At 66.2% G+C, this 115,343-nt stretch carries 90 protein-coding genes and 3 pseudogenes (2 of these 93 only partly in view); 47 read left to right on the top strand and 46 right to left on the bottom strand.

What is annotated here, in order from left to right; translation table 11 throughout:
- From FAZ11_RS17680 to FAZ11_RS17670, 3 genes are all read right to left on the bottom strand, one after another.
- On the bottom strand, positions 1-430 hold the start of the coding sequence (locus FAZ11_RS17680; RefSeq protein ID WP_058772587.1) for a DUF1615 domain-containing protein. Its footprint begins 665 nt before the window's first position; only the first 430 of its 1,095 coding nucleotides appear in the window; it begins with the start codon at positions 428-430; its stop codon lies beyond the left edge, outside the window.
- A 151-nt stretch (positions 431-581) separates the two neighbouring features.
- Complete coding sequence (locus tag FAZ11_RS17675) at positions 582-1,853, bottom strand: hypothetical protein (protein WP_058760063.1); 1,272 nt, start codon at positions 1,851-1,853, stop codon at positions 582-584.
- A 37-nt stretch (positions 1,854-1,890) separates the two neighbouring features.
- Entirely contained in the window at positions 1,891-3,471 is a 1,581-nt protein-coding gene (locus tag FAZ11_RS17670) for a hypothetical protein (RefSeq protein ID WP_058772588.1), read from the bottom strand.
- Positions 3,472-4,056: 585 nt separating this feature from the next.
- Between FAZ11_RS17670 and FAZ11_RS17665 the strand changes: the two genes are divergently transcribed.
- From FAZ11_RS17665 to FAZ11_RS17645, 5 genes are all read left to right on the top strand, one after another.
- On the top strand, positions 4,057-6,201 hold the full coding sequence (locus tag FAZ11_RS17665; protein WP_058782163.1) for a polysaccharide biosynthesis tyrosine autokinase: 2,145 nt from the start codon (positions 4,057-4,059) through the stop codon (positions 6,199-6,201).
- Positions 6,202-6,324: 123 nt separating this feature from the next.
- On the top strand, positions 6,325-7,563 hold the full coding sequence (locus FAZ11_RS17660) for a SpoIIE family protein phosphatase (RefSeq protein ID WP_058772590.1): 1,239 nt from the start codon (positions 6,325-6,327) through the stop codon (positions 7,561-7,563).
- Positions 7,557-8,120: a SiaB family protein kinase gene (locus tag FAZ11_RS17655; RefSeq protein WP_058760059.1), complete on the top strand. Its 564-nt coding sequence runs from the start codon at positions 7,557-7,559 to the stop codon at positions 8,118-8,120. Before FAZ11_RS17660 ends, FAZ11_RS17655 begins: the two co-directional genes overlap by 7 nt.
- Before the next feature lie 18 nt (positions 8,121-8,138).
- Entirely contained in the window at positions 8,139-8,528 is a 390-nt protein-coding gene (locus FAZ11_RS17650) for a DUF1987 domain-containing protein (RefSeq protein WP_058760058.1), read from the top strand.
- Entirely contained in the window at positions 8,525-9,259 is a 735-nt protein-coding gene (locus tag FAZ11_RS17645; RefSeq protein WP_058768726.1) for a GGDEF domain-containing protein, read from the top strand. Before FAZ11_RS17650 ends, FAZ11_RS17645 begins: the two co-directional genes overlap by 4 nt.
- A gap of 127 nt (positions 9,260-9,386) precedes the next feature.
- Here FAZ11_RS17645 and FAZ11_RS17640 read toward each other — a convergent pair whose 3' ends face one another.
- The 4 genes from FAZ11_RS17640 to FAZ11_RS17625 form a co-directional block, all read right to left on the bottom strand.
- The gene (locus FAZ11_RS17640; protein ID WP_058760056.1) at positions 9,387-11,021 is read right to left on the bottom strand and encodes a glucan biosynthesis protein D; all 1,635 of its coding nucleotides are present in this window, start codon (positions 11,019-11,021) and stop codon (positions 9,387-9,389) included.
- A 424-nt stretch (positions 11,022-11,445) separates the two neighbouring features.
- On the bottom strand, positions 11,446-12,486 hold the full coding sequence (locus FAZ11_RS17635) for a GGDEF domain-containing protein (protein WP_058760055.1): 1,041 nt from the start codon (positions 12,484-12,486) through the stop codon (positions 11,446-11,448).
- Between the two features lie 158 nt (positions 12,487-12,644).
- Entirely contained in the window at positions 12,645-14,939 is a 2,295-nt protein-coding gene (locus FAZ11_RS17630) for an ATP-dependent DNA helicase (protein ID WP_058772607.1), read from the bottom strand.
- A complete protein-coding gene (locus FAZ11_RS17625) occupies positions 14,936-16,597 on the bottom strand; it encodes a VRR-NUC domain-containing protein (protein WP_058772592.1) in 1,662 nt (553 codons plus the stop codon). Before FAZ11_RS17625 ends, FAZ11_RS17630 begins: the two co-directional genes overlap by 4 nt.
- A 183-nt stretch (positions 16,598-16,780) precedes the next feature.
- Between FAZ11_RS17625 and FAZ11_RS17620 the strand changes: the two genes are divergently transcribed.
- The 3 genes from FAZ11_RS17620 to FAZ11_RS17610 all read left to right on the top strand — a co-directional run bounded on the left by FAZ11_RS17620 (position 16,781) and on the right by FAZ11_RS17610 (position 21,835).
- Positions 16,781-18,058: a glucarate dehydratase family protein gene (locus tag FAZ11_RS17620; protein ID WP_058772593.1), complete on the top strand. Its 1,278-nt coding sequence runs from the start codon at positions 16,781-16,783 to the stop codon at positions 18,056-18,058.
- A gap of 134 nt (positions 18,059-18,192) precedes the next feature.
- Positions 18,193-20,478 carry a beta-glucosidase BglX gene (bglX, locus tag FAZ11_RS17615; protein ID WP_058772594.1) on the top strand — a complete coding sequence of 762 codons (2,286 nt, stop codon included), beginning with the start codon at positions 18,193-18,195 and terminating at the stop codon, positions 20,476-20,478.
- A gap of 421 nt (positions 20,479-20,899) precedes the next feature.
- Entirely contained in the window at positions 20,900-21,835 is a 936-nt protein-coding gene (locus tag FAZ11_RS17610; RefSeq protein WP_058772595.1) for a LysR family transcriptional regulator, read from the top strand.
- A 97-nt stretch (positions 21,836-21,932) separates the two neighbouring features.
- On the opposite strand, the gene FAZ11_RS17605 is transcribed toward FAZ11_RS17610, so the two are convergent.
- From FAZ11_RS17605 to FAZ11_RS17590, 4 genes are all read right to left on the bottom strand, one after another.
- Complete coding sequence (locus tag FAZ11_RS17605; protein WP_058782161.1) at positions 21,933-23,876, bottom strand: methyl-accepting chemotaxis protein; 1,944 nt, start codon at positions 23,874-23,876, stop codon at positions 21,933-21,935.
- Positions 23,877-24,793: 917 nt separating this feature from the next.
- On the bottom strand, positions 24,794-26,563 hold the full coding sequence (dld, locus tag FAZ11_RS17600; RefSeq protein WP_058772597.1) for a D-lactate dehydrogenase: 1,770 nt from the start codon (positions 26,561-26,563) through the stop codon (positions 24,794-24,796).
- A gap of 81 nt (positions 26,564-26,644) precedes the next feature.
- A complete protein-coding gene (locus FAZ11_RS17595; protein ID WP_058772598.1) occupies positions 26,645-27,991 on the bottom strand; it encodes an MFS transporter in 1,347 nt (448 codons plus the stop codon).
- A gap of 158 nt (positions 27,992-28,149) precedes the next feature.
- A complete protein-coding gene (locus FAZ11_RS17590; RefSeq protein WP_058772599.1) occupies positions 28,150-29,286 on the bottom strand; it encodes an iron-containing alcohol dehydrogenase in 1,137 nt (378 codons plus the stop codon).
- Between the two features lie 235 nt (positions 29,287-29,521).
- Here FAZ11_RS17590 and FAZ11_RS17585 point away from each other — a divergent pair.
- The 3 genes and pseudogenes from FAZ11_RS17585 to FAZ11_RS25555 all read left to right on the top strand — a co-directional run bounded on the left by FAZ11_RS17585 (position 29,522) and on the right by FAZ11_RS25555 (position 32,476).
- Positions 29,522-30,278, top strand: a pseudogene (locus FAZ11_RS17585) (carbon-nitrogen hydrolase family protein).
- A gap of 197 nt (positions 30,279-30,475) precedes the next feature.
- A pseudogene (locus tag FAZ11_RS25560) lies at positions 30,476-31,615 on the top strand (cache domain-containing protein); the annotation flags it as partial.
- Between the two features lie 153 nt (positions 31,616-31,768).
- The gene (locus tag FAZ11_RS25555) at positions 31,769-32,476 is read left to right on the top strand and encodes a methyl-accepting chemotaxis protein (protein ID WP_421958178.1); all 708 of its coding nucleotides are present in this window, start codon (positions 31,769-31,771) and stop codon (positions 32,474-32,476) included.
- A gap of 52 nt (positions 32,477-32,528) precedes the next feature.
- Here the strand turns inward: FAZ11_RS25555 and FAZ11_RS17575 are convergent, their stop codons facing one another.
- From FAZ11_RS17575 to FAZ11_RS17565, 3 genes are all read right to left on the bottom strand, one after another.
- Positions 32,529-34,502 (bottom strand): BCCT family transporter, encoded by a 1,974-nt coding sequence (locus FAZ11_RS17575; protein WP_058772601.1) that lies wholly within the window; start codon positions 34,500-34,502, stop codon positions 32,529-32,531.
- 93 nt (positions 34,503-34,595) lie between these two features.
- Positions 34,596-35,471, bottom strand: coding sequence for an AraC family transcriptional regulator (locus FAZ11_RS17570; protein WP_058772608.1), 876 nt, complete (start codon positions 35,469-35,471; stop codon positions 34,596-34,598).
- Between the two features lie 28 nt (positions 35,472-35,499).
- On the bottom strand, positions 35,500-36,102 hold the full coding sequence (locus FAZ11_RS17565; protein ID WP_058772602.1) for a LysE family translocator: 603 nt from the start codon (positions 36,100-36,102) through the stop codon (positions 35,500-35,502).
- Between the two features lie 167 nt (positions 36,103-36,269).
- Between FAZ11_RS17565 and FAZ11_RS17560 the strand changes: the two genes are divergently transcribed.
- The 3 genes from FAZ11_RS17560 (at position 36,270) to FAZ11_RS17550 (ending at position 39,970) form a co-directional block, all read left to right on the top strand.
- Complete coding sequence (locus FAZ11_RS17560; protein WP_058772603.1) at positions 36,270-37,715, top strand: sensor histidine kinase; 1,446 nt, start codon at positions 36,270-36,272, stop codon at positions 37,713-37,715.
- Positions 37,700-39,037 (top strand): sigma-54-dependent transcriptional regulator, encoded by a 1,338-nt coding sequence (locus tag FAZ11_RS17555; RefSeq protein WP_058772604.1) that lies wholly within the window; start codon positions 37,700-37,702, stop codon positions 39,035-39,037. Before FAZ11_RS17560 ends, FAZ11_RS17555 begins: the two co-directional genes overlap by 16 nt.
- Positions 39,038-39,190: 153 nt before the next feature.
- Positions 39,191-39,970, top strand: coding sequence for a hypothetical protein (locus tag FAZ11_RS17550; protein WP_058787325.1), 780 nt, complete (start codon positions 39,191-39,193; stop codon positions 39,968-39,970).
- Here FAZ11_RS17550 and FAZ11_RS17545 read toward each other — a convergent pair whose 3' ends face one another.
- On the bottom strand, positions 39,971-41,191 hold the full coding sequence (locus FAZ11_RS17545; protein ID WP_058772705.1) for a pyridoxal phosphate-dependent aminotransferase: 1,221 nt from the start codon (positions 41,189-41,191) through the stop codon (positions 39,971-39,973).
- A 160-nt stretch (positions 41,192-41,351) separates the two neighbouring features.
- Between FAZ11_RS17545 and zapE the strand changes: the two genes are divergently transcribed.
- Positions 41,352-42,452 (top strand): cell division protein ZapE, encoded by a 1,101-nt coding sequence (gene zapE / locus FAZ11_RS17540; protein WP_081319991.1) that lies wholly within the window; start codon positions 41,352-41,354, stop codon positions 42,450-42,452.
- Here zapE and FAZ11_RS17535 read toward each other — a convergent pair.
- Positions 42,446-43,378: a glycosyltransferase family 2 protein gene (locus FAZ11_RS17535; protein ID WP_058772707.1), complete on the bottom strand. Its 933-nt coding sequence runs from the start codon at positions 43,376-43,378 to the stop codon at positions 42,446-42,448. The genes zapE and FAZ11_RS17535 overlap by 7 nt on opposite strands.
- 8 nt (positions 43,379-43,386) lie before the next feature.
- Entirely contained in the window at positions 43,387-43,767 is a 381-nt protein-coding gene (locus tag FAZ11_RS17530; RefSeq protein WP_081319990.1) for a GtrA family protein, read from the bottom strand.
- Positions 43,768-43,968: 201 nt separating this feature from the next.
- Between FAZ11_RS17530 and FAZ11_RS17525 the strand changes: the two genes are divergently transcribed.
- The 3 genes and pseudogenes from FAZ11_RS17525 (at position 43,969) to FAZ11_RS17515 (ending at position 45,688) form a co-directional block, all read left to right on the top strand.
- The gene (locus tag FAZ11_RS17525; RefSeq protein ID WP_137279377.1) at positions 43,969-44,832 is read left to right on the top strand and encodes an MBL fold metallo-hydrolase; all 864 of its coding nucleotides are present in this window, start codon (positions 43,969-43,971) and stop codon (positions 44,830-44,832) included.
- Positions 44,833-45,134: 302 nt separating this feature from the next.
- Positions 45,135-45,266, top strand: a pseudogene (locus tag FAZ11_RS17520) (con-10 family general stress protein); the annotation flags it as partial.
- 71 nt (positions 45,267-45,337) lie between these two features.
- Positions 45,338-45,688: a con-10 family general stress protein gene (locus FAZ11_RS17515; protein WP_058762213.1), complete on the top strand. Its 351-nt coding sequence runs from the start codon at positions 45,338-45,340 to the stop codon at positions 45,686-45,688.
- 68 nt (positions 45,689-45,756) lie between these two features.
- On the opposite strand, the gene FAZ11_RS17510 is transcribed toward FAZ11_RS17515, so the two are convergent.
- Positions 45,757-46,209 carry a DUF421 domain-containing protein gene (locus tag FAZ11_RS17510; RefSeq protein ID WP_058762212.1) on the bottom strand — a complete coding sequence of 151 codons (453 nt, stop codon included), beginning with the start codon at positions 46,207-46,209 and terminating at the stop codon, positions 45,757-45,759.
- Between the two features lie 10 nt (positions 46,210-46,219).
- Entirely contained in the window at positions 46,220-46,711 is a 492-nt protein-coding gene (locus tag FAZ11_RS17505) for a hypothetical protein (protein WP_137279378.1), read from the bottom strand.
- 114 nt (positions 46,712-46,825) lie between these two features.
- On the opposite strand from FAZ11_RS17505, the gene FAZ11_RS17500 reads away from it, so the two are divergent.
- The gene (locus FAZ11_RS17500) at positions 46,826-47,269 is read left to right on the top strand and encodes a DMT family transporter (protein WP_137279379.1); all 444 of its coding nucleotides are present in this window, start codon (positions 46,826-46,828) and stop codon (positions 47,267-47,269) included.
- A 36-nt stretch (positions 47,270-47,305) separates the two neighbouring features.
- Here the strand turns inward: FAZ11_RS17500 and FAZ11_RS17495 are convergent, their stop codons facing one another.
- The 5 genes from FAZ11_RS17495 to FAZ11_RS17475 form a co-directional block, all read right to left on the bottom strand.
- Complete coding sequence (locus tag FAZ11_RS17495) at positions 47,306-47,962, bottom strand: hypothetical protein (protein ID WP_137279380.1); 657 nt, start codon at positions 47,960-47,962, stop codon at positions 47,306-47,308.
- A gap of 98 nt (positions 47,963-48,060) precedes the next feature.
- The gene (locus FAZ11_RS17490; protein WP_137279381.1) at positions 48,061-49,194 is read right to left on the bottom strand and encodes an AAA family ATPase; all 1,134 of its coding nucleotides are present in this window, start codon (positions 49,192-49,194) and stop codon (positions 48,061-48,063) included.
- A gap of 178 nt (positions 49,195-49,372) precedes the next feature.
- On the bottom strand, positions 49,373-50,056 hold the full coding sequence (locus tag FAZ11_RS17485; protein ID WP_058772699.1) for a Fe2+-dependent dioxygenase: 684 nt from the start codon (positions 50,054-50,056) through the stop codon (positions 49,373-49,375).
- 64 nt (positions 50,057-50,120) lie between these two features.
- Entirely contained in the window at positions 50,121-52,349 is a 2,229-nt protein-coding gene (locus tag FAZ11_RS17480; RefSeq protein WP_058767796.1) for a TonB-dependent receptor, read from the bottom strand.
- Between the two features lie 166 nt (positions 52,350-52,515).
- Positions 52,516-53,679: a type III PLP-dependent enzyme gene (locus FAZ11_RS17475; RefSeq protein ID WP_058762205.1), complete on the bottom strand. Its 1,164-nt coding sequence runs from the start codon at positions 53,677-53,679 to the stop codon at positions 52,516-52,518.
- A gap of 446 nt (positions 53,680-54,125) precedes the next feature.
- Between FAZ11_RS17475 and FAZ11_RS17470 the strand changes: the two genes are divergently transcribed.
- Positions 54,126-55,025: a DMT family transporter gene (locus FAZ11_RS17470; RefSeq protein WP_058772698.1), complete on the top strand. Its 900-nt coding sequence runs from the start codon at positions 54,126-54,128 to the stop codon at positions 55,023-55,025.
- Positions 55,026-55,127: 102 nt separating this feature from the next.
- Here the strand turns inward: FAZ11_RS17470 and amn are convergent, their stop codons facing one another.
- The 3 genes from amn to FAZ11_RS17455 form a co-directional block, all read right to left on the bottom strand.
- Positions 55,128-56,600, bottom strand: a complete 1,473-nt coding sequence (gene amn, locus FAZ11_RS17465) for an AMP nucleosidase (protein ID WP_058772697.1) — start codon at positions 56,598-56,600, stop codon at positions 55,128-55,130.
- Positions 56,601-56,663: 63 nt separating this feature from the next.
- Positions 56,664-58,409, bottom strand: coding sequence for an ABC transporter ATP-binding protein (locus tag FAZ11_RS17460; protein ID WP_058772696.1), 1,746 nt, complete (start codon positions 58,407-58,409; stop codon positions 56,664-56,666).
- Positions 58,406-60,139, bottom strand: a complete 1,734-nt coding sequence (locus FAZ11_RS17455) for an ABC transporter ATP-binding protein (protein WP_058772695.1) — start codon at positions 60,137-60,139, stop codon at positions 58,406-58,408. Before FAZ11_RS17455 ends, FAZ11_RS17460 begins: the two co-directional genes overlap by 4 nt.
- A gap of 190 nt (positions 60,140-60,329) precedes the next feature.
- On the opposite strand from FAZ11_RS17455, the gene FAZ11_RS17450 reads away from it, so the two are divergent.
- The 4 genes from FAZ11_RS17450 to FAZ11_RS17435 all read left to right on the top strand — a co-directional run bounded on the left by FAZ11_RS17450 (position 60,330) and on the right by FAZ11_RS17435 (position 63,802).
- Positions 60,330-61,127: a hydroxymethylpyrimidine/phosphomethylpyrimidine kinase gene (locus FAZ11_RS17450; protein ID WP_058772694.1), complete on the top strand. Its 798-nt coding sequence runs from the start codon at positions 60,330-60,332 to the stop codon at positions 61,125-61,127.
- Positions 61,124-61,753 (top strand): thiamine phosphate synthase, encoded by a 630-nt coding sequence (thiE, locus tag FAZ11_RS17445; protein WP_058772693.1) that lies wholly within the window; start codon positions 61,124-61,126, stop codon positions 61,751-61,753. The genes FAZ11_RS17450 and thiE overlap by 4 nt, the downstream gene beginning before the upstream one ends.
- A gap of 18 nt (positions 61,754-61,771) precedes the next feature.
- Positions 61,772-63,058, top strand: coding sequence for a glutamate-1-semialdehyde 2,1-aminomutase (gene hemL, locus FAZ11_RS17440; RefSeq protein WP_058772692.1), 1,287 nt, complete (start codon positions 61,772-61,774; stop codon positions 63,056-63,058).
- A gap of 198 nt (positions 63,059-63,256) precedes the next feature.
- On the top strand, positions 63,257-63,802 hold the full coding sequence (locus FAZ11_RS17435) for a tetratricopeptide repeat protein (protein ID WP_058762197.1): 546 nt from the start codon (positions 63,257-63,259) through the stop codon (positions 63,800-63,802).
- 53 nt (positions 63,803-63,855) lie between these two features.
- On the opposite strand, the gene FAZ11_RS17430 is transcribed toward FAZ11_RS17435, so the two are convergent.
- Complete coding sequence (locus FAZ11_RS17430) at positions 63,856-64,191, bottom strand: DUF1820 family protein (protein ID WP_058762196.1); 336 nt, start codon at positions 64,189-64,191, stop codon at positions 63,856-63,858.
- A 290-nt stretch (positions 64,192-64,481) separates the two neighbouring features.
- Between FAZ11_RS17430 and miaB the strand changes: the two genes are divergently transcribed.
- The 5 genes from miaB (at position 64,482) to lnt (ending at position 70,049) form a co-directional block, all read left to right on the top strand.
- Complete coding sequence (miaB, locus tag FAZ11_RS17425) at positions 64,482-65,855, top strand: tRNA (N6-isopentenyl adenosine(37)-C2)-methylthiotransferase MiaB (protein WP_137279395.1); 1,374 nt, start codon at positions 64,482-64,484, stop codon at positions 65,853-65,855.
- A gap of 103 nt (positions 65,856-65,958) precedes the next feature.
- A complete protein-coding gene (locus FAZ11_RS17420; RefSeq protein ID WP_058762194.1) occupies positions 65,959-66,978 on the top strand; it encodes a PhoH family protein in 1,020 nt (339 codons plus the stop codon).
- On the top strand, positions 66,968-67,423 hold the full coding sequence (gene ybeY, locus FAZ11_RS17415) for an rRNA maturation RNase YbeY (RefSeq protein WP_137279382.1): 456 nt from the start codon (positions 66,968-66,970) through the stop codon (positions 67,421-67,423). Before FAZ11_RS17420 ends, ybeY begins: the two co-directional genes overlap by 11 nt.
- Positions 67,424-67,430: 7 nt before the next feature.
- Positions 67,431-68,267 carry an HlyC/CorC family transporter gene (locus tag FAZ11_RS17410; protein WP_058767787.1) on the top strand — a complete coding sequence of 279 codons (837 nt, stop codon included), beginning with the start codon at positions 67,431-67,433 and terminating at the stop codon, positions 68,265-68,267.
- Positions 68,268-68,501: 234 nt separating this feature from the next.
- Positions 68,502-70,049 (top strand): apolipoprotein N-acyltransferase, encoded by a 1,548-nt coding sequence (gene lnt / locus FAZ11_RS17405; protein WP_074529473.1) that lies wholly within the window; start codon positions 68,502-68,504, stop codon positions 70,047-70,049.
- Here the strand turns inward: lnt and FAZ11_RS17400 are convergent.
- Positions 70,040-70,801, bottom strand: a complete 762-nt coding sequence (locus tag FAZ11_RS17400; RefSeq protein WP_058774285.1) for a YdcF family protein — start codon at positions 70,799-70,801, stop codon at positions 70,040-70,042. The two genes, lnt and FAZ11_RS17400, sit on opposite strands and share 10 nt — an antisense overlap.
- Before the next feature lie 40 nt (positions 70,802-70,841).
- Positions 70,842-71,165: a hypothetical protein gene (locus FAZ11_RS17395; RefSeq protein WP_237141893.1), complete on the bottom strand. Its 324-nt coding sequence runs from the start codon at positions 71,163-71,165 to the stop codon at positions 70,842-70,844.
- Positions 71,166-71,342: 177 nt separating this feature from the next.
- Between FAZ11_RS17395 and leuS the strand changes: the two genes are divergently transcribed.
- The 4 genes from leuS to arfA all read left to right on the top strand — a co-directional run bounded on the left by leuS (position 71,343) and on the right by arfA (position 75,996).
- Positions 71,343-74,006: a leucine--tRNA ligase gene (gene leuS / locus FAZ11_RS17390; RefSeq protein ID WP_058774284.1), complete on the top strand. Its 2,664-nt coding sequence runs from the start codon at positions 71,343-71,345 to the stop codon at positions 74,004-74,006.
- A gap of 25 nt (positions 74,007-74,031) precedes the next feature.
- A complete protein-coding gene (locus FAZ11_RS17385) occupies positions 74,032-74,646 on the top strand; it encodes an LPS-assembly lipoprotein LptE (RefSeq protein WP_058762187.1) in 615 nt (204 codons plus the stop codon).
- Positions 74,647-74,694: 48 nt separating this feature from the next.
- Positions 74,695-75,738 carry a DNA polymerase III subunit delta gene (gene holA, locus FAZ11_RS17380; RefSeq protein WP_058774283.1) on the top strand — a complete coding sequence of 348 codons (1,044 nt, stop codon included), beginning with the start codon at positions 74,695-74,697 and terminating at the stop codon, positions 75,736-75,738.
- A gap of 96 nt (positions 75,739-75,834) precedes the next feature.
- Entirely contained in the window at positions 75,835-75,996 is a 162-nt protein-coding gene (gene arfA / locus FAZ11_RS17375) for an alternative ribosome rescue factor ArfA (protein ID WP_058762185.1), read from the top strand.
- A 127-nt stretch (positions 75,997-76,123) separates the two neighbouring features.
- Here arfA and FAZ11_RS17370 read toward each other — a convergent pair whose 3' ends face one another.
- From FAZ11_RS17370 to FAZ11_RS17355, 4 genes are read right to left on the bottom strand one after another with little or no spacing between them, the layout of a single operon-like run.
- Positions 76,124-77,140 (bottom strand): histone deacetylase family protein, encoded by a 1,017-nt coding sequence (locus tag FAZ11_RS17370; protein ID WP_058774282.1) that lies wholly within the window; start codon positions 77,138-77,140, stop codon positions 76,124-76,126.
- A 25-nt stretch (positions 77,141-77,165) separates the two neighbouring features.
- A complete protein-coding gene (locus FAZ11_RS17365) occupies positions 77,166-78,098 on the bottom strand; it encodes a 2-hydroxyacid dehydrogenase (protein ID WP_058774281.1) in 933 nt (310 codons plus the stop codon).
- Positions 78,099-78,100: 2 nt separating this feature from the next.
- Positions 78,101-78,856, bottom strand: a complete 756-nt coding sequence (locus FAZ11_RS17360; RefSeq protein WP_058774280.1) for a class II aldolase/adducin family protein — start codon at positions 78,854-78,856, stop codon at positions 78,101-78,103.
- A complete protein-coding gene (locus FAZ11_RS17355) occupies positions 78,856-80,163 on the bottom strand; it encodes an MFS transporter (RefSeq protein WP_058774290.1) in 1,308 nt (435 codons plus the stop codon). The genes FAZ11_RS17360 and FAZ11_RS17355 overlap by 1 nt, the downstream gene beginning before the upstream one ends.
- Before the next feature lie 174 nt (positions 80,164-80,337).
- On the opposite strand from FAZ11_RS17355, the gene FAZ11_RS17350 reads away from it, so the two are divergent.
- The 3 genes from FAZ11_RS17350 to pgm all read left to right on the top strand — a co-directional run bounded on the left by FAZ11_RS17350 (position 80,338) and on the right by pgm (position 84,612).
- Positions 80,338-81,300 (top strand): LysR family transcriptional regulator, encoded by a 963-nt coding sequence (locus FAZ11_RS17350; RefSeq protein ID WP_058767780.1) that lies wholly within the window; start codon positions 80,338-80,340, stop codon positions 81,298-81,300.
- A 165-nt stretch (positions 81,301-81,465) separates the two neighbouring features.
- Positions 81,466-82,788 (top strand): lytic murein transglycosylase, encoded by a 1,323-nt coding sequence (locus tag FAZ11_RS17345; protein ID WP_058762180.1) that lies wholly within the window; start codon positions 81,466-81,468, stop codon positions 82,786-82,788.
- Positions 82,789-82,947: 159 nt separating this feature from the next.
- The gene (gene pgm, locus FAZ11_RS17340) at positions 82,948-84,612 is read left to right on the top strand and encodes a phosphoglucomutase (alpha-D-glucose-1,6-bisphosphate-dependent) (RefSeq protein ID WP_058774279.1); all 1,665 of its coding nucleotides are present in this window, start codon (positions 82,948-82,950) and stop codon (positions 84,610-84,612) included.
- Positions 84,613-84,763: 151 nt separating this feature from the next.
- On the opposite strand, the gene lipA is transcribed toward pgm, so the two are convergent.
- From lipA to FAZ11_RS17280, 12 genes are all read right to left on the bottom strand, one after another.
- On the bottom strand, positions 84,764-85,762 hold the full coding sequence (gene lipA, locus FAZ11_RS17335) for a lipoyl synthase (RefSeq protein WP_058762178.1): 999 nt from the start codon (positions 85,760-85,762) through the stop codon (positions 84,764-84,766).
- Position 85,763: 1 nt separating this feature from the next.
- Positions 85,764-86,420 (bottom strand): lipoyl(octanoyl) transferase LipB, encoded by a 657-nt coding sequence (lipB, locus tag FAZ11_RS17330; protein ID WP_058762177.1) that lies wholly within the window; start codon positions 86,418-86,420, stop codon positions 85,764-85,766.
- Positions 86,420-86,695 (bottom strand): DUF493 domain-containing protein, encoded by a 276-nt coding sequence (locus FAZ11_RS17325; protein ID WP_058762176.1) that lies wholly within the window; start codon positions 86,693-86,695, stop codon positions 86,420-86,422. The genes lipB and FAZ11_RS17325 overlap by 1 nt, the downstream gene beginning before the upstream one ends.
- Before the next feature lie 73 nt (positions 86,696-86,768).
- Positions 86,769-87,929 (bottom strand): D-alanyl-D-alanine carboxypeptidase family protein, encoded by a 1,161-nt coding sequence (locus tag FAZ11_RS17320; RefSeq protein WP_058762175.1) that lies wholly within the window; start codon positions 87,927-87,929, stop codon positions 86,769-86,771.
- Between the two features lie 80 nt (positions 87,930-88,009).
- Positions 88,010-89,005 (bottom strand): septal ring lytic transglycosylase RlpA family protein, encoded by a 996-nt coding sequence (locus FAZ11_RS17315; protein ID WP_099049438.1) that lies wholly within the window; start codon positions 89,003-89,005, stop codon positions 88,010-88,012.
- On the bottom strand, positions 89,002-90,024 hold the full coding sequence (gene mltB, locus FAZ11_RS17310) for a lytic murein transglycosylase B (RefSeq protein ID WP_058762174.1): 1,023 nt from the start codon (positions 90,022-90,024) through the stop codon (positions 89,002-89,004). Before mltB ends, FAZ11_RS17315 begins: the two co-directional genes overlap by 4 nt.
- A gap of 21 nt (positions 90,025-90,045) precedes the next feature.
- Positions 90,046-91,149 carry a rod shape-determining protein RodA gene (rodA, locus tag FAZ11_RS17305; protein ID WP_099049479.1) on the bottom strand — a complete coding sequence of 368 codons (1,104 nt, stop codon included), beginning with the start codon at positions 91,147-91,149 and terminating at the stop codon, positions 90,046-90,048.
- 44 nt (positions 91,150-91,193) lie between these two features.
- Positions 91,194-93,101 carry a penicillin-binding protein 2 gene (mrdA, locus tag FAZ11_RS17300; protein WP_058767776.1) on the bottom strand — a complete coding sequence of 636 codons (1,908 nt, stop codon included), beginning with the start codon at positions 93,099-93,101 and terminating at the stop codon, positions 91,194-91,196.
- 12 nt (positions 93,102-93,113) lie between these two features.
- Positions 93,114-93,581: a 23S rRNA (pseudouridine(1915)-N(3))-methyltransferase RlmH gene (gene rlmH / locus FAZ11_RS17295; RefSeq protein WP_007159668.1), complete on the bottom strand. Its 468-nt coding sequence runs from the start codon at positions 93,579-93,581 to the stop codon at positions 93,114-93,116.
- Between the two features lie 5 nt (positions 93,582-93,586).
- Positions 93,587-93,937 carry a ribosome silencing factor gene (rsfS, locus tag FAZ11_RS17290; protein ID WP_058762171.1) on the bottom strand — a complete coding sequence of 117 codons (351 nt, stop codon included), beginning with the start codon at positions 93,935-93,937 and terminating at the stop codon, positions 93,587-93,589.
- 10 nt (positions 93,938-93,947) lie between these two features.
- Positions 93,948-94,610 (bottom strand): nicotinate-nucleotide adenylyltransferase, encoded by a 663-nt coding sequence (gene nadD, locus FAZ11_RS17285; protein WP_058762170.1) that lies wholly within the window; start codon positions 94,608-94,610, stop codon positions 93,948-93,950.
- Positions 94,610-95,869 (bottom strand): glutamate-5-semialdehyde dehydrogenase, encoded by a 1,260-nt coding sequence (locus tag FAZ11_RS17280; protein ID WP_058774277.1) that lies wholly within the window; start codon positions 95,867-95,869, stop codon positions 94,610-94,612. The genes nadD and FAZ11_RS17280 overlap by 1 nt, the downstream gene beginning before the upstream one ends.
- 255 nt (positions 95,870-96,124) lie before the next feature.
- On the opposite strand from FAZ11_RS17280, the gene FAZ11_RS17275 reads away from it, so the two are divergent.
- The 11 genes from FAZ11_RS17275 to FAZ11_RS17225 form a co-directional block, all read left to right on the top strand.
- Complete coding sequence (locus FAZ11_RS17275) at positions 96,125-99,142, top strand: cellulose biosynthesis protein BcsC (RefSeq protein WP_058774276.1); 3,018 nt, start codon at positions 96,125-96,127, stop codon at positions 99,140-99,142.
- 364 nt (positions 99,143-99,506) lie between these two features.
- Entirely contained in the window at positions 99,507-100,568 is a 1,062-nt protein-coding gene (locus FAZ11_RS17270) for a cellulose synthase operon protein YhjQ/BcsQ (protein ID WP_058774275.1), read from the top strand.
- Entirely contained in the window at positions 100,565-102,745 is a 2,181-nt protein-coding gene (bcsA, locus tag FAZ11_RS17265) for a UDP-forming cellulose synthase catalytic subunit (RefSeq protein WP_058774274.1), read from the top strand. Before FAZ11_RS17270 ends, bcsA begins: the two co-directional genes overlap by 4 nt.
- A gap of 1 nt (position 102,746) precedes the next feature.
- Positions 102,747-105,044, top strand: coding sequence for a cellulose biosynthesis cyclic di-GMP-binding regulatory protein BcsB (bcsB, locus tag FAZ11_RS17260; RefSeq protein WP_081320085.1), 2,298 nt, complete (start codon positions 102,747-102,749; stop codon positions 105,042-105,044).
- A gap of 8 nt (positions 105,045-105,052) precedes the next feature.
- Complete coding sequence (bcsZ, locus tag FAZ11_RS17255; RefSeq protein ID WP_058762165.1) at positions 105,053-106,213, top strand: cellulose synthase complex periplasmic endoglucanase BcsZ; 1,161 nt, start codon at positions 105,053-105,055, stop codon at positions 106,211-106,213.
- Positions 106,192-110,124, top strand: coding sequence for a cellulose biosynthesis protein BcsC (locus FAZ11_RS17250; RefSeq protein ID WP_137279383.1), 3,933 nt, complete (start codon positions 106,192-106,194; stop codon positions 110,122-110,124). Before bcsZ ends, FAZ11_RS17250 begins: the two co-directional genes overlap by 22 nt.
- Before the next feature lie 15 nt (positions 110,125-110,139).
- Positions 110,140-110,796, top strand: coding sequence for an SGNH/GDSL hydrolase family protein (locus FAZ11_RS17245; RefSeq protein ID WP_058762163.1), 657 nt, complete (start codon positions 110,140-110,142; stop codon positions 110,794-110,796).
- Positions 110,796-111,452, top strand: a complete 657-nt coding sequence (locus FAZ11_RS17240; RefSeq protein WP_058762162.1) for an alginate O-acetyltransferase AlgF — start codon at positions 110,796-110,798, stop codon at positions 111,450-111,452. The genes FAZ11_RS17245 and FAZ11_RS17240 overlap by 1 nt, the downstream gene beginning before the upstream one ends.
- Before the next feature lie 13 nt (positions 111,453-111,465).
- On the top strand, positions 111,466-112,881 hold the full coding sequence (locus FAZ11_RS17235) for an MBOAT family O-acyltransferase (RefSeq protein ID WP_058762161.1): 1,416 nt from the start codon (positions 111,466-111,468) through the stop codon (positions 112,879-112,881).
- Positions 112,882-112,891: 10 nt separating this feature from the next.
- Positions 112,892-114,037, top strand: coding sequence for an alginate O-acetyltransferase AlgX-related protein (locus FAZ11_RS17230; RefSeq protein WP_058762160.1), 1,146 nt, complete (start codon positions 112,892-112,894; stop codon positions 114,035-114,037).
- Positions 114,038-114,097: 60 nt separating this feature from the next.
- On the top strand, positions 114,098-115,343 hold the 5' portion of the coding sequence (locus FAZ11_RS17225) for a bifunctional DedA family/phosphatase PAP2 family protein (protein ID WP_137279384.1). It continues 83 nt past the right edge of the window; 1,246 of the gene's 1,329 nt are visible here — the first part of the coding sequence; its start codon is at positions 114,098-114,100; its stop codon lies off the right edge, out of view.

Genomic DNA, 115,343 nt, shown 5'->3' with positions numbered 1-115,343 from the left:
GCTCGCGCTCCGTTCGCGCACTGTCCAGGCGTTCGGCATAGGTCTTGCCGGTGGGCGACCTGAGATTCAGCGCCGTGCGCACCAGCAGCTGAGGCACATAGGCGCGGGCCGCGCGGCGGTCAATCTCCTCACGGGCAATGCGCCCCAGGCCCGGCACCGGCGGGTCGACCCGGTAGGTGGACTCCTGCTCCGCCACGGCCAGCACGGCGCAGAGGTTCTCCGTGGAGGGGTCGAGCTGCTGGGCACTGAAGGCGGTCTGGATATCGCTCGCCCAGCCCTGGCGATCCGCCACACTGGTCGGCAGCAGACGCAGCAGTTCGGTGCGGACCTCGGCGGGTGAACGACTCGGGCCTGGGGCCGTGGGCGTCAGGCTGCAGCCAACCAGCAGCAGGCCGCCGAGGATGCCGGCCCAGGCGCGCAGCCGCGCCATGGACGAAGGCGGTGAAGGAAAGATTACGAGGGTGGACGACACGGCGACTCCGAGCGGATGCATTGGCCGCTTTGACCACATTGCGAGCCAAACGACCGCCGGGTCGTCCTCACCCGGCGTTCTTATGCGCTGGCCGTCGGCCTCTGGGGCGTTAGACCGCCAGAGGTTGCCGCCCCGGCGCCAGGGCTCCCGGTCGTTCCTGCATGGTCACCACGCCGTATTGGGGGGCGCCGTGGTAGGTCTTGAGCGCCTGCATGACGAAGAGCAAGGCGGCGGTACCCTGGTATTCGAACAGGCCCTGCAGCGGCCAGATGACCATGAAGGCGAGGAACACCGCCAGGGTGAATTCCAGGTCCCGGCACAGCTTGCGGGCCACCAGGTAGTGGACGGCGAGCCCGATGGGAATCACCAGGATGGACAGGTAGCCGAACCGGAATACGGTGCCGAAGATGCCGACGTCGGAAAGGAAGAAATAGTCGCCGAAGATCGGCTTGAAGCCATCGTTCCACATCAGGCTGAGGCTGCCGCTGGGCATGCCGTTGTACAGCTGCAGGTGGTTGATGATCTGCGAGATGGTGTTCTCTCGCACGTTGTCGGTAGGCCCTTCCTGCACCGAGCGCGCATAGAAGTCCAGGTTGAAGCCGAGGGTCTCCAGCAGGTGCGGATAGAGGATCAGCGGCGAGATGACGATGGCGCCGAACAGCGCCGGCCCGATCAGCCGAGCGCGCAAGGCGAGGATGGTGAACACCATGCAGACCACGATCAGCTGGCGGGTTTGCAGCACCACCACGATGGTGGCGAGAAAGAACAGCGCCAGCACGCCATGGCGCAGCTTGGAGCGCAGTTGGCCATCGATGAAGGACCGGCCTCGACCGGCGAAGTAGATGCAGATGAAATAGCCGAAGAAGATGGCCACCGCCCCGGTGGAGGCCCGCCCGGGACGGCTCAGGTCCTTCACCTCTTCGCGCAGATCGGGCAGCATCTTGAAGTAGGACAGCCAGCACAGCAGCGCCGAGAGCAGGCCGACCAGGATGATCAGATTCTCGAACTGGGCGGCGGTGAGGCGCTTGGCCAGGTAGAGCACCAGGAAGGCGCTGAAGCAGTAGAGCACCCGCCGCTCTTCGATGATGCCGTAGATCAGTGGTTGCCCCCAGAACAGCTGGGCGAACAGCGCCGGCAGGCCGACGAACACCGCCGACGAGAACAGGCAGAAGGCCATCAGCAGGCGATAGTCCCGCTGCGGCCGCTGCCAGGTGCTCAAAGTGAACAGTGCGAAGAAACCCAGGCAGATCGCCAGGTACAACTCGCCGACGTAGCGGATGCCCACCGGATTGGTCGGGCTCTGTTCGAAGACGCCGAACTGCAGGACCATCAGGCCGCCCAGGGCCAGAAAACTCAGTCGATTGATCAGCGTACCCGGCATCACCGGTCTCCTCGTGGCCTGGTCATGGATGGAAGGTTCATTGCCGGCGCCAGTCGCCATCCACCTTGGCGTAGGTCAGCTGGCGGCCGTCCGCCAGGGTCAGGCGGGCGCGGGTGTATTCGGGCAGGTCGACGCGGAAATCCCGGCCTTCCAGATAGAGCCCGCCGCAGGCACCCGGCTCGCGGCGATAGTCCAGCGGCTGGCGCTGCAATTCGTGGATGCTGCGGTGGAACAGCAGATTGGCGTAGCCGCGCACCGTCATGTCGGTAGAGATGAGGGTGCAGCCCATATCCACCTGATTGCGTACCAAACCGGCCAGCGCCTGGTTCTGCCGGTCGATGGCGGTCCAGCCGGCATAGCTGGCGAGATCGCTTCTATAGGTGTGGGCATTCTGCAGCGCGGCCACCACCAGGAGCACGGCGAGGATGGCGCGGCCGGTCGTCCTCAGGGTGATGAAGGCCAGGCCGAGCAACAGCGCGGCGGGAAAGATGAACTTGAGGCGGTCGAAGGAAAACTGGGTGGCGTGTTGCAGCAGCAGGAGGTTTTCCAGCAGCGGCACACTGGCGGCCACCAGCAGCAGCGCGGTGCTGCGCGGCCAGTGCAGGGCGCGGCGCCGCCACAGCAGCACCCCACCCGCGACCGCCACGGCAGCGAGGAACAGCCCGAACGACAGGCCATAGCCAGCGAAGAAGTCGCTCAAATGGGCATTGTTCGGACTGCGGGCGAGAAAACGCCGGGCGAAGGCCTTGAGCGTCGGCAACAGGCCTGCCGCCAGGCTGTAGTGCACCAGCACCAGCAGCCCGGCCAGGGCCGAGGCGAAGGCCAGGCGCCAGGCCATCCGCCGACCTTCCGGTAGCCGCTGGCGCTGCAGCCAGAACAACGCGGCCAGGCCGCCGCCAAAGACGTAGCCGGTCCACTCGGTCAGGGCGCCGAAGCAGACCAGACCGGCCAGCCGCCAGCCGAGCCGGGTACGCTGGCGGGCGTCGGGCGTTTCCAGATAGTGGAAGAAGGTCAGTAGGCAGGCCAGCAGCAGCACCTGGTAGAAACTCTGCACCCAATAGAGCACACCCTGGGAGAGCAGCGCCTCCCGGCTGAACACCGCGATCAGGCAGGCCAGGGTCGCGGTGGTGGCTGCCAGGCCGCGGCGGGCGCCGTTGCTGCGCAGCACCAGATACAGCAGGCGGAACAGCAGCAGGGCCGTCAGGGCACCGAGGGCGGCATTGAACAGCGCCAGGTTATGCAGCGAGGGAGCTAGGCCAGCCGCCTTGAGCCCCAGATAGGGGGCGAGAAAGCCGTAGCTGGTGAAGCTGGTGTAGACGTAGGCGCCACTGTGGGTGGGGATGGTAGCTCCCCAGGACACCTGCTGGTCATGGCTGCCGCCAAGGGTGATGGTGGGCAGCCACCAATGCCGGGCCACGCCGGATTCGTCCAGGGCATTGAGGCTGAGCAGCACGTGATAGCTGGCTTCGAGACTCTGGGCGCCGATGCCGTCGCGGAAGTCCGGCAGGCGCCAGAGCAGCGCGATCAATAACAGCAGGGCCACCGCCAGACCGCCCAGCCAGAAAGGCCACCGTCTGACCTGGACCCCGGAATGGGTAACGCCGGATATCACGCTCATGTTCGCCTGTCTCCTGACAGCCATGCAGTCGAGAACGCCATCCAGGGCAGTGAAGAACCAGGGCTCCGCCAACCGCGGGCCTGGTACAACCGGTGCAAAACCGCACGGCGGGCACTCAGGCCTGCTGGCGGGTTAACCGGGCTTCAACCGCTGACTACATTCAAGAAGCCGTCAAGAGCACACCGTTACCCTGCAGCGACGGCGTTTGAAGCGAAGGTGGACAGACGTCCGTAAGCACTGCCTGCGGACGAAGAGACAAGGACCCGACCTCAGACACTGATAGTCGTCTGTCGTCAGAGGGCACGACAGGTCGCGAATCAGACTGCCTTAGCACCTTGAAGCTGCCAAGCCGGCATCTGTCGCGTTCTGCACGGGCAGTCACATTTTTGGCTTTTGCTTTCGCTTAGAGTCGAAGCAGCACCCAGCCGATAGGGCCTGGATTCCCGATCCAGCGCCTGGCGTTACCTGTTGTGCCCTGCCTGGTGCGCCGTTCCTGACCCGGTTCGCCGACCGTTGCCGCCCTTGGGCGCACGTCGGCCGCGACGGCTGTCCTCACCGTAACTGCCCAAAAGGCCCAGACTCTGCATGGACATGTCGCATCAGGCTCTACCCACCGGCCAACCGGCGGTGGATATCGGCTTCGCCCGCTATTGCGCCGCCCTCTGGCGCCACCGCCGCAGCCTGCTCGCCTGGGTGGCGCTCTGCACGCTGCTGGGGGTGGCCTACGCCCAGTTCGCCGCGCCCCGCTACCAGGCGGTGGCGACCATCCAGATCGAGTACCAGCGCGGTATCGTACGTCTGGACGACGCCGACAACGGTCGCCCCTTGCCGCCACCGGAAGCCATCACCGAGATGCAGTTGTTGACCTCGCGGCGGGTGGTGGGCGAGGTGGTGGATGCCCAGGGCCTCGACCTGACCATCACGCCGCGCCGCCTACCGGTGCTGGGCGACTGGCTGGCGCGGCGCTATGAAGGGCGCCATGGCGACATCGCGCCCGCACGCTTCGGCCTCACCCAATACGGCTGGGGTGGCGAGCGCCTGGCGATCACCACGCTGACGGTGCCCGACGCCCTCTACGGTCAGCCGCTCACGCTCAAGGCCGAGGCGCCGGATCGCTTCGTGCTGTCTGACGCCCGGGGCACGCGACTGCTGGAGGGGCGCCTGGGCCAGCCGGCCCGTGCAGGCGCCCTGAGTCTGGACATCGCCCAGTTGCGCGCCTATCCGGGCACCGAGTTCATCTTGGTCAAGCGGCGTCGCGAAGTGGCCATCCAGGCCTTGCAGGAGCGGCTCAACGTCAGCGAGCGCGGCAAGCGCTCGGGCATCCTGTCGATCCAGTTGCAGGACCCGGACCCGCTGCGGGCCCAGCGGATCCTGCGCGGCCTCACCGAGGCCTACGTACGCCAGGATGTGGTGCGCAATGCCGACGAAGCCACCCAGCAACTGGCCTTCCTGCGCCAGGAACTGCCCCGGGTGAGTCAGCGCCTGGCCGCGGGCCGCCAGGCGCTCGACGCCTATCAGCGGCACCAGGGCTCCGTGGCCATTGGCGAAGAGGCGCGCAGCCTGCTGCGCCAGGCGGTGGACCTCGACGGCCAGCTCTCGGCCCTGGAGATGGAACGCCTGGCCCTGGCGCTACGCTTCACCACTACCCACACGCTCTACCAGACCCTGCTGGCGCGCCGGCAGGTGCTGACCCAGGAGCGCCAGGCCCTGCAACGGCGCCTCGGCGCGCTGCCCGAGACGCAACAGGAGGTGCTGCGCCTGCAACGCGAGGTGGAAGCGGCGGACAAGGTCTATGCGCTGATCAGCAAGCGCATCCAGGAACTCGCGGTGGTCCGCGCGGGCACGGTGAGCGACGTGCGCATCATCGATACGGCCTACGCCCAGATCGCCCCGGTCTATCCCAAGAAACCCCTGCTGGTGCTCAGCGCCCTGCTCTTCGGCTGCCTGGCCGGTGGTGCCTGGGTCTATCTGCGCGCCAGCCTGGAGCATGGCATCGAGGCGGGCGACGCCTTCGAACGGCTGGGCCTGCCGCTGCTGGCGCAACTGCCGCTCGCCCCGCGCCATGCGGTGAGCGGCCCGCTGCAGGCGCCCGCCGATCCCGCCTACCAGGAGGCGCTACGGATTCTGAGGACCAGCCTGGCCTTCACCCGCACCGCGGCGCGCAACGACCTGCTGCTGATCACCAGCGCCAGCCCGGCCGCGGGCAAGTCGTCGGTGGCGGTGCAGTTGGCCCGGGTCATGGCGGAAGGTGGAACGCGGGTGCTGCTGGTGGATGCCGACCTGCGCCGCGGACGGTTGCATCGGCGCCTGCAGGTGGCCCGGCGGCCGGGACTGGCCGATGTGCTGGCGGGCCTGGCCAGCCCCGAACAGGCGATCCAGGCTACCGCCGTACCCGGCCTCGACTGCCTGGTGGGCGGTACCCGGCCGCCCAATCCGGCCGAGCTGTTGATGAGTCCACGCTGCACCGAGCTGCTACGCCAGCTGCAGCATGACTACCAATTGATCATCCTCGATACCCCACCGGTGCTGGCGGTGACCGATGCGGTGCTGCTCGCCGCCCAGGCCGGAACCTGCCTGCTGGTCTCCCGCCACGGCTGCACTACCGCCAAGGAGATCGAGGCCACCCAGCGCCAGTTCGCCCACAGCGGCGTCGTCCTGCAGGGGGCGGTGCTCAACGGTGTCCCGCCGGCGCCCTTCACTCGCGGCACGCTGGGGGTATTGACCGGCTGAGCCATCGCATCCGCCGCTGACGCCAGCACAGGCCGTCCCGTGCTGGCGTCGTGCCAGCGCCTGTCATGAAAGCTCAACACAGAGTCCCTAGAGTGACCTGACCTCCCGAACGGATTCGTACTGATGTCGTCCGCTCCCCTGCACATCTCGCGCGTCGTCGCTCCCCCCAGCCAACGTTGCGCCCTCGATCTCTGTACCCAGTGGCCGGCGGTCGAGGCCGAGCACACCAATGCCCTGGTCATGGACCTGTTCAACGAGCGACGCGAGATCACCAGTCTCGCGGTGATCGAGAACGAACGGCCGATCGGTCTCATCAACCGGGACATCTTTCTCTCGCAGATGAGCAAGCCGTATCACCGGGAAGTCTACGATCGCAAGAGTTGCATCGCCTTCATGGACAAGGAACCCCTGGTGGTGGACGCCAGCCTGTCCATCGAGGAACTGACCCGGCGGACCGTCGAGGTGGGCGAAAAGGCCCTGGCCGACGGCTTCATCGTCACCCGTGAGGGGCGCTTCGTCGGCCTCGGCCTGGGCGTGCACCTGATGCGCATCGTCTCGGACCTGCAAGCCGAGAAGAATCGCCAGATCATGCACAGCATCGAGTACGCCAGCGTCATCCAGCGCGCCATGCTGCGCAGCTCGCGCGAGGCGCTGGCGGTGATGGAGCAGGACGCCACCCTGGTCTGGCAACCGCGCGACGTGGTCGGCGGTGACTTCTATCACTTCGCTCAATACGAGGACGGCTGGTTCGGCGCTATCGCCGATTGCACCGGCCATGGCGTACCCGGCGCCTTCATGACCATGATCGCCTCCTCGTCCCTGACCCAGGCCCTGCAACAGCAGGGGCCACGCGATCCCTCCGCCCTGCTGGCGGCGGTCAACCTGAGCGTCAAGGCCATGCTTGGGCAATCCGGCGATCTCTCCGAGTCCAATGACGGGCTGGACATCGCCTGCTTCTGGGTAGATCGCCGCGAACATACGCTGACCTATGCCGGCGCCCGTATGGCGCTCTACGTGCTCCCCCCGAACGAAGCCACGGCCGTGACCCTGGCGCCGCTACGCATCGGCCTCGGCTACGCCGACAGCCCCACCGACCAGTGCTGGCCGGCCACTACCCTGTCCCTGCAACCGGGTAGCCTGCTGTTCGCCACCACCGATGGCCTGGTCGATCAGATCGGCGGCCCGCGCCGGACCTCCTTCGGCAAGCGGCGCGTCCTGACCCGCCTGGCCGAATCGCGGCATCTGCCCACCGCGGAGCTCTGCCAGCAACTCAGCGCAGACCTCGCCACTTGGCAACAGGCCGAACTGCGCCGTGACGACCTGACCTTCTTCTGCATCAAGGTGGGCTCGCTGACATGCTGAATCCTTCCATGCAGGATGGGGCCTTTCTCGAAATCGCCCAGCAGCAACACGTCATCTTCTATCACCATGGCTACTTCTCCCATGGCATCGTCGCCGCCATGGCCGAGGTGGTGAAGCTGCAACTGGAATTCGAGGGGGTCAGCGGGGCCACCCGGCGCAAGCTGTTCTCCTCCTTCATCGAATTGTCACAGAACGTCCTGCACTATTCCGCGGATGCCCTGCCTACGGAGCCGCCCGAGGACGCCAAGCTGGGCCAGGGTTCGGTCTGTATCACTCGCCAGGACGGCAACTACCAGATGCTCTGCGCCAATCCCATCGCCAGCCACAAGGTCGCCGCCCTGCGCGAGCGCCTCGAACCGCTGTGCAGCATGTCGCTCGACCAGATCAAGCAGGCCTATCGCGAATCCTTGCGCGCCGAGACGCCTGCCGACAGCAAGGGCGCCGGGCTGGGCTTCCTGACCATGGCCCGAGATGCCAGCGCTCCGCTGGAATTTGCCTTCCATCCTTCCACGCAGCATTCGGGCACCACGCTGTTCTGCCTGAAAGCCACCATCTGACCAGGGCCCTATCCCCGTATGGACAACATGTTCATCGCTCCCACACCCACATCTCCCGAAGTGGATTTTCGCTTCGCCGATGATGTGCTCTGGCTCAAGGGAGAATCCTTTCCGGAAAACGCCGCCGCCTTCTACCTGCCGGTGATCGAGCAATTGCGTGCCTATCTCGGGCAACGCCAAGGCGCCACCATCGTGGTCAATGTGGCGCTGGCCTACTTCAACAGCTCCAGCACCAAGATGCTGTTCACCCTGTTCGATGCCCTCGACCAGGCAGCCCAGGCCGGTAATGTCGTCGAACTGCATTGGTACTTCGATGCGGAAGACGAGACCATCCAGGAGTTCGGTGAAGAGCTGCGCCTGGACTTCCAGGCGCTGAAGTTCTTCGAGCACCCTGAGCTGCCGGCATGACCGCCAGCGCCAGGTGCTTCAACCCGACGGCTCCGGGCCCCGATCTGTTCGAGCAGGAAGCTCTGGCGCTGCAGGCGGCCCGCTCGTTACATGCCGCGGGAGATGCCGAGCCCGATGCCTACCGGAAAGCACTCGGCGAGCTGACGCTGCACTTCGAGCGCCTGATGCGCGAGACGCGGCGGCTGATCACCCGCAGCGACCGCGCCGAACGCGAGATGAATGCGCTCAACCAGCAGTTGCAGGCGCTTACCCAGCAGCTGGAATACCGGGCGACCCACGATGCGCTCACCGGGGTGCTCAATCGCGGGGCGGTCATCGACTATGCCGGCAAAGCCCTGCACCAGGACGGCGGTGCCATGATCGTGCTGGATATCGATCACTTCAAACGCATCAACGATGAGTTCGGTCATCCGGCCGGCGACACCGTCATCCAGACCATTGCCCGCTGTCTGCAGGAGATCGTCAAGGAACCGGCCATCGTCGGCCGGGTGGGCGGCGAGGAATTCACCGTACTGCTACCGACACGCAATCCCGCTGCGGCCCTGGCCATCGCCGAACGCCTGCGTCAGCGCATCGCCCTGGACGCGACGGGGCCGGCACCGGTAACCGCCAGCTTCGGTCTGAGCATCAACGCACCGGGTACCGACTTCGCGGTCGCCTATGGCGCGGCCGACGCCGCCCTCTACCGGGCCAAGCGCGGCGGACGTAACCAGGTCGTGCTGGCCGACTGAACCTATCGAGCCAGCTTCAGCCCTACTCCTGCCGCTCGCCAGCACGCCATACCGCGTTCTCGGGCGCCCAAAGAAAAAGGGCCGCGACACCCGTCAAGGATGCCGCGGCCCCGACTCCAGCACTCCGTCAGGACTTCTTCCAATCCGGATAGCGGCGCTGATCGGCCGCGGGCGGGAAGTACTGATATAGCCAGGTCTCGCTCAGCGGACGGTCATGGGTACGGATGAAGGCACGCATCGCCACCGGCTCGGTGCTGTCGCTGGTGGGATACCAGTCGAACAACACCCGGTAACCGCCGATCTCGTCGATCTTGAGCACGTGGAAATCCTGCACCTTGCCGCTGGAGACGGTCACCACCGGCTCGATGCCGGTGCCCTCGGGCAGGAACGACAGGCCACCACCGTTGAAGTCCAGGGCGAAGCGCCGCGCCCAGACCTTGGGCCAATGCTCGCCCGGCGCCCAGCCTTCGGGAAAGCCGCCGATGCCGGTACGGGTGGCATAGACCCGCGCCAGCGGGGTGCTCACCGGCGGCAGGGCGCTCCAGTACAGCTTGTAGCCGAAGTGCAACGACTTGCCGGCGGTGATGGGTTCCGCCGGAGCCCAGAACGCCACGATGTTATCCAGGGTCTCGCCGGTGGTGGGGATCTCCAGCAGTTGGATGGCGCCCTTGCCCCAGGCGGTGGTGGGCTCGACCCACAGGCTTGGGCGACGGTCGTAGCGCACCATGACGTCCTGATAGCTGGCGAACTCATGGTCGGTCTGGACCAGGCCGAAGCCTTTCGGACTTTCGTCCTCGAAGGCGTTGAATTGCAGCTTGGGCGGATTGTTCAGCGGGCGGCAGATCCACTCGCCGTTACCCTTCCACATGGACAGACGATCGGAGTCGTGGACCTGCGGATGATAGGTAGCACAGGTCTGGCGCTCGTAGGTGCCGCAGTCGAACATGCTGGTCATGGGCGCGATGCCCATTTGCTTGACGTCGCGGCGGGCATTGACGTTGGCGTCCACCTCCATCACCACCCGGTCGTTCAGGCAATCGATGTCGAAGCGATAGGCCCCGGTGGCGCTGGGCGAATCCAAGAGCGCATAGACCACGAAGCGGGTGCTGTTCTTTGGCGGAGTGACGAACCAGAACTTGGTGAAGTCGGGGAATTCCTCGGGCAGATCGGCATAGGTGTTGATGGCCAGGCCGCGGGCCGAGAGGCCGTACTGGCGGGTCTTGTCCACCGCGCGGAAGTAGCTGGCACCGAGGAAGGAGACGATGTCGTACTGGGACAGGTGCGGCGCCTTGAACAGCTTGAAACCGGCGAAGCCCAGGTCGCCCTTGAGCTGGCTCTGGTCGACCCCGCTGTTGTTGTAGGTGAACAACTCGGGGCGGAAGTGCACTTCCTTGGCCTGGTGGGTCTTGGGATCGACCGAGTACATGCGTACCGGCGTCTTGAAGCCCATGCCGACGTGGAAGAACTGGATGTCCAGTTGGCCTTTTAGGTCGTGCCAGAGCGAGTGCTGGCTGTCGTAGCCGATGGCGTTGAACTGCTGGGGCGTCATGTTCGCCAGGGTGTCCGGCAGCTTCTGGGCGGTCGGCTGGTAGGTTTGGCCGGCCAGTTCCTTGGCGTGCTGCTTGAGCCAGTCGAAATCGAAGGCCTGGCCTTCGCCGTCGGCCGGATTGGCAAAGGCCTGGAGGGCGAACAGCCCGGTGGTGGGAATGCCGGTGTAGGCCGCCAGGGCCAGGGACGCTTTGAGCAGGTGTCTACGCTGCATGGATCAACCTTGGTTTACTAAGGATGAGAGATTCGGCCCAGCCGAACCGCCAGATAAGGAAAAAGAATGCACGATACCCGGATAGCTTCGCCATCGCACCGGTGAACTGCAGCCCAGCGCACGCTCTGGCCTGTCAGGAGGGTTACCAAAGCTTTCCGGTTCACACTTCCGCACAGAAGCGCAGAGCGACGGGGTCGGCCAGCGCGGGGCGGCCCCGACAACCGGTCATTTCCAGTCGCGACGCGATGTAGCCCTCGTGTTTCCCATCTTGCACGCTGGCGATGACGACATGATGCGGAACTCGGATGCAGTTTCGCTAGACCTCACCGGCCTTGGAACGCTCCCCTCAGGCGTTTGAAGCCTGTGTCTGGCTGAGGGTCGCTCGCCCTCCCCCACGCACTGTCATGCGGGTATCGTCAGAGCGTCACGCCTCGTAGAGCAGGGCATCGTCGGCGAACAGCCGCCCCTTGCCGGCCCGCTTGGCCTGGTAGAGTTGCCGATCGGCCTGTTGCAGGATGCCCGACGGCGTGAGGGTCGGGCACAGGCGAGCGAGGCCGGCGCTGAAGGAAAACGGCTTATCGGCCAGGCGGGTCTGCTGGAAAAGGCCTTTCACCGCCTCCACCACTTCCTGCTCGGTACTGTCGTTGAAGACGATGCCGAACTCCTCGCCACCCAGACGACCATAGCGGCCCCGCACGCAACAGGTGCCGAAGCTGTTGGCCATGGACTTGAGCACCTCGTCGCCCTGGTCATGACCGAACTCATCGTTGATGTGCTTGAAATCATCGATGTCGAGCATGACGAAATAGCCTCCCCGGTCACCGGGATGGTCGCAGGCACTTTGCAACTCCGCGAGCAAGGCGCGCCGACTGGCGATTCCGGTCAGGGCGTCGGTTTCCGCCTGGATGCGGTAACGCTCCTTGAGCACCAGGGTGTCGGACAGGATGCGCATGAAGGAGTAATTGATGAAGGCTCCCGACCAGAAGCACCAGAGCACCAGGATGTGGAACAACGGCATCTGGCTCGATTCGATGAACCATTGCACCTGGCCGTGGCAGAGCAGCACCCAGAAGAGCGTGATGATCAGCAGATAGTCGAGCAACCGGGGAATGAGGGTGGCGACGCCGTAGTTGAACATGATCGCGATCAGCAGCGACCAGATCGCCCCGTGGGTGCCAAGCGTCGCGATCTGCAACCTGAAGGCGACGGCCTCACAGATGAAGAACAGGATGACGGCGCAACGCCAGATACCGTCTTTTCGGGCCAGGAAGGCCCAGCCCAGGGCGCCGATCATGCCACCCAGGGCGAGTAGATCGGCGGGGGTCATGACCGTCTGGCTCGTCGGCTTGACCGTCACCGACAGCAGGTATCCGAGAATGACCAGCGCCTTGATGACGAGATTGGTCTTACGGAGTAAGGGCAGGATATGCGCTACCGGCAGCCCTTTCGAAAACGATAAGCGCATGAATCGCCCCTGAATTGTCATCGGCAATTTTCACACGCGCGATAAGCAATAGTCCCCCGAGAGACGCCTAGCGGCTAACCAGACCCGGATCAGCGGTTATCCGAAGCCAGCGGTCGTCAGTCATCCCCAGCCCAAATCCGCTGGGCAGAGCCCTATCATCAAACTATATCGACCGGGAGTTGGGGTAGTCGGCGGAGACGCTCGTCTGGCGTGCCCTCCTCCACCTGCCACCAGCTCGGCAGCAGCGCCCTGACCTCGGGTTGGGTGAATCTGTCGTCGATGAGATAGAGGCAGCCGCGATCCTGCACGGTGCGGATCACCCGGCCGGCGGCCTGGATGACCTTTTGCAGGCCCGGATAGAGATAGGCGTAGCGATAGCCGTCGCCGAAGCGCCGTTGCAGGCGCTGGCGCAGTTGTTCGTTGACCGGATTGAGCTGGGGCAGGCCCAGGGTGGCGACGAAGGCGCCGATCAGCCGCTCGCCGGGCAGGTCGATGCCCTCGCCGAAGCTGCCGCCGAGCACGGCGAAACCGATGCCACGGCCGTCGGCCTGGAAGCGCTCGAGAAAGGCCTGGCGGGCGGCTTCGTCCATGCCGCGGGACTGGCGCCACTGGGGTACGTCGGGCGCCAGCTCGGCCAGCGCCTCGGCCACCTGGTCGAGGTAGTCGAAGCTGCTGAAGAAGGCCAGGTAGTTGCCCGGTCGCTGGTGATAGCGGCTGGCGATCAGGGTGGCGATGGGGAGCCGGGAGGCGGCGCGGTCGGCGTAGCGGGTGGACAGCCGGATCAGCCGCACTTCCAGTTGCTCGGCGGCGAAGGGCGAGGCGACATCGACCCAGGCGCTGCCCGCCGGGACCCCGAGCAGGTCGCGGTGGAAATGCGCCGGCGTCAGGGTGGCCGAGAACAGGGTGCAGCTGTGCGCCGCCGCCAGCCGCGGACCGACGAAGGGCGCTGGCACCAGGTTACGCAGGTTGAGTTGCGACTGCGCCTTGCCGCGCCCCTTGAGCAGGGTGACGTCGAACAGCGAGTGATCACCGAAGGTCTCGCCCAGGCGCATGAATTGCAGCAGGTCGAAGAACAGCGTCTGCAACTCCGGCGCCGGCGGCTGGCCGGGCTCGCCGAAGTGTTCGGTGAGCAGGCCCACCACCCGTTGCAGGGCGGTGAGGAAGGCGGCGGGCAATTCCGGCTGCACCTGGTAGTCGACCTGCTGCTCCTTGTGCAGGCGATTCCACTCGCGATTGAGCGCCTGCAGGCCCCTGGCGATGGCCGGCGGTGCCACCGCCTTGCCGGCGGCCAGGCGGCGCTGGTCGAGGCTGGCGCTGTACATGCCGCGGGCGCGGTCGAGCAGGTTGTGGGCTTCGTCCACCAGCACCCCGACCCGCCACTCCTGGGTCTGGGCCAGGGCGTGGAGCATGGCGCTGCCGTCGAAATAGTAGTTGTAGTCACCCACCACCACGTCGCTCCAGCGCGCCAGTTCCTGGGCCAGGTAGTAGGGACAGACCTCGTGGGCCAGGGCCGTTTCCCGTACCCGCGCCCGGGTCAGTTGCGTGGGCTCGGCCAGGGCGGCGGCGCGGGCCGCCGGCAGGCGGTCGTAGAAGCCGCGCGCCAGCGGGCAGGACTCGCCATGGCAGGCCAGCTCCGGATGCTCGCAGGCCTTGTCCCGCGCCACCAGTTCCAGCACCCGCACCGGCGCGGCCAGGGTCTCCAGGCCATGCAGGGCCAAGGCGCGGCCAGGGGTCTTGGCGGCGAGGAAGAACAGGCGATCCAGCTGCTGTCGCGGCATGGCCTTGAGCATGGGGAACAGCGTCCCCACGGTCTTGCCGATGCCGGTGGGTGCCTGAGCCAGGAGGCAACAGCCGACGCTGGCAGCCTTGTAGACGGCCTCCGCCAGGGGCCGCTGACCGTGGCGGAAGTCGGCATGGGGAAAGGTCAGGTTTGCCAGCGCTTCATCCCGCGCGACGCGATGGGCCAGCTCCTGGCGCGCCCAGGCGAGAAAGCGCGAACACTGCAACTCGAAGTGCGCGGCCAGGTCCGCCGCCGTCCAGTCTTCGGTGAAGACGGTCTCGGCGCCCGTGCCGATGTCGAAATAGACCAGCGCCAGGGTCAGCTCCGACAGCCCGCGAGTCTGGCACAGCAGATGGCCATAGACCTTGGCCTGGGCCCAGTGCAGGTGGCGATGGTTGCCGGGCTGACGGTCCAGGCTGCCCCTGTGGGTCTTGATCTCTTCCAGGCGCCGGGCGGCGGCGTCGAAGCCATCGGCACGGCCGCGCACCTGCAGATCCTCGAAGTCGCCCTGCAGGCTGACCTCGCGTTCATAGTCGGGTCCGCGCCGCGCCGCCACCCGCTGGTGGCCTTCGATGCCTTCCAGGGCGGTGGGCGACGGGGTGAATCTCAGGTCCAGGTCGCCGGCCTTGGCGGTGAATTCGCAGAGGGCGCGAACGGCGATGCGATAGCTCATGCGGGCGTCGCGGCGGCCTGCCACTGCACGTGGCAGACGCTCACCGGGATGTCATGGGCGGCGAAGAAGTCCAGCCAGCGGCGCTGGTTATCCTGCAGGCGGTCGCCCGGGCCCTTCACCTCGATCATCCGATAGCGGCCTTCCGCCGGCCAGAACTGGATCAGGTCGGGCAGCCCGGTGCGGTTGTTCTCCGGGTCTTCCAGCAGCCGTTCGAAGCACAGCCGCAGGTGGCGCGCCGGCAGACAGGCCAACGCCTGGTCGAGCAGCTCCGCACCGAGGATGCCCCAGGCGACGAAGGGCGAGGCCAGGCCGCGCTTGCTGGCGAAGCGCTCGCGGATCACCGCCGGATAGGAGCCGTCGTCCAGTCGCGCCAGGCAGGCAGCGAAGGCCGCGGCGCGACGCTCGCGAAAGCCCGGCAGGCGCAGGTCGGCCGGCTCGCGTTGATAGGGGTGGAAGAAGGCGCCGGGGATGGCGAGGAAGATGGCATCCCAGCACAGCAGGCCGAACAGGCTGGTGAGCAGGGTGTTTTCCACGTAGTGCACCGGCGCCTCGTCACGACCCAGGTGTTCGCGCACCAGCCACTCGACCCGGCGCAGGCCATCGTTGACCAGTTCGAAGTCGAGGCGCTCCACCGTACTGGTCGGGCGGCGCTTGTTGGGTGGTCCGCCCTGCTTGCGCACCAGCCGCGGCAGGATGCGCGCCACCTGCTGGCGCTCGGCGTCATGGGCCGGGGCGGCGGCGATGGCCTCCGCCAGCGCCTGGGCGGCAGGCCAGTCCTCCAGCCGTTCGAGCATGCGCAGGGCGCGGATACGGGATTCGGGGTGCGCCGAGGCGGCGTAGAGGGCTTGCGCCTGGGCCAGCTCACCGAGGCGTTCGTGGTGCTGCGCCAGTTCATGTAGCAGCTTGCCGCGACGCAGTTCCAGCCAGGTATTGGCGAAGCGCTCAGCGGGCAGCAGCGGCAGCAACTCGGCGGCCGGCAGCCCATCGCGCAGCGCCTGGCGGCAGCGCTGGATATGCAGATAGGCATCCACCTCGTGCCGCTGGCCGAAGGCGCGGGATTCGGCACTGAAGGCCACCGTCTCGTACTGGAAGATACCCAGGTCGGCCAGCACGAAGTCGGTCCAGTCCTGATGCAGATTGCCGAAGAACAGCAGGCGCAGACGGTCGCAAAGGTCCATCAGCGTCAGCCGCCAAACGCCTTCTTCCACCAACTCGGGCACCGTAGCGGCCCAGCCGCTGAAGGCCAGGGGCGCGGTCTGCTCGGTCTCCAGCCGCGCCAGCCAGTCTTCCTTGCGTCCGGCCTTGGGCAGGCGGGCGCCGAAGCAGCCGAGCAGCTCTTCCTTGCGCAGCAGGGCGAAGAGTTCGATCAGGTGCAATTCGGGATCGGCCAGCAACCAGCCGAGGTCCACCAGCGGCATCGCCGCGGCACGGGGACAGCCGATCTCGGCATAGACCAGCTTGCTGGCACGAAACACCTCGCCCTTGCGCATCACCAGGCGCACCAGCAGCGCCCGCGAGGGCTGCGGCAAGTCGGCGAAGGCAGCGATGAAGCCCTGCTCACGCTCGTCGAGAAGATCGGGATAGCGCAGGGCGACCCAGTCCAGTACCCGCTGGAAGTTGTGCAGATAGTAGAGGGGGTCTTCGAGCGGAGCTTTCATGCGAAACGGGGAGCGAGGGTGATCGGCTGGCTATTTATCCAGCCCTGATCGGCGCGGGCAACCCCGATGCGATGCGCGGTCGTCTCTCCAGGGCGGCAGTCTTTCTTTCAGTTGAAGAACCCAGCCGCTAGTCATAGGATGACTGACAAATTCCAGAACAACTACAACTCCAGGAGTCCGCGCGTGAAGATCAAACGCATCACCGTCACCCCCATCGCCTTTCGCGATGCCCCGCTGCTCAACGCCAGCGGCATCCATGAACCCTATGCGCTGAGATCCATCATCGAGGTGGAAGGCGACAACGGCCACATCGGCCTGGGCGAGAGCTACGGCGACGCCCCGGTGCTGGCGGTGCTCAAGGCCATGGAAAGCAGCCTGGTCGGCCTCTCCGCCTGGGATCTCAATGGCCTGCGCGCCCGGGTGGTGGCGACCGTCGCCGGCCTGGCCGGCGGCGCGGTGGCCGGTGCCGAGCTGGCGCCCGGCTCCCATCCGAGCAAGCAGGTGGCCAACGCCTATTCCGCCTTCGAGGTGGCCTTCCTTGATCTGCAGGCGCGCTCCCTGGGCATCCCCCTGGTGGAGCTGCTCGGCGGCGCGGTCCGCCGCGAGGTGCCCTTCAGCGCCTATCTGTTCCTCAAGTACGCCGAACATATCGACGCGCCCTACCCGCCGGATCGCTGGGGCGAGGCTACCAGCCCGGAGCAGGTGGTGGCCCAGGCGGCGCGGATGATCGAGGAAAACGGTTTCCAGAGCATCAAGCTCAAGGCCGGCACCCTGCTCGGCCCGGACCACGAGGCAGCCTGCATCAAGGCCCTGCGCCAGGCTTTTCCCGCGGCGCCGCTGCGCATCGACCCCAACGGCAACTGGTCGCTGGAGACGTCCCTACGCATCGCCGAGCTATTAGGCGATGACCTCCAGTATTACGAAGATCCCACCCCGGGCCTGGACGGCATGGCCGAACTGCACCGGCGCACCGGCATTCCCCTGGCCACCAACATGGTGGTCACCGACTTCGACGAATTCCGCCGCAGCGTGGCGCAGAACAGCGTGCAGATCGTCTTGGCCGACCACCACTATTGGGGCGGCCTGCGCGACACCCAGATCCTCGCCCGGATGTGCGACACCTTCGGCCTGGGCGTGTCCATGCATTCCAACTCGCACCTGGGCATCAGCCTCATGGCCATGACCCACGTGGCGGCCGCGGTGCCCAACCTCGACTACGCCTGCGACACCCACTACCCCTGGCAGGAAGCGGACGAGGAAGTCATCCGCGGCGGCAAGCTGCCGATCCGCAATGGCTGCGTGGCGATCACCGACGCCCCCGGCCTGGGCGTGGAGCTGGATCACGAGCAACTCGCCAAGCTGCACCAGCAATTCCTCGCCATCGACATCCGCAGCCGCGACGACGTGCGCCAGATGCGCAAATACCAACCGGACTGGGAAACCCGCAAGCCACGTTTCTAGCAGCCCCGTGCCCCTGACGACCGGCCCCGCGCCGGCCGTCGACGGCTCCGCTTCCCACCTTTTCGCCCTGTACAATCGGCGGCGCACCGCCGTGCCAGAACAACGAGAAAAGACCTACAGGGAATCCGGGGAAGATGTTGAACGCACCACGCCTCACCGCACTCATGCTCGGCCTGGGACTGGCTGTCAGCGCCACCCTCGCCACCGCTCAGAGCTTCGATTCGCCGGAGGCGCGCGCCTACGTCGACGCCCTGCTGGCGAAGATGACCCTGGAAGAGAAGATCGGCCAGCTCAACCTGGTGAGCGTAGGGCCGGACTATCCCAAGGAAGCCATCATGGCGGACATCCGCGCCGGCAAGGTGGGCGCCATGTTCAACACCGTGACCCGTCCCGACATCCGCCAGATGCAGGACCAGGTCGTGCACAGCCGGCTGAAGATCCCGCTGTTCTACGCCTATGACGTCATCCACGGCATGCGCACCATCTTCCCCATCGACCTGGGTCTGGCCAGCACCTGGAACCTGGACGCCATCGCCACCAGCGGGCGCATCTCGGCCATCGAGGCCGCCGCCGATGGCCTCAACCTGACCTTCTCCCCCACCGTCGACGTGACCCGTGAACCGCGCTGGGGACGTGCCTCGGAGACCTTCGGCGAGGACACCTGGCTGACCTCGCGCATCGGCGCCACCCTGGTGCGCGCCTACCAGGGCAACGACCTGAGCGCCCCCGACAGCCTCATGGCCTGCGTCAAGCACTTCGGTGGCTATGGCGCGGTGGAAGCCGGGCGCGACTACAGCAACGTCGACATGAGTCCGCAACGCCTGCTGCAGGATTATCTGCCGCCCTACCGCGCCGCCGTCGAGGCCGGCGCCGGCTCGGTGATGGTGGCCCTCAACAGCGTCAACGGGGTGCCGGCCACGGCCAACCGCTGGCTGCTGCAGGACCTGCTGCGCAAGGACTGGCACTTCCAGGGTCTGGTCATCAGCGACCATGGCGCCATCAACGAGCTGGTCATGCACGGCGTGGCCCAGGACACCCGCCAGGCGGCGCTCAAGGCATTCAAGGCCGGCGTCGAGCTGAACATGCACGACGACGTCTATGGCAAGCAGTTGCCCGCCCTGCTGGCGGCCGGCAAGGTGACCCAGGCCGAAATCGACCAGGCCACCCGCGACGTGCTGCTGACCAAGTACCGCATGGGGCTGTTCCAGGACCCCTACCGCCGCCTGCAGGGCCCGGACCCGGTGGACACCAACGCCGAGTCACGCCTGCACCGCGCCGAAGCACGCCAGGTGGCCCGCGAGAGCCTGGTACTGCTGAAGAACGAAAAATCCGTGCTGCCACTGCGCAAGGGCACCACCCTGGCGGTCGTTGGTCCCCTGGCCGACAGCCCGCGCGATGTCATGGGCAACTGGTCCGCCGCTGGCGTGGCCGCCCAGGCGGTATCCATCCGCCGTGGCTTGGAAAACGCCGTGGCCGGCAACGGCAAGGTGCTCTATGCCAAGGGCGCCAACCTGCTGGCCGACCGCGATGTGCTGGCCTATCTCAACTCCTACGAGCCTTCGGTCGCCGTGGACGAACGCCGCCCGGCCGAGCTGATCGCCGAGGCGGTGGCCGCCGCGCGCCAGGCCGATGTGGTAGTGGCCGTGGTCGGCGAATCCCAGGGCATGGCCCACGAGGCGTCCAGCCGTGCCCGCATCAGCGTGCCGGATACCCAGCGCGACCTGATCAAGGCGCTCAAGGCCACTGGCAAGCCGCTGGTGCTGGTGCTGATGAATGGCCGGCCGCTGGCCCTGGAATGGGAACAGGAGCAGGCCGATGCGCTGCTGGAAGCCTGGTTCCCCGGCACCGAGGGCGGCAACGCCGTGGCCGACGTGCTGTTCGGCGACTACAACCCCTCCGGCAAGCTGACCATGACCTTCCCCCGCGAAGTGGGCCAGGTACCGCTGTACTACAACCACCTGAGCAGCGGCCGCCCCTTCGATGCGGCCAAGCCGAACAAGTACACCTCGCGCTACTTCGACATCGTCAACGGCCCGCTCTACCCCTTCGGCTACGGCCTGAGCTACACCACCTTCGACGTCTCGTCGCCGCAGCTGTCCAGCGCTACCCTGAAGCAGGGCGACACCCTCACCGCCAAGGTCAGGGTCAAGAACACCGGCAGCCGCGCCGGCGCCACCGTGGTGCAGCTCTACCTGCGCGACGTGACCGCCTCCCTGGCACGGCCGGTCAAGGAGCTCAAGGGCTTCCAGAAGGTGATGCTGCAACCGGGCGAGAGTCGCGAACTGGAATTCCCCATCACCGAGGCGGACCTGCGTTTCTACGACAACGACCTGAAATTGGTCTCGGAACCCGGCGAGTTCAAGGTGATGGTCGGCCTGGACTCGGAGCGGGTGCGCGAGGGGAGTTTCACGCTGTTGTAAGGGGCCCGACCCTCACCCCAACCCTCTCCCAAAGGGAGAGGGAGTAAAGCGGGTGCGCCTCGCTGCTCCTTCTCCGCGGATAGGGGGTCAAGCCGCTGCATCTCTGTGGCCGCTATCTCCGGATAGGGAGTGAAAGCCCTGCACCTCGTTGCCCCCTTTTTTAAGATAGGGAGTTAAGACCTGCACGTTGGTGACCCCCTCTCCCCTTGGGAGAGGGCTGGGGTGAGGGCTGCGATGGCGTCATGGCATCGCCTGCTTATCGTTTTGGGATGCCGGTGGCCCTGCACGGTCGAGGCCAAGTTAGCGAAACGGCCTGCAGCGGATCCTGTCCCTATCATGTTCGTTATAGACAGCCTGAGACAGGTGCCGGGATAGAGCCTGCGGAATTGACAACAGGCGGCTCCGGTATAACTCTCCAGCAATGAAAAACCTCGCCAGTCTCAACTCCATCATGTCGCGGCTGCACGCCAAGCAGCTGCGCCTACTCATCGCCTTGGCGGAAAGGGGCTCGTTGCTCAATGCCGCGGAGATTCTGGGGCTGACCCAGCCCGGCGCCAGCAAGGCCCTCAAGGAACTGGAATCTACCCTGGGCGTGGAGTTGTTTCAGCGCACCAATCGTGGCTTGTTGCCAACCCCGGCGGGGACCTGTGCCATCCGCTTCGCCCGGCTGATCCAGGCCGATCTGGACAAGCTGCGCCAAGAACTGCACGCCATCGCCAGCGGCTCGGGCGGCAAGCTGGCCATCGGCACCATCATGGGCGCCGTCCCCCTGCTCACCCACGCCATCACGCGGCTGCTGGAGCTGCAACCGCGGCTGTCGATCGAAGTGATGGAAGACACCAGTGAAAGCCTGCTGAGGCTGGTCGACCAGGGGCGCCTGGATGCGGCCATCTGCCGGCTATCGGTGAGCGACCGCCCGGAAGCCTATGACTCTCTAGTCATCAAGGAAGAATCCCTGGCGGTCATTGCTCACTCCTCCCATCCTGCGGTCAGTCGCGACCGGATCGAATTGCAGGATCTTTCGGACAGTCGCTGGGTGGTCTATCGGGCCAACATGCCGATGCGGCGCACCCTGGAGCACGAATTCTTCGAGGCGCAGTTAGCCTTTCCCCTGCACCTGATCGAAACCACTTCGGCGCTGACCACTCTCTCACTGCTCAGCCGCGATCCCCGACTGGTGGCCCTGGTCTCGGTCGAGGTGGCGGACTACGTCTGCCAGCATGGCTTGGTCAGTCGCCTGCCGCTCCAGCTCAAGTCCCGCAGCGAACCCTATGAGCTGGTCTCGCGCCGCAATGCCCAACAGAATCCAGCCCTCGACTTGCTCGTGGACTCGCTCTACGGCATCCAGGAAAACTGAACGAGCGGCGCAGACTTCAAGGCCATGCTTTGCCTGGTAGGCGCTTGGGCAAGCGTTAACCAGGCAAAAGCAGGCAGGAGCTCGGGTGTTCCGGTACTCAGGTCTTGAAGCGTCGGACCAGACCGTCCAATTCGCCGGAGAGTTGCGCCAGGCGGGTGGAGTCCTTGCTCGTGGACTGGGCCAGGCCCTCCACCTGCTGGGCGTCATTGTGGATCTGGGCGATATGACGATTGATGTCCTCGGCCACCTGATGCTGCTCCTCGGCCGCTGCGGCGATCTGCAGCGCCTGGTCGCGGATCTCATCCACCGATTGGCGGATGCCCTCGAAGCTGCTCCGGGCTTCGCCGATGGAGGCTACGCTGGTCTGCGAGAGCTCCAGGCTCGTCTCGATCTGGCGGGTAACTTCAAAGGTCCGGCGCGCCAGGCTACCGAGCAGACCATCGATCTCTCCGGTGGAATCGGCGGTGCGTTTGGCCAGGGCCCGTACTTCGTCGGCCACCACCGCGAAGCCACGACCCTGTTCGCCAGCCCGCGCCGCCTCGATGGCGGCATTGAGGGCTAGCAGATTGGTCTGCTCGGCGATGCCGCGAATGGTGTCGAGAATGGTATTGATGTTTTTGCTGTCCTGCTCGAGCACGGCCATGGCCTGGGCCGACTGGGCCAGACTGCCGCTGAGCTGATTGACGTTGCCGGTGGCCGTTTCGATCTGGCCGTGGCCTTCCTGCACCTTGCGGTGGCCAGCATCGGCGGAGGCTGCAGCCTGGCTGCAAGAGCGCGCCACATCGTTGGAGGTGGCGACCATCTCATTGAAGGCGGTGGAGACCATTTCCACGGCTTCGCGCTGGCGACCCGCCACTTCGTTCATGCTGGTCGCCATATCGGTGGTGGTGCGCGAAGCCTGCTGCAGGTCGCCGGCAGCCTGGCCGATGCTGCGGATCAACTGCCTGATGCTATCGAGAAATTGATTGAACCAACCCGCCAACGTGGCAGTTTCGTCCTTGCCCTGGACAGTGAGGCTCTTGGTCAGGTCGCCCTCGCCTTGGGCGATGGATTCCAGGCCCGCGGACACACTGCGGATCGGTCGTACGATCAGACCGGCGAAGGCTGCGCCGAGCAGGGCGAACAGGAGAGCCAGCACCGTGGTGATGCCAGCGATCTGCCAGGTCAGGCTGGTAGCCTTACCCATCACCTCATTGCGCTCGATCAGGCCGATGAAACGCCAACCCAGCGCCTTGGCGGGATAGACATTGACCATGTAGTCGGTGCCGTCGATGATGACTTCGCCCAGCCCGCTCTGGATGCCGCTCAAGGTCTGATAAGACTCGCCCAGGTCCTTGAGTTGCTTGAAGTTGTGCTTAGGATCACGCGGATCGACCAGTACGGTGCCGCTATCGTCCACCAGCAGCAGATAGCCACTCTTGCCGAGGACGATGCTCTTCACCAGATCGGTCAGTTGCTGCAGAGACACATCGATACCTAGCACACCTTTGAAGGCACCATTGGCATCGGTCAGGGTCCGCGCCGTGCCTATCATGGCCACGTCCTTCTTGGCGTAATAGTAGGCTGGCGCACGCACGGTCTTTCCAGGGTCCGCCATGGCCGCCTTGTACCAAGGCCTGACCCGGGGGTCGTAGTTGGCCATGGTGGGATCGTCGGGCCAGGCCACGTAACCGCCATCGGCCAACCCTACCTTGACGTAGGTAGTGGCCGGATGAGTGGTGAAATAAGGCTCGAACACTTGCAGCGCCTGGCGCCCGCTTTCACTCATGGGGGTCTGGGGAGCATCCGCCGTCGTATAGTTCTTCAGGCCGCTCAGTCCCTGGATCAAGGGCAGCTTGGCCAAATAGTCGACGTTCTGCTGAATGGACGCAAAGAACGTCTCCATGCCATAGCTAATTTGATGCATTTCCTGGGTGCTACTGTCCCGAAAATCCTCCACGGCCTGGCTGCGCAATTTCACGATCACCAACACGGCCACCAAGATAACGGGTACGCAAGCCGTTAAAGCAAATAGCGAAATCAATTTTTGCTTGATATTCATTCCCTGCCCCTAAAGTTTTTTAGCTTGACTACTTCTTTTCACATCCATGGCGGAAAACTTTAGTCTAAAAAAATCTTTAAAACACCTTTTAGCTAGCTAACGTTAGCCCCAACAAAACGTCATTCCATATTCCAGAAAGCAGTGGCAAAGGCCGCAAGGACAAGGATTTCCCCCTTATGCTGCCGGAAGAATTTTTCGATAAAAGCTACCTTTTCGCTGACGACAGGCGCCTTCGTTTCGGCGGGGGGGAACCTCTACTAAGCTCTGAAAAATCCTCCACCACGCCTGACTTGTAATATTTATCATTGAGATTAAGAGTTGTGCTGAGAATAATGCTTGAGCCAAAAAACCTTAAGGCATGCAGTAAGTTGAAATATTACTGGATTATGTACGAAAAAGTGCCGAGCGAAGTTCAGGCGAGGCGTTTTTCAACGAAGCCCCACCGTTGCATAGGCATTTTTTGTACATAACCAGGATAGCGGCGTAGCGATACGTCAGGCTGCTTGATGGTCAACGCATGGAAACAGTGCCCATTTGTATCGGGCTCTGTAGGCCTGGATCGTCAGCCCGATCGGCATGCTCATTTACCGCTCTCAGACTCGCGCGCCCGTTTCGCCTTACCTGAACTCCGCTTAGGCGCTTTCATACGGAACCTAGGGTGGTGTTTCAGCAATTCGCGAAAGAATGGGCGAATGATTTTGAATCGGTTCTGCGCCCCAACGGCCAGGCACCGGACGAGTCATAGCAGGGCTGGAACGAGGAGTGGCCACCGAACAAACGGTCCGCCGCTGCGAACAAAAAGCGCCGCCAACAGGGTGTAGACAGCGTTTGCAACACCCCGCTAGCCAGGCCCACCGGCTAAGCCCTAGCTACGGTGGCGCCCTGCGTTCCCCCTCATGCACTCATGTCCGCAACGCTCAGTGCGACTCGGACTGAGCCGCCAGGTCTGCTCGGGCGTCCTTGGCCGCAGCGGCGATGCTGTGAGGGTGATGCTCGTCACAACAGTCTTCCTGCCAGCGGTAGCGACGCGTCAGGCGGCCAATGCCCGGGTTGAACGCATTGGTCGGATCGAGCTGGCGGTAGTGCTGCTCCAGCTCGGGCGCGGCATGGTAGAGGTGGCCGACGTTGTGCTCGGCCGGATAGCGCGCGCCTCGGGCATCCAGCAGAGCCAACAGGCGTTCCTTGAGCGCCGCGCAGTCGTACCCCTTCTTCACCAGGTATTCCTGGTGCAGTACATGGCAGAAGAAGTGCCCGCAGTACATGGTGACCTCGATCTGCTCGGTCAGCTCCGGCGGTAGGGTCTCGAACCAGTCCTGGGTATTGCGTGGCAGGGCGATGTCCAGTGCGAGGATGTCTTCGACGCGATCTCGATGCACCGCCCGGTAGCGATTCATGGCGTTGCCCACCGCGAAGCGATTGAGGAAGGCCGCGCTGCCCTCCGCCGCATCGCATTCGATGAAGTCCGCGTCGGCCGTGGGTAGCCACGACTGCAGGTAGGCCCGCGCTTCGTCGATGCCGTCTTCGCCCATCTTCAGCAGCAGATGATGCTCGAAGCGCGCGGCGAAGGCATTGAGCCGCGCGGGTAGATGCTCCGGCAAGGGCGCCGCCAGACGCTGCAGCAGCCGATCCCCGAGCTGCGGCCCCAGCCCCAGGCGCTCGGTGACCGCGTCGAAACGGCTCTTCCAGGCGAAGGCCTGGGGCACCCGTGGTGCACCGCAGCGCTGGATGAACAGGAACAGGTCCTTGCCGTAGGTGCGACTCAGCTCATAGGCGGTGCGATGCATGTATTCGCCAGCAATGGGCAAGGCAGCGAAGTTGACCAAGATGTGCCGGCGAATGGCTTCGAGATCGGCGGCCCGGTTGGAGCCGATGTAGAAGACCTGGGTATTGCGATCAGCGGGAAAGGTATCCAGGCGCAGGGCGAACACGGCGATCTTGCCGGCCGAACCCGAGGCTTCATACAGCCGCCGGGGATCGGCGTTGTAGCGCGAGGGGATGGCGGAGGTCACGTCGCGCACGTGCTGGGCATATTCGCGATCGGAGGCCATGGCACCTGCCGGATCGCGCACATCGCCGTCGTCGAAGCGACCGCCGTCGAGTCGGCCCAGGATCTCCTCGGGCGTGCTGCCCAGCTCGAGCCCCAGGTGGTTGACCAGTTGCAGTTGTCCGGCTTCGTCGATACGGGCGAACAGCGACAATTGGGTGAAGGCGGGCCCCCGGCGAATCAACGAACCGCCGGAATTGTTGCAGACGCCACCGGTGATGGAAGCGCCGATACAGGTGGAGCCGATCACCGAATGCGGCTCGCGACCCAAGGGCTGCAGGGTCGTCTCCAGTTGGCTCAGGGTCACGCCCGGCTGGGAGATGACCTGGCTACCCTGCCGCAGCAGGGTGAGTTGGGTGAGTCTGAGGGTGTTGATCAGCACCACCGGCCGGTCATAGCCCTCGGCCACCGGGGTGGAGCCACCGGTCAAGCCGGTATTGGCCGCCTGGCAGATGATGATGGTGCCCGCCCGATGGCAGCTTTGCAGCACCCGCCACATCTCCACCAGGCTGCCCGGCCTAACCACGGCGAGCACCGCCCCGCCGCCATAGCGGATACCCAGGCGAAACCGACGGGTCGCCGCGTCGCCCTGCAAGACATGGCGACGCCCGACGATTTCCTGCAACTCGCTGACCAGATCCATGATGCCCTCTTCGTACGACCAAAAGGCCGGGAGCTAGCCGCTGACGCTCCCGGTAAAGACTTCACTCAACGCTAGCCGCCCTCAGGACCCGGCTGGCATCGCGGTTCCCGCGACAGTCGGGCGGCGCGTCACCCACAGCATCAGGATCGCACAGACGAACAGGCAGCTCCCGAGCAGCATCAAGCCAACGTTCGCCGAACCGAACAGGGTCGTCAGCAGCCCCAGCAGATAGGGGCCGGCGAAACCGCCGAGGTTACCGAAGGAGTTGATGATGGCGATACCCGCTGCCGCTGCCGCCCCTTGTAGAAAGGCGCCGGGCAGTCCCCAGAACAGGGCGATGGCGCTCAGACTGCCACCCACGGCCAGCGCGACCCCGACGATCATGAGCAGCAGGTGCTGAGGATAGGCAGCACAGAGGATCAGACCGATGCCGGCCAATACCGACATCAGCGCCGCATAGGCCCGCTGGTTACCGGAATGCTGGGCCTGGCGCGTGACCCAGACCATGGTCACCGCGCCGAACACATAGGGAATGGCGGTGATCAGACCAACGTCCAGAATGGAGGCGACCCCGGCATTCTTGATGATGGTCGGCACCCAGAAGTTGATGCCGTAGTTGCCGATCATCAGCAGGACGTAGATCAAGGTCAGCATCCAGATGATGGGCAAGGCATAGAGGCGTTTGACCGATACGCTGACTTTTTCCGCGGCCTCCATGGCGAGGCGCCGGGTCAGCTCGGCCTTTTCCTGCTCACTCAACCACTTGGCACCGTTGATCCCATTATCCAACAGGCAGAGCACGATCACCCCGACCAGCACGGCCGGTACGGCTTCGATGACGAACATCCATTGCCAGCCCGCCAGCAGGGTGCTGCCGCCCATGAACTGCATGATGGCGCCGCTGAGCGGACCACCGAAGATGAAGGACACCGGATTGCCGAGGATGACGATGGCCATCATGCGGCTGTGCAGCGCCGAGGGAAACCAATAGGTCAGGTAGAGGATGACGCCGGGGAAGAAACCGGCCTCACAGATACCCAGCAGAAAGCGCAGGCCGTAGAAGGTCGTTTCGTTGCTGATGCCCAGTGCATGGGCGATGGGACCGGTGAAGGCCATCAGCGATGACACCAATCCCCAGGTGATCATGATGCGGGCGATCCACAGCTTGGCACCGACGCGATGCAGCATCAGATTGCTGGGTACTTCGAAGATGAAATAACCGATGAAGAAGATGCCGGCACCCAGGCCGTAGGCCGCGTCGGACATGCCGAGGTCGTTGAGCATGGCGAGCTTGGCGAAGCCGACGTTGACACGGTCGAGATAGGCAATGATGTAGCCCAGCAGCAGGAGGGGGATCACCCGCCAGGCGACTTTGCGATACAGCGGATCGAACTGCACCTTGGATACGGAAGTATCGAGGTTGGCCATGATGTTTCGCGTCCTTTATTCATTGTTGTGATTACAGCGCGAGGGGTTTGCACGGGAGCCGTACGCAGGCCAGACCCTGCCATCTTATAGGCGATTGGACAGGGGCCGCGAAAGGCTACGTACGGGGGCGCCCGTGGAGGTCGCCCCCTGCCCGGTCCTCAGAAAGAGGCCTGGAGTAGCTGGATGTAGTCCTCTGCCGTGGCTTCCCGGGGGTTGGTCTTGTGGCTGTGATCGGCCAGGGCACCGGCGACGATGCGTGACATGAGCTCTTGGCCGACGCCCATCTGCGCCAGCCCCGTCGGTAGACGCAGGGCCTCGGCCTTGTCCGCCAGGGCCTGCTCTACGGATAGGTGCGCGGGCAGTTGCATGGCCTGGGCGAGACGTTCGAGTTTTTCCTCGCGGATCACCGACTCCGCGCCCCGGTTGAAGCCGACCACGGCAGGCAGCAGCACGGCGTTGAGGGTGCCGTGGTGCAGACGCGGATCGATTCCGCCCAGCGAGTGACTGAGGCTGTGCACGCAGCCCAGGCCCTTCTGGAAGGCCAGCGCGCCCTGCAGCGAGGCGCTGAGCATCTGGGTGCGCGCCTCGATATTGCTCGGCTCGTTGAAGGCTAGCTCCAGGTTGCGCCAGGCACGCCGCAGACCGTCCAGCGCGATGCCCTCGGCCGGCGGATTGAAGCTGGGGGCGAGGAAGGTCTCGATGCAGTGTGCCACCGCATCCATGCCCGTGGCCGCCGTCAGGTGTGGTGGCAGGCTGAGCGTCAGCGTGGGATCACAGATCGCCACGCGCGGGATGACGTATGGCGAGAGTATACCCACCTTGCGGCCATCATCGAGAATGATGATGGCGCCGCGACCGACTTCGCTACCGGTGCCGGCGGTGGTGGGAATGGCCACGATGGGCACCGTGGCGGCGGTGATCCGGGCCAGGCCGCCCTCGATGAGCGCGAAGTCTTTCAAGGGGCCCGGATGGCGGGCGGACACCGCGATGGCCTTGGCCAGGTCGATGGGCGAGCCACCGCCGATGGCGATGATGCCGTCGCACTCGGCCGCGTGGTAGCAGGCTACGCCCTCACGGGTAGCGGCCTCGGTAGGGTTGGCCGGGGTGGCGTCGAATACCTGGTACGCCGACAGGGGATTCAGCTCCAGCAACTGCCCGATGAGGCCGGCAGCCACCACCCCGCGATCGGTGACGATCAGCGGGCGGCGGAAACCCAGGCGCTGGCAGACCTCACCCAACTCGGCCGCGCAGCCGACGCCGAAGCGGATTTCCGTTACATAGTTGATTATCGCCATGATCCGTCCTGTTATTCTTCAAATCGATAGACGGCGTGACTATAGCGACGCCCTGGGTGGGCAAATACTGAGAGGTTGCGATAGCGCTATAACTCGGCGGCAACTCAGTTGCAGCCAGGGTGCTCCACCTCTGCTCGGCTGCCTTGCCGACCACACGGCAGCGTCCCGGCGGAAGACTTTCAGGCGGTTGCCGATGTTGCTGTAGTAGTCGCCGACCCAACGTCCGGGAGTCCAGATGTCCGCAGCCAGCCTCACCCTCGCCGCCGCCCAGTCCACTTCGATCCCGGGCGATCTCGCCAGCAATCTACGCACCCACCTGGATTTCATCGCCGCGGCCGCCACGGCCGGGGTGGATCTGCTGCTGTTTCCCGAGTTGTCGCTGACGGGTTACGAGCCGAGCCTGGCGGCGGAGTTGGCGCTCGAACCCAGCGACCGCCGTCTGCTGCCGCTACGCGAGGCCTGCCGGGAGGCCGGACTGACCGCCGTGATCGGCGCGCCCATCCGCGGCGAGACGGGTCTGCAGATCGGCGCTCTGATTCTGGGCGCCGCTGGCAATTGCCAGGTACACACCAAGCAGTACCTGCACCCCGGCGAATCCCCCCCCTTTCGTGGCCGGCTCCGGCGGCGCCCTGCTGCAGCTGGGAGAGCTAAAAGGCGCGTTGGCCATCTGCGCCGACAGCAACAACCCCGTCCATGCCGAAGTCGCCCGTGCCCGCGGTGCCGACGTCTATCTGGTCTCGGCGGTGATCGGGCCGAGCGGCTATGCCGCCGACAGTGCCCAGTTGATCGGCTACGCCCGGCGCCTCGGCTTTCCGGTGCTGCTGGCTAACCATGGGGCGCCCACCGGTGGCTACGCCTGCGTGGGCCGCAGTGCCTTCTGGCTGGCCGATGGACGATGCCTGGAGGCAGCGCCCGGAACCGGTCAGCAATTGGTGATCGCCCGAAGGCACGGGGTGGACTGGCAGGGTGAAAGCCGATCGCTACAGTGCTGAACCATGGAAACAACCGCCTGGCCGAAAGCTGTCCACCGGGTCACCTCACGACCCGTTTCAGCTTTCGGTATCCCACCCTCTGCCGCGACTAAAGGTCACACGTCAGACGCCGATAAGGCCCTGGCATCCTCGCTTCAGTAGAGCCCACAGGATGCTTCTCGTAGCGCGAAAGACGCTGTCATCGCAGGAGCGACACCATGGCCTTGAACACCATTAAAACCCGCTACACCCTGATTTTCCTAGGCTTCATCGGCGCTACCCTCTTGGCTACCATCATCGGCATCCGCCTGTGGGTAACGCCAGAGCTGGTCGCCGCCGGCGAAGCCGCCGTGCTCACCCGGGTCAACGAGGTGGGCACCCGCATCTATCGCGAACTCAACCAGATCCAGGCGCAGCAACGCGCCATCACCCAGACCGTGCCCCTGCTGGACAGCGCCGCCATCGACAAGGTGCTGCCCGGCCTGGTGGACCAGTACGGCGACGCCAAGGTGTTCGGCGGCGGCATCTGGCCGCTGCCGAACCAGCGCGAACCGGGCCGCGACAAATTCAGTACCTTCTACCACCGCGATGCCAGCGGCAAATTGATCGTCAATACCCACTGGAATTCACCCGAATCGCTCAACTACTGGGAGCAACCCTGGTTCCAGGCCGGCCTCAAGGCGCCTGCCGGCCAGTGCGTCTGGGCCGCCGCCTACAAGGATGCCGCCAGCGCTCAGCCGCGTACCAACTGTGCCATGGCCATCCAGCGCGATGGCAAGGCCTACGGCGTATCTACCATCGATCTCACCCTGGGCTTCTTCAATCCGCTGGTGGATGAGTTGCGCAAGGAACTCGATGGCACCGACATGATGATCGTCGAGGGCGATGGCAAGATCCTCAGCAACCTGTCGGAGCTGGGCGATTCGCAGGTGCTGAACAATGTCTCGGCCTATGCCGACCGCTCGCCTTTCGTCGCCGCCATTCAGCGCAACCTAGGCAAGGTGCAGGGCAGCGCCGTGCTCCGCGACACCTACACCGACGAGCACGGCACCCCGCACACCTTCTTCCTGCGCCCGCTGGCCGGCACGCCCTGGCTGCTGGCCACGGCGCTGCCCACCGCGTTGATCGAGGCCACCAACACCACCATCCTCAAGACCCTGGCGACGATCCAGTTGCCGCTGGTGCTGCTGCTGGTCATCATCATGGTGCTCGCCCTCGGCAAGCTGATGGGCCGTCTGGGCCTGCTGCAGCGCAATATCGAATCGCTCTCCGCCGGCGACGCCGACCTGACCCGCCGCGTGCCGGTACAGGGCAAGGACGAGGTGGATGCCGTGGCCGGCGCGGTCAATGGCTTCATCGCCTACCTGCAGCGCCTGATCGGCGAGGTGAGCGACGCCACCGGCCGCATCGGCAGTGGCATCGAGCAGTTGCACGGCCAGGCCCAGCAGAACAGTGCCATCCTCGCTCGACACGCCAGCGAGACCGACCAGGCGGTGACAGCCATCACCGAGATGAGCGCCACCTCCGAATCCGTGGCGCGCAGCGCCGGTGACACCGCCAGCCTCACCCAGGCCGCCAATGGCCAGGCCGAGCGTTCCCGCGCGGTGGTCCAGCAGGCCTCGGCCAGCGTGCTGGCGCTGGTCGACCAGGTGGCGGATGCCACCCTCAAGGTGCAGGCCATGCAGAGCGATGCCCAGCGCATCAACGACGTGCTCGGCGTGATCGGCGAGATCGCCGGTCAGACCAACCTGCTGGCGCTCAACGCAGCCATCGAGGCGGCCCGCGCCGGCGAGCAGGGGCGAGGCTTCGCCGTGGTGGCCGACGAGGTGCGCGCCCTGGCCGGCCGTACCCAGCAGAGCACCGCCGAGATCAACGAGATGCTCGGCCGCCTGCAGCAGGGAGTGAGTTCCGCCGTGACGGCCATGGAAACGACCAAGGCCAGTTGTGAGAGCACCGCCGAACGAACCCGCGAGGTCACCCAGGGCCTGGACGAAATGAGCGGCTCGGTGGTGCGCATCAGTGATCTTTCAACCCAGATCGCCGCGGCGGCCGAGCAACAGAGCGTGGTGGCCGGTGAGATCAACCAGAACATGGTCGCCGTGCGCCATATCGTCGACGACCTGGTGACCAGTGGCCAGCGCACCGCGGAGAGCACCGCCGCGGTCCAGTCGTCCAACGAACAACTGATCGCCGTGGTGCGGCGTTTCCGGGTGAAGTGACGCCCCCTCGGCGACACGCAAAAGCCGGGCACTTCGCCCGGCTTTTGCGTTTTCAGCCCACCAGATGCAGGAAATGCATGTGCCTTTCGTACTGGTCGAGGATGTCGCCGATGACATCTTCACGCGACCAGCCCATGACGTCATGATCCTGGCCGCCCTCGCGCAGGTGTACCTGGGCGCGGAAGTACTTGCGCTCCTCTCCCGGCTCGCTGCCCATCACGAAGCTGGGCATGGCGTAGGCATGGGGGCGTACCTCGTAGACGAACTCCGGCTGCTCGGCCGGCCCGACGTGCAACCGCACGCCGCCGTCGTCGCTGTCCTCGACGGCGCAGCTGTACCCCTGCTTGCGCCACTCCTCGGCTACGGCCAGACACGCGGGTTTGGCCACCTCGGCGATGAAGCGCACCACGTGGCTGCGCCGCGGGAACATGGCCAGGCCGCGCAGCCGGCGCTGCCAGCCTCCTGGCGACCTCATGGTCGGCGGCGAGACGTTCAGCGCCTGATGGCGCAGGCCGCGCTTGGTGGCATCCAGTTTGAGCGCCTTGAGCAGGCCACGCATGCTGAACAGCAGGGCAATGGTGAACGGTAGGGCACTGGCAATGGTGGCGGTCTGCAGCGCCTTGAGACCGCCGGCCAGGAGCAGCGCGATGGCGACCAGCCCCATGCTGGAGGCCCAGAACACCCGTTGCCAGACCGGCGTCCGGTCCTGGCCACCGGAGGCCAGCATGTCCACCACCATGGCGCCGGAATCGGCGGAGGTGACGAAGAACACCACCACCATGACGATGGCCACCAGCGATATCACGCTGTGCAGCGGGAAGTGCTCGAGGAAGGCGAACAGTGCCAGGGAGCTGTCCTTGTTCACCGCGGCGGCGAGATCGGTGAGGCCGTCGGTGAGGATCATGTGGATCGCCGTGTTGCCGAACACCGTCATCCACAGCAGGGTGAAACCGGCCGGCACCAGCAGCACGCCGGAGACGAATTCACGGATGGTCCGACCGCGCGAGATGCGCGCGATGAACAGCCCGACGAAGGGCGACCAGGCCAGCCACCAGCCCCAGTAGAACAGCGTCCAGCCGCCGATCCAGTCGGTGGGCTGGTAGGCGTTGAGGTTGAGGGTGCGGCTGACGATCTCGCTGAGGTAGCCGCCGGTGTTCTGCACGAAGGTCTGCAGGATCAGCACGGTCGGGCCGAGCACGATGACCGAGACCATCAACAGCAGTGCCAGGCCCAGGTTCAGCTCGGACAGCCGGCGGACGCCCTTGTCCAGGCCGGTCGCCACCGAGAGCGTGGCCAGGGCGGTGGTGGCGATGATCAGCACGATCTGCACCGGGACCGAGATGGGCACCCCGAACAGCGCATTGAGACCGGTGTTGATCTGAGCCACGCCGAATCCCAGGGAGGTCGCGACACCCAGCACGGTGCCGATGATGGCGAAGATGTCCACGGCATGACCGATGGGGCCGTGGATGCGCTCGCCGATCAGCGGATAGAGCGCCGATCTCAGGGTGAGCGGCAGGCCGTGTCGATAACTGAAGTACGCCAGGATCAGCGCCACAATGGCGTAGATGGCCCAGGCGTGCAGGCCCCAATGGAAGAAGGTGATCTTCATCGCCTCGCGGGCCGCCTCGACGCTACCGCCGGTCCCTACCGGCGGCGAGAGGAAGTGCATCACCGGCTCGGCGACGCCGAAGAACATCAGGCCGATGCCCATGCCCGCCGAGAACAGCATGGCGAACCAGGTGGTGCTGCTGTAGTCGGGCTCGCTGTGGTCGGGGCCGAGCTTGATGTCGCCGTAGCGGCTGACGCCCAAGAACACCACGGTGCCGAGGATGATGGCCACCGCGAGGATGTAGAACCAGCTGAGATTACCGATGATCCACGCCTGGATCGCGGCGAACACCCCCTGAGCGCTGGCCTGGAACACACTGGCGTAGAGCACCAGGACCAGCAGGATGCCGGTGGAGGTCCAGAACACGGGGGGACTGAAGGTATGACGAGCGGCGGATTCTCCTTGGCCGTTCATGGAATGAGCTCCTGTTCATGAAGTGCGCACAGGTTGACTACCCTCGCCGCCGATCGTTTCGCCAGCGAGACGGCTGGCAGACCAGGCGTGGCTTCAGGAACGCCCTTCGTCGGCTCGGCGCTCAGGGCGCGACTCGCCGCCCAGGCCAGGCGTACCGGGCGCTGCGGCCAGCCCGTTGAACCAGCGCGCGGGCGCTATGCCGAAGGCCTGGCGGAAATGTCTGGTCATATGACTCTGGTCGTAAAAACCCGCCTCCACCGCGGCCTGGGCCAGCCCGACGCCCAGACGCACCTGCAGGCGCACCCGATCCAGGCGGCGCAGAGTCTGATAGCGGTGCGGACTGGTGCCGAAGTAGGCGCGGAAATCCCGGCTCAGACTCCAGCGGTCGCGACCGGCGCAGCGCGCCAGGTCATCTAGGGTGACGGCCTGGTCGAGATTGTCCTCCAGGTATTCGCGGGCGCGCAGGGCGGCGCCGAAGTCGACCCGGCCGCGACTGGGCCAGGGCTGGCAGACCTCGGCCAGGGTGGCGACCAGGCCATAGAGCGCATCGTCACGCCGCAGGGCATCGGGATGTTCGTCGAGGGCGGCGAACACTGCATCGGTGGCCCGTGCCAGGCGCGGGTCGTGGGACGTGCTCTCGCGGTGGAAGGGCAAGGGCCGGCCGCCGAGGATGTCCTGCACCAGCGCCGGCGGCAGATAGAGCATGCGGTAGCGAAAGCCATCGGCGGCGCCGGCGCGGCCGTCGTGGACCTCGTCCGGATGCAGGATCATGGTCTCGCCCGGCAGGCTGTTGGTCTTGGCGCCGCGATAGGAAAAACTCTGCACCCCGGCCAGGGTGCGGCCGATGGCATAGGTGGCGTGGCGATGCGGATCGAAGGCGTGGCCACCGAAGAAGGCCTCGATGGACTCCAGTTCGGCAAAGGCCGGGGCATGGCGCACCCAGTCCGTGGCGCCGGGCAGCTCGATCATGGTGCTCATGGCGTCTCCCTCCAGGCACCTAGCCTAGCAGACCGCGCCAGGCATCGTGGAACAGCAGCAGGGCGCAGCCGACCAGGCTCAAGCCCAGCAGCCGATTCACCCAGCGCAGCCCGCGTCCACGGACCAGATAGCGCCCGAGTCCGGCGCCGAGCAAGGCGTAGCTGGCCGGCGCGCCACAGGCCGCCGCGGCCAGCGGCAACGAGCAGAGGGCGATCTTCATCCCGGTTACCTGGGCCGCTGGGAACATCACCGTGGCGATGGGTAGCACGGCCAGCCAGCCCTTGGGGTTGAGGCCCTGGATCAGCAAGCCACGGGCGAAGGTCAGCCGTGCCTGCGTGGCGCCCTCTTCGTTCGCCGTCGGCGGTGCGGCAGTGGCGATGCGATAGCCCAGGTACAGACTGTAGCCGCCGCCGAGCAGCGCCAGCCAGGGTAGCCACTTCCCCGAGACGATGGCCGCACCGGCATACCCCAGCGCCAGGAACATCAGCAGCATGGCGCAGCCCACTCCCACATAGAAACCTGAGGCTCGCCGGGCCTGGCCACGCAGGCCGGCATCGAGGCCCAGGGCGTTGACCGGACCGGGGCTGTACATGACGCTCAAGGCATAGAGAAAGATTTCCACGGGGCACCTACCAGCAGTCGAAAGAGAGGCCCAGGCTAGCCAGGGGCCCCGGCCCTGGCTTGTACGTTCGTGGCTGAGTTCAGCCCGCACGGCACGCCCCGCTCTGCGCCGCGAACTCCGCCGGGGTGTGGCACTCTATCCAGGCCAAGGCCTGGAAGAGAAAACCCATGTTCGGATCGCTGCGCAGTCGTCTGCTGGCCGTGTTGCTGTTGCTCGGCGGCATGGCCATTGGCGTCGGCTGGTTGATGATCCTGCTCTTGCGCCAGTCGGAAACCGCCCTGCTCGGCCAGGCCACCGCGGAAGCCGAACAGGCCTGCCAGACCATCGCCGGGAGCTACCGTTTCTACAGCAACGGCTGGTCCGGCCCCAGCGCCGGCCTGGCCGATCCGACGCTGCGCCAGGGGCTCACCGGCGTGGCCAGCGTCGGCCTGCTGCGCTATCGCGGCATGGCCGGCGGGCTCTGGCAGGAACAGGCCGGCCTGCTGGCCGACGCCAGTCCCTTCAGCCTGACCGCCACCGAGCGCCAGCACCTGGCCGAGCTCGCCGCCACCAGCCTGGCCGAGGCGCGCAGCCTGAGCGAATCCTTCAGCGTCGACGGCTCCACCATCCTGGTCGCCGCCTGCCCGCTGTCCGGCCCCATTCCCGATCTCGCCGCCTGGACTCTGACCCGCCTCACCTTCGCCGACAGCCGTGGCCAGCGCCAACTGCAACTGGGCCTGGGTCTGTTGCTGCTGGCCATGCTCGCCACCACCCTGCTGCTCGGCCGCCTCACCTGGCAGTGGTCGCGCCATGTCGCCCGGGTCGAGCGGGATCTCGGCGCCACGGCCAGCCAGGACCTGCCCACCCTCGCCCTGACCGGCGAACGCGAACTGGACCGGGTGCTGGCGGCGCTCAACCAGGCCGGCCAGCGCCTGGCCCAGGCCCGCGGCGAGGCCCAGCGCCTGACCACCCAGGTGCATGCCAGCGAACGCCTGGCGGCCCTTGGCCGGGTCGCCGCCGGAGTCGCCCACGAGATCCGCAATCCCCTGGCTGCCATGCGCCTCAAGGCCGAGAACGCCCTGGCCGGCGATGGCGGGCGCCAGCAGCGCGCCCTGGACGCCATCCTGCTGCAGATCACCCGCCTGGACGCCCTGTTGCGGCGGCTGCTCGACCTCACCCAGCCGCCCCAGTTGCAACCGACCACGGTCGATCTCACCGCCTTCTGTCGCGAGGTGCTGAGCGGCCATGAAGACCAGGCCCAGGCGCGCGACATCCGCTTGACCGCCCAGGTCGCTGTGGAGCAGGGACGCTTCGACCGCGACGCCCTGGGCCGCGCCCTGGACAACCTGCTGCTCAACGCCCTCCAGGCCGCGCCGATGGGCAGCGACATCCGCCTCGACGTCACCCGGCGTGGCGACTGGCTGGTGCTGGCCGTGGAAGACGACGGCCAGGGCCCGCCCGCCGAGTTGCGCGGCCAGCTCTTCGAACCCTTCGTCACCGGCCGCCCCGAAGGCACCGGCCTGGGCCTGGCCCTGGTCCGCGAAACCGCCCGCGCCCACGGCGGCGAGGCGCGCCTGGCCGAACAACCTGCTCCCACCCGCTTCGAGATCCTGCTGCCATGCCTACCCTGCTGATCATCGACGACGACGCCGGCCTGCGCGACGCCCTGGCGGAAACCGCGGCGGACCAGGGTTATCGCGTGCTGCAAGCGGATCAGGGCGAAGCCGGCTTGGCCCTGCTGCAACGGGAGACGGTGGACGCCGTGCTGCTCGATCTGCGCATGCCGGGCCTGGACGGGCTGGAGGTGCTGGCGCGCATCCGCGCTCTCCCCGACTCGCCACCCGTCACGGTACTCACCGCCTTCGCCAGCGCCGGCAACACCATCGAGGCCATGCGCCTGGGCGCCTTCGACCATCTGACCAAGCCCATCGGCCGCGACGAACTGATCCGGGTACTGGCCGGCATGACCGTCCAGCGCGGCCCGGCCAGCGCCCCCGCGGCGACGGCGGACGGCCACACCCTGGTGGGCGGCAGCGATGCCCTGCGCCAGGTGCAGAAGACCATCGGCCGCCTGGTAGACAGCGAGGCCACGGTGCTGGTCACCGGCGAGACCGGCACCGGCAAGGAACTGGTGGCCCGTGCCATCCACGAACACGGCAAGCGCAGCGGCGCGCCCTTCGTGGCGGTCAACTGCGCGGCCATCCCGCCGGATCTGCTGGAGAGCGAACTCTTCGGCCATGTGCGCGGCGCCTTCAGCGGGGCGACCGCCAATCGCCTCGGTGCCTTCCGCGAAGCCCAGGGCGGCACCCTCTTTCTCGACGAGATCGGCGACATGCCGCTGCCCATGCAGGCCAAGATCCTGCGCGCCCTGCAGGAACGCGAGGTGACCCCGGTGGGCGGCGCGCCGGTGCGGCTGGACGTGCGCCTGGTGGCCGCCACCCACCGCGACCTGGCCCAGCGCGTCGCCAGCGGCGACTTCCGCGAAGACCTCTTCTATCGCCTGCACGTGGTCCCCATCCACCTGCCGGCCCTGCGCGAACGCCGTGCCGACATCCTGCCGCTGGCCGAGCATTTCCTCGCCCCCAGCGGCCGGGTGCTGGCCGACGATGCCGCGGCCCTGCTCTTGCGCCACCCCTGGCCCGGCAACGTGCGCGAGCTGCGCAACGCCATGCAGCGCGCCGCAACGCTGGCCCAGGGCGAACGCATCGTCGCCGCCGACCTGGCCTTTCTCCAGGCCGACGCCCCGGACGCCTTGGTCATCGACGCCAGTTGGCCCGAGGAAACCCTGGCGGAGGCCACCGCGCGCCTGGAGCGGCTGCTGATCGAACGGGCCCTGCAACGCAGCGGCGGCAATCGTGCCGAGGCGGCCCGGCGCCTGGGCATCCATCGCCAGTTGCTCTACACCAAGCTGAGTCGGTTGGGCCTGGGTGTCGGCGAAGACGACAGTCCTGGCTAGGCTGTCCGCTTTGCCGACAGGGGTGTCCGCGAGCCGGACGCAATGGGTGGCCAAGGCTGTCTGAAAATATCCTAAACCATTGTTTTTTATATAAATAAAAAGTTGGCACAGGCCCTGCAATCTCCTGATCGTCAACCACCGCAGGAGTCATCCATGCCTACCAAGACCCAAACCTTCGTGATCGGGACCTTCGCTCTGCTGTCCGTCAGCGGCCTCGTCCTGGCACAAACCGCACCCGCCGGCAGCGCGGCCACCACCACCGCCGCCAGCGCCCAGATTCCCACCCAACAGGGCCAGCTCAAGCAATTCCTGATCAATCCCCGAGGCGACATCGACGGCCTGATCCTGGCCGACGGCACCGAGGTCAACACCCCGCCGCACCTGTCCGAGCAACTGGCCGCCACCTTCAAGCCCGGCGATAACATCAACGTCGCCGGCCTGCGCGCCGCCAGCCTGCCGCTGGTCCAGGCGGTCTCCCTGACCAACGTCCAGACCGGCAAGACCGTCACCGACCAGGGGCCCGAGCGCACCGGCAAGCCGCGTCCGCCGCCGCCCGCGCCTGGCGTCGAGCGCGATGGCGACAGCCTCCAGGGCCAGATCGTCCAGTTGCTGCACGGCCCGCGTGGCGACGTGAACGGCGCCCTGCTGCAGGACGGCACCGCCCTGCGCATGCCGCCCCACGAGGCGGTGCGCCTGGAGGCGCTGCTCAAGCCTGGCGCCAGCGTGGCCGCCCGTGGTGAGCTGGTGGCCAACGCCCAGGGGCGGGCCTTCCGGGTCAGCGCCCTCGGCGCCGATGCCAGTTCGCTGCAGACCCTGGATACCCCGCGGCCTCCGCGTGGTCCCGGCATGCTGCCGCCGCCCCCGCCCCCCGGCGCTCAGCCGGTCGCGCCGGGCCAGCAGCCGCCGGCACCGCCCGCCCCGCCGGCCGGTTGATCAGGCCAGCAGCCGCTGGGTCGCCATGGCGATCCGGCGGCAAGCCTCCTCCAGCACCTCACGCGAGGTGGCGTAGGAGACGCGGAAGTAAGGCGCCAGGCCGAATGCCGAGCCTGGCACCACCGCCACCCCGCCCTCGTCCATGAGGTAGCGGGCAAAGGTGGTATCGCTGTCGATCACTGCCCCACCCGGCGTCCGCCGACCCAGCACCCCCGCGCAATTGGCGTAGACATAGAAGGCCCCTTCGGGCCGCCGCGCCGACAGGCCCGGTACCGCGTTCAGTGCCTCCACCACCAGATCCCGCCGTTCACGGAACCGCTCGCAACGCTCGCGCACGATGGCCTGCGGGCCGTCCAGCGCCGCGATGGCCGCCGCCTGGCTCACCGAACAGGGGCAGGAAGTCACCTGGCTCTGCACACTGGCCATGGCCTGGATCAGCTCACGCGGTCCCCCGGCATAGCCCAGCCGCCAACCGGTCATGGCATAGGCCTTGGAAACGCCGTTGATGGTCAGGGTCCGCTCGCGCAGGCGCGGCTCCAGCGCCGCCGGGGTGACGAAGCGGAAGTCGTCGTAGAGGATGTGCTCGTACATGTCGTCCACCATCAGCCAGACCTGCGGATGGCGCAGCAAGACGTCCAGCAGCGGGCGATAGTGCTGCTCGCCATAGGCCGCGCCCGAGGGGTTGGACGGCGAGTTGAGCATCACCCAGCGCGTGCGCGGGGTGATGGCCGCCTCCAGCGCGTCGGCCGTGAGCCGAAAGCCGTCTTCCTCGCGGCAGGGCAACACCACCGGCGTGCCGCCGAGGATGGCGACGATGTCGGCGTAGGTCACCCAGAAGGGCGCCGGGATGATCACCTCGTCGCCCGCGTCCAGAGTCGCCATCATGGCATTGAAGATCACCTGCTTGGCACCCGCCGAGGCGGTCACCTCGTCCTGGGCGAACACCAGGTCGTTTTCCCGCGCGAACTTGCGGCGGATGGCCTCCTTGAGCGCCGGGCTGCCGTCGAGCGCCGTGTACTTGGTCTGGCCGTCGCGAATGGCCTGGATGGCCGCTTCCTTGATGTGCTCCGGGGTATCGAAATCCGGTTCGCCCGCGCCCAGCACCAGCAGATCGGCGCCCTGACGGCGCAGGGCATTGGCGCGCTCGGTGATCTTGAGGATCTCGGAAACGCCCACGGACGCGAGGCAGTGGGCGGTATGCAGGGTGGAAGCAGCGGCCATGACAGGGCTCCAGGCGATGAACACGAAGGCGCCGGATCTCTCCGGCAAGGATCGTCTCGCACTATCGAACCGCTGCCGTCCGCCTTCAAACGCTATAAAGGACTCACGTCATTCCACCGGGGCATGGTCTGGCGCCACGGTGGACGCTAGAGTGATGGCCATGTCGACTGCCCTCTCCCCACTCGCTGCCTACCGCCAGGCCCTGGCCCGTGGTGAGCGGCTGCTCGATGCCGCCCAGGACGCCGCCATACAGCGGCTGGAAGCCTGTCATGCCGCCCTGCTCGCCGGTCGCCCGGCCCGTGGCCTCTATCTCTGGGGCCCGGTCGGACGCGGCAAGACCTGGCTGCTGGACCTGTTCCACGCCAGCCTGCCGGTGCCCGCGCGCCGCCAGCACTTCCATCACTTCATGCGCTGGGTGCACCAGCGCCAGTTCCAGCTCAGCGGCACCCGCGATCCCCTGCAGGTGCTGGCGCGCGAACTGGCCGCCGAGGTACGGGTGCTGTGCTTCGACGAACTCTTCATCAGCGACATCGGCGACGCCATGCTGGTGGGCGGCCTGCTGCGCGCCCTGCTGGACCAGGGTCTGGTGCTGGTGGTCACCTCCAACCAGCCGCCGGAGCAGCTCTATGCCGGCGGCTTCAATCGCGAGCGCCTGCTGCCGGCGATTGCCGCGCTGCAAGCGCAGTTGGATGTACTTGAGGTGGACGGTGGCCAGGACCACCGCCTGCACCAGGGCGAGCCCGAACCCCGCTACTGGGTGGACGACCCCACCGCCCTCGCCGCGACCTTCACACGACTCACCGCAGGTGAATCCGTCACCCGCGACCCCCTGCTACTCGGCGGTCGCACCTTACCGGTGATCAGGCGGGCCCCCGGCGCGATCTGGCTGGACTTCGCTACCCTCTGCCAGGGCGCCTGGGCGACCCAGGACTACATCGACCTCTGCACCCGCTTCCCCGCGCTGCTGCTGGGTAGCGTGCCCTGCCTCTCCGGAGACCCGCGCGACGGTCGCATCGCCCGCGGCACCGAAGACGGCGTGGAGCGGGTGGTCGCCGGTGACCGCGAATTACCACGCCTGGCGCCCCAGGACGACGCGGTGCGTCGCTTCATCGCCCTGGTGGACGAAGCCTACGACCGCCGCCGCCCGCTCTACCTGGACGCCGCCGTGCCGCTGGACCAGCTCTATACCCGCGGCTGCCTGGACTTCCCCTTCCGCCGCACCCTGAGCCGGCTGCGGGAGATGCAGCAGGCGCGCTACTGAGGGTCACGCTTGCCGGAGCGCTTGAGCACATAGCGCGGCCGGCGCTTGGTCTCGATATAGATACGGCCGATGTATTCGCCCAGCACCCCGATGCCGATCAGCTGCACGCCGCCGAAGAAAAGGATGGCGGTCATCAGCGAGGGATAGCCGGGCACCGGGTTGCCGAACACCAACTTGCGGAACACCATGACCCCGGCGTAGGCCAGGGACAGCAGGGCGACGCCGCCACCGAGGTAGGTCCACAGCCGCAGCGGCACGGTACTGAAGGAGGTGAAGCCTTCCAAGGCCAGATTCCACAGCTTCCAGCCGTTGAACTTGCTGCTCCCGGCGCTGCGCGGCGCGCGTTCGTATTCCACGACCCGGGTATCGAAGCCGACCCAGGAGAGGATGCCCTTCATGAACAAATTGCGCTCGGGCAACTCCTTGATCGCATCCACGACCTCGCGACTCATCAGCCGGAAATCGCCAACGTTCTCTTCGATGGGCGTCTGGGCGATGCGGTTGTGCAGCCGATAGAATCCCTCGGCGGTCAGCCGCTTGAGCGGGCTGTCGCTGCGGCGGTCAACCCGTTTGGCCAGCACCACGTCGGCGCCCTGGCGCCACTGCTCCAGCAGCCGCGGGATGACGTCCAGCGGATCCTGCAGATCCACGTCCAGCGGCACCACCACCTCACCGCTGGCATGTTCGATACCGGCGAACAGTGCGGCTTCCTTGCCGAAGTTGCGCGACAGTTGCAGCACCACCACCCGCGGATCTTCCTGGCGCAGGCGCTCGAGCACCCGGGCACTGCCGTCGCGACTGCCATCGTCGACGAAGAGCAGCTCCAGATCGTGAGCGGCCAACTCCTCGTGAGCGCAGACCGCCTGATGGAAGAGCCCGATGGCCAGCTCTTCGTTGAACACGGGTACTACCAGGGACAGCTTCACGGCATCGCTCATTTGAACACCCACCAGGATGACAGCAGATAACTGCATACCGGAACCAGCGCCGTGGCCACCAGCAGCGCCGCGAGCGCCGGCAAGCCGCAGGCGAGCAGACCGGTTAACAGGAGGTTATTGAGGCCGAAGCCGCCCAGCGCCACCAGTAGGAAGCGCCAAGGCGAGCCGGCCCGGGCGAAGGTGACGTGCCGGTGCCCCAGATAGGAGACCCCGAAGGCGACCAGAAAGGCGCCCAGGTTGGCGCCATAGGCCGGCCAGCCCCACAGTCCCAGCAGCAGCGCGGCGACGGCCATGTGCACCAGGGTGGCAACCGCCCCGACCAGGGCGAATCGCAGGGGTCTGGCCGCGGACTTGGCCAGGGATCCGGAAGAAGACACGCTCGACCTCGGCGCAGCTCAAAGACCGGCGCACGTTAACTCGCACGCACCGAAACATCCTGTCGCATCCGTTGCAATTCCGTCATCTGGCGACGAACGGTCACACGCGCCATCGGGATCCCGCCCCCATCCCGGCGCCAGCCGCCAGGGACGTGGGGCCCGTGGTAAGGTGGGCCATCCCCTTTTCCACGAGGCCCGGCCATGACTCCGCGCATCGAACCCTTTTTCGACGCCACCACGTCCACCTTCACCTATGTGATCTACGAGGCGCCCGGCAGCCGTTGCGCCATCGTCGACTCGGTGCTGGACTACGATCCGCACTCGGGCCGGACCGCCACCCTGTCGGCGGATCGCGTCGCCCGCTTCGTCCGCGACCAGGGGCTGACGGTGGACTGGCTGCTGGAGACCCACGCCCACGCCGACCATCTCTCCGCTGCGCCCTATCTGCGCCGGCAACTGGGCGGGCGCATCGCCATCGGCGAAGGCATCCGCCGCGTCCAGGGCGCCTTCAAGGACGTCTTCAACCTGGAGCCGGAATTCCGCCTCGACGGCTCCCAGTTCGATCACCTGTTCCAGCCCGACGAGGTCTTCCACATCGGCAACCTCGCCGCCCGCGCCCTGCACGTGCCCGGCCATACCCCGGCGGACATGGCCTACCAGGTGGAGGAGGATCTCGTCTTCGTCGGTGACACCCTGTTCATGCCCGACGTCGGCTCGGCGCGCTGCGATTTCCCCGGCGGCAGCGCCCGCGATCTCTATCGCTCGATCCGTCGGCTGCTGGCCCTGCCGGAGGCCACGCGGCTCTACCTGTGCCACGACTATCCGCCCGCTGGCCGCGAAGCGCGCCACGAGACCACCGTGGGTGAAGAGCGCGCTCTCAATGTCCACGTCCGCGATGGCGTGGACGAAGACGCCTTCGTCGCCCTGCGCACCCGCCGCGACGCCACCCTGGCCATGCCGACGCTGATCCTGCCGGCGATCCAGGTGAACATCCGCGCCGGCACCCTGCCGCCGGCCGAGGCCAATGGGCGGCGCTACCTGAAGATTCCCATCGACGGCTTCTAATCCGACCGCCATCCGTCGTACAAGGCAAAGGCCACAGGACTTGGACGCAGCGACGCCGTTGCGTCCAAGTCCTCATAGCGCCCGGCACAGCCATGCGCCTTCCAACCCAGCGGCCAGGTTGGACAGCCATTCGAGCAAAGCTAGATACAGCCCTGGCAGTGGCCGAAGGCCAGCGACCGCCCATCCCATCGTCGGGAAACCTCGCCGCGCCTGCCCCTCAATACCAGGGCAGGCAATGAGTTCTGCACTACATTCCCACAAGAGGTAGAGCGACCATGACCACCAAGCATTCGAACTCCAATCCCGGCAACTTCGCCAACGACCGCGAAAAGGCCTCCGAGGCCGGGCGCAAAGGCGGCCAGAACAGTGGTGGCAATTTCGCCAACGATCGTGAGAAGGCGTCCGAAGCCGGTCGCAAGGGCGGCAGCCGCTAAGACACTGCCGTTACGGAGCCAGGTCTGAATGTCCCTGGCTCTCCTGAGACCACGAGCAAGAGGAACCCAAGATGAGCACCAATAATTCGAACCCTGGTAATTTTGCCAACGATCGCGAAAAGGCTTCGGAAGCCGGTAGCAAAGGCGGCCACAACAGCGGTGGCAACTTCGCCAACGATCCCGAGCGGGCTGCCGAGGCCGGCCGCAAGGGCGGTGAGAACAGTGGCGGTAATTTCGCCAACGACCCCGAGCGCGCCGCCGAAGCCGGGCGCAAAGGCGGCCAGAACAGCGGTGGCAACTTCGCCAACGACCCCGAGCGCGCCGCCGAAGCCGGGCGCAAGGGCGGTGAGAACAGCGGTGGCAACTTCGCCAATGACCGCGAGAAGGCCTCCGAGGCCGGGCGCAAGGGCGGTAGCCACTAGCGATCTGGCACTACCCCAGCGCTAACGAAGGGCAGGATCATCCTGCCCTTCTTGCGTTTGAGCACCCGCTATCGATCCCCGGGCTCAGGTATCACCGAGATCTGCCCGTTCTTTTCCAGCACTGCGAAACGGATCTGCTCCATCCGCTCCAGCCCCTGGCTCTGCCGCGCCGCTTCGAGAATGTCCTCCTCGGTGAGCCGCGCCTTGCGCAACCGCTGCGTCAGCGGCTTGCCGTACTCCACCACGATCAAGGGCATGCCATCGAGAAAGCGCCCCACCTGGGGCGAGCGCTGCTTGAACACCGACAGCAGGATATCGATCAGCACCAGGGTGCCTATCACCACGAAGGCATTGATCACCGAGAAGTCGTCACCCAGCAGGGCCTGCTGCGTCGCTTCGCCGATCACCAGCAGCAAGACGAAATCGAAGGTGGTGATCTCCGATAGGGCCCGGCGCCCGGTGATGCGAAAGAGCACCAGCAGGAAGACGTAGATGGCCGCAGCGCGCAGCACGGATTCCATGGCGATTCCTTTAGGGATAAATGAAGGCCGAGAGGCTGAGGGGTACCCGGCCGGGTCTCAGAATGCGCCAGTTCATGGTGCCCAGCGCATCCGGCCGCAGTGCCAGATGCAGCCGACTGGGTCCGCTGCCGGGGGTCAGGTCGAGCCAGAGCACGCCGTCGCTGCTGGTCATCCGCGCCGGTTGTGGATAGAGGGCCTCCACCGTCCAGTCGGCCACCAGGCGTTCGTCCAGACCAACGCGGGTCACGCCGGGTGCCAGTTCCAGGGTCAGGGTAGTGGGGGCGCCGCGGCGTTGGAAGCGCTCGTACTGCACCTTGAGTTGGCCATCGTCACTGACGCGGGTCGCCGTAGCCCAGGGGCCGCCACTGGCGAAGAGCCCGCCCAACGCCAGCACCACGAACAGCCCGAGCAGCGCCCAGCCCAGACGCTCACAGCGCCAGATCCAGCGTTGCAGCCGCAGGTCCTCTTGGATTGGACGGCCTTCTTGCAGCGGTGGCGCCATGGCGGATTCTCCCTTGCTGGTAGGGCTTGGAGCCCGACCGGGAGTCGCCGGTTCGACCGCTTCGCCGCACCCTGGGGCATACTGCCCGCCCTTTTTTCGTCTGGAGTCCCGCCGATGCCTGCCTGGTGGCTACTCGTCCTGCCCTTCATCGCCGGTGCCTGCCTGCCGCTGCAAGCCGGCATCAACGGCCAACTCGCGCGGCACCTCGGCAGCCTGTTCGCCGCGGCGTCCATTTCCTTCATGGTCGGTCTGCTCGCCCTGCTGGGGCTGACCCTCTGGCAACGCGGCGTCCCCACCCTGGGCCTGCTGCGTGAATTGCAGTGGTGGCACTGGTGCGGCGGCCTGCTGGGCGCCTTCTTCATCGCCATGGCCGCCTTCGCCGGACCGCGCATCGGTGCCACCCTGTTCATGGCGCTGGTCATCGCCGGTCAGTTGGCCATGTCGCTGAGCCTGGATCACTTCGGCTGGGCCGGCTTTCGCCAGGATCCGATCAGCCTGGGCAAACTGGCCGGCGTGGCGCTGATCGGCGCGGGCGTCTGGTGCATCGCCCGGGTTTGATCAGGCTCATCCGCAACCGGCCACATCAGGTTCGACTCAGAGAACAGGTAATCGGCGTAATGCTTCCAATGCTATTAGCAAACGCTCGCGAAAACACTCGAAGCTGGGCATCTGCTCGGCGGCAGCGACATGGTCGAAAGGCCGCTCTCTCAACTGATGAACTAACTCATCACGAGTGGCTCCCTCTGTGGCCGCTTCCAATCGATCTTTTGCCGGATTCGCGCCTCTATCGTTGCCTGTAATTTCCTCCAAAGCGGCACAATCCTGATAAGCAGGCCTTTTAAAGGCGCAAAGCAACCAAGCCTCGGACTTGGGTTTGGGCAACATAGGCACTCCACGATCTTCGAGCCCACCGCGGGCAAAACCGTGAAGCATGGAGTTCCACTTAGCCTGCCAAAGCCCGTTGCGGGTACTATGCGTACCATCCGTATCACGGAAAAGCACCGCGATAGCCCTATCGTTTCGCTGCGCCTCCAACCTGAGAGTTTCCTGAGCCAGGATCCAAGCGTTGACATAGAAGTAACCTGTTTCCTGTCCCGACTTCTTGCCTGGCAAGAACAGCCCTTTGCGATTCCCCCTGTGCCTCTGCTCGCAGTCTTCCAGATAACTTTCACTCAAATACTCGTAACCATGAAGGTCCAGTAACGAGTAACCCATGCTGCTTTCGATGATCGTATCCAGTACGCAAGTCATGGGCCCTGCTATGAAGACCTCGCCGTGGCAACGCCCCTGTTGATTACTGCAGGCGCCTAAATCCGAGATTCCTTCACCGCTAATGACCACTAACACGGTCAGTGCATCCTGTCTTCGGCCACGCACTCTTCGATCAGCGCGGGCAGATCGGTGTCGACGAAGGCCTCTCCCGGCCCCATGATTCGCAATTTATCCGCGATACGGGGCAGCTTGAAAAGATGCCGCGCACGACTTTCGCCCGCGGGCGACTTATAGATCAGAACAACCGATTGCTTGGCGACCTCATCGTCGAGGTAATTCAAAAACAAAGGGCTATGAGTCGTTACTACAATCTGGCGCTTACAAGACACCAAAGTATCCACTAGCTTTTCGACCAGCTCTGGATTGATGCCATTCTCGATCTCGTCTAGCAGTACCAGGCTGCGGTCAGAGTGAGCTTGGGCTAATACAGCCAGAATACGCAGGAGACCATCATTGACATGACCGGCTTCGGTCTCTAGTAACGTCTCACCGTAACGCTCGACCAAGGTCAGCTTTTTCCAACCCGCTTTCAGATTCGAAACCCGAAAATCCTCCAAGGCGGGATAGAAACTGCGGAGCATGACCAAGAGTTCAGCCCGTGCATCAGTCGAAAGGCCACTCAGGAAAGCAGAAAGCTTTTCTCCTCCTGCGCCGATGTCTTCGTCCAAGGTTCGCGCGCGACGCCTTAGCAAGTGAGGAGAAAGCAGTTCCAGAGAGCGGATCCGCGTCAGATAATCGCGAAACTTCACGATGGGCTTGGCCAGTTCATCGTCCCGTAACGCCGAAATGATCGAGCCTTGATACTTGAATCTCACCCGTTGGCGCTCGCCCGATAGCACGAGCTCCCCTGCTTTGACCTCAAGTTCCGGGGTGACGGAGTCTCCCAGCAAGAAGCGCTCGTGGGTACAGCGACGCTCAATAGTATTGAAGGCAGCCTCCCAGCGCAGGCGCTGACCATCCAACAGCATTACGACACCAAGATGAATGTTGCGCTCAGTGGTCAGCTTGCAATCGAGATCCTTGGCCTCCCAGCCACGGGCATCCAGCCAAACATCTATGTCACCCCGCATTTGCTGGGCGATAAAGTCTATGGCCTGGAGCCAGGAACTCTTACCCGCTCCGTTGAGCCCGACCAGGCAGGTAAAGGCCGTAAGCGACAACTCGACATCGCGCAACGATTTGAAATTTCGAATGGAAAGCTGCTCGATCATCGCTGGGTCGCTGAAAGTCTGGAGCTGCCGAATTTAGCATCTTGTCCAAGTGGAGACATCTACGAAGCCTCAGCGATGCGCTGGGTACCTCCGGCAACAGCACCAATAGGCGACCAAGGAGTTTTCGCTTCGCTCACCAGTTGAGTCGCTGGAAATCCAGAATGGTCAGGCGGTGGAATCAGGGCTGCGCCCACTGCCGCAAGAGGTTGTGATAGACGCCGGTCAGTTGCAGGCAGGCCTCGTGGCCCTGGCCGAGTTCGGCGGCGGCGCGCTGGATGCCCTGGTCGAGTTCGAACAGCTGGCTGCGCTGCCCCGCGTCGCGCACCAGGCTCTGGACCCAGAAGAAAGAACACAGCCGCGCGCCACGGGTCACCGGCAGCACCCGGTGCAGGCTGCTGGCCGGATAGAGGAGCAGATCGCCCGCCGCCAGCTTGACGCTGTGGGCGCCATAGGTGTCTTCCACCACCAGTTCGCCACCGTCGTACTCGTCCGGTTCGCAAAAGAACAGCGTGGCGGACAGATCGGTGCGCAGGTAGCCGCTGCCATCCGGCAGGGCGCGCAGGGCGTTGTCCACGTGCAGGCCGAAGGATTGGCCGCCACGGTAGAGATTGAACAGCGGCGGAAACACCCGCGCCGGCAGGGCGGCGGCAACGAACAGCGGATGCCGCGCCAGCGCCTGCTGGATCGTCTCGCCCACCGCACGCGCCGCTGGCTCGTCCGCCGGCAGCTGCAGGTTGTCCTTGGCCATGGCCGACTGGAATCCGGCGGTGTGCTTGCCATCGGCCCAGGCCGCGGCCTCCAGGCGCTGGCGGCAGTCCCGTACCTGCTCGGGCGTCAGCACGCCCGGAACGCTGATCATCATGAGAATTCCCCTCTAACGCCGAAAGCCCTGCGCGGGCAGGGCTTCGGTTGATACAGGCGACCTTTTAGAAGCTGTAGGTCGCGGTCAGGATGGCGGCGCGGGTATCACCGTATTCGATGAAGGAAGACGAGGCGACGGCCGTCGAGGTGGCCGCCGTCCCGAGCGAGGACCGCACGCGCTCCACGTATTCCTTGTCGAACAGGTTGTTGACGTTGAGCTGCAGGTCCAGATTGCGATTCACGCGATAGCCCAGCATCGCATTGTGCACCCAGTATTCGTCCAGCTTGATGCGGTCGTTGCTCGAGGTGAGGTTACGCTCGCTGACGTAACGGGTGCCGTAACCCACCCGCCAGCCGGCCGGCAACTCGTAGGTGGTCCAGAGATTGAACGAGCGCGGCGGCGTGTTCGCCAGTGCCTGCCCGACGCGGGCCTGCCCCGCCGGGGTATTGGCGGCCTTGAGCGTCTCGCTGTCGAGGAAGGTGAAGTTGGCGAAGACGTTCCACTGCTGGGTGATGCGCCCGGTCGCGCCCAACTCGATCCCCTGCACCCGTTGCTCACCCACCAGGGCGACACTGTTGTCGGCCAGGGTTTCGCGGGCGTTGCTCTTCTCGACGCGGAACAGCGCGCCGTCCAGTTCCAGGCGCTTGTCGAGGAATTCCCACTTGGTGCCCAGCTCCCAGGTCTTGTTCTTTTCCGGTTCGAGATCCTGGTTGGCCGCGCTCAGACCGGCGCCGGTGGTGGTCAGGTTCTCCGCGGAAGGGTTGAACGAGGTGCCGTAGGCGACATAGACCCGACCGTTCGGGGCCGGCTTGAACACCAGGCCGGCGCGACCGCTCAGCTTGCCGTCGTCGGCGTTCAGATGGGTTTTCGCTCCGCGTACGCCGTTGCTCACCGGCGTGGTGTCGCTGTCGCCGTCGAACCAGTCGTAGCGCAGGCCCAGGTTCAGGTCCCAGTAGTCGTTCAGGGCGATGGTGTCGAAGGCGTAGACGGCCTTGTCGACCAGGGTATTGCTGGTGAGCGCGGTGGTTTGCTGGTTGGTGGGACCGGTGTAGCGGCCCGGCGGATTGCTCAGGGAATAGCCGCTCGCCGGGAAGACCAGATTGTTGGTGTAGGTATCGCGGTCGTAATCCTCACGGGAGAACTCCGCGCCCAACACGAAGGAGTGGCCCAGGCCGAAGGTGTCGAAATTACCGGTCAGGTTGGTCTGGTTGATCCACATTTCAGAGGTGATGTCGCGACCATAGCCCTGGGGGCCGCCCGGCAGGTAGCGACCGCCACCGATGAGCCTGAGCTGGGGCGCCGAGATCACGGTATCGCGCTGGATGCGGCTGTAGCGCGTCAGGTTCTGCAGGCTCAGGTTGTCGTTGAGACGGTGCTCCAGCTCGACGGTGAAGACATTGTTGTTGATGTCCTCATGGTCGATGTTCCGGTAGCCGAAGTAGTCTTCGTGACCGACACCGGCCAGGCGCTTGCCATTGAATACCGGCACCCCGTAGTCGGGCAGGTTGTTGTCGGTCTGATGGAAGTAGCTCAGCGTCAGGCGGGTGTCGTCCGACAGCCCCAGCGCCAGCGAGGGTGCGATACCCCAGCGCTTGCGGTCGATCTCGTCGCGGCCGGGTACGTCGTTCTCGTGGGTCATCAGATTGAGCCGGAAGGCACTGCCCTCGCCCACGCCCTGCAGCGGCTGGTTGGTGTCCAGGGTCAACCGGCGATAGCTGTCGGTGCCCAGGCCCGCGCCGATGCGGGTGAACTGGCGCTCCTGGGGCTTCTTGCTGATCAGGTTGATGGAACCGCCGGTGGTACCGGCACCGCCGAATACCGAGTTGGGTCCCTTGATGACCTCCACCGATTCCAGGTTGAAGGTATCGGTGCGGTTGTTCTGGGTGCTGTCGCGCAGGCCATCGACCTGGATGTTGGAATTGGCGCTGAAGCCACGGATGTTGATGCTGTCGCCGGAACCGCCACCGCCTTCACCGGCGTTGAAGGTGATGCCCGAGACATTCGACAGCACCGATCTCAGACTCAGCGCCTGCTGGTCCTCGATCATCCGCTCCGGGATCACGGTAACGGTCTGCGGCGTATCCAGCAGCGGTGCGGTGTATTTGCGCGAGGCGGATTGCTCGGTCTTGAAGCCTTCCTGCTGCGCCTGACCTTCGATGGTCAGGCTCTCCAGTGTGGTCACCGGTTCCTTCGCCTCCTGGGCCAGGGTCCCCAGGGACAGCGAGGCAACGGCGACACTGAAGGTGGAAACCAGCAAACGGCGCTGGGACAGCGTGGAAAGGTCCTTGGACATGATGACGAGCCGCCTCCTTTGTGAATGCGGCGCGATTCTATTTGCAAATAATTATCAAATCCATAGCGAATGGAAATTATTCTTAAGAATTCTTGACCGAGGTTTTCCGACAGGCATGAAAAAGCCCGCGTCCCTTGCAGGACGCGGGCTCGGCTACCGCTCAGGCTTACAGGTAGAAGGACTTCAGCGGCGGGAAGCCGTTGAATTCCACCGCACTGTAGCTGGTGGTGTAGGCACCGGTGGACAGCCAGTACAGGCGATCACCACTGGCCAGGTTCAGCGGCAAGCCGTACTTGTATTGCTCGTACATGATGTCGGCGCTGTCGCAGGTCGGGCCGGCGATCACCACCTCTTCCATCTCGCCCTTCTTGTCGGTCCAGATGGGGAACTTGATGGACTCGTCCATGGTTTCGATCAGGCCGGAGAACTTGCCAACGTCGGTGTAGACCCAGCGTTCCACCGAGGTACGCGACTTGCGCGCTACCAGCACCACTTCGCTGACCAGGATGCCGGCGTTGGCGATCAGCGAACGACCTGGCTCCAGGATGATTTCCGGCAGCTCGTCGCCGAAGTCTTCCTTGAGGAAGCGGATGATCTCCTCGGCATAGGTCTCCAGACTGTTGGTGCGCTGGATGTAGTTGGCCGGGAAGCCACCACCCATGTTGATCATCTTCAGGGTGATGCCGTCTTCTTCCTTGAGGCGCTGGAAGATCACCTTGACCTTGGCGATGGCGGCGTCCCAGACGTCGATGTCGCGCTGCTGGCTACCCACGTGGAAGGAGATGCCATAGGGCTCCAGGCCCAGTTGCTTGGCCAGGATCAGCAGGTCCAGGGCCATGTCGGGGTTGCAGCCGAACTTGCGCGACAGCGGCCAATCGGCGGAATCGGAACCCTCGGTGAGGATACGCACATAGACCTTGGCGCCCGGAGCGGCCTTGGCGATGTTGCGCAGGTCGGCTTCAGAGTCGGTGGCGAACAGCCGGATGCCCTTCTCGTAGAAGTAACGGACGTCGCGCGCCTTCTTGATGGTGTTGCCGTAGCTGATGCGCTCCGGACCGACCCCGGCGGACATCACCTTGTCCAGCTCGTAGCGCGAGGCGATGTCGAAGTTCGAGCCCTTGTCGCGCAGCAACTCGGTGATCTCGATGGCCGGGTTGGCCTTGACCGCGTAGTAGATCTTGGCGAACGGGAAGTTGCCAACGAGATCGTCATAGGCCCGCGAAATGGTGGCGGTATCGATGACGACGAAGGGGGTTTCCTGCTGGTCGGCGAAGGCCTTCATCTTCTGGAAGGTTTCGCGAGAATAGTAATCTTCGACCTTGATGGACATGCGTCGGACTCCCGATGGGCAGAACAAATTGAAGGAGGGGGTGTTCTGAACGCCTAATCCGTTTCCCCACTTTGGTTCGCCTACTTCCCAAGGCACATCGCCGAAAGCAAAAAGGTCAACGCGTACTGGCGTTGACCTCGCTGTCTCGTCGTCGGTACTTGAGCCGGATGGATCGTTTCCAGCATGGACGTTCGGGCGCGAACTTTAGGGCCAGACGCCCTGAAGATCAATGTTAAATCCATCATCTTTACCGAACGGTGACGCGTGCGGACTCACCCCTCTCCGGTAACCGACCGGAGCGGGCGACGAGATGTTCCGAATAGGCGATGACAGGACCGTTCAGACTCAGCCTTTCCGCGATTGCCCTGACCGAAAACGGCCGGCCTGGCCGGGCGCCCGCGGGGATACTCACCCGAGCGAAAACGCCACTGATCGGGAGCTAAGGGATGGACCAGGCGAATGGATTGAAGCTGCTACTGCTGGCGGCGATCTGGGGCGCGAGCTTTCTCTTCATGCGCATCGCGGTGCCGGCCTTCGGTGCGGTGAATACCGCCTTCCTGCGGGTAGCGCTGGGCGCCCTGGGGCTGGCTGCCCTGCTGCTCCTGATGCGGCGTTCCTGGCGTTTCGCCGGCAAGTTCTGGTCGTCGGCCCTGCTCGGCGTCGTCAATTCCGGGTTGCCGTTCCTGCTGTATTGCCTGGCGGCGCGCGCCCTTCCCGCGGGCTATTCGGCGCTGCTCAATGCCACCACGCCCTTGATGGGCGCCTTGATCGGCTGCGCCTGCTTTAGCGAGGTCCTGAGCCGGCGCAAATGGCTCGGCGTGGCCGCTGGCGTGCTCGGAGTAGCCTTGATCGTTCCACGCGGCGACGGGGATGCGGGGACGGGCATGCTGGTCGGCATCGCCGCCTGCCTATTGGCCACGGCCTGCTACGGTACCGCCGGCTACCTGGCACGCCGCTGGATCGGCGACCGTGGGGGCCTCGATGCCACCCTGGTCGCCTTCGGCAGCCAGGTGGGCGCGACGCTGTTCCTCTTGCCGTTCAGCCTGGCGACCCTGGCCATGAATCCGCTGCCCGCCGCGCCACCCATGAGCGCCTGGGTCAGCGTCCTGGCGGTCGGCCTGCTGTGCACCGCCCTGGCCTACATCCTGTATTTCCGGCTACTGGCCGATCTCGGGCCGCTACGCACCCTCAGCGTCACCTTTCTGGTCCCGCCGTTCGGCGTGCTCTGGGGCTATCTGGTCCTGGGCGAAACCCTGGCACCCAATGCCTTGCTAGGCGCGCTGGTGATAGGGCTGGCGGTTTGGCTGGTCTTGCATAGCGAATCGACAGTGACGACGCGGCGGTAAGCACCGTTGGGCTTCGACGATGGAGCTGTCTCAACCCAACCTACCGGAGTCCCGGCCCGTAGGTTGGGTTGAGCGCAGCGAAGCCCAACAGCCCCAACGTTTTTACCGGAACGGCGGCTCGTCGAAGCTGCGCAGCTTGCGCGAGTGCAGGGAGTCGAGCTGGGTACGCAGCTGGTCCAGGGCAGCGATGCCGATGGCCAGGTGCTGGCTCACCGCGCGGGCATAGAAGGCGTTGGCCGAGCCCGGCAGCTTGATCTCGCTGTGCAGGGGCTTGTCGGAGACGCATAGCAGGGTGCCGTAGGGCACGCGCAGGCGATAGCCCTGGGCGGCGATGGTGCCGCTCTCCATGTCCACCGCCACGGCGCGGGCCAGGTTGATCAGTGGGCGTTCCTGGGCCCAGCGCAATTCCCAGTTGCGATCGTCGTAGGTCAGCACGGTACCGGTGCGCAGGCGGCGCTTGAGCGCCTCGCCGCGTTCGCCGGTGACGCTGGCGGCGGCTTCCTGCAGCGCTACCTGTACCTCGGCCAGGGCCGGGATGGGGATATGCGGCGGCACCACGCGGTCGAGGATGCCGTCGCGTCTCATGTAGGCGTGGGCCAGCACGTAGTCGCCGATGGTCTGCGACTGCCGCAGGCCGCCGCAGTGGCCGATCATCAGCCAGCAGTGCGGGCGTAGCACCGCCAGGTGATCGGTGATGTTCTTGGCGTTGGACGGGCCCACGCCGATGTTGACCAGGGTGACGCCATGACCGTCACCGGCGATCAGGTGGTAGGCCGGCATCTGGAAGCGGTGCCAGGCGATGGCGGCGATGACTGCCTGGGCCTCGGTCGGGTCCATGTCGCGCTCGATGATCACGTTGCCCGGCAGCACCAGACGCACGAAGCGTGGATCGCTGCGCAGTTGCTCCAGACCGTGCTGGATGAACTGATCGACGTAGCGGTGGTAGTTGGTCAGCAAGATCCAAGGCTGCACATGGCGCCAGTCGCTGCCGGTGTAGTGGACGATGCGGCGCAGCGAGAAATCGGTACGGGCGGCGTCGAACAGCGCCAGCGGCAGCGGATCGATGCGTTCCCAGTCGTAGTGGCCGTCGGCGATGTCGTCGTGGGCGGCGGAGAGATCGGTACTGGGGAAGACCCGCGCCAGCTCGGCGGCGGTCACGCCACTGCCGGCCAGTTCGTCGCCCTGCTCCACCACATAGGGATAGGGGATGTCCTGGCGGCTGCGCCCGACCTCGACCTGGAGGTCATAGTCCCGCATCAGGGGTTCGAGCTGTTCCAGCAGATAGCCGCGAAAGGCCGCCGGATGGGTGACCGTGGCCACGTAGGTGCCGGGCAACTGGATCTTGGCATAGGCGCGGGTGGTGGCCGGGGGCACGCCGGGCGCGCGGTAGCGGATGCGGATCTCGGGATAGCGGAACAGCTCGCGCTCAGCGGCGCTCGGCTCGACGCGATCCTTGAGATAACGCTTGAGGGCGGCACCCAGGGCCTGGGTGGCCTCGTCATGCAGCGCCGCGAGACGGTCGACCGCTTCGCTGGCCGTGGCAACGGTGGTGAAATCCTCGGATACGGAGGTCATGCGGGTTTCCTTGTCATGTCACTGGCTATAGCTGACACCCTAACACCCCCGCATGACAACGACTTACGCGATCTTTTCCCCTGCCGCGTGCTGTTCCCACAGCCGCCGATAGTGGCCCTTGGGTCGCTGCAACAGCTCCTCGTGGCTACCCTCCTCCACCTTGCGCCCATCACGCAGCACCAGGATGCGGTCGGCGTGACGGATGGTGGAGAGCCGATGCGCCACCACGATCAGGGTGACCTGGCCGCGCAATTCGTCCAGCGCCTGCTGTAGCCGGGCCTCGGTGGCGCTGTCGATGCTGGCGGTGGCCTCGTCGAGGAGCAGCACCTTGGGCTCGCGCAGCAGTGCCCGGGCCAGCGCCAACAACTGCCGCTCGCCGGTGGACAGCGTGAAACCGCGTTCGCCCAGTAGCGTATCCAGCCCCTCGGGCAGCCGCGCCACCAGATCGTCCAGGTGGGCGGCGGCCAGGGCCTGGCGCAGTCGCGCATCCGGGACCTGGCTGCCCAGCAAGAGGTTGTCCCTGAGGCTGCTGGAGCGGATGAAGGGCTCCTGGGGCACGCTGGCCAAGGCCGCGCCCAGTACTTCAGGCGTCAGGCTGCCCAGCTCGCGCCCGTCCAGGCAGAGACTGCCGCCGCTGATAGGCTGCAACCCGGCGAGCAGATCGAGCAGGGTCGACTTGCCGCTGCCCGTCGGCCCGACGATGCCGAGGAAGGTGCCCGGTGCGATGTCCAGGTCGATGCCGTGCAGGGTGTCGTGCCCGGCGCCGGCGTGGCGGAAGCGTACGGCGTCGAGGTGGAAGTGCGCGGTCGCGATGGGGCGGTCGTCTTCGCCGCTCAGCGCCGGTTTCTCTTCGAGCAGGTGCAGCAACCGGGTGCCGGCCACCGAGGCCTGCTGGAACAGGTTGAATCTCTGGGTGATGTCCATCAACGGCTCGGTCACTCGCCCCAGGTAGGTGACGAAGGCATAGAGCACGCCAATCTCGGCGCCGCCCTGCAAATGGCCCAGGCCGTAGACCAGCAGCAGTACCGCCAGCACCGCCACGCTGACCAGATCCAGCGCCGAGCGCAGCAACAGGCCGGAGACGCGGATGGTGCGCATGCGCGCGCCATACTGGGCCCGGTTGAGCCGCTGAAAATCCTGACGGAAGCGTTCGGTCTGGTTGAAGGCCTGCAACAGCCCCATGCCGCCGATGGCCTCGCCCAGCCGCGCGCTCTGCTCGGCACGTAGCATGCGCACCTCCATGGCCGCCGCGCCGCTGTATCTCTGATAGGCCCAGACGATCAGCACCGCCGCCGGGATCAGCAGCACGGCGATGGCCATCAGCCGCACGTCGAGCAGCGCCATGGCCACCAGAATGCCGATCAGCAGCACGATATTGCCGACCATGTTGCCGAGGAAGGCCACATAGAGTTCACGCAGGGCATCGGTGTCGTTGGTCACCCGCGCCACCAGTTCGCCGGTGGCGGTGCGGTCATGGAAACTCTGCGGCAAGCTGAGAACGTGGCGGAACAGTCGGCGCCGCTGCAAGAGCACCACGTCCATGGCGATCTCGGCAAATCTCAGCGATTGCAGGTAGCGCCCATAGGCGGCCAGCCCCTGGGAGACCACATAGGCCGCTACCAGGGCCACCAGCGGCCAGAGGCGCAGGTCATGGGGCACCAGATAGGTGTCCAGGTAGTACTTGGTCAGCCAGGGTCCCAGCACGTCGCACAGCGTTGCGATGACCAGGATCGCCAGGGTGCCGGCCAGTTTGCGTGGCTTGGCCAGTACCGGCTTGAGCAGCAGCGAGAGCACGCGGGTCCTGGTCATTGGCGAGCCTCCTCGGCCTGCTGCAGGGTCCAGAGTCGGGCATAGAGCCCGCCCGCGGCGAGCAATTCGGCATGGCGGCCGCGCTCCATCAGGCTGCCCTGGTCGAGCACGATGATCTCGTCAGCCTGCTGCACCGCCGAGAGGCGGTGGCTGACGATCAGGGTGGTCCGCCCTTGCAGTCGGGCCAGTGTCTTCAACAGCCGGGCTTCGGTGGCGGTATCCACCGCCGAGAGGGTGTCGTCCAGCAGCAGGATGGGCGCCGGCGAGAGCAGCGCCCGGGCCAGGGCCACCCGCTGGCGCTGGCCGCCCGAGAGGGTCAGGCCGCGCTCGCCCACCGGGGTATCCAGCCCCTGGGGCAAGGCCGCCAGGTCGGTGCCGAAGGCGGCGGCGTCGAGGGCTTCGCGGATCTCCCCGGCGGTGGCATCCGGCCGGCTGAGGGCGACGTTCTCGCCCAGGGTGCGGGCGAACAGGAAGGGGTCCTGGGGCACATAGGCGAACTGGGCCCGCAGGTCGGCCAGTCGATAGTCCTCCAGCGGCACCCCGCCCAGGCGGATGCAGCCCTGCTCCAGCGGAAACTGGCGCAAGAGCAAGCGCAGCAGGGTGCTCTTGCCGCTGCCCGTGGCGCCGACGATACCCAGGGTGTCGCCCGCGGGCAGGTCGATGACCACGTCCTGCAAAGCCGGCTGGCGCGCCTGGGGATAGGTGAAGGCCGGGATATAGACCGACAGATCGGCCTGGTCCGGCGGCGTCTGGGTGCCCTCGTCGCGGATACGCTCGGTCACCGCGAACACCTCTTCCAGTCGGCGCGCTCCCGCCTCGCCACGCTGCAGCAGATTGAAGCACCAGCCAATGGCGAACATCGGCCAGATCAATTGCACCAGATAGAGGCTGAAGCTGGTCAACTGGCCGAGGGTGATATGGCCGTCGAGATAGCGCCAACTGCCCATCACCAGGGTCAGCAGGGTCGCCAGGCTCAGGGCGACGAAGATGATCGGCTCGTAACGTGCTTCGGTGCGCTGCACCTGGTAGTCGGCCTTGGCCACGCTGCGGGCACGTTCGTCGAAGTCGTCCAGCTCGGCTTCGATCAGGGCGTGCTGGCGCAACATGCGCAGGCCGCTCAGGGCTTCCTGGGTACGGTCGTTGAGCGCGGAAAAGCCCGCCAGGGCCAGGCCGAAGCGCTGCTGCACCCGCCGCGCCACGCGGTAGAAGCCCCAGGCCATGAAGGGAAAAGGCAGCAGCGCCAGGGCCGCCAGGGGAGCATCGATACCGATGAACATGGCCAGCAGCACCAGCAGCAGGGTCAGCATGCCGTCGAAACTGGCGAGCACTCCTTCGCCCGCGGCGGTCTCCACGGCGTCGATGTCCTGGGTGGCGCGGGCCAGCAGGTCACCGGTACGGCTGGACTGGAAGAAGCCGGGATCGAGGCGCGCCAGCTTGGCGAAGAAGGCATCGCGCAGCTCCACGCCGACCTGGTAGGAGGTACCGAACAGCCGCACCCGCCACTGATACCTGAGTACATAGAGGCCAAAGCCGACCACCAGGATCAGGGCGACGCGCCAGAGCAGCCCGGTTTGATCCAGCTCGCCCGCGCGCAGGGCATCGATGGCCTTGCCGATCCACCAGGGCAGGGTCAGGTTGAGCAGGCCGACGCCCAACAGGCAAAGGATGGCGGTCCCGTAGGCACGCCGTTGGCGGAGGAAAAAATCACGCAACAACCGCCACAACGCCATATATCCGCCTTAGGCAACCAAAGGTGCAGTATATCGGCTCACTCCGGGGTAACGGAGTTCCGTCGTCCGATCTGGGTCCCATATCAATGGGTGACGGCAACGGGTGGCGCGGGGCGCGAGGTCGTTGTAGGGTGCCACTCCCTGCCGCGCCCGGCCGCTGCGCCCCCTTCTCTTTGCTAGGCTGACGTCCATGACCCTCGAACCCCAACGTCCCGTCGTCCTCTGTCTGTCCGGCCACGATCCGAGTGGCGGCGCCGGCCTGCAGGCCGACATCGAGGCCCTGCTCGCCCAGGGTTGCCACGCCGCCCCCGCGGTCACCGCCCTGACCGTGCAGGACACCGTCGACGTCCAGGACTTCCGCGTGCTGGATCGCGAGTGGGTGCTGGCCCAGGCGCGGGCGATCATCGCCGATCTGCCGGTGGCGGCGGTCAAGCTGGGCATGCTCGGCTCGGTGGAGATGGTCGAGACGGTGCTGGAAATCATGGAAGCCCTGCCCGGCGTGCCGCTGGTGTGCGATCCGGTGCTGCGCGCCGGCGGCGGCGGCGCCCTGGGCAAGGACGAGGTCGGCTACGCCATCCGCGAGCGCCTCTTGCCACGCGCCACCATCGCCACCCCCAATCTGCCCGAGGCGCGCATCCTCGCCGAGTTGCCCGAGGGCACCCCGGAGCAATGCGCCGAACGCCTGCTGCCCCATTGCGCCCACCTGCTGATCACCGGCGGCCATGGCGAAGAGCACGAGGTGCACAACCGCCTCTATGACCGCGACGGCCGCTGCGAGACCCATGTCTGCCAGCGCCTGCCCGGCAGCTACCACGGCTCCGGCTGCACCCTGGCCAGCACCCTGGCCGGGCGCCTGGCCCTGGGCGAAGCCCTGCCCAGCGCCGTGCGCAGCGCCCTGGACTACACCTGGCGTACCCTGAGGGACGCCGAAAGACCCGGTCGCGGCCAGTACGTGCCACGCCGCCTGCCGCTGGACTTCTGCTCATGAGTCCGTTGCGCGGGCTCTACGCCATCACCGACAGCGCCTTGCTCGCCGAGGGTCGCCTGCTGACCTACGTCGAAGCTGCGCTGCAAGGCGGTGCCCGCCTGGTGCAGTACCGCGACAAGTCAGGGGACGCCCATCGCCGCCACGACGAAGCCGCCGCCCTGGCCGACCTCTGCCGGCAGCACGACGCTACTCTGATCATCAATGATGACCTGGCCTTGGCCCGCGCCCTGGGCGTCGGCCTGCACCTGGGCCAGGAAGACGGCTCCCTGGCCGCGGCCCGCGCCGACTTGGGCGCGGATGCCATCATCGGCGGCACCTGCCATGCCAGCCTGGAGCTGGCCGCGGCCGCTGCCCAGGCCGGCGCCAGCTACCTGGCCTTCGGCCGCTTCTTCGCCTCCAGCACCAAGCCGAACGCCCCGCCAGCGCCCCTCGACCTGCTCGACCAGGCCCGCAGTCGCTTCAACCGGCCCCTGTGCGCCATCGGTGGCGTCACCCTGGACAACGCCCCCCTGCTGCTCGAACGGGGCGTCGACCTGCTCGCCGTCGTCCACACCCTGTTTTCCGCCGCCACGCCAGGCGAGGTGGAGCGCCGCGCGCGCGCCTTCGCCCGACTGTTCGCGGCCTGATCCATTGAGGAAGCCTCTATGTCCCGCTCCGCCCAACTCTTCGACCAAGCCCAGCGCCACATCCCCGGTGGCGTCAATTCGCCGGTGCGTGCCTTCAAGAGCGTCGGTGGCACCCCGCTGTTCTTCAAGCATGCCCAGGGTGCCTATGTGGTCGACGAAGACGACAAGCGTTACGTCGACTACGTCGGCTCCTGGGGTCCGATGATCCTCGGCCACAGCCACCCGGACGTGCTCGATGCCGTGCGCCGCCAGCTGGAGCACGGCCTCTCCTACGGCGCGCCGACCGCCCTGGAAACCACCATGGCCGAGCTCATCTGCGAGCTGGTGCCGTCCATGGACATGGTGCGCATGGTCAGCTCCGGTACCGAGGCCACCATGAGCGCCATCCGCCTGGCGCGCGGCTACACCGGGCGCGACACCATCATCAAGTTCGAGGGCTGCTACCACGGCCACTCCGACAGCCTGCTGGTCAAGGCCGGTTCCGGCGCCCTGACCCTGGGCGTGCCCAGCTCGCCCGGCGTGCCGGCGGCCTTCGCCCAGCACACCCTGACCCTGGCCTACAACGATCTGGCCGAGGTGGAAGAGACCCTGGCAAAAACCGGCGACCAGATCGCCTGCATCATCGTCGAGCCGGTGGCCGGCAACATGAATTGCGTACCGCCCGCGCCGGGCTTCCTGGAAGGTCTGCGCAGCCTCTGTGATCGCTATGGCGTGGTGCTGATCTTCGACGAGGTCATGACCGGCTTCCGCGTCGCCTTGGGCGGCGCCCAGGAGTACTACGGCATCCGCCCGGACCTCTCCACCTTCGGCAAGATCGTCGGTGGCGGTATGCCGGTGGGTTGCTTCGGCGGCAAGCGCGAGATCATGGAAAAGATCGCCCCGCTCGGTCCGGTCTACCAGGCCGGTACCCTGTCGGGCAATCCGCTGGCCATGGCCGCCGGCCTGACCACCCTGCAACTGATCCGCCGCCCCGGCTTCCACGCCGAGCTGACCGACTACACCACGCGCATGCTGCAAGGCCTGCAGGATCGCGCCGATGCGGCCGGTGTACCCTTCGTCACCACCCAGGCGGGCGGCATGTTCGGCCTCTACTTCAGCGGCGCCGAAGACATCGTCACCTTCAGCGACGTCATGGCCAGCGACAGCGAGAGATTCAAGCGCTTCTTCCACCTGATGCTGGACGGCGGCGTATACCTCGCGCCCAGTGCCTTCGAGGCCGGTTTCACCTCCATCGCCCATGGCGACGAGGAGTTGCGCATCACCCTGGATGCCGCCGAACGAGCCTTCGCCACCTTTACCGATTGAGGACCGTCCGTCTCGCTCCCGGAACCTCTCTACCCGGCCGGACCTCTCACCTAGCTGAGAGGCCGGCGTCACAGGTAAAAAAGTTCCACCGTTACGCGTAAAGGTTTTGAAAGCGTGCGGCGGCTTGACCCATAATGAGACGTCGGCGCGTTTCGCCGGCCGGGTTCTAAGAACCTGCCTCGATTGTGGAGGCGCTTCATGCACCGCGCTGGTCGTATCCTCTGCGCAGCCTTGTTTTTGCTGCCCCTGGCCTCCTGGGCCGGTGGCAACTCCCTGCTCGTCCCCAGCACCAGCCGTTGCAACCTGACTCTGGCCAACGAAGCCCTGGCGCAGGCGATCGCCCGCTGCCAGCAGATCGCCCACGACGGCGACGCCCAGGCGCAGTACGAACTCGGTGATTTCTACTACGAAGGCAAGCAGACGCCCAAGGATCTCAACCAGGCGCGCCAGTGGTTCGAGCAGGCCTCGCTCAAGGGCAATGCCGATGCGCAGAATCGCCTGGGCAACATGTTCTTTCGCGGTGAAGGCGTCCCCCCCAACAACATCCAGGCCTATATCGTGCTGAAGATGGCCGCCATCAACGGCAACGACGAAGCCATGGACACCGCCGACCTGGTCAGCGCCCAGATGCGCCGTGACGAGCTGGAGATGGCCACCCAGGTGTTGGGCCAGATCTTCCGCGACTATCTGCAGGACATGCAGACCGCCGGCAACATGAATCCCTTCCAACCGCCGCAGAACTGATCTCTCAGCGCTGGCCCAGTAGCTCGCCCAGCGCTGATGTCCTTAAGCGATGCTCAGCTCTTGTCGGGCATCGGCATGGGGAACGGCATGACATTGGTGCCGCCCTTGGCCTCGCTGATCTTCGGTTGACCCAGGCGCTCCACCTCGTCGATGCGGATGATCGAATGCATCGGTACGAAGCTGCGTACCACCCCTTCGAATTGCGCCTTGAGCTTTTCCTCGCTGGGGTCCACCACCACCTGGGTACGTTCGCCGAATACCAGCTCCTCGATTTCCAGGAAGCCCCAGAGATCGCTCTGGAAGATCTGCTTGGCGTAGATCTCGAAGACCTGACCCTGGTTGACGAAGATCACCTTGTAGATGGCCGGCTTGCTGGGGGATGAGCTCATGGCGATGCGCGAGGTTCGATGGGAAAAAGGGCGGCGAGCATAGCATGGGCCTCGACCGAGAACAGCCGCTGGCTCAGGCTGCTCCGGGAGGCCCAATGACGCCTGTTGCACGGTCACGGCGTCAAGCCGATCAGGGCCTTGGCTAGCGCAGCCTCGACCGCCTCGAACAGGGCCATCCCGCTGCCACGAGCGACCACCGTAGGCAGACCGCCGCTTCCGGGCGGCTCTTCCCCGTCCTTGAGGCCATCACTATAATGCGCGGTCCACTCGCCACCGACTCCCTGCCGCGCATGTCCAAGAAGCTCTATATCGAAACCCATGGCTGCCAGATGAACGAATACGATTCGTCGCGCATGGTCGACCTGCTCGGCGAGCGTGAGCCCCTGGAAGTCACCCAGAATCCGGCCGAGGCCGACGTCATCCTGCTCAACACCTGCTCGATCCGCGAGAAGGCGCAGGAGAAGGTGTTCTCCCAGCTCGGTCGCTGGCGCGAACTCAAGCTGGAGAATCCCGATCTGGTGATCGGCGTCGGTGGCTGCGTGGCCAGCCAGGAAGGCGCCGCCATCCGTGATCGCGCGCCCTACGTCGACGTGGTCTTCGGCCCCCAGACCCTGCACCGCCTGCCGGAAATGATCGACGCCGCGCGCACCACCCGGGCACCCCAGGTGGACATCTCCTTCCCCGAGATCGAGAAGTTCGACCGCCTGCCCGAGCCGCGCATCGACGGCCCCAGCGCCTTCGTCTCCATCATGGAAGGCTGCAGCAAGTACTGCACCTTCTGCGTGGTGCCCTACACCCGTGGCGAAGAGGTCAGCCGGCCGCTGGACGACGTCCTCGCCGAGATCATTCACCTCGCCGAGCACGGCGTGCGCGAGGTGACCCTGCTGGGCCAGAACGTCAACGGCTATCGCGGCGCCACCGGTGATGGCCGTATCGCCGACTTCGCCGAATTGCTCTATGTGGTGGCGGCAGTGGACGGCATCGACCGCATCCGCTACACCACCTCGCATCCGCTGGAATTCTCCGACGCCCTGATCCAGGCCCACGCCGAGATCCCGGAGTTGGTGAAGTTCGTGCACCTGCCGGTGCAGGCCGGTTCGGATCGCATCCTGGCGGCCATGAAGCGCAACCACACGGCGCTGGAATACAAGTCGCGCATCCGCAAGCTCAAGGCGGCGGTGCCCGACATCTGCATCAGCTCGGACTTCATCGTCGGCTTCCCCGGCGAGACCGAGAAGGACTTCGAGCAGACCATGAAGCTGATCGAGGACGTCGGTTTCGACTTCTCCTTCTCCTTCATCTACAGCGCCCGCCCTGGCACCCCGGCGGCGGACCTGGTCGACGACACCCCCGACGAGGTCAAGAAGCAGCGCCTGCAGATCCTGCAGACGCGCATCCATCAGCAGGGTTTCGAGATCAGCCGGCGCATGGCTGGCAGCGTCCAGACCATCCTGGTCAGCGACTTTTCCAAGCGCGATCCCGGCATGCTGCAGGGCCGTACCGAGAACAACCGCATCGTCAACTTCCGTTGCAGCGATGCCAGCCTGATCGGCCAGTTCGTCCAGGTACAGATCGACGAGGCCCTGCCGCACTCCCTGCGGGGCACCCTGCTGAGCCCCGTCGCCAACGGCGCCCGCCCACCCGTCGCCGTCGCGCTGGCCTGATGGATGGTCGCATGCGCCCTTTGCCAAGGGCGCGACGCGGGTTACTCTCCAGTCAAGCAACGTCAAGTTTTCGTAAAGTCAGCCAAAGGGTCTCCCAGTACCGTTGAATACCCCTCAGACGCTCCAGCACTTCACCCTCGAACCCTTCGATGCCGACCGCTTCGCCAACCTGTGCGGCCAGCTCGATGAAAATCTGCGCCAGATCGAAAGCCGCCTCGGTATCGAGATCCGCAACCGCGGCAACCAGTTCGAACTGGTTGGCGATTCCGAGCGCACTCGCGCCGCGCAGAATCTCCTGCAGCGCCTCTATCGCGAGACCGCCAGCGGCACCCCGGTGGCGCCGGAACTGGTGCATCTCTATCTGCAGGAGTCCGGCCTGGAAGCCCTGCAGCAGGAGCATCGCGGCGGCGACACCAGCGTGGCCCTGCGCACCAAGAAGGGCATGATCCGTCCGCGCGGCGCCAACCAGCAGCGCTACGTCAAATCGATCCTCGATCATGACATCAACTTCGGCATAGGCCCGGCCGGCACCGGCAAGACCTACCTGGCCGTGGCCTGCGCCGTGGACGCCCTGGAGCGCGAACAGATCCGCCGCATCCTGCTGGTGCGCCCGGCGGTGGAAGCCGGCGAGAAACTCGGTTTCCTGCCCGGCGACCTGGCGCAGAAGATCGACCCCTACCTGCGCCCGCTGTACGACGCCCTCTACGAGATGCTCGGTTTCGAGCAGGTGGCCAAGCTGATCGAGCGCCAGGTGATCGAGGTCGCGCCACTGGCCTACATGCGCGGTCGCACCCTCAACAATAGCTTCATCATTCTCGACGAAAGTCAGAACACCACCCTCGAGCAGATGAAGATGTTCCTCACCCGGATCGGTTTCGGTTCCACCGCGGTCATCACCGGTGACGTCACCCAGGTCGACCTGCCGCGCGGCACCAAGTCGGGCCTCAAGCACGTCATCGAAGTGCTGCGCGATGTCCCCGGCATCGGCTTCACCCACTTCGAGTCCAAGGACGTGGTGCGCCATCCGCTGGTGCAGCGCATCGTCGAGGCCTACGACCGTTTCGAGGCGCTGCAGGCTCAGCCGCGCGCCAATGCCAACGGGGACGATCGCCATGGCGATTGAGCTGGACGTCCAGGTCGCCAGCGAGGCGGCCGACCTCCCCGAGGAGCCGGACTTACGCCGCTGGTGTGAACTGGCCCTGCGCGCCCGCCAGGGCGACTCGGAACTCACCATCCGCCTGGTGGACGAAGCCGAAGGCCGCGAGCTGAATCGCACCTGGCGGCACAAGGACTACGCCACCAACGTGCTGTCCTTCCCGGCCAACGTGCCGGACGAATTCCTCGATATCCCCCTGCTCGGCGATCTGGTGATCTGCGCCCCCGTGGTGGCCCGCGAGGCCGCCGAGCAAGGCAAGCTCGCCAAGGCGCACTGGGCGCACCTGGTCATCCACGGCTGTTTGCACCTGCTCGGCTACGATCATCTGGAAGATGACGAAGCCGAGGAGATGGAAGACCTGGAACGCCAATTGCTCGCAGAACTGGGCTACCCCGATCCCTACGGTGAATGACACACACATGAACGAAGATCGATCAGGCAATGGGCATCGTTCCTGGCTGGAACGCATCGTCCAGGCCTTTGCCCATGAACCCAAGAGCCGCCAAGAGCTGCTGGAACTGCTGCGCGAAGCCCACGAGAACAAGGTGCTCGACAGCGAGGTGCTGTCCATCGTCGAGGGAGCCATCTCGGTGGCCGACCTCCAGGTGCGCGACATCATGGTGCCGCGCTCCCAGATCATCAGCATCCGCGCCCACCAGACCCCCGCGGAATTCCTGCCGGCGGTGATCGAGGCCGCCCACTCCCGCTATCCGGTGATCGGCGACGGCCCCGACGATGTCCTCGGCCTGCTCCTGGCCAAGGACCTGCTGCCCCTGCTGCTGGACCACGAGCGCACCTTCGACCTCAAGTCGGCGCTGCGCCCGGCCACCTTCGTGCCCGAATCCAAGCGCCTCAACGTGCTGTTGCGCGAATTCCGTACCACCCATAACCACATGGCCATCGTGGTGGACGAATACGGCGGCGTCGCCGGCCTGGTGACCATCGAAGACGTGCTGGAGCAGATCGTCGGCGAGATCGAGGACGAGCACGACGTCGAGGAAGAGAGCTTCATCAAGTCGCTGCCCAATGGCGACTTCGTGGTCAAGGCGCTCACCCCCATCGACACGCTCAACGAAATCCTGGAAACCCGCTTCGCCGACACCGAGGCCGACACGGCCGGCGGCCTGGTGATGAATCGCCTGGGCCACCTGCCCAAGCGCAACGAAGAAACGGTGATCGACGACTTCCGCTTCCGCGTGCTCAACGCCGACGGTCGCCGCATCCATCTGCTGCGGGTGACCCCGGTCAATCGCTAGCACGGCGCGCCCGCCTACGGACCACCGTAGGTTGGGTTGAGCGCAGTGAAGCCCAACAGGCCTTGCCGCGAGGTCGACCCCGTTGGGCTTCGACGCTGGAGCTGTCTCAGCCCAACCTACGGATCGCCACTCCCCCTCCCCTCTGCAATCCAGCTCACTCCCCGCACGCGCCTTTGGCACTCCCCCGCGCTGGCGAGTAAGCTTGCGCAGCCTCGATCGGACCAAGGATTCTCGATGCGCTGGACCACCCAACCCGGCTGGAAGGGCAACCTTCTGGCGCTTTTCGCCGGAGCCCTCACGCCCCTGGCACTGGCCCCCTTCAACATCTGGCCGCTGGCACTGGTGTCCGCCGGCCTCTTCTACCTCGGCCTCAAGGGCCTCACCGCCTGGCGCGCCTTCTTGCGCGGCTGGTGCTACGGCTTCGGCGCCTTCCTCGCCGGTACCAGCTGGATCTACGTCAGCATCCATACCTACGGCGCGGCTTCGACGCCCCTGGCGCTGTTTCTCACCGTGGGTTTCTGCGCCGGCATCGCGCTGTTCTTCGCCCTGCCCGCCTGGCTCTGGGCGCTGTGCTTGAGGCGCAACCAGGCGCCCCTGGGCGATGCCCTCACCTTCGCCGGCCTGTGGTTCGCCCTGGAGTTGTTCCGTAGCTGGGCGCTGACCGGGTTTCCCTGGTTGTTCCTCGGCTACAGCCAGCTGAGCGGCCCGCTGCAGGGCCTGGCGCCCCTGGGCGGTGTCTGGCTGATTTCGGCGGCGCTGGCGCTCACGGCGGCGCTCTTGGTCAACCTCCCGCGCCTGCTGCGGCGTCCGGCGGCGCTGGTGACGGCGCTGGTGCTGCTGGCGCTGCCCTGGGTCGCCGGCGACGTCTTCCAGGGCCAGGTCTGGACGCAACCGGCCGGCGCTCCGCTCAAGGTCGCCGGGGTACAGGGCAACATCGCCCAGGAACTCAAGTGGAATCCGGACCACGCGCGCGCCACCCTGGCGCTCTATCGCGACCGCACCGCCGAGCAGACCGATGCCGATCTGGTGGTCTGGCCGGAAAATGCCATTCCCGTGCTGCGCGAATACGTCAGCGACTTCCTCGCCGCCGAAGGCGCCCAGGTCGCGGCCCACGGCGGCGCCCTGGTGACCGGCCTACCCGACCGGGAACGCGATGCCAATGGCGAGTCGCGCTACTTCAACAGCATCACCGCGGTCGGTAACGGCTCAGGCACCTACTACAAGCAGAAGCTGGTGCCCTTCGGCGAATACGTGCCGCTGCAGGAATACCTGCGTGGCCTGATCGGCTTCTTCGATCTGCCCATGTCCGACTTCGTGCGCGGCCCCGAAAACCAGCAACCACTGCTGGTAAAGGGCTATCGTGTGGCGCCCTTCATCTGCTACGAGGTGGTCTATCCGGAATTCGTCGCCGACATGGCCGCCCAGAGTCAATTGCTGCTCACCATCAGCAACGACACCTGGTTCGGCAAATCCATCGGTCCGCAGCAGCACCTGCAGATGGCCCAGATGCGTGCCCTGGAAACCGGTCGCTGGCTGATCCGGGTGACCAACGACGGCATCACGGCGCTGGTCGATCCCTTCGGTCGCATCAGCCGGCAGATTCCGCCCTACCAGGTCGGCGTGCTGCAGGGCACCGTGGTGCCCATGGAGGGCCTGACGCCCTATCTGCGGTACCACCGCTGGCCGCTGGAGATCTTCTCCGCCCTGGTCCTGCTGTGGGGCCTGCTGCTGCGCCGGCAGGACAGACCCGAACCGGCGCCGCTGGTGGTCACTCAGCGATAGGCCAGTGGGTACATTAGCAGGCCGGCGGCCTCGTTGAGCAACTGGGCGGTCTGCTCGACCGCCTTGGCTTCCGGTAGCCAACCGCCGAAGGGCCGCCCGTTGGGAATACCGATGAAGCCCACGGGCGCCGCCACCACTTCGAAGCCCTGGCGCTCGAAGCACCAGCGCGAACGGGCCATGTGATAGGCCTGGGTCACCAGCACCACCCGCTTGACCCCCGCCTCGCGCAATATAGGCGCGCTGAGCGTGGCGTTCTCCCAGGTGGTGCGGCTGGCCCCCTCCTGCCAACGTACCGGCACCCCCAGATCGCGCTCCATCACCTCGGTCATCAGGGCCGCTTCACTGAGCGGCCGATCATAGGGCGAGCCCCCGGTGATCAGCACCGGCAAGCCACTGGCCTTGGCCAGGCGCGCGGCATAGCGCAGTCGCTCCACCGCCAGGTGACTGGCGGCATCGCCGCCCCAACCCGGATCGTCCACTTCGCGCCCGGCGCCGAGCACGACGATGGCATCCGCCCGCTGCGCCAGCCACGGCCAACTGGCCGGCGGCAAGGCGATATCGCGCTCGAGCAGGCGACCGCCGAACTCCACCACCACCGGCAGGGTGCTGGCCCAGAGTCCCAGCAGACCACAACAGAAGCACAGCAATCCCAGCCGGGGATGGCGGCGCCGCAGCCACCAGCCGCCGAGCAGGAGCAGCAGCAGGCCGCCAGGCGGCAGTAACAGTTGCTTGAAGAAATAGCGCAGGCCCATGGTCACTTCCGTCGGGGCGACCCCAGGGCCGCGGCGACGCTCAGTGTAGGGGAGCCTGGGCCCAGGCAGAAGGACTCTCCACCAGGGCTTGCTGGCGCTGGCACTGGTTGCAGAAGGTGCCTGCCGGCTGTACCTGTCCGCACCTCAGGCAACAGGCCAGGGCCGCATCCGGCGCCTGGCGCCGCGCCAGCCAGCGCTTCACCAGGGCGTACTCCGCCGAACTCAGGCCGCTGACCTCGATTTCCCCTGCCGTCAGATCGTAGAGGCGCTCCTGGGTCGCGGCTTCATCCAGCGCCAGCGCCAGACGCCGTTGCAGGCGCACATCGGCTGGCAGGCGTTCGGACTTGCGTCGAAACTTTCCCATGATGGGCATTATCCTCCCGGGTGATGGAACAGGCGTTTAAACAGCCTAGTACGGCCCTTCCGACCTTGCCTCCCCCGGAGTGCGAAACAAGCGGCGGAGCGGGACATTTCCCCGCACTCGGGGGGTCATGTATGCTTGGCGGCTCGATCAAACGCCTCTGCAGCCCTCGACACGCCCATGCACGAACACTACCAGCCCCGCGAAATAGAAGCCGCCGCCCAGTCCTTCTGGGACCAGAATCTGTCCTTCAAGGCCGTCATGCGCCCGGGCCAGGAGAAGTTCTACTGCCTGTCGATGTTCCCCTACCCCAGCGGCAAGCTGCACATGGGGCACGTGCGCAACTACACTATCGGCGACGTCATCGCCCGCTACCAGCGGATGCTGGGCAAGAACGTGCTGCAGCCCATGGGCTGGGACGCCTTCGGCATGCCTGCCGAGAACGCCGCCATGAAGAACGGCGTGGCCCCGGCCAAGTGGACCTACGAGAACATCGCCTACATGAAGTCCCAGCTGCAGAGCCTGGGCCTGGCGATCGACTGGTCCCGCGAGGTCACCACCTGCAAGCCGGACTACTATCGCTGGGAGCAGTGGCTGTTCACCCAGCTGTTCGAGAAGGGCATCATCTACCGCAAGAACGGCACGGTGAACTGGGACCCGGTGGACCAGACCGTACTGGCCAACGAGCAGGTCATCGACGGCCGCGGCTGGCGGAGCGGCGCGCTGATCGAGAAGCGCGAGATCCCCATGTACTACTTCCGCATCACCGACTATGCGGAAGAGTTGCTGACCTCCCTCGACGGCCTGCCCGGCTGGCCCGAGCAGGTCAAGACCATGCAGCGTAACTGGATCGGCAAGTCCCGCGGCATGGAGGTGCAATTCCCCTATGACCAGGACAGCATCGGTGCCGAAGGCACTCTGAAGGTCTTCACCACCCGCCCCGACACCCTGCTCGGCGCCACCTACGTCGCCGTGGCCGCGGAGCACCCGTTGGCCACCCAGGCTGCCCAGGGCAATGCCGAGCTGCAGGCCTTCATCGACGAGTGCAAACGCGGCGGCGTCGCCGAAGCCGACATCGCCACCCAGGAGAAGAAGGGCCTGGACACCGGCCTGTTCGTCCGCCATCCGCTGACCGATGCCCGCCTGCCGGTATGGGTCGCCAACTATGTGCTGATGCACTACGGCGACGGCGCGGTCATGGCCGTGCCCGGTCACGACGAGCGTGACTTCGAATTCGCCAATAAGTACCAGTTGCCCATCGTCCAGGTGGTGGATACCCAAGAGGCCACCCAGGTGCTGGCCAATCCGGACGACTACAGCCCCGAGGAGTACGAGCGCTACCAGTTCGACCCGGTGCAGTGGAAGGACTGGTACGCCAGCAAGGACGGCTTCCTGATCAATTCCGGCGCCTACGACAACCTGAGCTACGACGCCGCCTTCGACGCCATCGGCGCCGACCTGCAGGCCAAGGGTCTGGGCCAGCCGCGTACCCAGTTCCGCCTGCGCGACTGGGGCATCAGCCGTCAGCGCTACTGGGGCTGCCCGATCCCCATCATCCACGGTGACGACGGCGTCGACATCCCGGTGCCGGCCGATTTGCTGCCGGTGGTGCTGCCCGAGGACGTGGTGCCCGACGGCGCCGGCTCGCCCCTGGCGCGCATGCCGGAATTCTACGAGACCGTCGATCCGCGCAATGGCCAGCCGGCCCGCCGCGAAACCGACACCATGGACACCTTCGTCGAAAGCTCCTGGTACTTCGCCCGCTATGCCTCGCCGACGTTCACCGGCGGCATGCTGGACAAGGAAGAAGCCAACTACTGGCTGCCCGTCGACCAGTACATCGGCGGTATCGAACACGCCATCCTGCACCTGCTCTACTCGCGCTTCTTCCACAAGCTGATGCGCGACCAGGGCCTGATCGACTCCGACGAGCCCTTCGAGAACCTGCTGACCCAGGGCATGGTGGTGGCCGAGACCTACTACCGCACCAATCCCAACGGCAGCAAGGACTGGTTCAACCCGGCCGATGTCGAGGTGGAACGCGATGCCAAGGCCAAGGTGATCGGCGCGCGCCTGAAGAGCGACGGCCAACCGGTGGAAATCGGTGGCGTCGAGAAGATGTCCAAGTCGAAGAACAACGGCGTCGATCCCCAGGCGATGATCGACCAGTACGGCGCCGACACCTGCCGCCTGTTCATGATGTTCGCCTCGCCGCCGGACATGAGCCTGGAATGGTCCGATTCCGGCGTCGAGGGCGCCAGCCGCTTCCTGCGCCGCGTCTGGCGCCTGGCCCAGGCCCACGTGAGCCAGGGCCTGCCGAGCGCCGGCGCCCTCGGCGAGCTGTCGCCGGCCCAGAAGGAGGTGCGGCGCGCCATCCACCTGGCCATCCGCCAGGCCAGCCAGGATATCGGTCAGCACCACAAGTTCAACACCGCCATCGCCGCCGTCATGACCCTGATGAACGTGCTGGAGAAGGCCGCCCAGGACAGCGACACCGATCGCCGCCTGCTGCAGGAAGGCCTGGAGGCCGTCACCCTGCTGCTGGCGCCCATCACCCCGCACATCGCCCACGGCCTCTGGCAGCAACTGGGCCACAGCGACGCGGTCATCGACGCCCGCTGGCCTCAGGTGGACGAGAGCGCCCTGGTGCAGGACAGCCTGCAGATCGTCATCCAGGTGAACGGCAAGCTGCGCGGCCAGATCGAAGTCCCGGCCGATGCCAGCCGCGAGGCCATCGAGGCCGCTGCCCGCGCCAACGAGAACGTGGCACGCTTCACCGAGGGTCTGACCATCCGCAAGGTCGTCGTGGTCCCGGGTAAACTGGTCAACATCGTCGCCAACTAAGACACGCGAACGGAGCAGATAACAGATGAAGAAACGGATTCTCCCCGGCCTTGCGGTAGTCGGCCTGGCGACCCTGCTGACCGCCTGCGGCTTCCAGCTGCGCGGTACCGGCGAAACCCGCCTGCAAATCACCGAGCTGAACCTGACGGCCCGCGATGCCTATGGCCAGACCATCAAGGACGTGCGCGACATGCTCGAGGACGCCCATGTACGGGTCACCTCGGGCGCGCCCTATACCCTGGCACTGGGCGGCGAGATACAGAGCGAGCGTACCGCCAGCTACACCAGCGGCGCCCGCAGCGCCGAGGTCGAGCTGACCACCCGCCAGCCCTACAGCATCCTCGGCAAGAACCAGACCGTGCTGCTCAGCGACTACCTGGAAACCCAGCGCTACTACGTGACCGACCAGAACAACATCGTCGGTTCCGAGCAGCAAAAGGACCAGTTGCGTCGCGAAATGCGCCGCGAACTGGTGCAGCAGCTGGCCGCTCGCCTGCAGGCGCTGACGCCGGAGCGTCTGGACAAGCTGCAGCGCGACGCCGACGCCCGTGCCGCCGCCCAGCAGGAAGCCGAGCGCCGCGCCCGCGAGTCCGCGCCGCCGCAGCAGTCGCCGATCGAAATCCCCACCCCCGCGCGCTAAGCGCAGCACCCGGAGCCGCCAGGCTCCGGGCTGCCGTCACGGCCCCTCATGAAACTCAACGCCAATCAGCTGGGCAAGCAACTCCAGGGCTCGCTGGCCGCCGTCTATGCCGTCAGCGGCGATGAGCCGCTGCTCTGCCAGGAAGCCAGCGACGCCATTCGCAGTGCGGCGCGCGCCCAGGGCTTCGACGAACGCGAAGTCTTCGACGTCGACGCCAGCTTCGATTGGGGCCGCCTCTACGAAGCCGGCGCCAGCCTCTCGCTGTTCGCCCAGAAACGCATCCTCGAATTACGCCTGCCCACCGGCAAGCCGGGGGACAAGGGCTCCGCCGCCCTGCTCGACTACCTGGCGCGTCCCGCCGAGGACACCCTGCTGCTGATCAGTCTGCCCCGCCTGGATGCCGCGGCCCAGAAGACCAAGTGGGCCAAGGCCCTGCTGGAGCACGAGCAGGCGCAATTCGTGCAGATCTGGCCGGTGGAAGTGGCGCAGCTGCCGCAATGGATCAACCAGCGCCTGTCGCGCTTGGGGCTGGCCGCCACCCCCGAGGCGGTCGAACTGATCGCCGAGCGGGTGGAGGGCAACCTGCTGGCCGCCGCCCAGGAGATCGAGAAGCTCCGCCTGCTCACCGAAGGCTCCCAGGTGGATGCCGAAACCGTCCGCGCCACGGTCGCCGATAGCGCGCGCTACGACGTCTTCGGCCTGCTGGACGCCGCCCTCGCCGGCGAGGCGGCGCACGCCCTGCGCATCCTCGAAGGCCTGCGCGGCGAAGGTGTGGAAGCCGCCGTGGTGCTCTGGGCCCTGGCGCGGGAAATACGCTTGCTGGCCAATCTGGCCCAGTTGCAGGAGAGCGGTACGCCGCTGGAGCGCGCCTTCACCCAGGTCAAGCCGCCGGTGTGGGACAAGCGCCGCCCACTGATGACCCGCGCCCTGCAACGGCATGGCGCCCGGCGTCTGGAAGCCCTGCTGCGCGATGCCCAGGTGGCTGACGAACAGATCAAGGGCCAGGCGCCCGGCGACGTCTGGCTGACCCTGACCAGCCTTGCCCTGGTGCTCGCCGGCAAGCGCCTGGCGCTGGGCAAGCCCCTCCAATAGCTGCCCCTGCAATAGCGGCCCTTGTAATCAGCGGTCCTTGCAATAGACTGGCGTGCCCCCATCAAGGGGTATCCATCCCTCTCGGAGCACGCATCCATGGCCAAGAAATACAGCCGCGGCCCCAACAAGGCCAAGGCCCTCGTCAGCGATCCCCGGTTTCGCTCACGCAAGGAACGGCCCGCCAAGGGCAAAGGCAGCTACCGCCGCGAAGCCTTCTCGTTGCAAGACGAGAAGGCTTCGGTCTTTCTGGCCGCCTGAAAGCTGAGGGGATCAGCCCTGATTGAACAGATGCCGAACGCAGGTCAGGCAACGACCAACGGGAGTAACAGCCAGCAGCTGGCCTGGAGGGTGAGCGCCACCCCGAGCCGGCGGTGCCGTTTCGTCATCAGCCCGTCAGGCCTTCGAAGAAGCGCCTAGCATTTTCTTCCAGGGTCGCGATGTCATAACCGCCCTCCTGGACCACCACACAGGGCAATTCCAATGCCCGGATCCGTTGCCCGAGCCGCTGGAATCCGGCGTGACTGACGGAAACCTTGGACTGCGGATCCTTCTCGTAGATGTCAAAGCCCAGCGACAATACCAAGACGTCTGGAGCGAATGCCCGCAGTGCGGTCTCCGCCTGGTCGAGGCAGGCGAAGAAATCAGCTTCGCTGGCACCGTGGGGCATGGGCAGATTGAGATTGAAACCAACACCGGAACCGCTACCGATTTCATCGTCGAAACCGGCGACTACCGGATAGAAGTTGGTTGGATCACCATGGATCGAGACGTACAGGACGTCATCCCGCTCATAGAAGATTTCCTGGATGCCCTGCCCATGGTGCATATCGGTATCCAGCACCGCGACCTTGGCGAACCGGCCGCGCAACACCTGGGCAGCTATGGCGGCATTGTTCAGGAAACAGAAGCCACCGGCCGCCTCGGCGCGAGCATGGTGGCCCGGCGGCCGGCACAGCGCATAGGCCGCCGGATTCCCTTCGAGTACCGCCTGGGCTGCAGCCACCGCGCTTTGCGCCGACCAGTAGGCCGCCTGCCAGGTGTGCTCGCCAATCGGACAGCTGCCGTCCGCCAGGTAGCGAGCCGTCTTGCCGAGGATGCCGCGCAACGGATTGCCTTCGCGGATGTAGATATTGGACATCACCTCATCGCCCCAGTCTTCCGGCACCTCATGCCATTGCTGGTAGGCGCTGCTCAGATACTCCAGATAGGCGCGGCTATGGACGGCGGCGAGCGGCTCCAGACCGTGATCGGCGGGTTGCAACAGCGGATAACCCAGGCGCTCGACGACTGCCAACAGCGGATCGATGCGCGCAGGGAGCTCCTGCGGCTGGCGCATCTGGCCGCGCGACAGATAGGTGCGTGGATGATGCAGGCGTTGCAGAGGGTGGAAAAAGGTTTTCATCGAAGGCCTCTTTAGCGTGCCCTGGTCAATAGCCCAACTCGGGATCGACCTGGTTATTGAGTTCCAGCCCCACATCCAAGCGGGCAACGTTGTCGGCTACTTGGCGGGCGATGCAAGCGTCGGCGGCGGACGACGCCATATGGGGGGTCACCCAGATCCCCGGCGTCCGCCACAGCCAGCTATCCGCCGGCAGGGGCTCTTGCGCGAATACGTCCAGCAAGGCACCGCGTAGCTGGCCGCAGGCCAACGCCTCGCGCAGATCACCCAGGTTGAGGTGCTGACCGCGGCCGCAGTTGATCAGGGCACCGCCCGGGGCGAGCTGCCGGAAGACCTTCATATCCAACAGGCCACGGGTGGCAGCGGTGAGCGGCAACAGATTGACCAGCACGTCCAGACTGTCGAGGAAGTCGGGCAACGCCTGCGGTCCGGCGAAGGTCGAGACGCCATCGACCCCGCGCTCAGTACGCGCCCAGCCCCGTACCTCGTAACCCGCGGCGGCCAGCCGTGCCGCTACTGGCGTCCCTAACGCACCCAACCCCATCACACCGACCCGGAAGTGCTGGGACGGACGCTGCACGGGGCGCTGCCACCGTTGGCTGGAATGACCGCCGATCACCTGGTCGAAGCCCCGATGAAAGTGCAATACCCCCCAATGCACGTACTCGCTCATGCCCAGGGCGAGGGCTGGGTCGACCACCCGGCAGACCGGCACCCGGGGGTCGCGAGACTCGTCTTGGGCGAGATGATCCACCCCCGAGCCAATCGACTGCACCAAACGCAGATTCGGCAGGCGCCCCAGGCTGCCCGCGGGCGGAAACCAGCAAACGGCCACGTCGGCACGCTCTGCCCCTGCCTCCTCCGGCCGCACGACAGCGAGATGCGGCGCCTGCTCAGCGAAGAGCGCCGCTAGCCAGTGGGTCAGCTCCGGATCCTGGCAAAGCAAGACGAGGGTGGCCACGGTCAGCTACACCAGTCGGCGCGCTGCGCCTCGATGAGACTGAGCGCGGCCTGCCAGGCCAGATCGATGATACCGTCGATGCCATCGCGATCGAATTGCGCGGCGGTATGGCGGCACACCGCTTCGCTGGGCAGATTCAATGCCACTCCGCCGGCTAGCGCCTGGATCTGCGCCTGGCAGGCACGCTCCAGGAAATAGATCTCGTGGAAGGCCGCCGCTACGCTGCGGCCGGCCGCCAGCAGTCCATGATTGCGCAAGATCATGGCCTTCTTGTGCGGCCCCAGGTCGGCGACCAGGCGCTCGCGCTCCTCCAGCGACAGGGCGATACCTTCGTAGGTGTGGTACGCCAGGTTGCCGTAGAACTTCAGCGCGTGCTGACTCAGCGGCAGCAAGCCCTCGCGCTGGGCGGCCACCGCCATGCCCGCCACGGTATGAGTGTGGATGATGCAATGGAGGTCCGGGCGCGCCGCATGGATGGCCGAGTGGATGACGAAGCCAGCCGCGTTGACCCTGCCGCTGAAGTGACTGTCGACCACCTCGCCAGCCTGATCGATAAGCACCAGGTCGCTGGCACGCATCCTCTCGAACGCCACGCCATAGCGATTGATCAGGAAGTGCCGCTCAGATCCGGGTACGCGCAGGGTGATGTGCGTATCGATCAGGTCGGTCATGCGGTAGTAAGCGATCAATCGATACAGCGCGGCGAGTTCGCAGCGCGCTTGCCATTCGCTCTCGGACAGGGTGAGGGGTTTGCTCATCAGGCGACTCCGCGGACGTTGGCGACGGGGGTCGGTTGGGCCGTACGACTGCGCAGGTACGACAGCCCCACCACTCCGATCAAGGACATCAGGGCCAGCACGCTGAAGAACAGTGCCAGCGGTACCCATTGGCCGGCGAACCGACCGGCGATAAAGGTGCCGAGCATGGGGGTGAGGCCACCGGTCAAGCTGCTGCCCAGTTGGTAGGAAATCGAAATACCCGAGTAACGCAGCCGCGCCGGAAAGGCCTCGGCCATGTAGCCGGCGATCACGGCATAGAGCGCGGCGAGCAGGATCACCGCCAGGGCGATGCCGGCCGTCATGTAGACCAGATTGCCGGTCTGCACCAACAGGAACATCGGATAGGGCGCCAGGATGCACAGGGAGGCCGCCCACTTCAGGAAACGCCCCTCGCCCAGGCGCTCGGCGAGCAGGGCCGAGCAGGGCTGCGAGAGAAATTGCAGGATCGTGACCACGAACAGGCAATCCAGGATGGTGGTCTTGGCGATGCCCTGATACTGGGTGACATAGGTGATCATGAAGGTATTGGTGAAGAAGAAACCGCCGGAACCGATGGTGACCGCCAGGGTGGCGAACAGGATGGTCGTCCAGCCGTTACGCAGCACCTCCAGCACTGGCTTTTCGGCCGTTTGCCGGTTCACCTTGACGGCGGCGAACTCCGGCGATTCCGGTACGCCGAAGCGAATCACCAGGCCTGCGATCATCAGGACGGCGCTCATCAGGAAGGGAAGGCGCCAGCCCCAACTCAGCAACTCCTGCGGCTCCAGGGCACTGATCAGGCGGAAGGCGATCAGCGCCAGCAGCAAACCGGCCGGACTGCCCCACTGGGCGAACGAGGCGAAGAACACCTTGCGCCCCTTGGGGGCATGCTCGCTGGCCATCAGCACTGCCCCGCCCCATTCGCCACCGACCGAGATGCCCTGCAGCAGACGGAGGAAAATGAGGCCCAGAGGAGCCCAGATACCGACGTCGGCGTAGGTCGGCAACAGGCCGATACCGGTGGTCGCCAGGCCCATCAGTACGATGGTCACCAGCAACATCTTCTTGCGGCCCAGACGGTCGCCGAGATGACCGAACACCATGCCCGCGAATGGCCGGGCGATGAAACCCACGGCAAAGCTGCCGAAGGCCGCCAGGGTGCTGAGCATGGTGTTTTCACTGGGGAAAAACAGTTGCCCCAGTACTAGGGCGGCGGCGAAGGCATAGATATAGAAATCATAGAACTCGATGGTGGTGCCGACGAAGGCAGCCAGCGCGGCACGCCGGGGCGAGGGGGTATTGTTCATCATCCAGGACTCCTGGGCTTGATTGTCTTTGGCAGGAGAAAGACGGTCCCCGAGTACAGCAGGACGAAGGCACTCTGGCGGTGCGTTGCCAGATGGTGAGCCAAGCCTTACCTTAGAAAAAGCTTCTAATTTGAATACTTGACTATAAGCTCCACAAATAATGGGGACGTAGCGATGCCACCGGCACGGGATTCCGAGGCCAGACGCTTTCTCAATGACCGACTCGACTGGAATCTACTGCGCACCTTTCTGGTGATCGGGCAGGAAGGCAGCATCAGCCGGGCGGCCGCGCGCCTGCATCTGAGCCAGCCGGCCATCAGCCAGGCACTCCGGCGGCTGGAAGAGCAACTGGACAGTGCCCTGGTGCTCCGTCGCGGGCCGCGGATCGCTTTGACCCCGGCGGGTGAGGACGTGATGCAGATCGCGGCCGAACTGTATGGCACGGTTTCTCGACTGGGTCCCGCGCTCGAGCAGCCCAGTGAGATGGTCACAGGCAGGATTCGCCTGCTCAGCATCAGTCGCATCCAGTCGCGGGCCTACGACGACTTCCTCGCCCAATTTCACCGCGACTACCCGCAGGTAGAGCTGGAAATAGAGGTCTTGCGCAGCTCGGACGTCATCAGTGGCCTGTTGCAGAAAACGGCGGCTTTCGGCCTGAGCCTGTGCCGCACGCCCCAACCGCGCCTGGAACAGCGGGTCATGCTGGAGCAACGCTATGCCTTCTTCTGCGGCCAGCGGCACCGCTTGTTCGGTCGCAAGAATCTGTCCCTGGCGGATCTGCAGCGCGAAAACTTCGTCAGCTTCACCAGCGACCAGCTCGGCGGCAACCTCTCACCCCTCACGGTATTCAGGGATCAACAGGGCTTCACCGGACGCATCGTGGCGTCCTCGCCGAGTCTGGATGAAATCCTCCGCCTGGTGGGCGCCGGCTACGGTATCGGCTGCCTGCCAGAACACATCGTGGCCGCCGAGAACCAGGCCAACCCGCTCTGGCGCCTACCGCCGTGGGAGGGTGTCAGCGACGTCAATGTCTATCTGCTCTGGAATCGCGAACAGAAGCTGACGCACGCCGAGTCGGTCTTTCTGGAGCGCTTTCTGCAGATGCTCATGACCACGGATCCGGCGGAGCGCTTTTAAGGCCAGCGCCCCTGTCAGGTATGGCCCGCGGCATGACTCCCGGGCAACCGTGTCGACGTCGCCCGCTGTATGTCCAACAGCCTGGGCGCCGGACGCGGGTACCAGACGCCGGAACCCGGGGCGTGCTAAGGTGGCTGTTCCTGCCTAGACGTCCGGTGGAGACAGATGCAATTCGGGAAATCCCGCGGCTTCAAGACCGGCGGCCTCCTCGCCGGGACCCTGGTCACCCTGCTGACCGCCGCCCTGGCCGCCTGCGCCCAGACGCCAACGACGCCCACCGCGGCGCCCTCCTCGCCCAGTTCGCCCAAGCCTGCCCCCGCGACCAACGCCGCGGCCCCAGCAGCCGAGGCCATGCCGCAGCCGGCCGAAAGCTTCGAACAATGGCGCAGCCGCTTCCGCGCCCTGGCCCTCGGCCGTGGTATCTCGGCGAGCACCTTCGACCAGGCCTTCGCTGGCGTCGAACCCGATATGGCGGTGATCGCCGCCGACCGCAGCCAACCGGAATTCACCAAGCCGGTCTGGGAATACCTGGCCACGGCCGTCTCGCCGCTGCGGGTGCGCAACGGCAAGAGCCTGCTCATCCAGCAGGCTGGCCTGCTGGCGGCCCTGGAAGCGCGCTATGGCATAGAGCCGGCGCGCCTGGTGGCCTTCTGGGGCATGGAGAGCAACTACGGCAACAACATGGGCAACAAGAGCGTCATCCGCTCCCTGGCCACCCTCGCCTACGAAGGCCGCCGCCCGGACTTCGCCCAGGACCAACTGATCGCCGCCCTCGGCATCCTCCAGCATGGCGACGTGACCCCAGACCGGATGATCGGCTCCTGGGCCGGCGCCATGGGTCAGACCCAGTTCATTCCCACCACCTACGACCAGTACGCGGTGGACTTCGACGGCGACGGTCGCCGCGACATCTGGGGCTCCACCGCCGATGCCCTGGCCTCCACCGCCAACTACCTCAAGGCCTCCGGCTGGCAGGACGGCAAGCCCTGGGGCTACGAGGTGCGGGTGCCGGCCAATTTCGACTACAGCCTGGCCGACATGGGCGTGCGCAAGACCCTGGCCGAATGGACCGCACTGGGCATCCAGGGCCTCGGCCTGCCGCAGCCGGCCGCCCAGCCGAGCGACAGCGCCTCGCTGCTGCTCCCCGCTGGCTATCGCGGCCCGGCCTTCCTGGTGTTCAACAACTTCCGCACCATCCTCAAGTACAACAACTCCACCTCCTACGCCCTGGGCGTGGCGCTGCTCTCGGAGCGCTACCGCGATGCTGGTCAGATCGCGGCGAGCTGGCCCACCGACGACCTGCCGCTGAGCCGCAGCGAGCGGGTGGAACTGCAACAACGCCTCGCCGCCCTGGGCCTCGACCCGGGTAGCGCCGACGGTATCATCGGCGCCAATACCCGCAAGGCCATCCGCGCGTACCAACAGTCCCAGCGCTTGCCCGCCGACGGCTATCCCAGCCAGCAGCTGCTGCAGCGGTTGCGCGGCTGATATGGCGTCCTGACGAGCGGCCTCAGCGTGCACGAATCGGCATTCTGAGGATCGCCCTGCAGGCGCAGTGAGCAAACCGCTACCGCCAAGGTCGAACGCGAGTCGCGTCGCCCGGTGCGCTCAAGCCGCCCGGGCTCTATTCACACCAAGGAACCCGAGATGAGTATTGCCGCCAACGCAGGACGCCTTCCCGACGAGAACACCCTGACCCACCTGCCGCGCCTGGTGGCGCGCTACTACAGCGATCGCCCCGATCCCAGCGATCCGGGCCAGCAGGTGGCCTTCGGGACCTCCGGTCACCGCGGCTCCTCGCTCAAGGGCAGCTTCAACGAATGGCACATCCTCGCCATCACCCAGGCCATCTGCGAATACCGTAAGGCCCAGGGCGTCGACGGTCCGCTGTTCATGGGCATGGACACCCACGCGCTGTCCGAGCCGGCCTTCATCTCCGCCCTGGAAGTCCTCGCCGCCAATGGCGTAGAGGTGCGCATCGACGCCGGCTGCGCCGAGACCCACGGCGAGCCGGGCTATACCCCCACCCCGGCACTGTCCAACGCCATCCTCGAATACAACGCCGGCCGCAGCTCGGGCCTGGCCGACGGCATCGTCATCACCCCGTCGCACAACCCGCCGGCCGATGGTGGCTTCAAGTACAACCCCACCAATGGTGGCCCGGCCGACACCAACGTCACCAAATGGATCCAGGATCGCGCCAACGCCCTGCTGGTGGCCGGCCTGGAAGGCGTCAAGCGGATGGATTACCGCCAGGCGCTCAAGGCTTCCACCACCCAGAAATTCGATTTCATCGACAGCTACGTCGGTGGTCTGGGCCAGGTCATCGATCTGGAGGCCATCCGCGGCTCCGGCCTGACCTTCGGCGTCGATCCCCTGGGCGGCGCCGGGGTGCACTACTGGCCGCGCATCGCCGAGCGCTATGGCCTGCCGCTGCAGGTGCTCTCGACCCGCGTCGACCAGACCTTCCGCTTCATGCGCCTGGACTGGGACGGCAAGATCCGCATGGACTGCAGCTCGCCCCATGCCATGGCCGGCCTGATCGAGAACAAGGACAGATTCGACGTCTCCTTCGCCTGCGACACCGACCATGACCGCCATGGCATCGTCGCCCGCTCGGTGGGGCTGCTCAATCCCAACCACTACCTGGCGGTGGCCATCGAATACCTCTTCACCCACCGTCCGCAGTGGAGCCAGCAGGCCGGCATCGGCAAGACGCTGGTGTCGTCCTCGATGATCGACCGCGTGGCCCAGGGCATCGGCCGCCAAGTGGTGGAAGTGCCGGTGGGCTTCAAGTGGTTCGTCGACGGCCTGCTGGACGGCAGCCTGGGCTTCGGCGGCGAGGAATCCGCCGGGGCTTCCTTCCTGCGCAAGGCCGGCGGCGCCTGGTCCACCGACAAGGACGGCCTCATCCTCGGCCTGCTGGCCGCGGAGATCACCGCCGTGACCGGCAAGGACCCGGGCGAGCGCTACCAGGCGCTGACCGAGCGCTTCGGCGCGCCGGTCTATCAGCGCATCGATGCTGCCGCCGACCGCGAGCAGAAGGCTCGCCTGAGCAAGCTCTCCGCCGCCCAGGTCACCGCCAAGGAGCTGGCTGGCCAGCCGATCACCGCCATCCTCACCGAAGCCCCCGGCAACGGCGCCGCCATCGGTGGCCTCAAGGTGGTCACCGAGAATGGCTGGTTCGCTGCCCGTCCCTCGGGCACCGAGGATGTCTACAAGATCTACGCCGAGAGCTTCGAGGGCGAAGCCCACCTGGGCCGCATCCAGGAAGAGGCCAAGGCGCTGGTGGATGGGGTGCTGCGCGGCTAGCGCGGCGCGGCCCTCACCCCAACCCTCTCCCTCAGGGAGAGGGGGCTAGGAGCGGATCGGCGTGAGGCTTGAGGCTTGAGGCTTGAGATTGCGCCTCCACCATAGAAAAGGGCAGCCACTTGGGCTGCCCTTTTTCGTTATGGCAAGAAGATCAATTGATCTTCTTGCCATGCGCCTGCTGGTCGGCATGGTACGAGGAACGTACCAGCGGGCCGGAAGCGACGTTCTTGAAGCCCATCTTGGCGCCTTCCTCGGCATACCAGGCGAAGGTATCCGGGTGGACGAAGCGCTGCACCGGCAGGTGGTTGCGCGAGGGCTGCAGGTACTGGCCGAGGGTCAGCATGTCGATCTCGTGCTCGCGCATGCGCTGCATGACCTCGATGACTTCCTCGTCGGTCTCGCCCAGGCCCAGCATCAGGCCGGACTTGGTCGGTACGTGGGGCACGCGCTTCTTGAAGTTCTGCAGCAGGTCCAGCGACCACTCGAAGTCCGACCCCGGGCGGGCGGCCTTGTACAGGCGCGGAACGGTCTCCAGGTTGTGGTTGAAGACATCCGGCGGCTCCTGCTCGGTGATGGCCAGGGCCACGTCCATGCGGCCGCGGTAGTCCGGTACCAGGGTCTCCAGCTGGATGCCCGGAGACAGCTTGCGGATCTCGCGCAGGCAATCGACGAAGTGCTGGGCACCGCCGTCGCGCAGGTCGTCGCGGTCCACCGAGGTGATCACCACGTACTTCAGGCCCAGGTCGGCGATGGCTACCGCCAGGTTCTTCGGCTCGTCCACGTCCAGCGGCTTCGGTCGGCCATGGCCGACGTCGCAGAAGGGGCAGCGACGGGTGCAGATATCACCCATGATCATGAAGGTGGCGGTGCCGCCGGAGAAGCATTCGCCCAGGTTGGGGCAGGAGGCCTCTTCGCAGACACTGTGCAGCTTGTGCTTGCGCAGCAGCTGCTTGATGCGCTCGACCTCGGGGGTGACCGGGATGCGCACGCGGATCCAGTCAGGCTTGCGCGGCAGTTCCTCGGTGGGAATGATCTTTACCGGGATGCGCGCGACCTTCTCGGCCCCGCGCAGCTTGACGCCAGCTTCCACCTTGTTCGGGCGAGCGGGCGGGGTAAGGGTCTGGACGCTGTCTTGTACTGTTGTGGTCATGTCAATCCGATTCCAGGGTGATCGGTTCGGGGTAGCCCAGGCGCAGACTCAGGTGACGCACCAGAGACTCGCGGACCTCGTCGAAAGCTAGTGGCCCGGTCACCAGATCGCGGAGCTGGGTCATGGCCAGGCCGGCATAACCGCAGGGGTTGATCCGGCGGAACGGCGCCAGATCCATGTCAACGTTGAGTGCCAGTCCATGGAAGGACCGGCCATTGCGGATGCGCAGGCCCAGGGAGGCGATCTTGGCCCCGTCCACATAGACACCCGGTGCATCGGCGCGGGCTTCGGCCCGTACACCCCAGTCGGCGAGCAGGGCGATCAGGCTGTCTTCCATGGCGCTGACCAATTCTCGCACGCCCAGGCCCTTGCGGCGAACGTCCAGCAGCACATAGGCGATGAGCTGACCGGGACCATGGTACGTGACCTGGCCGCCGCGATCGACCTGCACCACCGGAATGTCGCCGGCGGCGAGCAGGTGCTCGGGCTTGCCGGCCTGGCCCTGGGTGAAGACCGCGGGGTGCTGCAGCAGCCAGAGTTCGTCGGGCGTCGCGGGGCCGCGCTCGTCGGTGAAACGGCGCATGGCCTGCCAGGTCGCCTCATAGGGCCGCAAGCCCAAGCGGCGCACGCCCAGGGTCACCGGGGCGGGAGTCGTCATCAGATCACCATGTGCACGCGACCGGTGGCGCGCAGATCCTGGTGGATGGCCTGCAGCTGGTCCACACCGGTGGCGGTGATGAGGACCTGTACGGACAAGAACCGTCCGTTGCGGCTGTCGCGGGTCACCAGGGTGCCACGGTCGAGATCCGGCGCATGGCGCTGCACGGTGTCGAGCACCAGCTCGGCGAAATCGGCACCCGCATCGCCGATCACCTTGATGGGATAACGCGGGCAGGGGAATTCGATCTTGGGGGGTTGTACGTCTTCGGTCATGCGGACTTCCAGGCCGAACCTTGTCGGCAGGGGGTGAAAGGCCCGCTTTCGCGGGCCTTTCCAGGGCGACGGATCAGTTGAACAATCCGTAGAAGAACAGGCGGATGCTATCCCACAGGCGGCGGATGAAGCCACCCTCCTCGACCGGCTGCAGGGCTACCAGGTCGGCGGTGTGGACCACCTTGTCGTCGAGCTTGACCTCGACCTTGCCGATCACCTGGCCCTTGGCGATGGGGGCAATCAGTTGCGGGTTGAGCACCATCTCGGCATGCAGCTTCTTGGCCTGGCCGCGCGGCAGGGTCATGGTCAGATCCTCGGCCAGACCGGCCTGGACCTCACGGGCGTCGCCCTTCCATACCGGCGCCTTGGCCAGCTCGGTACCCTTCTTGTAGAAGGACTGGGTCTCGAAGAAGCGGAAGCCGTAGGTCAGCAGCTTCTGGGTCTCGGCGGCGCGGGCTTGCTCGCTGTTGGTGCCGAACACCACGGCCACCAGGCGCATGCCGTCACGTACGGCGGAGGCCACCATGCAGTAGCCGGCTTCGTCGGTGTGACCGGTCTTCAGGCCGTCCACGGTCTTGTCGCGCCACAAGAGCAGATTGCGGTTGGGCTGCTTGATGTTGTTCCAGAAGAATTCCTTCTGGGAATAGATGGCGTAGTGCTGGGGATCGGCGTTGATGATGGCGCGCGCCAGGATGGCCATGTCATGGGCCGAGGAATAGTGGTTCGGATTCGGCAGACCGGTGGCATCCATGAAGTGGGTGTTCTGCATGCCCAGCTTCTGCGCGGTGGTGTTCATCATGTCGACGAAGGCGTCTTCGCTGCCGGCGATGTGCTCGGCCAGGGCGACGCTGGCGTCGTTACCGGACTGAATGATGATGCCATGCAGCAGGTCACCCACCGATACCTGGGAACCGAGCTTGAGGAACATCCGCGAACCGCCGGTACGCCAGGCGTGCTCGCTGATGGTGGCCATGTCGGATTCCTTGATCCGGCCCCGGTTGATTTCCAGGGTGGCGATGTAGGCGGTCATCAGCTTGGTCAGGCTGGCCGGCGGCAGGCGCTCGTCCGAGTTGGATTCGGTCAGCACGGCGCCGCTGTTGGCATCCATGAGAATCCAGGCCTTGGCCGCCAGTTGCGGGGGTGCCGGAATCATGGTCTCGGCCGCCCAGACGGCCGGGACACAGGCGATCGTTACGAGAAGAAGCAGGCGGCGGGCAAAGGTTGCGATAGTCATCCGAATCTCTGAATGGTTAGGGTATGGCTGGAGCAGCGGGCGGGCCTGCCAATTGGCAGGCGCCTAGAAACATCCTTGCTTCAATCCGGTTGCACGAGGGAGGCCTGGCCGAGTCGGGCCAGGCGCACGCTGTTCTGGAGCTGGGGCACCTCAGCCGGCTGGACCGGGCCGAGCCGCACGCGATGCAAGGTCTGCTGGTTGCGCACCGTCGAGCTGATGAACACCGGGGCACCGGTCAGGTCGCTGAGCTTGTCCTTGAGCAATTCCGCAGCGTCCGGATTGGCGAAGGCCGCCACCTGCAGATAGAGCCCAGCGGCTGGGACAGAAGCGTTTTTTTTTGCGTCGATGGCGGCCGGGGTGACCGGCTCGGCATGCTGGTTGACCGGCGGCGTATAGGTCTCCACCACACCGAAGGTCTGCACCTCGGTGGTCTTCTGGGCTACCACCGGGGCCTGGCGCGGCTGGGCCAATACCATGGGCACCGCCTGGCCGCGCTGGGCCCAGTACTGTTGGGGATCTATGCCATCCACCCGGACCCGGGCGGTGCCGATCTCGGCATAGCCGAGCTTCTTGGCCGCGGCGAAGGACAGGTCGATGACCCGGTCGGAATAGAAGGGACCGCGATCGTTGACGCGCAGGATGACGCTACGACCGTTGTCGAGGTTGGTGACCCTTACATAGCTGGGCAGCGGCAGCGTCTTGTGCGCCGCGGTCATGCCATAGAGGTCGTAGGTCTCGCCATTGGCGGTGGCCTGGCCGTGGAACTTGGTGCCATACCAGGATGCCGTACCGGTCACGTGATAGTCGCGGGCGTCGGTCAGCGGGAAATAGGTCTTGCCCAGTACGGTATAGGGATTGTTCTTCAACGGCCCGTTGTAGGGCATGGGCACGGCGTCGGGGATCTTGCTGACGTCGACGTCCCACCAGGGCGCGCCGTCGCGGTGCGGACGCAGGTAGCCACCCGGCCCCGCCACGCCCTTGCTGGTCGGCTTGGGGGCTTGACTGGAGCAACTCACCAGCAGCAGGCCGAGGCCCAGGCAGCCGGCCAGCCGCACCACGGTCGCCAGACGCTTCACGGCTTACCACCCTCGGCCGCGTGACGCTCGGCGATGGCGGCCGCCAGATCGGTCACCGCCATGGCGTACATGACGCTGCGGTTGTAACGGGTAATGGCGTAGAAATTGGGCAGGCCCATCCAGTACTCCGGTCCCTTGTCTCCGTCGAGGCGGAACGAGGTTACACGCAAATCGTCGCGCAGGGCAGGGTCCTGAGCGTTCCAGCCCAGCGCGCGCAGCTCGGCGACGGTCTTGACCGGCTCTATGCCTGGCGCCACGCCCTCCTCCACCCGACTACCGGTCACCTGGGCACGAATCGCGGTCGGCCCGCTACCGGACCAGCCGTGGCGCTTGAAGTAGTTGGCCACGCTGCCGATGGCATCGGTCGGATCCGACCAGATATTGATGTGGCCGTCGCCGTCGAAATCCACCGCATAGGCGCGGAAGCTGCCAGGCATGAATTGCGGCAGGCCCATGGCGCCGGCATAGGAGCCGGTGAGGCTGAGCGGATCGACCTGCTGCTCGCGGGCCAGGAGCAGGAATTCACGCAGTTGGCTGCGGAAGAAAGGCGCCCGCGGCGGATAGTCGAACGCCAGGGTCGAGAGGGCGTCCAGCACCCGGTAGTTACCGGTGTTGCGCCCATAGAAGGTTTCCACGCCGATGATGGCGACGATGAACTGGGCCGGCACGCCGAATTCGCGTTCGGCGCGGGCCAGCGCCTCTTCGTGGGCTTTCCAGAACTCGACGCCCTGGGCGATCCGCCGCTCGGTGATGAAGATGGGGCGGTATTCGCTCCAGGGCTTGACCCGCTCGGCCGGGCGCGAAATGGCATCGAGGATGGCCTGCTTGCGTTGCACCTCGCCGAACAGTGCCTGCAATTGCTCCGGCGCGAAGCCGTAGCTCTGACTCATCTCGGCGATGAAGTCACGCGCCTGCGGCGTCGCGTCGTAGTCGCCGGCGACGACACCGGTCGTCGCGCCCATCGCGCCCGCGAGCCCCAGGCCCTGCAAGCAGCGACGCATCCATCCCATTATCGACATCTAGCCCTTCTTCATTGCGTGTTAAACCTGGGTGATCCACTTGCGGTGCGTGTGGATCGACATCAAAACTCCGAACCCGGTGAGCAAGGTGACCACCGAGGTGCCGCCATAGCTGATGAATGGCAGCGGTACGCCCACCACGGGCAACAGGCCGCTGACCATGCCGATGTTGACGAAGACGTAGACGAAAAAGGTCATGGTCACGCCGCCGGCGAGCAACTTGCCGAACAACGTCTGGGCCTGCAGCGTGATGGTGAGGCCACGGCCGATGAGCAATAGATAGAGTGTCAGCAGCAGGCAGACGCCCACCATGCCGAACTCTTCGCCGAGGACGGCAATGATAAAGTCCGTGTGACTTTCCGGCAAAAAATCCAGATGAGACTGGGTCCCCAGCAGCCAGCCCTTGCCGAACACCCCGCCCGAGCCGATGGCCGCCTTGGATTGGATGATGTTCCACCCAGCGCCCAGCGGGTCCATTTCCGGATCGAGGAAAGTCAGGATGCGGCGCTTCTGGTAGTCGTGCAGCACGAAGAACCACATGGCCACCGCCATGGGTACGGCGGCGCTCACCGCGCCGATCAGCCAGCGCCACTGCAGGCCGCCGACGAACAGCACGAAGCCACCCGAAGCCAGTACCAGCATGGCGGTGCCGAGATCGGGCTGGTCGAGGATGAGCACGAAGGGCACCACCACCAGCGACAGGCTGATCAGGCTGTGCTTGAAGTTGGGCGGCAGGCTGCGCTTGGACAGGTACCAGGCCATCATCATGGGCATCAGGAGCTTCATGAATTCCGACGGCTGGAAGCGGATCACGCCCGGGATATTGATCCAGCGGGTGGCGCCCATGGCGTTGTGACCCATGACGTCCACCACCACCAACAGGGCCACGCCGACCACATAGCCCAGGGGCACCCAGCGCGCCATGAAGCGCGGCTCCAACTGGGCGACGATGGCCATGGCCACCAGCCCCAGGCCGAAGGAGCTGGCCTGCTTGAACAACAGGTCGAGATTGCGTCCGCCAGCGGAATAGAGCACGAACAGACCGGCCGCGCCCAGCATCAACAGCAGGATCAACAGCGGACCGTCGATGTGCAGGCGCTGCAACAGGGTCGCGCGCCGCTTCATCACGTCCCCTTCGGGAATGGTGCGGTCGAAGTTGGGAGCAAGACTCATGGCTGCACCTTGGTCGCGGCGGCAGGGGTGCCAGCCGTAGCAGGCTTGGCGTATTCGGCCTTGAGATGACCATGCTCGTCCAGCAGCCAGGCGTCGAGCACCTGGCGCGCGACAGGACCGGCCACACCACCGCCCGACTCGCCGTTCTCGACCATCACCGCCACGGCGATCTGCGGATTTTCCACCGGGGCGAAGGCGACGAACAGGGCGTGGTCGCGGTGCCGCTCCTTGAGCGCCGCCGAGTTGTACTTCTCGTTCTGGCGGATGGCGACCACCTGGGCGGTACCGCTTTTGCCGGCGAAGTGATACTGGGCGCCAATGCTGAGTTTATGGGCGGTACCGCGCGGATTCTGCACCACCATCTCCATGCCATGGATGGCGCGATCCCAATAGCTGTCGTCCTTGAGCACGATGTCGGGCATGGGATGGCTGTCCACCGGTGGCTGGCCGTCCAGGGTCTTGGCCAGGTGCGGCCGGATCCATTTGCCGTGGTTGGCGATCAGCGCGGTAACCTGGGCCAGTTGCAGCGGTGTCACCTGCATGTAGCCCTGACCGATCCCGAGGATCAGCGTCTCGCCAGGGAACCAGGCCTGGCGGCGGGTGGCGCGTTTCCACTGGCGCGAGGGCATGAGACCCGGTGCTTCCTCGAACATGTCCAGGGCGACCTTTTGCCCGAGCCCGAACTTGCCCATGTATTCCGCAAGTCGATCGATGCCGATCTTGTGGGCGAGGTCGTAGAAATAGGTATCGTTGGACCTCATGAGCGCGGTATCCAGATCGACGTAGCCATCGCCGCCGTGGTTCCAGTTACGGTATTTGTGATCGTAATTGGGCAGCTCGTAATAGCCCGGGTCGAAGATGCGCGCCTGGGGCGTGGTGGCGCCGCTGTCCAGACCCGCGATGGCCACCGCCGGTTTGATGGTCGAGCCCGGCGGATAGAGACCGCGCAGCACCCGGTTGTAGAGCGGACGATCGATGGAATCGCGCAGCTCGGAATATTCCTTGAAGCTGATGCCGGTGACGAAGGGATTGGGGTCGTAACTGGGCTGGCTGACCATGGCCAGCACATCGCCGGTCTTGGGCTGGATGGCGACGATGGCACCGCGCCGACCACCCAGGGCCGCTTCCGCCGCGGCCTGCAGCCGGGAGTCGATGGTGAGGACGATGTCCTTGCCAGGCTTGGGATCGGTGTGATTGAGCACCCGCAACACCCGACCGCGAGCGTTGGTCTCGACTTCCTCGTAACCCACTTCGCCGTGCAGCTCGGGTTCGTAGAAACGCTCCACGCCGGTCTTGCCGATGTGGTGGGTACCGCTGTAGTTCACCGGGTCCAGGCGCTTGAGTTCCTGCTCGTTGATCCGGCCGACATAGCCCACCGAATGGGCGAAGTGCTCGCCCATGGGGTAGTGCCGCACTAGTTGCGCCGTCACCTCGACCCCGGGCAAGCGGAACTGGTTGACGGCGATCTTGGCGATCTGCTCCTCGGTCAGCTCGAACAGCACCGGCACCGGCTCGAAGGGACGCCGGCCCTGCTTCATGCGCTTCTCGAACAGCTCGCGGTCTTCCTCGGTCAGGCCCAGGACCTGCACCAGGGTGTCCAGCGTCTGGCGCCAATTCTCGGCCCGCTCGCGGGTGATGGTGAGGCTGAAACTGGGCCGGTTGTCGGCGACGATCAGGCCGTTGCGGTCATAGATCAGTCCACGGGTCGGCGGAATCGGCTGCACGTGCACCCGGTTGTTTTCCGACAGGGTCGAGTGGTACTGGTACTGGATGACCTGCAGGTAGTACATGCGCGCCACCAGTACGCAGGCGAGCACGAGAAACAGCACGCCGCCGATCAGCACGCGGGTGCGGACGAGCTGGGCGTCTTTCTCGTGGTCCTTGAGGCGTATGGGTTGCGACATCGCAGATACGGACTACTTGTGATACGGATGGCCGGCGAGCACGGTCCAGGCGCGATAGAGCTGCTCGCCGACGAGGATGCGCACCAACGGATGCGGCAGGGTCAAGGGCGAGAGCGACCAGCGCTGTTCGCTCCGTGCCTGCACCTCGGGCGCGAGGCCCTCGGGGCCACCGACCATGAGGTTGACGGTGCGCGCTTCCAGGCGCCACTGCTGGAGTGTTTCAGCCAGTTGCTCGGTGCTCCAGGGCTTGCCGGTGACCTCCAGGGTCACCACGCGCTCGCCCGGCTGCACCTTGGCCAGCATGGCCTCACCTTCCTGGCGGATCAGCCGGGCGACGTCGGCATTCTTGCCGCGGGTCTGCAGCGGGATCTCGACGAGCTCCAGCGGCAACTCCGGCGGCAGACGCTTGACGTACTCGTGCCAGCCCTCCTCGACCCAGCGCGGCATGCGCGAGCCGACGGCGATGAGACGCAGGCGCACTGGCCTTACTCGCCTTGAGCGGCGCGGCTCTGCTCGGCACCGCGCCAGAGGCGCTCGAGGTCGTAGAACTCGCGGGTGGTCGGCAGCATGACGTGGACGACCACGTCGCCCAGGTCCAGCAGGGCCCATTCGCCGCCTTCCAGGCCTTCGCTGCCCAGCGGGCGCACGCCTTGCTCCTTGACCTTTTCCAGCACGTTGTCGGCCAGCGACTTGACGTGGCGGCTGGAGGTGCCGCTGGCGATGACCATGATGTCGGTCACGCTGGTCTTCTCGCGTACGTCCAGGGAGATGATGTCCTGGGCCTTCATGTCTTCCAGGGCGGCGATGGCCACCTGGACGAGTTGTTCGCTTTGCATGGTGTAGCTCTTACCTCGGTTCGGAGGACGCCGGATAGAGTCCGTGCGTCCGGATGTAATCAAGCACGGCATCGGGCACCAGGAAGCGGATGGACTTCCCGGTGGCCAAGAGGCCACGGATCTGGGTGGCGGACACCGCGAGCGGGTTCTGCCAGATAAAGGTGATCTGCCCGCCCGGCCCCTTCAGGGCCTGAGGGTCGGGTTGACTGCGCGCCGCCAGGAAGTCACGCAATTCCTGGCAGGGCTCGCTATCGGCATCGGGCCGTTGCAGGACCAGGATGTGGCACAGCTCCAGCAACTCGCGCCAACGGTGCCAGCTCGGCAGACCGCAGAAGGCGTCCCACCCGAGCATGAGCAACAGCTGCACCTCATCGCCGAGTTCGGCGCGCAGGCTTTCCAGGGTCTCTATGGTATAGGAGTGACGCGCCCGACGCAGTTCCCGGTCATCGACCACCAGCGGAGCGGTATCCGCGACCGCCAGCCGGACCATCGCCAGGCGATCTTCGGCACCGACGCTGGGCGCCTCGCGATGCGGTGGCCGGGCGCTGGGAATCAGCCGCAGCTCGTCGAGCGCCAGGGCCTCGGCCACTTCCAGCGCCGCGCGCAGGTGGCCGATGTGCACCGGATCGAAGGTACCGCCGAACAAGCCGATGCGGGTGGGCAGGCTGCTCATCAGCTGCGGACGTGACCGTCGCCGAAGACCACGTACTTCTCGCTGGTCAGGCCTTCCAGCCCCACCGGGCCACGGGCGTGCAGCTTGTCGGTGGAGATGCCGATCTCGGCGCCCAGGCCGTATTCGAAGCCGTCGGCGAAACAGGTCGGGGCGTTGACCATGACCGAACTCGAATCGACCTCGGCCAGGAAGCGCCGGGAACGGCCAAGGCTTTCCGTCACGATCGCATCGGTGTGATGCGATCCATAGCGGTTGATGTGCTCGATGGCCTCGTCCAGGCCGTCAACGATCCGGATGGACAGAATGGGCGCCAGGTACTCGGTGGACCAATCCGCTTCGCTAGCCGGTACGGCCTCGATAAGATCGCGCGTCCGCTCGCACCCCCGCAGCTCCACGCCTCGCTCCGCAAAACGCAGCGCCATGGCGGGCAGGAAGGCTTCAGCCACGCGGGCATCGACCAGCAGGGTCTCCATGGCGCCACAGATGCCGTAGCGATAGCACTTGGCGTTGAAGGCGATGGACTCGGCTTTGGCGAGATCGGCAGCCTCGTCGACATAGACATGGCAAATGCCGTCCAGGTGCTTGATCACCGGTACGCGGGCGTCTCTGCTGATGCGCTCGATGAGGTTCTTGCCACCGCGCGGCACGATGACGTCGACGAACTCGGGCATGGTGATCAGCGCGCCAACCGCAGCGCGATCCGTCGTTTCGACCACCTGGACCGCCGCGGCGGGAAGCCCGACCTCGGCCAGCCCCTTCTGGATGCAGCTGGCGATGGCGCGATTCGAGCGGATAGCTTCGGAACCGCCACGCAGGATGGTGGCATTGCCCGACTTCAGACAGAGACTGGCGGCGTCGATGGTCACGTTGGGACGCGACTCATAAATGATACCGATGACGCCCAGCGGGACGCGCATCTTGCCGATCTGAATACCGGAAGGCCGCGCACTCAGATCGCGAATGGCGCCAACCGGGTCCGGCAAGGCGGCCACCTGCTTGAGTCCGGTGATCATCGACTCGATGCGCGCCGGCGTCAGGCTCAGGCGATCCAACAACGCGGACTCCAGGCCTGCCGCCGTTGCCGCCGCGACATCTTCGGCATTGGCGGCAACCAGTAACTCGCGGTCGGCGTCCAAGGCCTCCGCAATCGCCTGCAGCGCCAGATTCTTCTGCCCAGTGGAAGTACGCGCGAGAACCCGCGACGCAGCACGCGCTGCCTGGCCAAGACGGGTCATGTAGGCGGAGACGGACTCGGTCATGGTCGGCAGCCTGCGAAAGACGGTAGGAAAGCTGTGCAGTATAGCGTCGCCAGGCCCTGGGCGGCCAGCGTCGAGGGCCCTGGAATATGGTATTGCGATTTCGATTCGGTTGACTCGCCACTGCCTGTCGGGAATCATCCGCGGCTAGATTTGCCGTTCAGCTTGCGTTCAGCTATTCCCAAGTAGCCGGAACCGTTTCAGCCCTGCGTCGACCGGGAGCTGCAGCGACGCCTAACAGCCTTCACGGAAAGAACCATGCCCAAGCACCTCACCTTGCCTCTCGGCTTGCTCGCCCTACTGATCCATGCCGAAGCCACCTGGGCTGCCACTGCCGAGGTGACGCCAACCGCGGCCGCTGTGCAGGCGCTGGAAGCCCAGTTGAAGAAGACGCCCCAGGACCCGGATGCCCTGGGCAAGCTGGGCAATGCGCGCCTGGCGCAGAAACGCTATGCCGAGGCCGAGCAACTGCTCACCCAGGCCGTCCAGAAAGGCGGCAAGACCTGGCAGCCAGCGCTGGACGAGGCGCGCTACCACCACCTGCTCGAACTCGCCCATGCGGCCGAGAACAAGCGCGAGCTGGACAAGGCACGCGACTTCAGCGTCGAGGCCATTCGCCTCAAGCCGGAAGCGGTCGAGGCGCAACTGTTCCTCGCCGGCATCCAGAGCCAGAAACGCCAGTGGGATCTGGCGGAAGCCACCTATCGCCAGGTGCTGATGCGCGAGCCGGCCAACGTCGATGCCTACTACGGCCGCATCGCCGCGCTCAACGAGCTGGGGCGTACCGATGAAGCCCTGCAACTCACCAAGAATCTGCAGCCGAGCGCCCAGAACAAGATCAAGGGCCTGGATCGCCTGCGCGCCGGCCAAGCCATGCAGGAAGCCGAAGCCGCCGAGGCACGCGGCGATCTGCAGGGCGCTTCGCGTCTGCTCGAACAGGCGCGCAAGGAATCGCCGGACGATCCCTGGTTGCGCCTCGCCCAGGCACGCCTGGAAGTTCGCCAGGGTCGCCCGCGCGCCGCGCGCGATCTGGTGGACAGCCTGGTCAAGGACGGCGCCCAGCGCCCCGAGGTGCTCTATGCCAGCGCCCTGCTCTCCAACGAGCTGGGCGAATATGAGCGCGCCATGCAGACCCTGATGCGCATTCCCCAGCCACAGCGTTCGCCGGACATGAATGCCCTGGCCGCGCGCATCACCTTCAATGAACAATTGGCCGAAACCGTGGCCCTGGCCAAGCAGGGTCGTCGCGAAGAAGCGCGCAGCCTGATGAAGCGCCTGGAAGCCCGCGCCGGTCGCAATCCCGACCTGATCGGCGATCTGGCCGAAGCTTTCGCCACCGCCGGCGACCCCGAGCACGGCCTGGCGCTGCTCAAGCCACTGATCTCCGGCGATACCCGGCCGACACCTGGCATGCAGCTGCATTACGCCAGCGTTCAGCTGCAGATGAACCAGGATCAGACCGTCGGCAACGTGCTGCGCGACCTGCAGGGCGTGGTGCTCGACAGCAGCGAGAAGCAGCAGTACGACGACCTGCTCGCCCGCTATCGCATCCGCCAAGCCGACCATCTCACCGACAAGGGTGAACTGGCCGCCGCCTACGACACCCTGGCGCCGGCACTCAAGGCCCGCCCCGACGACAAGGCCGCCCAAGCGGCCCTGGCGCGCATGTACCTGGCCAGTGGCGACACCCAGAAAGCCCGCCAGCTCTATCGCGACGTCCTGAGCGACCAGCCCAAGGATGCCGAACTCTACCTGGGCGCCGCCGAGATCGCCGCCAAATCCCAGGACAGCGTCACCGCTCGGCAGTACCTGGACCAGGCGACCAAGCTCGGCCAGAGCGACCCGCAGGTGCTGCGCCGCGCCGCCCTGCTCTACCGCGACATCGGCATGGCCGGCACCGCCACCAGCCTGCTGGAACAGGTGGTCCAGGTGGAGCGCCAGGATCGCGAGTCCGCCGCCCGCGCTGCCGGTGCCAGCGACAACCCCTTCGCCGCGCTGCCCGGCCAGCGTCGCAGTGACGATGCCCTGGCCGCCGTCCCCGCCGCCGTGGGTGGCGGTGGTGGTCGTGCCGACTACGCCTGGAGCGATCCGTTGCAGGCGCAGAAGGCCGCCGACAATCCCTTCAACGATCTGTCCGTGGTGCCCACCAGCAGCCTGTCGAGCAGCCTGGCTACCGAGCAGATCCTCGGCCAGCTGCAGCGCGAGCGCAGCATCCGCATCACCCAGGGTCTCAACGTGCGCAGCTACGATCCCACTGGCAGCTCACGGCAGACCACCGTCAGCGCACCGCTGGAGATCTCCTTCCCGGCCGGCGACCAGCGCCTGGCCGTGCGCGTCACCCCGACCCGCATCAACGACAGCAGCAGCGACGGCAGCCAGAAGGAAAACGGCGTGGCGGCGTCCATCGCCGTGGAAGACGCCGGGCGCGGCCTCAAGGGCGACATCGGCGTCTCGCCGGTGGGCCTGAGATACAGCACGGTCGTCGGCGGCGCCACCCTGGAGCGGCCGCTGAGCAGCCTGAGCGAGAACCTGCTCTATGCCCTGAGCGTGTCGCGGCGCTCGGTAACCGACTCCCTGGCCTCCTATGGCGGCATCCGCGATCCGCGTACCGGCCAGGAGTGGGGCGGCGTGACCGCCAATGGCGGCCTGGCGCGCCTGCGCTATGACGATGGTCGCTACGGCTCCTACATCTACGGCGCGGCCCATCGCCTGACCGGCCATGACGTCAAGGACAACGATCGCTTCGAGATCGGCACCGGCGTCTACTACTACCTGCGCAACGGTCCGGACAGCCTGTTCACCGTGGGCCTCTCCGCTACGGCGATCGGCTACGACAACAACCAGAACCACCTCACCTATGGCCATGGCGGCTATTTCAGTCCGCAGCGCTACTTTGCCATCGGCGTGCCGCTGGTGTGGTCGCAACGTGGCGACCTCTGGGCCTACCAGGTGCAAGGCCTGCTGGGTGTCCAGACCATTCGCCAGGACGCCGCGGATCGCTATCCCGAGGATGCCGCGCTGCAAGCGGCGGCGGAAGCGGCCGGCGAAGGTCAATACGGCGGCAAGAGCAAGACCGGCGTGGCCTACGGCCTTTCGGCCAAGGGCGAATACCGCCTCAACGGCCAGTTCGCCCTGGGTGGTCAACTGGGCATGGACAACGCCCAGGACGAGCGCGACGTCAACGGCAACGTCTACCTGCGCTACTTCTTCGAAGAGCAGGAAGGACGCCCGCAACTCATGCGCCCGCAACCCTACCGGTCGCGCAACGAGGAATAAGGACCAAGGCCCGCATCTGCGGGCCTTGTCTTATCCGGCTTGCGCCTTTTCGCGACCTGACCGCTCATCCTGGCGTTCGTCGCCCTTTTGACCGCCTCTCCCCATGTCGACGCCTCTCGTCCGCGCGAACCGAAGCGGACCGTTGACGATTTTCCCCTGTCGTCTAACGATTCTTATCATTTCAACGACTGCTCTGGCCCAGTTATCCGGTCACACCGAACGTGTATCGGAATAAACAAATTTCACTAGGAAGTCACAGAAGGGCCGTGACACCATTCGCAATTATGACGCCATAGTGGCGAATAGCCATAAATTTGACGCCAAACCGTCTGCCATCACCCTTTCGACCCACCGGAATCTTGCCATGGGCCGCTCCCTAGATATCGCCAACCTGTTTCGCGCCTTTGGCGGCGATCCTCACCGTTACCGTGAGTTCGAGCTGTCCGACTCTCTACCCAGGTCGGTCCCGCCGCCTGCACCGAGTCAGAGCGAGGAGCAGCCAGCCAGCACCGTCCCGGAAGAATTGAACGCGGCCTTGCCGGTCTCGCCAGCCGCCTCCGCCGAACTGCCGGCGCTGGCCCAGGAACTCGCGCAGCAACACACCGCGCGCCAGGCCGAAAAAGCGGTCGCCGCCCTCGACCAGGCGTTGAACCAGGTACCGCCGGCGCTGACGGCTCCGGTGCTGGCAGTGCTGTCGGCCAGGGGCGGTACCGGCAAGACGGTAGTCGCCGCTGGCTTGGCGCAGACCCTGGCCCGCCGTGGGCAGAAGGTGCTGCTGGTGGAACTCGATGCGCAGAACGTGCTGAGCACCCTACTGCAGCCCGAGCTGGCCGTACCGGCGGCGGCCATCCCGGTGCCTCTGACGAGCTGCCTTTCGGTGACGGAGCAGCTGCAACTGCTGCCCTTCGGCGTGCTCAGCGAGATCGATCTGCTGACCCTGGAGCTATCGCTACAGAGGGACCCGCGGTGGCTGGCGCGGCGCCTGGCACTGCTGGACGTCGCGGCCGACACCCTGGTGATCTTCGACTGCCCGACGGGCTCGACACCGCTGGGTCGCCAGGCCCTGGCCCTGGCGACCCAGGTACTGGGCGTGACCACGGCGGATGCGGCCGGCTATGCCAGCCTCACGCGCCTCGAGCGCCAAATGCAGGATTGCGCGAGCCACGCCCGCTGCGCTCATCTGCTCAACCGCGTCGATCCCGTGCGTCCCCTGACCCAGGACATCGCCGCCATCGTGGCTCGCTCCTGGGGCGAGCGTTTGCTCGGCGCCTTGCCGGAGAGCCCGGCGCTGGAACGGGCACTGACCTCGGGACGGGGACTGCATGGCCTGCAGGACGCCTGGGCGACCGCCCTGGATGAACTGGCCGGGCGACTGCTGGTGGACAGCGCTGCCTTCGTGCCCCGCTACGTGCAGTCCTTGCCATGAGTTTTCTCGATCGTCTGGAACAGATCCGTCAGCGGCAACGGGCGCCGAGTCCCGAGCCCGCTGCGCCAACGCGCCCGCTGCCACGCTGGGCTCAGGTGCTTGGCTGGTCCACGCTGGGGCTGCTCGCCGCGCTGCTGGTGAGCGTACCCATGGCCCTGGACGAACAGGCGCTCTTCGCCATCGGCTGCTTCGTTGCCGCGCTGCTGCTGCGGCGGCTGCCCGGACGGTTGCCGGTGATCATGCTAATCGTGCTGTCGCTGCTGGCGTCGCTGCGCTATCTGTACTGGCGCCTCACCGCCACCCTGGGTTTCGAGACGCCACTGGAGATGGTGCTCGGCTACGGCCTGGTGGCCGCTGAACTCTATGCTCTGACGGTCCTGGTATTCGGCTATCTCCAGACGATCTGGCCCTTGCGCCGGACGCCGGTGCCGCTGCCGGAGGACCCCAGCGCATGGCCGACGGTGGATGTCTTCATCCCCACCTACAACGAAGCCTTGAGCATCGTGAAGCTGTCGATCCTGGCGGCCCAGGCCATCGACTGGCCGCGCGACAAGCTGCGGGTGCATGTACTGGACGACGGTCGTCGCGAGGACTTCCGCCATTTCTGCGCGACGGCGGGCGTCTCCTACCTGGTACGCGAAAACAACGAGCACGCCAAGGCCGGTAACCTCAATGCCGCGCTCAAGGTCACCGATGGCGAATACGTCGCCATCTTCGACGCCGACCACGTGCCGACCCGCTCCTTCCTGCAGATATGCATGGGCTGGTTCCTCAAGGATCCCAAGCTGGCCATGTTGCAGACGCCGCACTTCTTCTTCTCGCCCGACCCCTTCGAGAAGAACCTCAATACCTTCCGCACCGTGCCCAACGAAGGCGAACTGTTCTACGGCCTGGTGCAGGACGGCAACGACCTGTGGAATGCCGCCTTCTTCTGCGGCTCCTGCGCGGTGATACGCCGCTCGATGTTGCTGGAGATCGGCGGGGTGGCCACCGAGACGGTGACCGAGGACGCCCATACCGCGCTCAAGCTCAATCGCCTCGGCTACAACACCGCCTACCTGGGCATTCCCCAGGCCGCGGGCCTGGCTACCGAGAACCTGTCGCGCCACATCGCCCAACGTATCCGCTGGGCCCGCGGCATGGCGCAGATCTTCCGGCTGGACAATCCGCTGCTGGGCAAGGGACTCGCCTTCGGCCAGCGGCTCTGCTACCTGAACGCCATGCTGCACTTCTTCTACGGTCTACCGCGCCTGGTATTCCTCACCGCGCCGCTGGCCTACCTGCTGTTCAGTGCCCAGATCTTCCACGCCTCGGCCCTGCTGATCACCTGCTACGTACTACCCCATGTACTGCATTCGAACCTGACCAACTCGCGCATCCAGGGCCAGTTCCGCCACTCCTTCTGGAACGAGGTGTACGAGACGGTCCTGGCCTGGTACATCCTGCGCCCGACCCTGGCGGCGCTGTTCAACCCCCGACTCGGCACCTTCAACGTCACCGACAAGGGCGGCATCATCGCCAGGGACTACTTCGACTGGGAATTGGCCCGCCCCTACATAGTGCTGCTACTGCTCAATCTGGTCGGGCTGGTAGTGGGCATCGGCCGCCTGTTCCTGGGCGATCCGGAAGCCACGACCACGGTCGCCATTAACCTGGCCTGGACGCTCTACAACCTGGTGATCGCCAGTGCCGCGGTGGCGGTGGCGAGCGAGACGCGGCAGATCCGTGCCGAGCCGCGCGTGGCCGCGACACTACCGGCCGGGCTGGTACTCGCCGATGGTTCACGCCTGCCCTGCAGCACTCTGGACTTCTCCCAGCACGGCCTGGGTCTGCGCCTGCCCGACGGCGCCCAGGTTCCGGTAGACGCCGCGGTACACATCGAACTCGAGCGCCGTGGCCAGCTCCGCCGCTTTCCGGCCACGGTGGTCTTCAGCCGAGCGGGCGCCGTGGGCACCCGCTTCGTCGACCTCAGCGTCACCGAGCAGCGCGAATTGGTGCGCATGACCTTTTCCCGCGCCGATCTCTGGGCCGAGGCTTGGGGCCACCACCGGCCGGATTCGCTGCTGGGCTCGCTGCGCGAGGTCAGCCTGATCGGCCTGCGCGGCATCGCCGACCTCAATCGCAATGCCTGGCGCGCGGTGACGAACCGTCGCGACTCGGCCTCTTCTTCCTCCTGACATGGATGTTCCGAGCGTGCGTAATCCTCTGACCTCTGCTTTTCGTCCAGCCCGGACCTTCTCACTGCTCGCGCTGACGCTGGCCGTCGGCGTCGACCTACCGGCCTGGGCAGCACCGGCAACGGCCCCTGTTCCCCCGGCGCAGGTGGCGCCGCCGGCGACCACTGCCGGCGAGGCCTACAGCTACACGCTCAAGCAACTGGGCGCCCGCTATCCGATGAACCTGCGCGGCGTGGACGGCAGCGACAGCGTCAGTTTCGGCATTCGCAGCGACGAGGTGGTGACCGGCGCTCGCCTGACCCTGGACTACAGCTATTCACCCGCGCTGTTGCCAGACCTCTCGCAGATCAACGTGCTGGTCAACGACGAAGTGGCCGCCAGCCTGCCCGTCCCCAAGGATGGCGCCGGCAAGCCGCAGCGGGCCACCATCGACATCCCGCCGCGCCTGATCACCGACTTCAACCGCCTGAGCCTGCAGTTGATCGGCCACTACACCATGCAGTGCGAAGACCCCCTGCATTCGAGCCTCTGGGCCAAGATCGGCAACGACAGCGAGCTGCAACTCCAAGTCACCCGTATCGTGCTCGATAACGACCTGGCCAATCTGCCGCGGCCGTTCTTCGACCGCCGTGACGCTCGCCCGCTGGTGCTGCCTTTCGTCGTTCCCACGGCGGACAACGCCGCCCTGGAAGCCGCCGGTAACGTCGCCGCCTGGTTCGGCGCCCTGGCCGGCTACCGTGGTGCCCGCTTCCCGGCGGCTACCGATGCCGTGCCGGACAAGGGTAATGCCGTGGTCCTGCTGGACAGCCCGGCAGCTGCCGAGCGCCTGGGCCTGAGCCTGGCCGCCCTGAGCGGTCCGACCGTCGCCATCCTCACCAATCCACGCGACCCGGCTGGCAAGCTGCTGGTGCTGGCCGGTCGCGATGGCGCCGAGCTCAAGCGGGCGGCTCAGGGCCTGACCCTGGGCAGCAAGACCCTGTCCGGCCCGCGGGTGACCCTCGACCGCCTGGACACCCTGGTCCCCCGCAAGCCCTACGATGCGCCGAGTTGGCTGCCCAGCGACCGTCCGGTGAAGCTGGGCGAGTTGACCGAACTCAAGAACCTCAGCGCCGCGGGCTACAACCCCGGCAACCTCACGGTGCCGTTGCGCCTGCCACCGGATCTGTTCCTCTGGCAGGATCAGGGCGCTCCGCTCGACCTCAAGTATCGCTACACGCCGCAGCCGGTCTCGACCAATTCGTCACTGCTGGTGTCCATCAACGACCGCTTCATCAAATCCGTAGCGCTGCCCTCGCGCGAGCACCTGGACAGCGGCCTGCTGGCCACGCTCAAGGGCGACGACGACAGCCTGCCGCGCGAAACCCAGGTGCGGGTGCCGCTGGATAACGTGTCCGCCCAAACGCCGCTGCAGTTCCGTTTCATGTACGACTACATCAAGCAGGGCGAATGCCGCGACGTCATCATCGACAACATGAGGGGCGTCATCGAGCCGGAATCCACCCTCGATCTCAGCGGCTACTCGCACTTCATCGCCATGCCCAACCTGGGTGTGTTCAAGGACAGCGGCTTCCCCTTCACCCGCCTGGCGGATCTGTCCGAAACGGCGGTGGTACTGGACGAACGACCCTCGCTCGGCGAACTGGGTGCCTACCTGACCCTGCTCGGTCGCTTCGGCGAATCCACCGGCTATCCGGCCCCGGGCATCGCCGTGGTGCGCGGTACCCAGGTGGACGACGTCGCCCAGCGCGACCTGCTGGTGCTGACCACCGGTGGCTCGCCGCTGCTACAGCAATGGGCCGGCAATCTGCCCGCCGCACTGGATGGTAGCAGCCGACGCTTCGAACTCTCCGACCTGGCGCTGCGGGTGCGCAACTGGCTGAGCCCCGATCCGCGCGACAACCTGCGCCAGACCCGCACCGCGCTGGGCTTCAACGGCACGGGCAACAGCGCCTACGTCGCCGGCTTCGAATCGCCGCTGAGCAGTGGTCGCAGCGTGGTGCTGTTCGCGGCCACCGATGCAGCTGGCCTGGAAAAGCTCACCACCGACCTGGCCCAGAGCGCGGCCTACACCCAGAACCTGCAAGGCAGTCTGGCGGTGGTCAGGAACGAGCGAATCGATGCCCTGGTCGCCGACCAGACCTATCATCTCGGGCGCCTGGGTCCGGTGCTCTATGTCCGCTGGCTGCTGGCGAACCATCCGCTGCTGATGCTGCTGGCCACCGCCCTGGCCGTGGGCCTGCTCGCCACGCCGGTCTATCTGGCCCTGCGCGCCCGTGCGCGGCGCCGGCTGCAAGGTTGAGATTGGCCATGCGCGCGTGCCTCGCCCAGCTCGCCCTCGTGACCGCCCTGTTCGCCCAGAGCGCCATGGCGGCAGCGACCTGCGAGCGGCCCACCTGGCCGCACTGGCAGAGGTTCTCGGCCACAGCCATCCAGGCCGATGGCCGGGTGCTGGAGTCCAGTCTCAAGGCCAACCACAGCACCTCCGAGGGCCAGGCCTACGCCCTGTTCTTCGCCTTGGTGGCCAACGAACCGGACACCTTCGAGCACATCTGGCAATGGAGTAAGAGCAATCTCGCCCAGGGCGACCTCGCTCAGCACCTGCCAGCCTGGCTGTGGGGCCAGGGCAGCGATGGCCGCTGGGGCATCCAGGATGCCAATGCGGCGAGTGATGCCGATCTCTGGTTCGCCTACAGCCTGCTGGAAGCGGCACGCCTCTGGCAGCGGCCGGCCTATGCCGAGGATGCCCGGGCCCTGCTCGCCCGCATCCGCGCCGAGGTGGTGGTGGACCTGCCCGGACTCGGTCCCACCCTGCTGCCCGGCCCCAAGGGTTTCGTCCTGCCCGAGCATCTCTGGCGACTGAATCTCAGCTATCTGCCACCCTTCCTGCTGCGGCGCCTCGCGCTCGAAGAGCCCAAGGGGCCCTGGACCGCGTTGCTGCAGCAATTGCCGACGCTGCTGCAGCAATACAACCCGCAGCACCTGGCGCCGGACTGGACCGGCTACCGGGGTACGGCACCGGGTCGCGGCCTGGTGGTCGACGACCCCCAGGGCCCGGCACAGGGTAGCTACGACGCCATCCGCGTCTATCTCTGGGCCGGTCTGACCAACCCGGCCGATCCGTTGGCCAAGCCGCTGCTGGCCGCCCTGGACGGCATGACCCGGGCCACGGCGACCCTGGGCGTCCCGCCGGAGCGGATCGATGTCCGCAGCGGCTTGGCCGAGGGGAGCGGCCCGGTGGGCTTTTCCGCGGCCCTGGTGCCCTTCCTGCGCCAGCAGGGTGACCTCTGGCTGGCCGAGGCCCAGGAGCGTCGCGCCGAAGCCGGCCTCGGTGCCGACCAACCCCTGCGCTACTACGACCAGATGCTCGGCCTGTTCGGCCTCGGCTGGAGCGCCGGTTACTACCGCTTCGCTGCCGACGGCCGCCTGCAACCCTCATGGAAGACAGCATGCACAAGCACCTCCCCCTGACGCTTGGCCTAGTGGCCGCGCTGGCCCAGACGCCCGCCTTCGCCGCCGACTCCAGTGCCGCCCAATTGCTCATCGAGCAGGGGCGCTTCTGGCAGCAACGCGACAAACCCGAGCGCGCCCGGGAAGCTTGGCAGAAGCTCCTGGAACTCGACGAACACAGTCCCGAGGCGCTCTACGGCCTGGGCAGCCTCGCCCTGGCCGCCAAGCAGCCGGCACAGGCGCAACGCTATCTGGCGCAATTGCAGGCGCTCAAGCCACAACCCGTGCAAGCCCTGCAACTCGCGCAGGACATCCAGGTGGCCAGCGGCGACAACCCCGCCCTGCGCGAAGAGGCACGCCGCCAGGCCGACGGCGGTGATCGACCCAAGGCAGTCGCCCTCTATCGCCAGCTGTTTGCCGGCCAGCAACCCCAGGGTCTGCTGGCCCGCGAGTACTACAACACCCTGGCCTTCGTCGACGGCGGTTGGCCGGAAGCCCAGGCCGGTTTCCAGCGCCTGCTGCGGGAGTACCCCAACGATGCGATCCTCGCGCTGTTCTACGCCAAGCAACTGATCCGCCGCGAAGACAGTCGCGCCGAGGGCATCCGCCGCCTGGCCGCCCTGAGCAAGCGCCCGGAGATCGCCGGGGATGCCGACGAAAGCTGGCGCCTGGCGCTGACCTGGATGGGCGCGCCGGATACCCCGGCCAAGGCCCAGCTGTTCGAGGACTTCCTCAAGGTCCATCCCGAGGATACGGAGATCCGCGCGCTGCTGGCCAAGGGCCTGGCCCAGCGCGGCAAGGGTGCCAGCCCCTGGCGGGCCGATCCTCTGGTCGGTAGTGGCCTTGCCGCCCTGCGCAAGGGCGACCAGGCCCAGGCCGAGCAGGACTTCCTGGCCCGGCTCAAGCAGGCGCCCAAGGACCCCAACGCCCTGGGTGGCCTGGGCGTGATACGCCAACAGCAGCACCGCCTGGACGATGCCGAGCGGCTGCTCAGCGAAGCGGTAGCCCAGCCCAAGGGGCGCGACTGGGAGCAGGCGCTGAAGGGCGTCCGCTACGAACGCCTGCTGGCCCAGGCGAGTGGCGCCCAGGCCACTGGCAACCTGAGCGAGGCCCGGCGCTTGATCGATCAGGCCCTGCGGCTGGATGCCAAGGCTCCGGCCGGGCAACTGGCCCTGGCCGATCTGCAGGCCCGCAGTGGCAACCTGGGCGCGGCCGAAGCCGGCTATCGCCAATTGCTCGCCCGCAACCCCAACGACCTCGGCGCCCGGCGCGGCCTGATCGAGGTGCTCAGCCAGACCGGACGCGGCGATGAGGCCCTACGGCTGGCCAATAGCCTGCCCAACAGCACCCAGGCGACGCTGCCGGGCCTGGCTCAGATAAGGGCTGGTGTCGCGCGCGAGCAGGCGCGTCTGTTGCGTGCACGCGGCGATCTGGCCGGCGCCCGGGCGGCGCTGCAGGAGGCGCTGCGCGAGTCCCCCGACGATCCCTGGATCACCCTGGACCTGGCCCGCCTCGATGTCGCCCGAGGCCAGGCCAAGCAAGGCCAGAACCAGCTGGACAGCCTGTTGCAACGCCACCCGACCCAAGCCGACGTGCTCTTCGTTGGCGCCCTGTTCGCCAGCGAGCAGGGCGATACCTCGCGCGCCCAGGCGCTGCTGGCGCGTATTCCCACCGACCGCCAGAGTCCCGAAATTCAGGCCCTGGCCCGGCGCCTGGCCCTGGATGAGCAATTGGCCGCCGCCCTGGCGCTCGCCAAGCGCGGTCAGCGCGAAGCCGCCCGCGCCCGGCTCCAGGCTCTGGAAGCCCAGGCGGCAGGCCAACCCGCGCTGCTGCGGACCCTGGCCGGTGGCTATGCCGAGTTGGGCGACAGCACCCACGCCCTGGAACTGCTGCGCCCCCTGGTGGCCGCCGCCCCGGCGACCGATGTCGACCTGCGGCTGCAGTACGCCGGGGTCCTGTTGCAACAGGGTGACGATCGGGAAGCCTACGCCCTGCTGGACGAACTGGGCGCGGCACGGCTGACGCCTACCCAGCGCGAACGCTACGGCGATCTCTCCCGCCGCTATCGTATTCGCCAGGCCGATGCCCTGCGCGAGCGCGGTCAGTTGGCGGAGGCCTATGACGTCCTGGCGCCGGCCCTCGCCCAGCGGCCCCAGGATCCGCAGGTCAATGCCGCCCTGGCACGGCTGTATCTGGCCCATGGCGACGCCAACAAGGCCGTCAACCTCTATCGCCCCCTGGTCAAGCTCTGGCCCGATGACGCCCAACTGCAACTGGGCGCCGCCGACGCCGCCATAGCGGCCCAGGATCGCGCCTTCGCCGAGCGCGCCACCGCTCGCGCGGTAAGCCTGGCGCCGGACGATCCCCAGGTGCTGACCCGCGCGGCCAACCTCTACAGCCGCCTGGGTCGCGAGGGTACCGCCGCCGAGTTGTTGACCCAGGTGGTCGCTGCCGAGCAGCGTGACCGTGCCCTGGCCGCCAGCGCCTTCCCGGCCAATCCCTTCGCGCCCCAGGGTCGCTCACGCAGTACCCCGGCCCGCGCCGACGCGCCGCTGCCACCGCCGGTCGACAGCTCCGCCAGCCTTACCCCAGCGCTGGATACCCGCTTGCCAGCTCCGCCCATCGCCGACGCCCGTCCCGTTCGGAAAGCCCCTCCGGTTCGCTCGTCCTACGCCTCGCAGCCGGCGCCTCGCACGCTGCCCGACAATCCCTTCGCCCCGGCCACCGCCGCGGTCGAGAGCGCACCCCGTGATGGCCTGAGCGAAGCCGAACGCGCCCTCGCCAACATCCAGCAGAGCCGCAGCGCCACCATCACCCAGGGCCTCTCGGTACGCAGCAACAACAGTGAATCCGGACTGGGCAAGCTCACCGCCGTCGACGCGCCCCTGGAGATCGCCGTACCGGTGGGCGACGACCGCCTGGCCGTCCGGGTGACCCCGGTGAGCCTCGACGCCGGCAAGGTCGCCCCAGGCGCCGCGGATCGCTTCGGCGGTGGCCCGGTCGCCAGCATCGCGGGCGGCGATCCCGGTAGCCAGAAGGCCAGTGGCACCGGGATCGCGGTGGCCTACAGCCAACCCAGCAGCGGCCTCAAGGCGGATGCCGGCTCCACGCCGCTGGGCTTCCGCGAGGCCACCGTGGTCGGCGGGGTCAGCCTGGAGCGACCGCTGGGCGACAGCGAGCACGCCCGCTATACCCTGTCGGCGTCGCGTCGCGCGGTGATCGACAGCCTGACCTCCTTCGCCGGCAGCCGCGATGCCCGTACCGGCCAGGAGTGGGGCGGCGTCACCGCCAATGGCGTGCGGGGCCAACTCAGCTACGACGACGGCAGCATGGGCGCCTATGCCTACGCGTCCTGGTTCCGCCTGCTGGGCAACCACGTCGAGGACAACGACCGCGCCGAATTCGGTGGCGGCACCTATCGCTACCTGGTCAACGGCAGCGACGCCCAGCTCACCCTGGGCCTGTCGCTCACCGCGTTGGGCTACGCCAACAACCAGAACTTCTTCACCTACGGCCACGGTGGCTACTTCAGCCCGCAACGCTTCTTCGCCTTGGGCGTGCCGCTGATCTGGTCGCAACGCGGCGACCGCTGGACCTACCAGTTGCGCGGCACCCTCGGGGTACAGCACTTCCAGCAGGACGCCGCCGACTACTACCCCACCGATGCCGCCGCCCAGGCTGCGGCCAGCCAGGCGCTGGGCAGCCCGGCCCGCTACGCCGGCCAGAGCAAGACCGGCCTGGGCTACAGCCTGGCCGCAGCCGGCGAATATCGCCTGAACCCGGACTTCCACCTGGGCGGCGAACTGGGCCTGGACAATGCCCGCGACTATCGCCAGGTCAACGGCAGTCTCTACCTGCGCTACTACTTCGACCCGCAGGACCGACCACTGGCCTTGCCGGTCAGTCCCTATCGCTCGCCTTATTCCAACTGATCCGAGGTCATCCCCATGCCCGCTTCCGCCCTTGCCGGCCTGTCCCTTCTCGTTCTCGGCGAAAGCCACATGAGCCTGGCCGACCACCTGGTCGAGCCCCTTAACGCCGCCCTGGTGCAACAGGGCGCCAAGGTGCACTCCATCGGCGCCTGCGGCGCCAGCGCCGCCGACTGGCTGACCACCAAGAAGGTCGACTGCGGCGCCGAGCAGCGGGACAACGGCAAGCTGGTGATCAAGGGCCGCGATGCCACCACCACGCCGATCAAGGAGCTGATCGCCGCCGACAAGCCCAACCTGGTGGTACTGGTGATCGGCGACACCATGGCCTCCTACGACAAGCCCTCCTTTCCCAAGGCCTGGGCCTGGCAGAGCGTCACCGCCCTGACCAAGGAAATCGCCGCCACCGGCACCAAGTGCGTCTGGGTCGGTCCGGCCTGGGGCAAGGCCGGTGGCCAGTACGGCAAGAACGATCCGCGCACCGAGCTGATGTCCAAGTTCCTCGCCAGCAACGTCGCCCCCTGCACCTATATCGACTCCCTGACCTTCTCCAAGCCCGGCCAGTGGATCACCACCGACGGCCAGCACTTCACCGTGGCCGGCTACAAGGCCTGGGGCAACGCCATCGCCACGGCCCTGGCCAAGTTGCCGCCCGCTGAACTGGGAGCCAAGTGATGAAGATCCTGTTGCTGCTGGCAGGCCTGGGCGCCAGCGTCCTGGCCCAGGCTGCCGAAATCCCGCTGTACCCCACCGGCCCGAGCGAAGACTCCGCCTTCCTCCGATTCGTCAACGCCGGCAGCGAGCCGCTGGCGTTGCAGGCGGCCGGTTCCGCCGCACGCCTGCAGCTGGACGCCGCCAAGCCGGTCTCGAGCTACCTGACCGTACCGGCCGCCAAGCCGATCAAGGGTGAACTCCAGCGCGGCGCTGCCAGCGCCCCGCTGGAACTGTCCGTCGCCCCCGGTGAATTCGCCACCCTGGTGGTGCTGCCCGGTACGCCGCTGGTGCAGCGCGTGGTACGCGAGCAGCCGGACGACTTCAATGCGCTCAAGGCCTCGCTGGCCTTCTACAGCCTGGACCCCAAATGTGCGACCCCGGGCCTGCAAGCCGCCGGGCGCAATGCCGAGATCTTCAAGGACGTGGCCGATGGCACCCTGCAAAGACGCAGCCTCAACGCCGTGGCGCTCAAGGTGCAGCTGACCTGCGCCGGCCAGGCCGAGGGCGAGCCGCTGGACCTGGGCGAACTCAAGGCCGGTGAGCGCTACAGCGTACTGCTGCTGCCCGGCGCCAGCGGTCCGCGCCTGCTCGCCACCCAGGACAGCGTCGCCCGCTAAGGAAAGCTTCGCGATGGTCTTCGCTTCGCTGGAATTCCTCACCCTCTTCCTGCCGGTGTTCCTGCTGGTCTACGCCCTGGCGCGACCCGGCGGGCGCAACGGCGTGCTGCTGGTGGGCAGTTGGCTGTTCTATGGCTGGCTGAGTCCGCTGTTCCTGCTGCTGCACATGGCCATGGGGCTGCTGGCCTGGGTCGGTGGATTGCTGGTGGACCGCGCGCGCGAAGGCTCGAAGACCCGCTTGCGGGTGCTCGCGGGACTGATCGTGATCAACCTCGCGGTGCTCTGCTGGTACAAGTACGCCAACATCGTCGCCGCCACCTGGAGCCAGGCCCTGGTGGCCGCCGGCGCCCTGCCGCTGGACTGGCAGAAGGTGGCGCTGCCGGCGGGGCTGTCCTTCGTCGTGCTGCAGGCCATCTCCTACCTGGTCGACGTCCATCGTCGCGTAGTGCCGGTGGAGCGCAGCTTCGTCAACTACGCCACCTACATCTCCATGTTCGGCCACTCTATCGCCGGGCCGATCATCCGCTACGACTGGGTGCGCCGCGAGCTGAATCAGCGCTGGTTCAATCGCGAGAACTTCGCCCTCGGTGCCCGGCGCTTCATGATCGGCCTGTGCATGAAGGTGTTGGTGGCCGACACCCTGTCGCCCCTGGTGGACGTCGCCTTCCACCTCGAGCAGCCGTCCTTCCTCGACGCCTGGATCGGTTGCCTGGCCTATTCGCTGCAGCTGTTCTTCGACTTCGCCGGCTACAGCGCCATGGCCATCGGCCTGGGCCTGATGCTGGGCTTCCACTTCCCGGAAAACTTCAACCGCCCCTATCTCGCCCGCAGCATCCAGGATTTCTGGCGCCGCTGGCACCTGTCGCTGTCCAGCTGGCTGCGCGACTATCTCTACATCTCCCTGGGCGGCAACCGCGGCGGTCGCTTTCGCACCTATCGCAACCTCTTCCTGACCATGGCCATCGCCGGTCTCTGGCACGGCGGCGACAGCTGGAACTACCTGCTCTGGGGCATGCTGCACGGCCTGGCGCTGTGCCTGGACCGGCTCTGGGACGAACTCGGCGGACGGCCGTTGCCGCGCCCACTGGCCCATGGCCTGACCCTGCTGTTCGTGGCCCTGGCCTGGACCCTGTTCCGCGCGCCGGATTTCTCGGCGGCGCTGTCGATGTATGCCGGGCAGTTCGGCCTGCACGGCTTCGCCCTGGGCGATGCCCTGGCCGTCACCCTGAGACCCGCCCATGGCCTGGCCGCCCTGTTGGGCGTGGCCTGCGTCATCGCCCCGCTGTGGCAGCCGCGCATCGAGCAGCGGCTGCCCAGCAGCGCCCTGTTGCGCGGCCTGGGCGCCGCCTGGCCGGTGGCCGGCTTCCTGCTCTGCTTCGGCTTGATCGCCAGCCGCGAAGCCGTGCCCTTCCTCTACTTCCAGTTCTGAGGTCGTCGTCATGAGCGCACCCGCCCTGCCGCCCTCACCCGCTCCGCAACCGCCCAGCGCCACCCAGGTGCGCCTGGCGCCCCTGGCCGGCCTGGTCTTCGCCCTGTTCCTGGCGCTCGGCCTCGGTTCCTGCGCCTGGGCCCTGCTAACCGACCGCCTCTCGCTCTGGCCGGAGCGGCTGGACCGTCACGCCCTGCTCGAAGGCGAACTCACCCACCATATCGCCAAGGAGCTGGCCAAGGCGCCGCTGCCCGAAGCCGCCGCGCGCCTGGAGCGCGGCCTGAGCTGGCTGCTGTTCGGCGATACCGGGCCACGGGTGCGCCAGGGCTGTCCCGGTTGGCTGTTCCTCGCCGAAGAACTGGAAGTCCATCGCCAGGCCGCCGCCAATGCCCGGGCGCGAGCCCAGACCGTGATCGAGCTGCAGCGCGCGCTGGCCGCCCGGCATATCCACCTGCTGGTCGCCATCGTGCCGGACAAGAGCCGCATCGCCGCCGACCAACTCTGCGGCCTGCGGCGCCCGGCCGCCTTCGCCAACCGCATCGGCGACTGGACCCGGCTGCTCAGCGCAGCCGGCGTGCCGGTCGTCGACCTCACCCCAGTTCTTACCCCCCTGGGTAGTGGCGCCTTCCTGCGGACCGATACCCACTGGAACGAAGCCGGTGCCGAGGCCGCCGCCCAGGCCCTGGCCGCCCGTATCCGCAGCCTGCCCTTCCAGGCCACCCCGGCCCGCGAATTCACCCGCACACAGCTGCCGCCAGCACCGCGTCCGGGCGATCTGGTACGCCTGGCCGGTCTGGACTGGCTACCCCCGCGCCTGCAACCCACGCCCGAGCTGCTGAGGCTCACCCAGGTCGACAGCCACGCGGCCGCCGGGGCGAGCGACGACCTGTTCGGCGACGGTGACCTGCCCAACCTCGCGCTGATCGGCACCTCCTTCTCGCGCAACTCCAACTTCCTGCCCTTCCTGGAGCAGGCGCTGGGGGCCAGTGTCGGTCGCTTCGCCAAGGACGGTGGGCATTTCGCCGGTGCCGCGCGCGACTATTTCGCTAGCAAGGCCTTCCGACAAACCCCGCCACAGTTATTGGTCTGGGAAATCCCGGAGCGCGATTTACAATCCCCCAGCCCCGAGGCCGTGCGCCTCGATCCGCGTCCTTGAGGCAACCAAGGCTTTCTCCATGGGTCTGAGGACGCATCCCCGGACCCAGGAAGCCTCTAGATGACGGAACTGCTCGACGGCCTGACCCATTGGATCAACCAGCACCACCAGTGGTTGGGCACGGCCATCTTCATCATTTCCTTTCTCGAATGCCTGGCCCTGGCCGGCCTGGTAGTGCCCGGTACGGTCATCCTGTTCGCCGTGGCCGTCGCCGCCGGCAACGGTGCGCTCGATCTGTTCGACACCCTGCTGCTGGGCTTTCTCGGCGGCATCCTTGGCGATGCGATCTCCTATTTCATCGGCCGGCGCTTCCACCAGGGCATCCGCCGCCTGCCGGGCTTGCGCAGCCATCCGGAATGGATAGGTTCGGCCGAAGGCTTCATTCACCGCTACGGCGTCGCCAGCCTGCTGGTGGGCCGCTTCATCGGCCCGCTGCGCCCGCTGCTGCCGCTGATCGCCGGCATGCTCGACATGCCTCTGGTGAAATTCGTCAGCGTCAGCCTGGTGGCGGCCGCCGGCTGGTCCATCGCCTATCTCGGCCCGGGCTGGGTGACCGGCGCCGCCTTCCGCCTGCCGCTTCCGGAGGGCTTCTGGCAGCAGGCCGGTATCGTCCTGGGTAGCGTCGCGGTACTGGTGGCGGTCATCAGCCATGGCACCTGGCGGGAACGCGCCGGTACCACCCTGCTCAGCGGCGCGCTCTGCCTGGCCGGTCTGCTGGCGCTGCTGTTCGGCTGGCACCACCTGCGCGCCTTCGACGAAGGCCTGATGACCCTGATCCAGGAGCATCGCGAGACCTGGCTCAATGGCGTCGCCGTGGTCATCACCCGCCTGGGCGACTTCCGTACCCAGCTGATCGTCGCGGCGGTGCTGATCCTGGTGCTGGCCGCCTTCCGCCAGTGGCGGCCGCTGCTGTTCGCCCTGGGCACCACCCTGGGTACCGCGCTCGCCAACGGCCAGTTGAAGAATCTGCTGGCCCGGGCGCGGCCGGACGTCCTCGCCGAGCCGCTGACCACCTACAGCCTGCCCAGCGGCCACAGCTCGGCCTCCTTCGCCTTCTTCCTGACCCTGGGCATCCTGGCCGGACGCCGCTATGGGCCGCGCGGTCGCCTCGCCTGGCTGGTGATCGCCGCCCTGCCAGCGGTACTTATCGCCCTCAGCCGCGTCTACCTGGGCGTGCACTGGCCCACCGACATCCTCGCCGGCGCCCTGCTCGCTGGCGGCTTCTGTGGCCTGAGCCTGGCGCTGTTGCAGAAAACCGGCGGCAACCGCCTCGAAGCGATACCGACGCGGACCTGGATGGTGCTGC

The organism is Pseudomonas rhizoryzae, from assembly GCF_005250615.1.
Taxonomy (GTDB): Bacteria; Pseudomonadota; Gammaproteobacteria; order Pseudomonadales; family Pseudomonadaceae; genus Chryseomonas; species Chryseomonas rhizoryzae.
Note: the sequence above shows the minus strand (reverse complement) of the source record. Positions and strands in the feature narration are given on the sequence as shown.

What these genes read in the sequence shown, in the direction of transcription:
- FAZ11_RS17675 (WP_058760063.1), bottom strand. Translation starts at nt 1,853, where the DNA reads ATGCCGGGTACGCTGATCAATCGACTGAGTTTTCTGGCCCTGGGCGGC.
- FAZ11_RS17670 (WP_058772588.1), bottom strand. Translation starts at nt 3,471, where the DNA reads ATGAGCGTGATATCCGGCGTTACCCATTCCGGGGTCCAGGTCAGACGG.
- FAZ11_RS17665 (WP_058782163.1), top strand. Translation starts at nt 4,057, where the DNA reads ATGGACATGTCGCATCAGGCTCTACCCACCGGCCAACCGGCGGTGGAT.
- FAZ11_RS17660 (WP_058772590.1), top strand. Translation starts at nt 6,325, where the DNA reads ATGTCGTCCGCTCCCCTGCACATCTCGCGCGTCGTCGCTCCCCCCAGC.
- FAZ11_RS17655 (WP_058760059.1), top strand. Translation starts at nt 7,557, where the DNA reads ATGCTGAATCCTTCCATGCAGGATGGGGCCTTTCTCGAAATCGCCCAG.
- FAZ11_RS17650 (WP_058760058.1), top strand. Translation starts at nt 8,139, where the DNA reads ATGGACAACATGTTCATCGCTCCCACACCCACATCTCCCGAAGTGGAT.
- FAZ11_RS17645 (WP_058768726.1), top strand. Translation starts at nt 8,525, where the DNA reads ATGACCGCCAGCGCCAGGTGCTTCAACCCGACGGCTCCGGGCCCCGAT.
- FAZ11_RS17640 (WP_058760056.1), bottom strand. Translation starts at nt 11,021, where the DNA reads ATGCAGCGTAGACACCTGCTCAAAGCGTCCCTGGCCCTGGCGGCCTAC.
- FAZ11_RS17635 (WP_058760055.1), bottom strand. Translation starts at nt 12,486, where the DNA reads ATGCGCTTATCGTTTTCGAAAGGGCTGCCGGTAGCGCATATCCTGCCC.
- FAZ11_RS17630 (WP_058772607.1), bottom strand. Translation starts at nt 14,939, where the DNA reads ATGAGCTATCGCATCGCCGTTCGCGCCCTCTGCGAATTCACCGCCAAG.
- FAZ11_RS17625 (WP_058772592.1), bottom strand. Translation starts at nt 16,597, where the DNA reads ATGAAAGCTCCGCTCGAAGACCCCCTCTACTATCTGCACAACTTCCAG.
- bglX (WP_058772594.1), top strand. Translation starts at nt 18,193, where the DNA reads ATGTTGAACGCACCACGCCTCACCGCACTCATGCTCGGCCTGGGACTG.
- FAZ11_RS17610 (WP_058772595.1), top strand. Translation starts at nt 20,900, where the DNA reads ATGAAAAACCTCGCCAGTCTCAACTCCATCATGTCGCGGCTGCACGCC.
- FAZ11_RS17605 (WP_058782161.1), bottom strand. Translation starts at nt 23,876, where the DNA reads ATGAATATCAAGCAAAAATTGATTTCGCTATTTGCTTTAACGGCTTGC.
- dld (WP_058772597.1), bottom strand. Translation starts at nt 26,563, where the DNA reads ATGGATCTGGTCAGCGAGTTGCAGGAAATCGTCGGGCGTCGCCATGTC.
- FAZ11_RS17595 (WP_058772598.1), bottom strand. Translation starts at nt 27,991, where the DNA reads ATGGCCAACCTCGATACTTCCGTATCCAAGGTGCAGTTCGATCCGCTG.
- FAZ11_RS17590 (WP_058772599.1), bottom strand. Translation starts at nt 29,286, where the DNA reads ATGGCGATAATCAACTATGTAACGGAAATCCGCTTCGGCGTCGGCTGC.
- FAZ11_RS25555 (WP_421958178.1), top strand. Translation starts at nt 31,769, where the DNA reads ATGAGCGCCACCTCCGAATCCGTGGCGCGCAGCGCCGGTGACACCGCC.
- FAZ11_RS17575 (WP_058772601.1), bottom strand. Translation starts at nt 34,502, where the DNA reads ATGAACGGCCAAGGAGAATCCGCCGCTCGTCATACCTTCAGTCCCCCC.
- FAZ11_RS17570 (WP_058772608.1), bottom strand. Translation starts at nt 35,471, where the DNA reads ATGATCGAGCTGCCCGGCGCCACGGACTGGGTGCGCCATGCCCCGGCC.
- FAZ11_RS17560 (WP_058772603.1), top strand. Translation starts at nt 36,270, where the DNA reads ATGTTCGGATCGCTGCGCAGTCGTCTGCTGGCCGTGTTGCTGTTGCTC.
- FAZ11_RS17555 (WP_058772604.1), top strand. Translation starts at nt 37,700, where the DNA reads ATGCCTACCCTGCTGATCATCGACGACGACGCCGGCCTGCGCGACGCC.
- FAZ11_RS17550 (WP_058787325.1), top strand. Translation starts at nt 39,191, where the DNA reads ATGCCTACCAAGACCCAAACCTTCGTGATCGGGACCTTCGCTCTGCTG.
- FAZ11_RS17545 (WP_058772705.1), bottom strand. Translation starts at nt 41,191, where the DNA reads ATGGCCGCTGCTTCCACCCTGCATACCGCCCACTGCCTCGCGTCCGTG.
- zapE (WP_081319991.1), top strand. Translation starts at nt 41,352, where the DNA reads ATGTCGACTGCCCTCTCCCCACTCGCTGCCTACCGCCAGGCCCTGGCC.
- FAZ11_RS17525 (WP_137279377.1), top strand. Translation starts at nt 43,969, where the DNA reads ATGACTCCGCGCATCGAACCCTTTTTCGACGCCACCACGTCCACCTTC.
- FAZ11_RS17515 (WP_058762213.1), top strand. Translation starts at nt 45,338, where the DNA reads ATGAGCACCAATAATTCGAACCCTGGTAATTTTGCCAACGATCGCGAA.
- FAZ11_RS17510 (WP_058762212.1), bottom strand. Translation starts at nt 46,209, where the DNA reads ATGGAATCCGTGCTGCGCGCTGCGGCCATCTACGTCTTCCTGCTGGTG.
- FAZ11_RS17505 (WP_137279378.1), bottom strand. Translation starts at nt 46,711, where the DNA reads ATGGCGCCACCGCTGCAAGAAGGCCGTCCAATCCAAGAGGACCTGCGG.
- FAZ11_RS17500 (WP_137279379.1), top strand. Translation starts at nt 46,826, where the DNA reads ATGCCTGCCTGGTGGCTACTCGTCCTGCCCTTCATCGCCGGTGCCTGC.
- FAZ11_RS17495 (WP_137279380.1), bottom strand. Translation starts at nt 47,962, where the DNA reads ATGACTTGCGTACTGGATACGATCATCGAAAGCAGCATGGGTTACTCG.
- FAZ11_RS17490 (WP_137279381.1), bottom strand. Translation starts at nt 49,194, where the DNA reads ATGATCGAGCAGCTTTCCATTCGAAATTTCAAATCGTTGCGCGATGTC.
- FAZ11_RS17485 (WP_058772699.1), bottom strand. Translation starts at nt 50,056, where the DNA reads ATGATGATCAGCGTTCCGGGCGTGCTGACGCCCGAGCAGGTACGGGAC.
- FAZ11_RS17480 (WP_058767796.1), bottom strand. Translation starts at nt 52,349, where the DNA reads ATGTCCAAGGACCTTTCCACGCTGTCCCAGCGCCGTTTGCTGGTTTCC.
- FAZ11_RS17475 (WP_058762205.1), bottom strand. Translation starts at nt 53,679, where the DNA reads ATGTCCATCAAGGTCGAAGATTACTATTCTCGCGAAACCTTCCAGAAG.
- FAZ11_RS17470 (WP_058772698.1), top strand. Translation starts at nt 54,126, where the DNA reads ATGGACCAGGCGAATGGATTGAAGCTGCTACTGCTGGCGGCGATCTGG.
- amn (WP_058772697.1), bottom strand. Translation starts at nt 56,600, where the DNA reads ATGACCTCCGTATCCGAGGATTTCACCACCGTTGCCACGGCCAGCGAA.
- FAZ11_RS17460 (WP_058772696.1), bottom strand. Translation starts at nt 58,409, where the DNA reads ATGACCAGGACCCGCGTGCTCTCGCTGCTGCTCAAGCCGGTACTGGCC.
- FAZ11_RS17455 (WP_058772695.1), bottom strand. Translation starts at nt 60,139, where the DNA reads ATGGCGTTGTGGCGGTTGTTGCGTGATTTTTTCCTCCGCCAACGGCGT.
- FAZ11_RS17450 (WP_058772694.1), top strand. Translation starts at nt 60,330, where the DNA reads ATGACCCTCGAACCCCAACGTCCCGTCGTCCTCTGTCTGTCCGGCCAC.
- thiE (WP_058772693.1), top strand. Translation starts at nt 61,124, where the DNA reads ATGAGTCCGTTGCGCGGGCTCTACGCCATCACCGACAGCGCCTTGCTC.
- hemL (WP_058772692.1), top strand. Translation starts at nt 61,772, where the DNA reads ATGTCCCGCTCCGCCCAACTCTTCGACCAAGCCCAGCGCCACATCCCC.
- FAZ11_RS17435 (WP_058762197.1), top strand. Translation starts at nt 63,257, where the DNA reads ATGCACCGCGCTGGTCGTATCCTCTGCGCAGCCTTGTTTTTGCTGCCC.
- FAZ11_RS17430 (WP_058762196.1), bottom strand. Translation starts at nt 64,191, where the DNA reads ATGAGCTCATCCCCCAGCAAGCCGGCCATCTACAAGGTGATCTTCGTC.
- miaB (WP_137279395.1), top strand. Translation starts at nt 64,482, where the DNA reads ATGTCCAAGAAGCTCTATATCGAAACCCATGGCTGCCAGATGAACGAA.
- ybeY (WP_137279382.1), top strand. Translation starts at nt 66,968, where the DNA reads ATGGCGATTGAGCTGGACGTCCAGGTCGCCAGCGAGGCGGCCGACCTC.
- FAZ11_RS17410 (WP_058767787.1), top strand. Translation starts at nt 67,431, where the DNA reads ATGAACGAAGATCGATCAGGCAATGGGCATCGTTCCTGGCTGGAACGC.
- lnt (WP_074529473.1), top strand. Translation starts at nt 68,502, where the DNA reads ATGCGCTGGACCACCCAACCCGGCTGGAAGGGCAACCTTCTGGCGCTT.
- FAZ11_RS17400 (WP_058774285.1), bottom strand. Translation starts at nt 70,801, where the DNA reads ATGGGCCTGCGCTATTTCTTCAAGCAACTGTTACTGCCGCCTGGCGGC.
- FAZ11_RS17395 (WP_237141893.1), bottom strand. Translation starts at nt 71,165, where the DNA reads ATGGGAAAGTTTCGACGCAAGTCCGAACGCCTGCCAGCCGATGTGCGC.
- leuS (WP_058774284.1), top strand. Translation starts at nt 71,343, where the DNA reads ATGCACGAACACTACCAGCCCCGCGAAATAGAAGCCGCCGCCCAGTCC.
- FAZ11_RS17385 (WP_058762187.1), top strand. Translation starts at nt 74,032, where the DNA reads ATGAAGAAACGGATTCTCCCCGGCCTTGCGGTAGTCGGCCTGGCGACC.
- holA (WP_058774283.1), top strand. Translation starts at nt 74,695, where the DNA reads ATGAAACTCAACGCCAATCAGCTGGGCAAGCAACTCCAGGGCTCGCTG.
- arfA (WP_058762185.1), top strand. Translation starts at nt 75,835, where the DNA reads ATGGCCAAGAAATACAGCCGCGGCCCCAACAAGGCCAAGGCCCTCGTC.
- FAZ11_RS17370 (WP_058774282.1), bottom strand. Translation starts at nt 77,140, where the DNA reads ATGAAAACCTTTTTCCACCCTCTGCAACGCCTGCATCATCCACGCACC.
- FAZ11_RS17360 (WP_058774280.1), bottom strand. Translation starts at nt 78,856, where the DNA reads ATGAGCAAACCCCTCACCCTGTCCGAGAGCGAATGGCAAGCGCGCTGC.
- FAZ11_RS17355 (WP_058774290.1), bottom strand. Translation starts at nt 80,163, where the DNA reads ATGAACAATACCCCCTCGCCCCGGCGTGCCGCGCTGGCTGCCTTCGTC.
- FAZ11_RS17350 (WP_058767780.1), top strand. Translation starts at nt 80,338, where the DNA reads ATGCCACCGGCACGGGATTCCGAGGCCAGACGCTTTCTCAATGACCGA.
- FAZ11_RS17345 (WP_058762180.1), top strand. Translation starts at nt 81,466, where the DNA reads ATGCAATTCGGGAAATCCCGCGGCTTCAAGACCGGCGGCCTCCTCGCC.
- pgm (WP_058774279.1), top strand. Translation starts at nt 82,948, where the DNA reads ATGAGTATTGCCGCCAACGCAGGACGCCTTCCCGACGAGAACACCCTG.
- lipA (WP_058762178.1), bottom strand. Translation starts at nt 85,762, where the DNA reads ATGACCACAACAGTACAAGACAGCGTCCAGACCCTTACCCCGCCCGCT.
- lipB (WP_058762177.1), bottom strand. Translation starts at nt 86,420, where the DNA reads ATGACGACTCCCGCCCCGGTGACCCTGGGCGTGCGCCGCTTGGGCTTG.
- FAZ11_RS17325 (WP_058762176.1), bottom strand. Translation starts at nt 86,695, where the DNA reads ATGACCGAAGACGTACAACCCCCCAAGATCGAATTCCCCTGCCCGCGT.
- FAZ11_RS17320 (WP_058762175.1), bottom strand. Translation starts at nt 87,929, where the DNA reads ATGACTATCGCAACCTTTGCCCGCCGCCTGCTTCTTCTCGTAACGATC.
- mltB (WP_058762174.1), bottom strand. Translation starts at nt 90,024, where the DNA reads ATGTCGATAATGGGATGGATGCGTCGCTGCTTGCAGGGCCTGGGGCTC.
- rodA (WP_099049479.1), bottom strand. Translation starts at nt 91,149, where the DNA reads ATGAAGCGGCGCGCGACCCTGTTGCAGCGCCTGCACATCGACGGTCCG.
- mrdA (WP_058767776.1), bottom strand. Translation starts at nt 93,101, where the DNA reads ATGTCGCAACCCATACGCCTCAAGGACCACGAGAAAGACGCCCAGCTC.
- rsfS (WP_058762171.1), bottom strand. Translation starts at nt 93,937, where the DNA reads ATGCAAAGCGAACAACTCGTCCAGGTGGCCATCGCCGCCCTGGAAGAC.
- nadD (WP_058762170.1), bottom strand. Translation starts at nt 94,610, where the DNA reads ATGAGCAGCCTGCCCACCCGCATCGGCTTGTTCGGCGGTACCTTCGAT.
- FAZ11_RS17280 (WP_058774277.1), bottom strand. Translation starts at nt 95,869, where the DNA reads ATGACCGAGTCCGTCTCCGCCTACATGACCCGTCTTGGCCAGGCAGCG.
- FAZ11_RS17275 (WP_058774276.1), top strand. Translation starts at nt 96,125, where the DNA reads ATGCCCAAGCACCTCACCTTGCCTCTCGGCTTGCTCGCCCTACTGATC.
- FAZ11_RS17270 (WP_058774275.1), top strand. Translation starts at nt 99,507, where the DNA reads ATGGGCCGCTCCCTAGATATCGCCAACCTGTTTCGCGCCTTTGGCGGC.
- bcsA (WP_058774274.1), top strand. Translation starts at nt 100,565, where the DNA reads ATGAGTTTTCTCGATCGTCTGGAACAGATCCGTCAGCGGCAACGGGCG.
- bcsB (WP_081320085.1), top strand. Translation starts at nt 102,747, where the DNA reads ATGGATGTTCCGAGCGTGCGTAATCCTCTGACCTCTGCTTTTCGTCCA.
- bcsZ (WP_058762165.1), top strand. Translation starts at nt 105,053, where the DNA reads ATGCGCGCGTGCCTCGCCCAGCTCGCCCTCGTGACCGCCCTGTTCGCC.
- FAZ11_RS17250 (WP_137279383.1), top strand. Translation starts at nt 106,192, where the DNA reads ATGCACAAGCACCTCCCCCTGACGCTTGGCCTAGTGGCCGCGCTGGCC.
- FAZ11_RS17245 (WP_058762163.1), top strand. Translation starts at nt 110,140, where the DNA reads ATGCCCGCTTCCGCCCTTGCCGGCCTGTCCCTTCTCGTTCTCGGCGAA.
- FAZ11_RS17240 (WP_058762162.1), top strand. Translation starts at nt 110,796, where the DNA reads ATGAAGATCCTGTTGCTGCTGGCAGGCCTGGGCGCCAGCGTCCTGGCC.
- FAZ11_RS17235 (WP_058762161.1), top strand. Translation starts at nt 111,466, where the DNA reads ATGGTCTTCGCTTCGCTGGAATTCCTCACCCTCTTCCTGCCGGTGTTC.
- FAZ11_RS17230 (WP_058762160.1), top strand. Translation starts at nt 112,892, where the DNA reads ATGAGCGCACCCGCCCTGCCGCCCTCACCCGCTCCGCAACCGCCCAGC.